The organism is Streptomyces lomondensis (assembly GCF_014651035.1).
In the GTDB taxonomy this organism is placed as follows: Bacteria; Actinomycetota; Actinomycetes; order Streptomycetales; family Streptomycetaceae; genus Streptomyces; species Streptomyces lomondensis.
The window spans coordinates 339,934-442,825 of the sequence record NZ_BMWC01000007.1 but is presented as its reverse complement, the minus strand read 5'-3'; the positions used below and the strand labels follow the sequence as shown (position 1 = coordinate 442,825).

Here is a 102,892-nt window from a genome sequence, read left to right as displayed (position 1 = left end):
GACGCCCGGGATGCCCGCTGGGCTGACGCCCGGGGCGCCCACCGGCCTGACGCCCGGGACGCCCGTCGGGCTGATGCCCGGGATGCCTGCGGGTCTGATGCCGGGGATGCCCGCTGGGCTGAGGCCGGGACGTCCGTCGGGCTGATGCCCGGATGCCTACGGGTCTGATGCCCGGGACGCCCGCTGGGCTGAGACCCGGGACGTCCGTCGGGCTGATGCCCGGATGCCTGCGGGGCTGACGCCCGGGACGCCCGCCGACCCGAGACCCGGGACACCCGCCGGCCTGACACCGGGACGCCCGCCGACCCGAGACCCGGGACACCCGCCAGCCTGACACCCGCGACACCCGTCGGGCTGATGCCCGGGATGCCCGTCGGCCTGGTGCACGGGATGCCTGCGGGTCTGATGCCCGGGACGCCCGTCGGGCTGAGGCCGGGACGCCCGCCGACCCGAGACCCGGGATGCCTGCGGGCCTGACACCCGAGACACCCGCCGGCCTGACCCCCGGGACGCCCGCGAGGCCGGCACCCCGAACGCCCCCGAGGCCCACACCCCGAACGCCCGGAGCCCCCCAGCCGTCACGGTCAGATCTGTGCCCGGGCCTGCTTTCTGATCTCCGTCAGCCGCTCCGCCCCGAGTCGCACGGCCTGCTGTGTGACCTCCGCGTAGACCTCGCCGAGGCCGGCGTGGGTGAGGACGACGGTCTCCTCGCCGACCCGCGCGGCGGCGAGGTCCATGGTGAGGTACGTCAGCTCCCCGTCCTCCGTCTCGCCGGCCAGCGTCACCCGCAGGGCCTGGCGGGCGTCCCCCACCGGCGGCAGCGGCAGGTCGCGGACCTCGACGCCCTGGACGCCGCCGCGGGTCGTCGCGGCCGTGAACTGGCCGCACCGGCCCGGCAGCGACTTCAGCCAGTCCAGGGTGCGGTCCACGTCCGCCGGAGGGTGGGCGGCGATCTGATAGCGCACCTGGGCGTCGCTGTCGGCGTCGTCGAACGCCGAGGTCGCGTGCGGGCCCCGCGGGGCGCCGAAGACCTCCTCCGTGTAGAGGGCGTCGAGCAGCCGCTGGCACTCCCGGTCCTCCGTGGTCGCCTTGAGCAGCCCGTCCCGCCAGGTCCTGGCACCCCGCGTCGGCCCCCACGGCTCCCCCAGATCGGCCGCGGTGATCAGCGCCGCCTGTGCCTGCGCCTCGGTGAGGGCGGCCCCCGAGCCGGCGGGCTGCTCGACGGCGGGCGATGCGGCGGCGGAGGCCGAGGCGGAGAACCACCGCGGCCGCGGCTCGCCCTCGATGGAGCAGCCTGCCGTGGCCGGCAGGGCGGTCACGGACAGCGCGGAGGCCAGGAGGGCACGGGCGGCGGCCGGAGGGTGGGACATCGGGGTGTCTCCTGGTGGGGCGGGCCCTGTGGAAGCGGGCGGTCCAAGATCGGGTGCTGCTCTTACGGCACCACCGCGACCGCCCGGCCACCAGCGCGACGGGCCGTCCGGGTGAGGGGACGGCGCGGCGACCCCGCCGCGGCCGCGCGGGGACGGAAAATCCGTCGCTCCGACACCGCTGCCCCTGCTACGGTCCCGCCCATGAAGCGCGCCAAGCCGTTCCCGTCTCTCACGACGACGCCGGAGAGTGTCCCGGCGCGCTGACAGCTGACCTGAGTGTCCGAAGCCCCGGGGCGAGTGCCCCGGGGCTTCGTCGCGTGGTGCTCGTCCCGACCTGGGAGGAGCCCGCCATGCACGACCACCGCCGACTCGGCCGTGAACTGGACCTGTTCGACACCGACCCGCTGATGGGCGCGGGGCTGCCGTACTGGCTGCCCGACGGCGCGATCGTGCGGCACACCCTGGAGGAGTACATCCGCGAGGCGGAGCGGCGGGCGGGCTACCGGCACGTGTACTCGCCCGTCCTCGGCAAACGGGAGCTGTACGAGATCTCCGGCCACTGGGACCACTACGGCGACGACATGTTCCCGCCCATGGACCTGGGCGCCGAACAGGTGCTGCTGCGCCCCAGCCTGTGCCCCCACCACGCCCTCATCTACCGCTCCCGCTCCCACAGCTACCGCGAACTCCCCCTGCGTATGGCGGAGCTGGGCGGCATGTACCGCTCGGAGCTGTCCGGCGTCCTCGGCGGCCTGACCCGGGTGCGGGCCATCACCCTCAACGACGCGCACATCTTCTGCACCCTGGAGCAGGCCGTGGCGGAGGCGCGCGCCGCGCTGGAGCTGATCGGCCGCGCCTACGCCGACCTGGGCATCCGCGCGTCCCGGCACCGTCTCTCGCTGCCCGGCGAGGGCGGCAAGTACGTGGCCGACCCGGAGCTGTGGCGGCGGGCCACCGCCCTGCTCCGGGAGGTCCTGGACGGCTCCGGCATCCCCTACGACGCCGCCGAGGGCGAGGCGGCCTTCTACGGCCCGAAGATCGACGTGCAGATCACCGACCCGGCCGGGCGGGAGGCCACCCTCTCCACCGTCCAGATCGACTTCCACCAGCCCGAGCGCTTCGACCTGCACTACATCGGCGCCGACGGGGCGAAGCACCGCCCGGTGATGGTGCACCGCAGCATCATCGGCAGCGTGGAGCGCGCGGTCGCCCACCTCATCGAGGCGCACGGCGGCGCCTTCCCGCCGTGGCTGGCCCCCGTACAGCTGGCAGTCCTGCCGGTCGGGGACGAGCAGGCCGAACACGCCCACGCCCTCGCGGACCGCGCCCACGGGCTCGGTCTGCGCGCCGAGGTCGCCGGGCCCGAGCAGGGCACCCTCGCCGCCCGGATCCGCGCGGCCCGGCTGGTCCCCTACCAGGCGGTGATCGGCGGGCGCGAGGCCGACGCCGGGCTGGTGGCACCGCGCCTGCGGGACGGGCGCCGGCCGGACCCGCTGCCCGCCGACGAGCTGCTGCGGCGCGTCGCGGACCGGGTGGCGGCCCGCGGCACCGGCCTGTGGGAACCGGCGTAGGGCGGACGGGCCGGGGTCAGCGAGGGGCGTCCAGGAGCCCGGCGATCTGTTCGTGCAGCTCGTGCGGCAGGTCGAACGCCCAGCGCCCGGCCGCCTCGCCGGCCAGCTCCCGGCTCCAGCGCCAGCTGTTGCGCGCGGCCGTACGCACCTCCAGCTCGCGTGCGACGGCCGTGGTGGTGACGTAGCGGTCGCGGTCGGCGGCCGGCAGCTCCTGCTCCAGGGCGCGGCTGGGGGTGAGCCAGTGGGCGGTGCTGCCCCGCAGCAGGCGGCAGAGCTGGAGCTGGAGCGGGGCGACGACGGTGTGCAGTAGCGCGTGGGCGCGGGCGATCTCGCCGCGGGCCAGGATGTGGGCGAGCATCAGCGTCCAGTTGGCCAGCTCGTCGGTGAGCTGCCGGGCGGTGGACACCGGCTCGTGCGGGCGGAACTCCGCCAGCTGCCGGGCGGCCCGCGTCAGCCGCCCGGTGCGGTCGAGCAGGACGGCGTCGTCGGGGCGGGGCAGGTGCACCATGCCCTGCCAGGTGGGAACCTCGTCGATGCCGGACCCGGCCGGGGTGAGGTGGAACTCGCCGCGCATGAGGTCGTCGAAGACGACGGTGAGGATGTCGTACATGTTGGTGTACGCGAGCCGGAGCGGCGCGAGCTGCTCCAGGAAGGCCCGGCCGTCGAAGCCGGCGACCTCGTCGTCCTGGATGTAGAGGTACGCCTCGATGTCGGAGTGGGCGTCGGCCTCGCCGAGGGTCCACGAGCCGTAGAGCAGGACACCCTCCAGTCGCGGGTCGGCGTGGGCGAGCTTGCGCAGGCGGTCGATGCGGTCGTCGAGTGCGGGGGAGGCAGAGGGCATGGTCGGGATGCTAGGGAAGGCGCCCCGAGAGATCAGCTCATTTTCTGTCAGGCCGCCCTCCAGGGGCGGAGTTTGTCGGGGTTGAGCACGGCCCAGATGCGGGTGATCCGGCCGTCCGCGACGTCGAACGCGAGCACCGACACGGTGACGCCGTCCTTCTGCGCCATCAGGCCGGGCTGGCCGTTGACCGCGCACTCCAGGATCGTCACGCCGGGGACGGCGCGGGACCGGTCGACGAAGAAGCGCGCGATCTGCTCGGCGCCCTCGACCGGGTGGAGCGCGGCCGTGACGAGTCCGCCGCCGTCGCCGGTCGCCGTGGCGTCGGGGGCCAGCAGGCCGACGAGCCCGTCGATGTCCTTGGCCTCCCACGCCCGCCGGAAGGCCCGGACGAGGTCGGCGCGCTCGGCCGCCGGGGCCGCGGGAGGCCGTGCCGCGCGCACGCGGCGGCGGGCCGAGGAGGCCAGCTGACGGCAGGCGGCCGGCGTCCGGCCGACGATCTCGGCGACTTCGGCGAAGGGGTAGCGGAACACGTCGTGCAGGACGAACGCGACCCGCTCGGCCGGGGTCATCGACTCGAGCACGACGAGGAAGGCCATGCTGACGGACTCGTCGAGCGTGACGCGGTCGGCGGGATCGGCCGGGTCGGCCGTGCTGTCGCCCCAGCGCCCGCTGATCCACTCCGTCCGGCTGGGCAGCGGCTCCGGGACCCACTCACCGACGTACCGCTCGCGCCTGGCCCGGGCCGAGCCGAGCAGGTCGAGGCAGACGCGGCCGGCGACGGTCGTCAGCCAGGCGGCGGGGGAGTCGATGCCGTCCCGCTGCCGCGGGGACAGGGCGTACCAGCGGGCGTACGTCTCCTGCACGACGTCCTCGGCCTCGGCGAGCGAGCCGAGCAGCCGGTACGCGAGGTTGAGCAGCTGGCGCCGCTCGCGGGTGACCGCGCTGAGGTCGTCTGCGGGCTCGGACGGTGTGGTCATGGTGCGGATGGCTCCCTCGGTCGCACGGGTCCTCACCGGTTCGACGAAACAGCGCACCGGAATGTGAGGCGGGCCCGTGCCGCCTCACATTCGCCGGGGCTGTGTCGTCGTACTGCCGAGACCCCCATCAGGCCTTCCCTTCCAGGAGACCCCACCATGACCACCACGACCGCACTCGGCGAACTGACCGGCGACTACGTCCTCGACACTGCCCGCACCCGCATCGGCTTCGTGGCGCGGGCCATGCTCGTCACCAAGGTGCGCGGGACGTTCGACGCGTTCGAGGGCAGTGCGCGGCTGGACGGCGAGAGCCCGTCGAAATCCACGGTCCGCCTCGCGATCCGGGCGGAGAGCGTCCAGACCGGCAACCAGAAGCGCGACGACCACCTGCGCGGCGGCGACTTCCTCGACTCGGCCGTCCACCCGGCCCTCACCTTCACCTCGACCCGGGTGGAGCAGGCCGGCCCGACCGGCTTCAAGGTCACCGGTGACCTGACGGTCCGCGGCGTGACCAGGCCGGTCACCGTGGACGTCGAGCTGACCGGCGCCGGGAAGGACCCGCAGGGCGTCTTCCGGGTCGGCTTCACGGGCCGGGCGACCATCGACCGCGACACCTGGGGCGTCAGCGGCGGCCGGGGCATGGTCGGCCGGAAGGTGACGCTGGAGCTGGACATCGCGGCGATACGGCGGTCCTGAACGGCAGCCGACCGCGCTCTGGGGCGGCCGCAGCGGCTGATCCGCCGCCGGGGCAGGCCGTAAGGTCGCTGGTACGGCCCCCGCCCCGGGGGACAGCGCAGCGGAAGGAGCCTCGCCGTGACGGACGGTCAGCGCATCCCGGTGGTCATCGACTGCGACACCGGCGTCGACGACGCCCTCGCCCTGCTGTTCGCCGTCCGGCACCCGGCGCTCGACGTGCGCGCGATCACCTGCGTGGCCGGGAACACGGACGTGGACGGCGTCGTCCGCAACACCCTCACCGTGCTGGAGCAGGCGGGCGCCCCCGGCATCCCGGTCGCCCGGGGCGCCGAGCGGCCGCTGATCGAGTCCGTGCGGACGGCGCGGCACGTGCACGGCCACGACGGCATGGGCGACCTCGGCCTGCCCGCACCGACCCGCACCGCGGTGGACGTGGACGCGGTGACGCTGCTGCGCCGCGAGATCCTCGCCTCCCCGCGCCCGGTCACCCTCATCCCCACCGCCCCCCTCACCAACATCGCGCTGCTCCTGCGCACCCACCCGGAGGTGGTGCGCAACATCGAGCGGATCGTCTTCATGGGCGGCGCGGCGGCGGCCGGGAACGCCACGCCGGTCGCGGAGTTCAACGTGTGGCACGACCCGGAGGCGGCCGCGATCCTGCTCACCGCGGGGGTGCCGATCACGATGTACGGGCTGGACGTGTTCACCCGGGTCGTGGTCCCCACGGCGGACGTACGGCGTCTGCGCGCGAGCGCCGAGCCGGGCGCGCGGCTGGCCGGCGAGCTGCTCGCCCACCGCCCGGCGCACCCGGGCAGCCGCCCCGACGACCCGGAGGAGACCGCCGGCGGGCTCGGCGACGCGGGCGCGGTCTGCGCCGTCGTCGACCCGGAGGGCCTGACCACCCACCGCCTCCCCGTCGAGGTCTCCCTCGCCCCCGGCCCCACCCGCGGCATGACGATCGTCGACCGCCGCCCCCGCCCCGGCGAGTCCGAACTCCACGAGGGCACCCGCGAACAGCCCCTGGTGGACGTGGGCCTGGACGTGGACGTGGAGCGCTACGTGAAGCTGTACCTGGCGACGGTCGAGTCCGGCTGACCACGAGCGGCGCACGGACGACCGCCCCGCTGTCGTCCCGGGGAGGACAGCGGGGCGGTCGGTCACTCGTGAGGTGACCAGGCGTCCTAGGCGCCGCGCTTCGCCGCGCGGCGGCGGGTCGCGACGACGAGGGCCGCGCCGCCGGCGAGCAGGGCCGCCGCGCCGAGGGCGATCGGCCCGGTGCTGCTGTTCGCGCCGGTCTCGGCCAGGTCACCGCCACCGCCGTTCGGCGTGGGCGCCGGGGGCGTGGTCGACTCGGAGGCGGTCGGGGTGGGCGTGTCCGTGCCGGAGGACGGCTTCGAGGGCTCGGACGGCTCGGCGGGCTCGGACGGGGACGCGGGCGGCGTCGTCTCCTCGGCCGGCTCCGAGGGGCTCGCGGGCGGGGTGGAGGCGGGCGGCTCCTCCTCGGCCGGCGGCGGGGTCTGCGTGCAGTCCTTCGTGCCGCCGTTCCAGGCCGCGATCAGCTTGTCCTTGATGACCGGGCGGTCCGGGCCCTTGGGCAGCTCGCCGTGCTCGAAGCCGTCCTTCGCGTCGAGCTCGCCGTCGAACTTCACCGCGCCCCGGTAGAGGTCGATCTGCCCGAAGCAGCCCTTGTCCGGGATGGCGATGTCGAGCGAGTCGGTGCCGCCCGGCTTGACCGTCACCGTGTCGAAGTCGACGAACACCTGCTCGCCTGAGGTCGCGAAGGTCGCGCCGTGCGCCAGGTAGGAGGCGAGGGAGGCCGTGCAGGTGGCCGCGTCACCGGCGGTGCGGACCTTGATGTGGACCTTGCCGTCGTCGGTCGGCTTCAGGTTCTGGTCGTCGACCCTGACCGAGTCCTGGAAGTGCGTGCCGTCGAGCGAGAACTGGCAGCGGTCGGTCCCCGTCTCCGTGCCCGCGCCCGTCCCGGGCTTGTAGGTGCCGCCGGACGACCAGCCGTCGCCACCGGGCGTCCCGGTGGCGAACGCGGTGGTGGCGGAGGCGGCGCACAGGGCGAGGGCCGCGGCGCCCGTCCCCAGCAGGCGGCGCGCGGTGACACGTCTCGCTATGGACATGGGTATCCCGTTTCTTGGCGTGTGCCGGAACCCGGGTGGCGGCATGCGGGCAGCGCGCGGCGCACGGCTGCCGGGGCCGCACCGGGGGTGAGTGGTCTGAGAAACACTGGGCTCATTGGTCACATGCGCCTCAGTGCGCCCCCATCGTGGCCGTGCCGCAGCACGCTGTCAACCTGCGAGTATGCGAAGGGAGTTACCCCTCCATCACACTTCCATCACGTCAGGAACGGCTTGCTCCGGTCAGTCCGGTGGTTCCTTTTTCCGCCATTCTGGACAGGTTTCCTGCTGTCGCCCTATGTACGGAAGCCATGCACGGAAGAGGAGACCGCGTGACCGATCGCTCCACCCTCGACCTGTCGTCCCGGGACCCCGACTGGTGGCGCCAGGCCGTCGTCTACCAGGTCTATCCCCGCAGCTTCGCCGACGCCGACGGCGACGGCCTCGGCGATCTGCGCGGCATCACCCGCCGCCTCACCCACCTCGCCGCCCTGGGCGTCGACGCCCTGTGGCTCAGCCCCTTCTACCCGTCCGAGCTCGCCGACGGCGGCTACGACGTCGCCGACCCCCGCGGCGTCGACCCGCGCCTGGGTACGCTCGACGACTTCGACGCCCTGGTCGCCGAGGCCCACCGCCTCGGCCTGAAGGTCATCGTCGACATCGTGCCCAACCACTCCTCCCACCAGCACGTCTGGTTCCAGGAGGCGCTGCGCTCCGGCCCCGGCTCGGCCGCCCGCGACCGGTACGTCTTCCGGGACGGCCGCGGCGAGCACGGCGAACTCCCGCCCACCGACTGGCAGTCCGTCTTCGGCGGCAGCGCCTGGAAACGGGTGCCCGACGGCCAGTGGTACCTGCACCTGTTCGCGCCCGAACAGCCCGACCTCAACTGGGAGAACCAGGAGGTCCGCGCCGACTACCGCACGACCCTGCGCTTCTGGTCCGACCGGGGGGTCGACGGCTTCCGGGTCGACGTCGCCCACGCCCTCGTCAAGGACCTGAGCGAACCGCTGCGCGACCTCGGCGCACCCGAGCTGAGCCGCGAGGAGGCCCTCACCGGGATGCCGCCCGGCACCCACCCCTTCTACGACCGCGACGACGTGCACGAGATCTACCGCGACTGGCGCAAGATCCTCGACGCCTACCGCCCGCCCCGCATGGCCGTCGCCGAGGCATGGGTGCCGGGCGCGCGGCGCGTGCTCTACGCCCGTCCGGACGAGCTGGGCCAGGCCTTCAACTTCGAGTACCTGGAGGCCCGTTGGGACGCCGAGGAGCTGAGGCAGGTCATCACCGACGCGCTCGCCACCGCCCGGGCGGCCGGCGCCTCGGCCACCTGGGTGCTGTCCAACCACGACGTCATACGGCACGCCTCCCGCCTGATGCTCCCGCCCGGCACGGACGAGAACGCCTGGCTGCTGTCCGGCGGCCACGCCCCCGCGGTCGACGAGGCGGCCGGGCTGCGCCGGGCCCGGGCGGCCACCTTGCTGATGCTGGCGCTGCCCGGCTCGGCCTACGTCTACCAGGGCGAGGAACTCGGCCTGCCCGAGGTCGCCGACCTGCCCACCGAGGTGCTCCAGGACCCCATCTGGGAGCAGACGGGCCACGTCCGCAAGGGCAGGGACGGCTGCCGGGTGCCGCTGCCGTGGACCACGACCGGACCGTCGTACGGCTTCGGGCCCGGCGGCGCCTGGCTGCCGCAGCCGCCCGGCTTCGCCGCGTACGCCGTCGAGGCGCAGGACGGCGTCGAGGGCTCGACCCTGGAGCTGTACCGCACGGCCCTGCGGCTGCGCCGGAAACTCCTCGACGGCGAGGAGCTGACCTGGGCGTCGGACGCCCCGGACGGCGTGCTCCAGTTCGACCGCTGCGAGGGCTGGCGGTGCGTGACGAACCTGTCCGCGTCGGCGGTCCGGCTGCCGGCCGGTGAGGTGCTGCTGAGCAGCGCCCCGCTGGAGGACGGCCTGCTCGGGCCGGACACGACGGTGTGGCTGGGGCGGTAGCGGTTTCGTTCGGGTGCGGTGGCGTCGTGGCTGGTCGCGCGGTTCCCCGCGCCCCTTCCGGGGCGCGGGTCCACTCGCGTGGGTCAGCAGCGGGTGCCGCCTGCCCGGGCGCCCGCGAGAATCGGCGGCGGAGTGTCTTCGACCAGGCCGTATCCGGACAGGGAGCCTCGCCCGCGATGAACAGGTCCAGCAGGTCAGCAGCCGTGGCGGGGGCCGTCGTCGCGGGGGTGCTCGCGTGTGCGGGGACGCCCGCGCTCGCCCAGGACCGTGACCTGTGGGGTGCCGCGACCATCGCCCCCGGCCGCGAGGGCATCCTCGACGTCACGGGCCACGAGGGGGCAGAGCCGGGCACGACGCTGACCCTGAGCGCGCCCCGGGGCACCCGCGTGACGGGCACGCCGCTCGACGCACCGGGTCTCCGCGGCCGGGTCGCCGCCGACGGACGCAGCGGGACGTACACCGTCACCGCCGACGCGACCGGGCAGCCCGCGCGGGACCGCATGTTCCCCTTCGTGCTGGCGGTGCCCGCGGACGCCGTGCCCGGCACCCGGCTGCACGGCTGCGAGTTGCGGGTCACCGACGCGTGGGGCGTACGGCGGGCCGCGGGGCGGTGTGCCGTGACCGTGGGCCTGGCCGGGCCGACGCTGACGCGCCCCCTGTCGGGCGTGCCGCTGGGCACCCGGCCCGAGATCGCCGGCACGGCGCATCCGGGCGCCCGGGTCACCGTCCGGGACAAGGACGACCACGAGGCCTGCGCGACCACCGCCGCCCCCGACGGCACCTGGACGTGCACTCCGGGCCCGGCCTTCCCGGCCGGTCGCAACCGCCTCCAGGCGGTCGCGACCCTGAACGGGGTGAGCGCCATGAGCGAGCAGATCGACATCTCCGTGGCCACCGAGGCCCGCGCCGGTCAGTAGCGCAGCGCCCGGGCCACCTCCGCCCGGACCTCTCCGGACAGGTCGTGGGTGCTGCGGGCGGTGACCGTGCCGGACCCGTCGGCCGGGACGTCGTGCACGGTGACGACGACCGTGTCGAGCAGTCCGCCGCCGGGGTCGGTGAAGTCGACCTGGACCGCGAAGGAGCGGGCCGCGGCGTCGGTGTTGCGCACGGTGACCTCGACCCGGGCCCGGCCGTCGGAGCCGACCGCGACGGCGCCGAGCCGCACGTCGTCCTTCACGTCGATGCCGTCCCTGATGTCGTCGAGCCGGCGCTCGGCCTCCGCCGTCGCCGACTCCACCGCCTCGGAGGCCCGCGACGCGAGCGACTCGGCCGCCGACTCCGCCCTGCGGGCCGTGTCCGCGGGGCTGTCACCGCCGCAGCCGGCGAGCACGGCGAGCACGGCGGCCAGGGCCGGCGCCAGGGCGGCCCCGCCCGTCGCCCGGCGCGTCCGGTGGCGGGCAGCCATGTCGCCTCCCTGGGAAGACGCGGGCCCCTACGGCATCACGTGTGGCCGAGGCCGCCGCCGCCGAAGGACCCGCTGGATCCGGGCAGCCAGCGGCGCGGCTTCTGGTCCTTGCCGGTCCTGGTGCTCGCGCGGTGCAGCTCATGGGGCAGCAGCCGCCTGCCGTCGCGCGTCACGACCGGCATCTCGTCGGGCTCCCGCATCTCCCGCATCTCGCGGACCGGTCCGGTCTCCGGGAGGTGCGGCTGCTCCTCGGGGGCGGGGTGGTGGGTGTCCTTGTCCATGACGCGCATCCCGACCCGCACGGCCCAGATCAGCGCGCAGGCCACGATCAGCCCGCCGATGAACGCGATGGTCACGGCGACCGCATGATCTGACGACGCCGCCAGCACTTCGTACGTTGCCGTTGTCATAGCTCCGATTATCGCCGACGGATTGCCATAAAGCGCCCGGAATGTCCGGTGGCGAGAGCCGGGGACGTGAAGAGCCGCTACGGCCTCCGACCGGTCCCGGGCGGCACGGGCGGGCCCGGCCCCCGTGCCGCCTCGCGGGGTACGGTGGAGGAACCGAGGGTAAGTCGCAACCGGTGGCCGAACCGGTCTCGCCCTCGGCGCTCGACGAAACCCCCGCCTCCGTACACCGGGCTCGCGGCTTCGCCACCTCCTGGCCACGCACCCCGTCCGCAGCAGGAGCCCCCGATGACGTCCGCCTCCCCACCCCCGTCGCCCCACCCCGCACGGTCCGAGGTCCGCCTCCGGCTCGCGGCCCAGCCGCGCCAGGGCCGTACCGCACGCCGGATCGACGGGGCGTGGTGGCCCCGCTCCTACGACCTGGCCGCGGAACTGCCCGGGCTGCTGCGCGTACTGCCGCGGGCCTGGGGCCGGATCAGCAGCGTCCTGGTCAACGGGGACGCCTGGCCGGCCTGCCCGGAGCGGATGGTCGTCGCGGGACAGGCCGTCCACGTGGGCCGGAAGGACTCGCCGACCGCCCCGCACACCGTCTGCCTGCTCGCCCCCGGCCGCGGCCGCTGGGACCTGCTGGTGGTGCCGCCGGCCACGGCGGAGGCGGAGGCCGGCCGCCTCATGGAACGGGCCGTCGAACAGGGCGCCTGACGCTTGCGCGACCAGCACCAAGGCCTGTCACAGGCCTGCCCCCGCCCTCGTTCGGGCCTCCCCGGGAGGCGCCGCGGGGTGCCGGGTGGCAGATTGCGGCCAGAGGAAGGCCGGTCGGGCCGTCGCGTCCCCGCGTGTGCCGCTCGGGAGCCCGGTCCGGCCTTCCCGCCTGCCGGAGCGCGGGTCAGTAGCCGATCCGGAACGTCGCGTCCGCCCGGTCGGTGGCGGTGGCGACGGGGTCGATGCGCAGGGCGTAGCCGGAGTGGCGGATGTAGCGGGTCGGGTAGTTGTGCGAGCGGAACGACGTCCAGGCGGAGTCGGCCAGCCCGGCGACCTTGTGGAAGGTGGCGTCCTGCGCGAACGCGGAGGTGCCGTCGTTGACGTCCAGCCGCAGGGCGTAGCTGTAGTGCCGCAGGTACCGGTCCGGGTAGTTGACCGACTGGAAGGACACTCCGGAGGCGTCGGCGAGGCCCGGGACGAGCTTCCACTGGGAGTCGGTGTACGGGTCGAGGGGGTAGGGGTCGATGCGGCCCGCGAAACCGGCGTGGCGGACGTAGCGGTCCGGGTGGTTGTACGACTTCAGCCGGTTCCAGGCCGGGGCTCCCCAGTGCGCGAGGAGGTTGTCGTACTGCGTGCCCGTGAGCGCCGCGATGCTGCCGTGCTTGGAGTTCAGCGGCTGCGTGTAGCGGCGCTGGTCGACCGGCGTCCAGGTGCCGGAGGCCAGGTCGGTGGTCTGCCAGGCGTAGAAGACGCCGTTCGGCGTGTACGTGTCACCCCAGAGGTACCAGGTTCCGGTCGACTGCGACCGCACGAGGATCGGCGCCTCCGTGCCGCCGTGGGCCACGGGCGTGCTGAACACCTGCCAGCTGCGCGGGGCGAGGGTGGCGGAGCGGGCGCCGACCAGGGTCTGCTTGGAGCTGTCCTTGAAGTACATGTAGTTCGTGCCGCCGACGCCGAGGGCGAAGCTGCCGTCGATCACGTCGTAGCCCGGGTCGAAGAAGACCTGGGGCGCGGAGACCGTGCGGAAGTCGGTCGTGTAGTTGACCATCAGCACGTTGTGGCCGCTGGAGTTCACGGACGAGTAGACGATCCCGTACTGCCCGCGCCCGGCGTCCCAGAAGGCCTCCGGGGCCCAGCTGTGCGTGGCCATGTCGTGCAGCTTCAGCAGCCGGTAGCCGGTGAGGGAGCGCAGGTCGGCGGAGTCCCAGACGTGGATGTACTGGCTGTTGCGGTTCCAGTCGGTGCCCTTGAGGTCGGTGGCGAGCACGACGAAGGTGCCGTCCTGCTTGCGCAGGATGAACGGGTCGCGCAGGCCGCCGGCGCCCTGGGTGGGGGTGACCACCGGCTGGTTCTGGTTGAGCGGCGTCCACTCCAGCCCGTCGAGGCTGACGGCGAGGTGCAGGCCGTAGGCGGTGCCGGCGCCGAGGTTGGTCGACTCGGTGAAGTAGCCCATCACGTACGCCGGTCCGGTCGCCGCTCCGGCCGTGCCGGCGCCCAGGGCCAGGTCGGTGGTGAGCGCGAGCGGCAGGGTCGCGGCCATGCCGAGGAGGTGGCGGCGGGAGGGTCTGCGAGGGGTGGTCATGGTTGGCTCGGCCTTCCGTCGGGGGTACGGAGCGAAGCTGCGCGTTTGAAATACCGAACGTGGTTCGGCAATTCGGCCAGACGGTAGGGCCGGTGACCGTACGGCGTCAATGACTCGGACGCGAAGTCCCGGCGGGGGAAGGCCCTGTGGCGCGAGGCCCCTATGGCGCGAGCGCCTTGCGCAGGGTGCGCAGGCACAGGGTCAGGGCGGAGTGCTTGGGCGTGCCGGTGGTGCGGGCCTGCTCCCAGGCCGAGTAGAGCAACGCCCACACCAGGTTGCGGATCCACTCCTCGTCCAGCTCCGGGTCGATGCTGCCCTCGGCGTGGCCGCGCCGGACCGTGTCCAGGAAGTGCCGGTCGGCGGCGGTCTCCTGCTCCCAGCCGGACCAGTTCGTCAGCTGCGGCGTCTCGAACATCAGCGTGAGGCCGTCGCCGAGCTCGAAGTACTCCTGGCACAGGCGCTCCAGGGCCTTGGCGGCCGGGCCGTCGTCGAGGCGGGCGCGCTCGGTGGCCGCCGCGACCTTCTCCAGGACGTCCGCGCCGATGGCCGCCAGCAGGTCGGACCGCTCGGGGAAGTAGCGGTGGACCGTCGTCCGCCCCACGCCCGCCGCCGCCGCGACGTCGCCGAGCGACGCGGTCGGGTCGCCGGCCAGCAGGGCGACGGCGGCCTGGACGATGGCGCGCCGCGTCCGTGCCCGTGTTCCGCTCTCGGCCGCGACGGCCCGGTCCTCACCCATGCGCATACGGTAGCGCGCTCCTCCGTGGTGAAAATTCCTTGACCGTTATGGAACATCGGTGTTCCACTAAGTCGCATGACTGTTCCGGAAGGCACGTCTCGTTCGGTGTCCGTCCCGCGACTGCGGATCCTCTGGTCGTTCGCCCGGCCGCACCGGCGATCCCTGGCCCTCGCCCTCGTCCTCGCCCTCGTCGGGTCCGGGACGGGGCTGGCCACGCCGATGGTCACGAAGGGGGTGCTCGACGCGCTCGGCGGCTCCCAGTCGCTGCGCGGACCGCTGACGGCCCTGCTGCTCCTGCTGGTCGTCGGCAGCGCCGTCACCTACTGGCAGTGGACGCTGATCGGCACGCTGGGGGAGCGCGTGGTGCTCCGGGCCCGCGAGTCGATGGTGCGGCGCTTCCTGCGGGCCACCGTCACCGCCGTCACCCGCCGTCCGCCCGGCGAACTCGTCACCCGCGTCACCTCCGACACGGTCCTGCTGCACCAGGCCGCCACGGGCGCCCCGGTCGGCCTGATCAACGCCGTCGTCATGCTCTTGGGGACCCTGGTCCTCATGGCGGTCCTCGACCTGGTGCTGCTGGGCACGGTCGCGGCGGCCGTGGTGGTGGTCGGCGTCCTGTTCGCCGTCCTGATGCCCGGGATCGCGACCGCGCAGCAGCGCGCCCAGGACCACCTGGGACGGCTCGGCGGCAACCTGGAGGGCGCGCTGCGCGCGATCCGCACGGTCAAGGCCGGCCGCGCCGAGGACCGTACGGCCGAGCGCATCGTGGCCGACGCGCGCACCTCCGCCGAGCACGGCGTGCGCGCGGTCCGCCGCGAGGCCCTGGCCTGGACGATCGCGCTGGCCGGCATCCAGCTGGCGATCATCCTGGTGCTGGGCGTGGGCGCCTGGCGGGTCGCCGAGGGGGCCCTGGAGGTCTCCAGCCTCATCGCGTTCCTGCTGTACGCGTTCGGTCTGATGGACCCCATCAGCGAACTCAGCCAGAACGTCACCGCGCTCCAGTCGGGCATCGCCGCGGCGGAGCGGATCCGGGAGACGGAGGATCTGGAATCAGAGGATCTGGAATCTGAGGAGGAGGACGACGACGGCGTACGCGTGCCGGTGCCGGCACCGGCACCGGTGCCGGCGCGTGAAGCCGCCGCGCCGGACACCCCCGTGCTGGAACTGCGCGACGTCACCGCGGCCTACGGCCCCGACGCCGAACCGGCGGTGCGCGGCGTTGGCCTCGCGATCCCCCGGCGCGGGCACACCGCGATCGTCGGGCCGTCGGGGGCGGGCAAGACGACCCTGTTCTCCCTGGTGCTGCGCTTCCTGGAGCCGACCGGCGGCGAACTGCTGCTGGACGGCCGCCCCTACCGCGACCACACCCACGACGAGATCCGCTCCCGCCTGGCCTACGTCGAGCAGGACACCCCGGTCGTCCCCGGCACGATCCGCGACAACCTGCTGCTCGCCCGACCCGACGCGACGGACGCGGAACTGCGCCGGGTCCTGCGCGAGGTACGGCTGGCCGAGAAGATCGACGCCCTGGACGACGGACTCGACACGCCCCTGTCCGGCGCGGCGGTCTCGGGCGGGGAGCGGCAGCGCATCGCGCTGGCCCGGGCCCTGCTGCGCACGCCGGACGTCTTGCTCCTGGACGAGGCGACGGCCCAGCTCGACGGGCTGACCGAGGCCGCCGTCCAGGCGTGCGTCCGCTCCCGCGCGGCCGGCGGCGCCGTCGTCACGATCGCCCACCGGCTGTCGACCGTGATCGACGCGGACACCATCGTGGTGATGGAGGCGGGCCGCGTCCGCGCCCGGGGCAGCCACGCGGAGCTGCTCGCCACGGACGCGCTGTACCGCGAGCTGGTGGAGGCCCTGCGCATCGCCGCGCACCCGCAGTCGGTGTGACGGGTCCGCGCGGCGGGTGAGAGGCCCGGGTTGGCCGTTCGGCCGAGGCGGCGGGCCGCGGGCTCCCGAACGGTGGCCGTTCGGCCGAGGTGACGACCTCGGTGGTGGCTGGAGATTGAGGGCCGGTCCCTGACCCCCGTGACAGGAGTGAGGGCCCGCCCCTCCCCACCGTCACAGGAGTACGGCCATGGCCCTTCAGTTCCAGCCCGCGTCGAGCGCGCCGCCGGTCCCGGCCCCGCGCCTGCTCTGCCCCCGGGACGGCGTACGACGGACCGGCCGCCCGCGCGGACACCGCTGGGACGGCCGCCGCTGGGACCGCCGCTATGGTTCGGATGCGCCGGCTTCGCGCTCGCGCTGGCCGCCGTGACGACGCTGCCCGCCCACCGGGTGTGGGGCGGGTGCGCGGCCGTCGGCTACGCGGCGGCCGCCGTCCTGGCCGCCCGCAGCCGGGACGCCTGGGGCCGGACGAGCGCGCTCGCGGCGGTGGCGGGCTCAGTGCTGCTGCCGCTGGCGGTGCTGATGGTGCTGGGCACGGCCCAGCCGGAGGTCGGCGTCGTCGAGCACTCCGGCGACCTCCTGCTCACCACCGGCAGCCCGTACGGTGGCGGTGGGCGACTTCAACCCGTACCTGCCCGGCATGGCGCTCCTCGGCCTCCCGCACGCCCTGCTGGGCGACACCCCCCTCGCGGACGCCCGGCTGTGGTTCGGGGCGGTGTTCCTAGGGGCACTGGCCCTCGCAGCACGCCGAGGGCCCAGGTCCGCCGGTGGGCGTGGGGGCCGCGCGGCCCTGGTCAACCCCGCGCTGCTGCCGGCGAGTTGCCCCGCGGTCGCGCTGCCGTCGGCCGCGGGCGGGGTCGATCTGCCGGTGATCGGGCTGATGTGCCTGGGGCTGGCCCTGGCGGGGCGCCGGGGCGGGGCCGTCGCCGCGGGGGCGGCGATGGGAGCCGCGGCGGCGCTGAAGTGGACCGCCTGGCCGCTGCTGCCGGTCGCGCTGGTGCTGCTCGCGGTGACCGCGGGCCGCCGGGCCGCCGGGCCGCCGTGCGCGCCGCGGTGACGGCCCTGGCGGTGGCGGCAGCCGGAGTCGTGCCGTTCGCCCTCGCCGCCCCGCACGCGTTCGTCGAACACGTCGTGCTGTTCCCGCTCGGCGCGGCCGGCACCGGATCACCGGCGGTCAGCCCGCTGCCCGGCCAGCTGCTCGCCGCCCACGTGCCGGGCGGCCGCGCCCTCGCCGTGGCGGCCCTGGCGGCGACCGCCGTCGGGATGGCGGCCTGGCTCCTGGCCCGTCCGCCGCGCACGGTCGTCGCCGCGGCGGACCGGGTGGCGATCGGGCTGGGCCTGGCCATGTGCCTGATGCCCGCCACGCGCTTCGGCTACCTCGTATACCCGCTGGTGCTGGCCGCCTGGTTCCGCCGCGACCGGCTCACGGGCCGCACCGCACCACGAACGGTGAAGTCCGTTGGAGCCGAAGGCCGTTGACGGCGATCCGGTCGACGAGCGGCCGGTTTCCGATCAGCCACTGGGTGGATGTGCGGCACGCCCGCTCCCCACGAGGATGACCCCGACCTGTTCGATCACGACGTACGCGAAACCGACGTACTCGAACACCAAGGAAGGGGCAAGCCGTTGCGCTTCGTCCGGCTTCTCGGAACCGTCCTGGGCAGCACGCTGCTGACGACGACCGCCGTACTGACCGCGCCCGCCCAGGCCGGCCCGGCCACACCGCCTGCCGCGTCCTCAGACCGCACCTCCCTCGACGCGTCCGGTCTGCGCGCCTCGCTGGACGCCGCGCACGAGGCGGGCCTGTACGGCGTCTTCTCCGCCGTTCGGGACGGCGGCGAGCGGTGGACCGGCGCCTCCGGGGTGGCCGACGTGGCCACCGGGCGCCCCGTCACGCCGGGCATGCGGCAGCGGGTGGGCAGCATCAGCAAGACCTTCACCGCCGTCGCCGTGCTCCAGCAGGTGGAACGCGGCCGGATCCGGCTCGACGCGCCCGTCGCCGACTACCTCCCGGACCTGATACCCGGGGAGCGCGGCCGGGAGATCACCGTCCGGATGCTCCTCAACCACACCAGCGGGATCGGCGACCACGTCCTGGGCGCCTTCCCCTCCCTGCTCCAGAACTCGCCGGCCAGCCTCGACGAGGAGCGCTTCCGCTCCATCCCGCCCGAGGAACTGGTCCGGCTGGGCCTCGCGGCCCCCGCCACCGGACGCCCCGGCGAGCTGCCCGGCACGTACTCCAACACCAACTACGCCATCGCCGGGCTGCTCCTGGAGAAGGTCACCGGCCAGGACGCCGACGCGTACGTCACCCGCCACGTCATCCACCGGGCCGGACTGCGCCACACGTCCCTGCCGCGCACCCCGTACATCAAGGGCCCGCACCCGCGGATGTACGAGGCGCTGTACGGCCTGATCGACCCGCCCCGCGACTACAGCGTCTACGACATGTCCTGGATCTACGCGGCGGGCGCGGTCGTCTCCACCATGGACGACCTGAACCGCTTCTACCGCGCCCTGCTCGCCGGGAAGCTGGTGGGCGAGGCCGCCCTCGGCGAGATGCTGCGCACGGTCCCCGTGGGCGGCATGGACTACGGCCTCGGCATCCTCACCGTGGAACTGCCCGGCTGCGGCCGCTTCTGGGGCCACAGCGGAGCGGTGTTCGGCGCCGGCACGTTCGCCCTGACCAGCCGGGACGGCAAGCGCCAGGTCGCCTTCGCGCAGAACCTGATGAAGTACCAGAGCCTCGACGAGAACGGCCGCCCGTTGCCGCACCCGATCGACGAGGCCCTCACCACGCACATCGTCCGCGCCCTCTGCCCGGACGCCGGCGCGGCCGGTCTCGCGGCACGGGACGCCCGCGGGGAGCTCTCCCGGCTGCTGCCCGGAATCGCCACTTCTCAGTTGACCAACAGCCACAAGTTTGATCAGGTGTCTCATTAGTCTTGTTCGATTCTGATCGAGCATCGTGTGGCTCCCTGGGGGGGAGCTTGTGACGAGTTGGGGAGTTTCCTTGAGGCATCACGATTCCGTCGTGCCGCGCCGCGCCGGATTCCGGCGCGGCGCCGCCGCCCTGGCCTTCGTGGCCCTGACCGCCGGCACCGCCCTGACGGGCGCTCCGGCCGCCACGGCCGCCGGCAGCGAGGTGCTCGCCGGGAAGGCCTGCACGCCGACCGAGGGTTTCTCCGGGTGCCGGCTGTTCGATCCGACGGGCGCCCGCGAGGAGTTCCGGGTCCCGGCCGGCGTCACCGCGCTGGACGTGCGGGCCTGGGGCCAGGGCGGCGAGGGCACGCCCTTCGCCAACGGCGGCGCGGGCGGCTACACCGCGGGTGCGCTCCGCGTCACGCCCGGGGAGCGGCTGTCGGTCGCGGTCGGCGTGCAGGGCTTCGGCGACGCGCTCGGCGGCAAGGGCGGCGGCAAGGACGCCGCGGTCGGCGGCAACAGCAGCGGCGTGCGCACCAGTGACGGCGAGCCGCTGCTCATCGCCGCCGGTGGCGGCGGCGGTGGGTACGGCAGCATGGAGGCCGGCCAGGGCGGCCCCGGAGGCGGTGAGCGCGGCCAGGACGACACCGAGTCGGAGCGCGGCGGCAAGGGCGCGGCCGGTGACACCGGCGGCGCGGGCGGCGGCAACGGCTCCGCGGGCGCCGACGCGTCCGGCGGCGGCAAGGGCGGTGCGGGCGGCTCCGGTTCGGGCGGCCAGGGCGGGGGCGGCGGCGCCGGCCACGCGGGCGGCGGCGGTGGCGGCGGTACCGACGAGGAGCGGGGTGACGTCGGCAGCGGCGCGGGCGGCAGCAGCTACGCCGACCCCAACCGCGTGAGCGACGCCCGCCTGCTCAGCGGCAAGCGCACGGTGCCCGCCGCGAAGGACGACCCGTTCTGGCAGGGCTCCGGCGAGCCGGTGCGCGGCGGGATCGGCGAGGGCGGCGTCAACACCGACCGCTCCGGCAACGGGCGCGTCGTGTTCCAGTGGAAGGCCTCCGCGATCGCGGAGCTGGTCCAGGTCTCCGGCGCCGGCCAGACCACACAGCCGGGCGGCGGCGCCGACCCGGTGGCCGTGGTGGCCCGGGACAAGGCGGGCGACCCGGTCGAGAACGCCTCCGTCACCTTCACCATCGAGGACCCGGACAAGCTGGGCGCCTACTTCTACGTCAAGGGCGGCGCCGACACCACGAAGCTGGCCGTGCCGACCGATGCGCGGGGCCGCGCCGAGTCCCCGCTGATCGAGTCGGGCAGCAGCTCCAGGGAGGGCGAGTTCGCGATCCGCGCGGAGGTCGACGGCGTGTCGACGGTCTTCACCGTGCAGGTGAAGAAGTCGGCCTACGTCGTGTCCGTGGCGGGCGGTGACGACCAGCGGGCCGAGCAGGGCGAGGACTTCGCCGAGCCCCTCCAGGCCCAGGTGGTCAAGTCCGGCGCCACGGCACCGGCCGGCACCGAGGTCGAGTTCCGCGTCGAGGACGACAGCGAGGACGCACCCCGCTTCGAGGGCGGCGAGCAGGTCGTCCGCGTGCAGACGGACGAGCAGGGCAAGGCCGCGGCCCCTACCCTGACCGCCGGTGAGGGCACGGGCACGTACACCGTCGCCGCGTCGGTCGGCGATGCCATGACCCAGTTCGCGGTCGAGGTCGTCCCCGGTGACGGCTCCGACGATCCGGGCCCGGGCGACGACCCCTCCGACGACCCGAGCCCCTCGGCGACCCCGAGCCCCTCGCCCAGCACGAGCACGGGTACCTCCGGCACGACCGGCGGCACCGGCACCTCGACCACGGGCGGCGGCACGTCGACGGACCTCGACAGCGGCAGCCTCGCCACCACGGGCGCGGGCGGCACGGGCCTGCTCCTCGCGGCGGCCGCGGGCCTGGCCGCGGTGGGCTTCGCGGCGTTCCGGTTCGGTCCGCGTCTGAGGCTCCGCTCGCGCGACGACGGCTGACGTAGCGTCATCAAAACTGCCCACACCCGGTCCACCGGGTGCGGGCAGTCGGCGTTCCGGGCGTCCGAACCCCGCCCGCCTCGGTTCATGTTTCTGAATGGGAATCATGTACCAGTCTATTGACGCGTCCACGGCAGGCTCATACGTTGCGGCGGAGAAAGCGCTTGCTCCCCGTTCGGCACCCCACCCTTTGGAGACGAACGATGCAACTGAGACCAGTGATCGCGTCCGTCGGCCTCCTGGCCGGCACCCTCGTCGCGGTGTCCGGCAACCCGGCCCAGGCGGCGACCACCCGGTACGAGGCCGAGACCTCGCCGGCGGTCTGCACGGGCACCATCGACTCGAACTGGACCGGATTCTCCGGCAGTGGCTTCTGCAACGGCGACAACGGCACCGGCGGCTACGCGCAGTTCACCGTGAACGCGTCCGCCGCCGGCACGGCGACGCTGAAGGTCCGCTTCGCCAACGGCACGACCACCGCACGGCCCGCGAACATACTCGTGAACGGCACAACGGCCGCCACCGTCTCCTTCGAGGGCACCGGCGCGTGGAACACCTGGGCGACCAAGACGCTCACCGTGCCGTTGCGGGCGGGCAGCAACACCGTCCGGCTCGGCCCGACCACCTCCGCCGGCCTGCCCAACGTCGACTACCTCGACGTCGAGACGAGCAGCGGCGAACCGCAGCCCACCGGCCCGGTCCTGTACGTGTCACCGAACGGCACCGACAGCGCGGCCGGCACCGAGTCGAACCCGACGACGCTCACCTCGGCGATCAGCCGCATCGCCGCCGGCGGCACGATCTACCTGCGCGGCGGGACGTACCGCCACTCCCAGACGGTCACCATCCCGGCCGGTCGCAACGGCACCTCCGGCGACCGCACGGAACTGTTCGCCTACCCGGGCGAGACCCCCGTGCTGAACTTCTCCGCCCAGAGCGAGGACCCGGCCAACCGCGGCCTCGCCGTCAACGCGTCGTACTGGCACGTCAAGGGCCTCGTCGTCGAACGGGCCGGCGACAACGGCATCTTCATCGGCGGCAGCAACAACGTCATCGAGCGTACGGTGACCCGCTTCAACCGCGACTCGGGACTCCAGCTCTCGCGGGCGCTCTCCAGCACGCCCAAGGACCAGTGGCCGTCCAACAACCTGATCCTGAGCGCCGAGTCGCACGACAACGCCGACTCCGACGGCGAGGACGCCGACGGCTTCGCCCCGAAGCTCACCGTCGGCCCCGGGAACGTCTTCCGCTACACCGTCGCCCACCACAACATCGACGACGGCTACGACCTCTACACCAAGCCGGACACGGGCCCCATCGGCGCGGTGACCATCGAGGACTCCCTCGCCTACGACAACGGCACCCTCAGCGACGGCTCCCAGGCCGGCAACGGCGACCGCAACGGCTACAAGCTCGGCGGCGACGACATCGGCGTCAACCACATCGTCCGGCGCAGCATCGCCTACCAGAACGGCAAGCACGGCTTCACCTACAACAGCAACACCGGCACGATGCAGATCTCGGACAACGTCAGCATCGGCAACGAGCAGCGCAACTTCAACTTCGACTCCGGCAGCAAGTCGGTGTTCCGCAACAACACCTCGTGCGACAGCGGCTCCAACGACCGGATCATCGGAGACTCCGACAGCTCGAACCAGTTCTGGTCCGGCACCAACGGCTCCCGCTGCTCCTCCTACGCCGGTGCCCTGCGCTGGTCCTTCGCCTCGGACGGTCGCCTCGTGGTGACGTTCGGGGGCAGCCGGTAACCTGGCCGGATGGCTCTGGCATGCAACGACCTGCCGCACTGCTTCCTCTGACGCCGCGGTGAGGGCGGCGACGTGAGTCCGTCACGTCGCCGCTCCCGGCGTGTCCGCCACCGGCCGCCGCTTGCGCTCCGCAGAGGGCGTCGCGGCCGGTCCGGCGGGCGCCGACGACTCACCGTCCACCGCCCGCACCCGGCCCGGCGCCGCCTCGCGCCGCGCCGTGCCGCGCTCCGAGGAGCCTCCATGCCGCCCCTGCCCACGGGTACCGGCCACCGCCGCCCGTCCGACCGGCTGCTGACCATCCTGACCTGCCCCCTGTGCCCGGCCGGCCTCGACCGCGCCGACGGCGCCCTGCGCTGCCCCGGCCGGCACACCTTCGACATCGCCCGCCACGGATACGTCGGTCTGCTGACCGGCCACCGGCGGGCCCCGAGCGCCGACTCCGCCGAGATGGTCCGGTCCCGCGCCGCGTTCCTGCGCGCCGGGCACTACGACCCGCTCGCCCGCACCCTCGCGAAGCTCGCCACCGAACTGGCCCCGCCCGACGCCACCGTGCTGGACGCCGGCGCCGGCACCGGCCACTACCTCGCGGCGGTCCTGGACGCCCTCCCCGAGGCCCTGGGCCTGGGCCTGGACAGCTCCGTCCCCGCCCTGCGCGCCGCGGCCCGCGCCCATCCCCGCGCGGAGGCCGCCGCCTGGGACGTCTGGCAGCCATGGCCCGTCCGCACCGGCTGCGCCCACCTCCTGCTCAACGTCTTCGCACCCCGCAACGGACCGGAGTTCCACCGCGCCCTCAGGCCGGACGGCGCCCTGCTCGTCGTCACACCCACCGCCCGGCACCTGCGCGAACTCCACGAGCCGCTCGGCCTGCTGGCGGTCGACACCCGGAAGGAGGAACGCCTGCGCCGGACCCTGTCGCCCCACTTCCAGCCGGAACGCACCCAGCCGCTGGAGTACGCCATGACCCTGACACCCGAGGACACCACCAGCCTGGTGGCCATGACCCCGACCGCGCACCACCTCGACGCGGCGGAACTCCGACGCCGGATCGCGGAGTCGAGGACACCGACGCGGGTGACGGCCTCGTTCGCCGTGTCGGTGTACCGGCCTCGGCGGTCCGGTCAGTAGCCCCTGCGGGCGATGTACTCCTGCTGCGCCGACGTCAGCGTGCGGATCATGAGGGCGGCGGCCGTGGCGGCCGCCACGACGACCAGGTCGGCGGCGAGCAGGGGCAGGACGTCGGTGTAGGCGCGGGCGATGACCTCGTCCGTGGCGTCGGCGTAGACGAGGCCCGCGCCGCCGGCCAGGCCGGCCAGCCACAGGCCCCACCACCAGTTGACGACGGCGGGCAGCCGCCGCTCGGGGAAGACCGAGCGGTGGACGTCCGCGACCACGCCCCGGGGTATCCAGAGGTTGACGACGGGCACGATCCAGCCCAGGAAGAGCCAGAGGTAGGCGTAGCGCGGTTCCGTGCCGGACAGGGCCCGGGCGTTGTCCCGTACGCGGTCCAGCCAGAGCAGGAACGCGAGTGCGCAGACCGCCGTGACGGCGCTGCCCAGGGAGTCGACCAAGTGGTAGGAGTTCTCCAGGGCGTTCAGGGGGCGGTGCACGCCGCCGCCCTGGTCCGGTGGGCCGGACGCCGGCTGCCCCGCCGCGGCGAGCCGGATGTGCCAGACCGCCCGGGCCGCCCAGGCGACGGAGGCGAGGCCGAGGGCCACGACGGCACACCGGGCCGCGCCGCGGATCGGGCGCAGGGCGGGAGCGGGGGCGGTGCTGGAGGTTTCCTGATCGGTCACCCGTTCATCCTGTCGTACTCAGTTCCGAAGCCCTGCCCTCCCCGTCCCACCGCACCTCCAGGACGTGCTCGACCGCGTCCCGGTCGAGGGGGCCGAACACATGCGGGAACAGGGTGTCGCCGCCGACGCCGGGCGGCGGGGCGGGGGCCGCCGCCTCCCACTCCACCCTCGCGGTGAGGCGCGCCTCGTCGAGGGCGAGCACCAGCAGGGGCCTGGGCGCGTCCCGGTAGAAGGCGTTGACGACTGCCAGCGTGGTCGCCTCGTCGGGGGAGCAGTGGACGAAGCCCTCCTCGGCGAGGGAGGCGGGGGCGTAGGGCTGGTCGGGGGCGGTGTCCCAGACGGTGCGCGGTACGACGTGATAGATCATGGTCCCGTTATAGCCCCGTGGTCCATTCCGGTTTCAGATCCTGTCACAGGCCGAGGGCGGCGACCGTCCGCCGGGTCGCTTCGGCGATCAGGGCGTCCGAGGGCTCGGCGTCGTAGCCGGGGCGGTCGGTCATGACGGCGAGGACGAGCGGTTCGGTGCGGGGCGGGCGGACGACCGCGATGTCGTTGGCCCGGCCGTAGTTGCCCGTGCCGGTCTTGTCGGCCACGGTCCAGCCCTTGGGCAGCCCGGCCCGGATCCGGCGGGCGCCGACGGCGGTGGCGTTGTGGGAGAGCCAGTCCGTGAGCAGCGCCCGGTCGCGGGCGGGCAGGGCGGTGCCCAGGAGGAGTTTGCGGAAGTCGGTGGCGATCGCCCGTGGGGTGGTGGTGTCGCTGGGGTCGTCCGGGGGGACGTCGTGCAGTTCGGGCTCGTAGTGGTCCATGCGGCTGACCCTGTCGCCGAGTTGGCGCAGGTAGGCGGTGAGTTTCGCCGGGCCGCCGATGTCGCGCATCAGCAGGTTGCCGGCCGCGCCGTCGCTGAAGCGGACGGCGGCGTCGCAGAGTTGGCGCAGGGTCATGCCGGTGGCGAGGTGCCTGCCGGTGATCGGGGTGGTGGAGCGGAGGTCGGCCTTGGTGTAGGTGACGCGCCGGTCCAGGTCGTGCGGGGAGCGGTGGTGCAGGACGGCCGCCGCGGCCAGGGCCTTGAAGGTCGAGCAGAACGCGAAGCGCTCGTCGGCGCGGTGGGCCGCCGTGGCGCCGGTGCCGGTCGCGAGGGCGTAGACGCCGACCCGGGCACCGTACTCGCGCTCCAGGTCCGCGAGCCGGAGGCGACGCTCCGGCGGGCGGCTCGGCGCCGGGGCGGACCGGGTGGCCGGGGCGGACCGGTCCGCGCGGCCGGCGGGCCGGTCGTCCGTGCCGCAGGCGGCGAGGGGCAGCAGGGCCGCGGCGGCCAGGAAGGCGCGCCTGGGGGAGGCGCGACGGGAGGAGTCGCGGTGGGATGAGGCGCGGCGGGAGGGGGCCGGCCGGTCGGCGGACATGCGGGGTGCTCCGTTCACTCGGGTCTCACTCGCTTTCACTCCGGTCAGTCACTCGGGTCTCACTCGCTTTCACTCCGCGTCGCCGGGCACGGCGGCCAGCAGGCCGCGGACGACCGGTCCGGCGGAGCCGCCGCCCGTGACGCCCTCCTCGACGACGCAGGCGACGGCGACGTTGCCGCGGTGGGCGACGAGCCAGCCGTTGTTGTCCTGGTCGTCGGACACCTCGGCGGTGCCCGTCTTGGCGCCGATCTCGCCGGGCAGGTCGGAGAGGATCTTCGCGGTGCCGTCGGTGACGGTGGCGCGCAGCATCTCCCGCAGTTGGGTGACGACGTCCCGGGGCAGCGGGGTCGTGTCGGTCGTGTCCTTCGTGCCGTCGGTGAGCGAGGGCTGGTGGAAGGTGCCGGAGACGGCCGTCGCGGTGACGGACGCCATGATCAGCGGGTTGGCCTGCACCCGGCCCTGCCCGATCATCGAGGCGGCCTTCTCCGTCTCGTCCTTCGGCACCGGCACCGAGCCGTCGTACGAGGGAGCCCCGATGTGCCATTCCTGGCCCACGCCGAAGTAGGTGCGGGCCACGTCGCCCAGCTCCCCGTCGTCGAGCCGGTCGCGCAGGCTGATGAACGCGGTGTTGCACGACTCGGTGAAGTCCTTGCGGAAGGTGGCGCCCGGGTGCTCGGACAGCTCCACGTTCTGGAACCGCTTGCCCACCGTGAGGTACTTGGGGCAGTCCACCACGTCGTCCGGTGCGACGGCGTCCTTGAGCAGCAGGGCGCTGCTGGTGACGATCTTCCAGGTGGAGCCGGGCGCGTAGGTGCCGGAGAGGGCGCGGTTGAAGCCGGACGCCGGGGAGTTGGCCACGGCCAGGATCTCGCCGTCGTCGATGCGCAGGGCGACGAGCGCGGCGTTCTTGCCGTCGGCGTGGGCGGCGAGGGCCTGCTCGGCGGCGGACTGCCAGCCGGCGTCGAGGGTGGTGCGGACGGGGCCGTCGTCCCGGACGGTCCGCGCGCCGAACCTGGCCTCCGTGCGCTCCACCTCCCCGGTGACCCGGTCGACCAGGTGGATCGCGCCGCGCGCGCCGGAGTCCGTGCCTCCGCCTCCGCCGAGCCGGGTCATCAGGGGCGCGAGGGAGGGGTGTTCGTCGCCGGTCAGGGTCGCCCCCTGCCGGTCGGTGACCTCGGGGGGCTCGGTCTCCTCCCGTTCCAGGCGGAACTTCTCGGTGTCGCTGAGGCGCGGGTGGACGAGGGACAGCCGCCAGTCCACCTTCCAGGTGCCGTCGCCCTGCTCGCGCAGCGGCAGCTTCGACTCGTAGGTCCAGGTGCCGAGGCCGGTGACGGGCATCCTGGCGGTGAACGGGACGGTGACCGTGCCGTCCTCGGCCTCGACCGCCGGCTCGGCCGTCAGCTCGGGCCTGCCGAGGTCGAGTCCGGCGGTGAAGCTGTCCAGCACGCGCTCGGCCGTACCGGGGCTGGTCGTACGGCCCGCCGCGCTCGGCAGTCGGCCAGCGGCCCAGTCGGCGAGGAACGCGCGGGCCTGTTTCCCGGCGGCGGGGTCGGGTCCGGTGTCCCGCGCGAAGGGCCCGAGTCCGGCCGCGTACGCCCCGCCCGCGGCGACGGCCAGGACCACCGCCCCGGCGATCGCGGGCCGCAGGGCCTTCCTGCGCGGCCCGCGGCCTTGGACGGGGACACCGGTGTGGTCGGCGAGGGAATCCATGCGTCGAGCACAGCAGCGGCCGGGGCAGCCTGTCCAAGTCGTTTATCGATCTCACATCGATCAACATCCGATATGGTTCCTGCTCGTGGACCTGGTACGGCACCTGGAGTGCTTCGTGGCTGTTGCAGAAGAGTCACACTTCGGCCGTGCCGCGGCTCGCCTGGGCATGGCCCAGCCGCCGCTCTCGCAGCGCATCCAGCGTCTGGAGAAGCATCTGGGCGTCCGGCTCTTCGAGCGCACGAGCCGGCAGGTGACCATCACCGAGGCCGGGACGCTGCTGCTGGCCGAGGCACGGGAGGTGCTCGCCCGCTCCGAGGCGCTGATGGCCACCGCGCGCCGCATCCGGGACGGCGAGACCGGCCTGCTGCGGGCCGCGCTCCCCCCGGACGTCTCCGGCGAGACGGTCGCCGCGCTGCTGGCGGGCTTCACCGGCACCGGCGCCGCCGGACTGGAACTCGAACTGCACGAGCTGTCCACCGCCCAGCAACTGGAGCGGTTCGCCGCGCACGAGCTGGACGTCGGGCTCATCCACCACCCCTGCGACGTCTCCGGCCTGGAGCTGGGCCCGGTGCTGCGGCGCGAGCTGGGCGTGCTGCTGCCGGGCGACGCGGCGGCGGCCGGGCTCGACGAGGTCCCGCTCGCCTCCCTCACCGGCTACGACCTGATCCTCTTCCCCCGCACGGCCGCCCCCGCGGTCTACGACGATCTCCTGACCACCTGCGCCCGCAACGGCTACACCCCACCCACCGTCCGCCACGCCCAGGGCGCCAGCTTCGTGCGCGGACTGGTGCTGTCGGCACGGGCCGTGGCCTTCAGCCCGCGCGACGCGCACGGCGACGGGGAGGGGGACCCGAGTCAGCGCCCGGCCTCCGGCGTCGTCTGGCGGCCCCTCACCGGTGCCCCGCTCGCCCTGCGGCACTCCGTCGCCTGGCCCGGCGGGCGCGGGGACGCCGCCGTGGCCGCCTTCGCCGAGGCCGCGACGCACGCGCTGCGCACCACTGCCGGTGCGATGCCCGACCTGCCCTCCCGCCCGCTCCATCTGCGCCCGGCCTCGGAGTACTGGCTGTGACCGACGCCCTCGCCCGCATCCACGCGGCCTTCGCCGACGCCGGGGTCACCGGCCGGCTGCACGCCGTCGACATCGACACCGGCGCGCAGCTCGACGCCGGCGCGGACCAGCCGGTCTGCACCGCCAGCGTCCACAAGCTGTGTCTGCTCGTCACCCTCCACGAGCAGGCGGCGGAGGGGATCCTGGACCTCACCGAGCAGGTCGAGTGCCCGCCGGAGGGCCGCACCACCGGCCCGACGGGGCTCGCCGCCATGCTCGACGGCGCCCGGCTGTCCCTGCGGGACCTCGCGTATCTGATGATGTCCGTCAGCGACAACGCCGCCGCCGACCTGCTGCTGGGGCGCGTCGGCCTCGACGCCGTCAACCGCACCACGGCCCGGCTCGGCCTCACCCGCACCCGCGCCGTCCACACCTTCGGCGAACTCCTCGCCACCATCAAGGAGGACGCCGGACCCGGCGGCGCCGGTGCGCTGGCCGACCCGCACGTCGTCACCCGGCTCCGCGCGCTCGACCCGGCCCGCACCAACCGCAGCACCCCGCGCGACATGACCCGGCTGCTCGGCGCCGTCTGGCGCGACGAGGCGTGCACGCCCGAGCACGGCGCGGCCATCCGGCGCCTGCTGGGCCTCCAGGTGTGGCCGCACCGGCTGGCCTCCGGCTTCCCCTTCGACGACGTCCATGTCGCGGGCAAGACGGGCAGCCTGCCGACCGTGCGCAACGAGGTCGGCGTCGTCGAGTACCCCGACGGGGGCCGCTACGCCGTCGCCGTCTTCACGCGCACGGCCCGCACCTCCGCGCTGCTGCCCGCCGCCGACGCCGTCATCGGCACGGCGGCCCGCCTGGCCGTGGACGCACTGCGCGCTCCCTGAGGGGGCCTTGCCCTGAGGGCGCAGTGCGTCCCGGTCACGCGCTCAGAGCTGGAACTCGGCGGGCGACACCCCCAGCGCCGCGCAGGCCTCGCGCAGGACCGTCGCCTCGGCCTGGGAGAAGTGGCCGTCGGCACCGGCGATGACCATGCCGGTCTGGATGACCGCCCGGGCCTCGGTCGGCTTCTTGGCGGCCTTGGCGATCTCCTGCATGGCCTCGGCCTTGCCGTGCTGGAAGTTGGCGGTCAGCTGGTCCACATGCTTGTTGAAACGCTGGCGCAGCTGCTCCGGCGGGAAGTTCTGCAGCACGTCGTTGCTGAGGATCATCGACTCGACCTGCTGCCGCTCGGCCGGGTCCACGTGCCCGTCCGCCGCCGCGACCAGCGCGCACACCGCCATGCTCGCGTCCCGGTACGCACCGCTCTTCAACTCGTTCTTCAGCGACCCGAGCTGCGTCTTCAGCAGGCCGACCAGCTGGGCCTTGCTCCCACCGCCGGACCTCGACCCGCTCGTCCCGCCGCTGTGCGTGCCACCGTGCCCGCCGGTCGTCGCGCCTCGCCCGGCCTGACCCTGCTGGAGAGCCTTGGCCTGGTCCTTGAGCCGGTCCCACACTGCCATTGCCGCCACCTCGGTATTCGTCAGCATCAACTGGCGCACTCGCTCACGCGCGCACACCCTTCCAACGCCCGGTCCCCGGGCAAAGGTTCCGCAAAACGCATCTCTCTCACCCGGCATTGACCTTCCGCGGATACCGTCCGCCCTGGCCGGACGGAAGAGGCCAGGTGGAAGGGGCGAGGAGCATCGTGGGCGGACATCTGCCGGAGCCGACCCTCGGGCGGCTGCTGGAGTCGTGGCGGTGGGACGTCCCCGCGCTGGTCCTGGTCGGGGTGCTGGGCGGGCTCTACGGCTGGGGTGTCGCGCGGGTGCACGGCCGGGGCGGCACCTGGCCGCTCGGGCGGCTCGCCGCGTTCGTGGTCCTCGGGCTCGGCACGATCGTCGTGGCCACGATGTCCGCTCTCGCCGTCTACGACCACGAGCTGTTCTGGCCGGCCGCCGTGCAGAACGTAGGCCTCGACCTGCTCGCGCCGCTGGGGCTGGCCCTCGGCGACCCGCTGCGGCTCGCGGTCGAGGCGCTGCCGGAGGGCGGTGCGCGGCGGGTGCGGCGGGTGCTGACCGGGCGGCTCGTCAGGGTGCTGACGTTCCCCCTCGTCAGCACGGCCCTGGTGCTGGCCACCGAACTGACCGTCTACTTCACGCCGTACTTCGCCACCGCGCTGCGCGTGGGCTGGCTGCACGAGCTGATGTACCTGCACCTCCTGGCGGCCGGCTGCCTGTTCGTCCTCCCGGTGCTCACCCGCGAGCAGGCCCTGCCCGCCTGGTGCACCCACCCCGTCCGGGCGGCCCTGGTCTTCCTGGACGGCGTCGTCGACGCGGTCCCGGGCCTGGTGGTCATGACGCACGGCACGCTGATCGCGGGCGCGTGGTACCTGCACCACGCGCCGCCCTGGTCCCCCGACGTCCACCACGACCAGCAGATCGGCGGAGGCGCCATGCTGGCCATCGCCGAACTCGTCGCCCTGCCCTTCCTGTTGGCGATCCTCGCCCAATGGGTCCGCGCCGAGCGCGCCCAGACGGCCGTACTGGACGCCCGTCTGGACGGTGAACTCGCGCCGGTCGTCCGTACGGCGGACGCGGCAGGGGCTCCCGAGCTGGTCCGGCCCTGGTGGGAGACCGAGGCGGGCGAGGTGGCCGAGCGGGTGCGGCGGCGGGGGCCGGGTGCCTGACCCGGGCCCCGGCGGCCCTGGTCACCGGCCGGTCGTGGCCGACTGGCGGTCCGTGCCCGGACGGGCCGCCGACGGGACGGGGTCCACCGAGGGCGGGGTGGCCGACGGGGCGCGGGACGGGGCCGTCGGGCTCGTCGCCTCGCCGGGGCCGGGGGTGCCGGGGCTGGACGTGCGGGGGTTCGCCGTGCCGGGGCGGGGCGTGTCCGGGGTCGGCGTACGGGACTCGGAGGGGGACGGCGCCGGGGTGGGGGGCGCCGAGGGGGCGGGCGGTGCCGTGCTCGCGGGCGGGGCCATCGGGACCGTCGGGGCCGCGGGGCGCTCCGGCGCCGTGAGGCGCAGGGGAAGGGCGACGAGGGCCGCCACCGCGCAGCACACGCCGGCTCCGGCCGCGGTGCGCAGCAGGCGGCGGCGGGTCGCCCTGCGGCGGATCGCCCCGTACCGGCCGGGCGGCGCGCTCAGGTAGTCGGGGGAGGAGGGGCGCAGGAGCACGGCGAGGGGATCGTCGGGGCCGGACTCCGCGTCGCCCCGGTCGTCGTCAAGGCGTGTGGTCAAGGCTTCTCCTCAGGTGGACGCGGAGCAGTTCGCGGGCCGCGTGCAGGTCGGCCTTGACGGTTCCTTCCTTGCGCCCGGTCAGCACGGACACCTCCCGGATCGGCATGTCAGCGTAGTAGTGGAGCAGGATCGGGACGCGCAGTCGCTCCGGCAGCGACTGCACGAGCATCCGCACCGACGGGTCGGCCTGCTCGGGGTGGGGGCGTACGGCGGCTTCCGAGGTGACGCGGTGCATGGCCCGGCGCTCGCGCTCCAGCTTGCGCCAGTGGTCGCGGACGAGGTTGGCGGCGGTGACGTAGAGGAAGCCGCGCGGCTCCTCCACCCTCGTCCAGCGGGCCCAGAGCCGGGTGAACGCCTCCGAGGCGATCTCGTGGGCCGTCTCGTCGTCGTCGACGAGCCGGCGGCACCAGCCGGCGAGGCGCGGGTAGAGGGCGGCGAACAGCTCGGACGCGGCCTTCTCGCGGGACCGTTTCAACGCTCTCCAGGGGTGGCCGGACCGGTGCCGCTCAGCGCGGCGAACACGATCACGTTGTCCGCGTATTCGTCGCCGGTACGCGCTCCGCCGCACGTGATCAGCCGCAGCTCCGGGCGGTCCACGTTCCCGTAGACGTCGTCCGCCGGGAAGTCGGTTTTCGGGACCGTCCGTACGGCCGTGACGGCGAACCGCGCCGCCGTGCCGTTCTCCAGGCGCGCCACGATGCGGTCGCCCCGGCGCAGCCGGGCCAGGTGACGGAAGACGCCGTCGCCGTACCGGCCGACGGTGACATGGCCGAGGATCACCGACGGGCCGGTCCGGCCGGGCGTCGGCGAGTGCCGGTACCAGCCCGCCCGGTCGTCGGCCGTGACCGGCGGCACCTCCACGGTGCCGTCCGGAGCCAGCCCCAGCCGCATGACCGGGGTGTCGACGCCGATCGCCGGGATCAGCAGCCGGACCGGGACCGAACGGGCCAGGGGACGCCTGCGCCCGGCCGCGACCGGCGGCGGTGGGGTCCTGGAAGCGTGCCCTTCCGGCGCGGGACCGCCGCCGCAGGCCGTCAGCAGGGACGCCAGCGCCCCGGCCGTGAACGCGCGCCTGGAGAACGCGGTCATGCCCCGGTCGCCCGGCGGCGGCGTACGACGAAGACCGTGCCGCCGCCGAGGGCGAGCACCGCGGCGGCGCCCGCGCCGATCGCCGTGCCGTTCGTTCCGGAGCCCGAGGACGCCCCCGTCACGCCGGTGTCGGGCGCACCGCTCGGCCGGACGGAGACCTGGTCGCCGGCCGGTGCCTGGGTCGGTGCCTCGGCCGGTGTCCGGGTCGGTTCGGCACTCGGCGCCGGGCGGGCCGGCCCGTCACTGGGCGCCGGTGCGGCGCTCTCCTGCGGCTGGGGGGTGGCCGCGGCGGACGTCGGGGCCGGGCTCGGGGTCGTCGCGCCGGTCGCGAACGCGGGCCCCGTGCCCATCAGTACGGCGGTGCCCGCGAGGGCCAGGACGCTGAGGACGGTTCGGCGCATGGATCGGCGCATGGAGTCGCACTCCTAGGTCGGGTGACAGGTCGTGCGGAGAGACGAGGCGGGGGCCGGGCGGGTTGTAAAGAGCTGGCAAAGTCGCCCGGGGCGGGGGGACGACGCCCTGTCGACGCCGGGGGCCGGTCCGGCGCACGATGGCCTACCGACGCGCAGAACCCCGGAAGGGATGGCCCGTTGACCTCCTCACCCGTCTTCCCCACCGTCCCCCGCACCGCCGACGTCGTGATCATCGGCGGTGGGGTGATGGGCACCGCCATCGCCTTCCACCTGGCCGAAGCCGGAGTGCGGAACATCGTCGTCGTCGAGCGCGGCGAGCTGGGCCGCGGCAGTTCGGGCAAACCCATCGGCGGGGTACGGGCGCACTTCTCCGACCCGCTCAACATCGAACTCGGCAGCCGGAGTCTGCGCGCCTTCCGGGACTTCCCGGACCGCCCGGGCGCCGACATCCGGCTCGACACCGTCGGCTACCTCTTCCTGCTCACCACCGAGCGGCAGGCCGCCGACTTCGAGGCCGGTGTCCGGCTCCAGAACTCCCTCGGCGTCCCCAGCCGCATGACCGGCCCGGAGGAGGCCCGCCGCCTGTGTCCCTACGTCCGCACCGAGGGGCTGGTGGCCGCCGCCCACTCGCCCGCCGACGGCCACGCCCGGCCCGGCCTGGTCGTCCAGGGCTACGCGCGGGCGGCGGCCCGGGCCGGGGTCGTCCTCGCCACGCACACCACCGTCACCGGCCTCGACACCGCGGGCGACCGGGTCACGGCCGTCCACACCGACCGCGGGCGGATCGACTGCGCCACCGTCGTCTGCGCCGCCGGCGCCTGGTCGGCACGGATCGGCGAGATGGCGGGCGTCGCCCTGCCCGTGCGGCCGGTGCGCCGCCAACTGGCCTTCACCGTCCCGCTCACACCGCCCGCCCCGCGCATTCCCTTCACCATCGACTTCACGTCCTCGGCGTACTTCCACAACAGCGACGACGGGCTCCTGTTCGGCCTGGCCGACCCCCGTGAGCCGGACGGCTTCGACACCACCTGGACCCCGGACTGGCTGGAGCTGTTCCGCGAGGCCGTACGCCACCGCGCCCCCGCCCTCGCCGACCTGGAGACGGCCGGCGGCTGGGCCGGGCTCTACGAGGTCACCCCCGACCACAACGCGCTCATCGGCCGCTCGTCCGAGGTCGTCAACTTCCTCTACGCCACCGGCTTCTCGGGCCACGGCTTCCTCCAGGCCCCGGCGGTGGGCGAGATCGTCCGCGACCTCTGCCTGGAACGCGCCCCCTGCGTCGACGTCGGCCCGCTCAGCGCCGACCGCTTCCGCTCCGGCGCGGGGGTCCGGCCCGAGTCGTATGTGGTGTGAGCCGCCGCCAGGGCAGGGTCACGGAGCCTGGTACCCGGCCCTGGACGGCGGCCTCCTGGACGGCGCGAAGCGCCAGGGGCCCGACAGGCCGCCGTCCGCGGTGAGGCCGTAGCGGGGGACGTCCTCCCAGCGCGGGTCCGTGCGGGCGCGTGACTGCGCGAGGTGGGTCAGCGCGCCGCCGTATCCCGCGTCGACGGCGGCTCTGTGGAGGCGGTCGGCGTCGGCCGACAGGCCCTCTTCGCCGCACATGCACGCGAGTTCGCACAGCGCCGCCACATGCCCGGCGCAGGCCGCGGCGCGGGCGAAGTCCTCCGCCGCTTCGTGATCGCCGGCCTGATGCTTCAGACGGGCCAGCTCCCGCAGTGCCCGGGTCTGCCCCTGGCCGGCCGCGTGCTGATAGAGCCGCTCCGCCTCCGTCAGCCTGCCGTCCGACTCCCAGAGCCAGGCGAGTTGCAGCACCACCTCGCCGCCGCCGGCCGTGGCGAGGCGTTCGGCTCCCGCGCTGTCACCGGTCTTCTCCCTGCGCTGGACGAACTCGCTGAGCACCCGGCTGTCACCGGAACGGGCCGCCTGGAGGACGAGGCCCTCGGCACCGTACTTGTCCCCCGCCTTCTCCCGTGACCGGGCCAGAAGGACGAGCGCCCCGGAGTTGCCCGCACGGTACGCGGTCTGCGCCAGCCGCTCGGCACCCTGGCGGTCGCTGGTCTGCTCGCGCAACCACGACAGTTCCAGCAGCGCGAAGGTGCTGCCGCCGTCCGCGGCGCTGCACGCCAGGCGTTCGGCTTCCGCGCTGGCGCCCTCCTCCTCCTTCAGCAGGGCGAGGTGGGCCAGGGCGTCCGTGCTGCCCCGCTCGGCCGCCCGGTGGTAGAGCCGCACGGCGCCCTGCCGGTCGCCGGCCTTGTCCCGCAGCCGGCCCAGCTCCGTCAGGGCGAACATGCTGCCCCGGCTCACGGCGGTGCGCAGGAACTGCTCCGCCCCGTGGCGGTCCCCCCACTTCTGCGTCAGGCGGGCGAGTTCGGTCAGGGCGAAGATGCTGCCCGAACCGGCGGCGAGGTCCAGCGTCCGCGCCGCGCCCTGCCGGTCCCTGGCCTGCCAGCGCATGCCGGCCAGCCTGATGGCGGGACGTACCTTGCCACGCTCGGCCGCCGCCAGCACCAGACGCTCCGCCGCCGCGCTGTCTCCCGCCTTCTCCCGCATGCCCACCAGCTCGGACAGGGCGTAGGTGCTGCCCGTCTGGTCCAGGGCCAGGAACGCGAGGGACTCCGCCCCCGCCCGGTCTCCCACCTCCTCCCGGGACCGGGCCAGTCCCGCGAACGTCCTGATCTTGCCCCTGGCCGCGGCGTTCCGCGTCAGCCGCTGCGCCCCCTCCTCGTCGCCGGCCTCCTGCCGGAGCCGGGCCAGCCGGGTCAGCGCCGTGCTGTCGCCCTGGTTGGCGGCCTCGTGGGCCAGCTCCTCCGCCCTGCCCGGTTCGCCCGTGGTCTCGCGCAGCCGTACGAGCTCCCAGCGTGCCAGGCGATCGTCCCGCCACGCGGCCTCGTAGAAGTGCTTCGCCGTGGCGATGTCTCCCACGCCCTCGGCGAGCCCGGCCAGTTCGGGCCGGACATCGGTGTGCCCGGCCCGCAGGGCCCGCTCGTAGAGCACCGCCGCGACCCGCAGGCGTCCCCTCTGCTGCGCGGCACGGGCCAGCGCGACGGTGTCGTCCGTACCGAGGCTGTGCCGCACGGCCGCGTTCCAGAAGGAGGCCGGAGGGCACACGAGCCGGCGTTCGAGGCGGCCGTGCTGTTCGAGGTAGTCCGCCAGCCGGTACGCCTCGCCCGCGAGCACATCACCGCGGGACGGAACCGGGGTCAGTGGCCCGGGCACCCCGTGACACGGCATGGCGCAGTACGCCAGGGCCTTGTCCAGCCAGCCGCTTCCGCGCAGAGCCAGCTCCTGGTCCTTCAGATAGCCCTCGGCGGCCTCGGCGAGCAGCTCGTGGGGCAGGACGGGGCCGTGCCCGAGCCTGCGATAGTCCATGGCGGCGTGGATCAGGGCCTGCTCCGGCGGCGGCGCGCACTGGTAGCGGCGCATGAGTTCCGGGACGCCGGCGAGGAACTGCGTGATCTCCCCGTCGGCCGCTCCCGCCAGGGCGCTGGCCAGACGCGGGTCGTCGTGCGCCTTTCGGCGTGCCTGGCGCAGGTCGCTCTCCGAGAACGTCTTGGGCACCGCGATGCACCGGCCCAGATCGGTGAGCAGCTTCCGCTGCTGTTCGAAGCGGTCGTCCGCTCCCTTGGGCGAGGGCGACGTCAGGGGTTCCCAGAAGCGCGGCCAGACGGTGGCGAGGACCAGGATCGGGCTGCGGCGCCGGTCGGTCAGGGCGGAGCGGAGGCCGGCGGCGATGCCCTCGGCGGTCCTCGTGTCCGGGGCGAGGAGGTAGTGCTGAGCCTCGTTCAGCCAGATCACCGTTTGCGGGCCCACCTCCCCGAGGTGTTCGAGGGCGGCGTCCGGACGGCTCGGATCGAACGGGTGCCATACGCGCCACTGCGGCGGCAGTCGCCGCAGCGCCTCCCAGCAGGCACGGGTCTTCCCGGTCGAGGACTCGCCGACCAGCGTGACGAGCAGGCTTTCACCCTGGAGCGCACGATCCACGAGGGCGCCCAGCTCCGTGTCATGAGCCCTCGGGACGTAGGCGGGCAGCCTGGGCAGCGGCCTCTCGCCCGGCACGCTGATCGACCGGTGCACCTCGAGGGCGAACGGGTCGACGTCGGACACCGGGATCCCCAGCGGCTGGGCGAGATGGGCGGCGACCCACATCCGCCGTACCCGGGTCTCCACCTCGGCCAGGTTCCGGTCCGTCTCGCGCGCGAGCAGCAGGGCCACGGAGACGACGTCCTCCTGCCCTGTGGGGAGTTCCTTGGAGCCGATGATGCGGTGGACGGTCGCCTTGGACGGACTGCCCGGGAACATGTCGTCGTTCCCGATCTCGGCCGCCATCCGGTGCGTCGGCGGCGCCCCGGCCTCCACATAGAGCAGGTAGATGTAGTCCTTCAAGTCCCGCAGCGGGGCCGGCGTCACGCCCAGGGGCTGCGGAATCCGCCGCTGGCTCCCTTGCCGCGAACCACTCGTGTGACTCGTCATCGAAGCATCCTTGCCTAAGAACAACCGTGGCCGCCCGGACCGTCACGGAATGGCGACGGTGCGGAGCGTGCGCCCGAGCCGGAGCGTTCAGGACAGCAACACCTTGAAGGTCTCGCTGGTGGCCGCTCCGGCGACGGCGGACACGAGGCTGCCCAGCAGGATTCCGATCAGGGTCAGCCGCTCACGTCGGTTCAGCGGGCGTCGGGGCATGGCGGGTCTCCCGTCTCCGTGTGGCCGGCCGGCGAGTGACCGGCCACGTCCTACTTTCGCGGATGGGGAAGGGCCGTGGACGAGTTGAGACGAGAAGGCGACGGCCGGTGCGCGCCGGGCGGGCACCGTCTGCCGGTCCCGTCGCCCGGGGACCGCGGCACCCTCTCCCTCAGGCGCCGGACGGCCTCCGCAGCAACCCCCGCTCCATCGCCACCACCACCGCCCGCGTCCGGTCGTTGACGTCGAGCTTGGCGAACAGGCGGAGCAGATGGGTCTTCACCGTGGCCTCGGCGATGACGAGGCGGCGGCCGATCTCGGCGTTGGTCAGGCCGTCCGCGACCGCGTTGAGGACGTCCGCCTCGCGGGCCGTGAGCGGGATCTGGGCGGGCTGGCGCATGCGGGCGACCAGGCGTTCGGCGACCCGGGGGGCCAGGACGGTCTCGCCGCGTGCCGCCGCGCGGATCGCGTCGGCCAACTGCTCCCGGGTGGTGTCCTTCAGGAGGTAGCCGATCGCCCCGGCCTCCACCGCCCGCTCGATCTCCGCGTCGGTGTCGTAGGTGGTCAGGATCAGCACGCGCGTGCGCGGGAAGCGCGTCACGATCTCGGTCGTCGTGGCGACTCCGTCCAGCACCGGCATCCGCAGGTCGACCAGGGCGACGTCGGGCCCGTGGCGTTCGACCAGGTCGAGGGCCGCGCGGCCGTCGCCGGCCTCGCCGACGATCTCGATGCCGGGCTCGGAGGCGAGGAGGGCCACGACTCCCGCCCGCATGACGGTGTGGTCGTCCACCACGACGATCCGGAGCGGTCCGCCGGTCATGACGCTTCCCCCAGGGGTATCAGCGCCAGCACCCGCGTCCCGTCGCCCACCGAACTCGTCACCGTCAGTCTCCCGCCCAGCTCCGCCAGCCGCTTGCGCATGCCGTCCAGGCCGAAGCCCGCCGACTCCTCCACCACGAACCCGGTCCCGTCGTCGGTGATCTCCAGCTCCACGCCGTACGGCTGCCGGGCCAGCACCACGCCGACCGTGGAGGCGCGGGCGTGCTTGCGGACGTTGGCCAGGGACTCCTGGGTGCAGCGCAGCAGCGCGATCCGGGTCTGCTGGTCGCACTCCAGGTCCGCCAGGTCGGCGTCGACGGTGAGGCCGGTGTCCTCGGCGAAGCGGTCCAGGGTCCGGCGCAGGGTCTGTGCCACCGAGCCGGGGGGCGCCTGGCCGGGCCGCCGGGCCGAGCCGACCAGCTCCCGGGCCTCGGCGAGGTTCTCCCGGGCCGTCGACTCGATCGACCGCAACTGCTGTGCGCTCCGGGCCGGTTCGGAGCCGAGCCCCGCCCGGGCCGCCTCGGCCAGCACGATGATCGAGGCGAAGCCCTGGGCGAGGGTGTCGTGGATCTCGCGTGCCATGCGCTCCCGCTCGTCCGCGGCGCCCTGGCGCTCGTGGGCCTGGGACAACTCGGCCTGTGCCTGCTCCAGTTCGGTGATCAGCCGGGCCCGCTCGGCGCTCTGCGCGACCACCGAGTGCGCCCACAGCCCGATCAGCACCCCCACGGCCACGACGATCAGCGTGGACACCAGGACCTCGGTGAAGAACTCCACCGTCCAGCCGTCCTGCCGCAGCACGTTCCCGGCCAGGGTGGCGGCCGTGGCGAGCCCCAGGAACACCATCGAGGCCCGGGGCGTACGCCCGAACATCCAGTAGTGCGGCAGCGTCACCATGAACAGCGCCGCGTAGTTCCCGCGCAGATACGCCAGCCCGCCCAACACGACCACCAGCACCGAGAGATACCCGTGCGGCCGGACCACCGGGTTGGCCGGGAAGCGGTCCAGGACCGCGTAGCACAACACCATCCCGCCGAGCAGGGCCAGCGCCGCGTACTTGCTCCCGTCGGGCCGGTCCATGGCGACCAGCCCGACGGCCAGCACGGCGAACAGCAGCCAGCACACCGCGTTCCAGCGGCGCAGCGACGTGGCCCAGAACGTGTCGGCGGTGGAGCCGGCGAGAGCGGTCATGCCGATCAACGTACGTCGACCGCCGGGCGGGAGGAGGCCCTTTTCTCCGCGGCGGACGCCGACCGTCGCCCCGGGCGCGAGGGCCACCAGCTCGCCTCGCCCAGCAGCAGCATCGCCGCCGGCAGGACCATGACCCGCACCACGAACGCGTCGATCAGCACCGCCGCCGCCAGTACGAAGCCGATCTGCTTCATCTCGATGATGTGCAGGAAGACGAAACTGGCGAACACCGTCGTCATCACCACCGCCGCGCTGGTCACCACGCTCGCCGAGGAGCGGATCCCGTCGAGCACGGCCCGCCGCGTGGGCGTGCCCGCGAGGACGGCCTCCCGGATCCGGCTCACCACGAACACCTGGTAGTCCATCGAAAGACCGAAGAGGATCACGAAGAGGAACAGCGGCACCCGCGACCCGATCGACCCCGTGGAGTCGAAGTCCAGCAGGCCCTCGGCCCACGTCCCCTGGAAGACCAGCACGAGCAGTCCGAGCGCCGCCGCCGCGGACAGCAGGTTCAGGGCGACGCCGAGCAGCCCGAGCACCACCGAGCGGAAGGCGTACACGGTCATCGCGAACGTCACCAGCAGCAACGCGACGAGCACCAGGGGCAGTTTGGCGTTCTGGTGGGCGGGATAGTCGGCGTAGCGGGCGACGTCGCCGCTCACGCCGTACTCGGCGCCGGTGATCCGGCCCACGGTCGCGGGCAGGAAGTCGTCCCGCAGCCGGTCCAGGGAGCCGTACGCCTCGTCGGAGTTGCCGAGGTAGGGCACCTTCAGTTCCAGGGTGTGGGTGCGGTCGTCGGTGGCGGTGCGGATCCGTGAGGCGCCGGTGAACAGCGGGTCGGCGTCGGCGCGTTCGGCCACCTCGCGCAGGGCGGCTCCCACCTCCCCCGACCGGGAGGCGTCGGCGCGGACGACGACCTGGTGGGTCACCCGCTGCTCGGGGAACGCCTCGTTGAGCCGGTCGTACACCCGCATCGCGGGAATGTCGCGGGAGTGCGTGTCCCGGCTCATCTCCGTGATCTTCAGTCCGGCCAGCGGGACGGCGAGCGCGAGCAGGGCGAGGACCGAGACGCACAGGGTGGCCAGGGGGTGCCGGGCCGCCGGTCGCAGCAGAGCGCTCCAGACCCGGCCGCCGCCGCTCTCGCCGCGCACCCGCCGCGCCGGTTTCCCGCGCTCCGCCCGCCGCAGCGCCCGGCGTTCCGCCCGCCGCCCGAGCTTGACGAGCAGCGCGGGCAGGGCCGTCAGCGAACTGGCCACCGCGACCAGGACGACCACGATCGTGCCGGTCGCGAGGGAGGAGAAGATCACGTCGGAGGCCAGGTACAGCGTCGCCGTGGAGGCGACCACGGCCATCCCGGAGACCACGACCGCACGGCCGGAGGTCGCGGCGGCCAGTTCCACCAGCGCCTCGGAGGAGAGCCGCCCGCCGGAGCGGGCCCGTTCCTCCCGCTCGCGCTTGAGGTAGAAGAGCGTGTAGTCGACGCCGACCGCGAGGCCGATCATCAGGATGACGTTCGTACCGACCCCCGCGTCGGGCGACACGTGCGAGACGACCATGGACAGCCCGACCGCCGCCGCGATCGACGACAGCGCCAGCAGCAGCGGCACCCCGGCCATGGTCACCGACCCGAACACCACCAGCAGCGTCAGCAGCGTGACCGGCAGGGTGATCGCCTCGGACAGCGCCAGGTCGTCGCTGCGCTGCTGGTCGACGCCCTTGCTGACGGAGGGACTCCCGGTCTCCTCCAGCAGCAGCCCGGGATGCCCCTTCTGCACCGCCGAGGTCTCCGCCACGAGCGCGTCGACCTTGTCCTTGGCGTCCCGTTCCTCGCCCTTCAGGGACACCTCGACCATGAGGATCCGGCGGTCCTCGGACAGCAACGGGTCGGCCACACCCGCCACTTCGGTCAGCCGCCGCATCCGGTCGGCCAGGTCTCCCGCGGCGGCCCGGGCGGCACCCTCGTCGAGGGCACCGCCCGAACGGGAGGAGATCAGCACCTGCTCGGCGGCCCTGCGCTCCAGATGGGCGTCGGCCGCGAGCGCCTCGGCCCGGCCGGCCTCGCCGACCCGGTAGTCCGCCGTCTTCGCGCTGTTCATGCCGACGGCGCTGCCGGCCCCGAGACACAGCGCCACGAACACCAGCCAGCCGACGATCGCCCGCCAGGGGTGCCGCGCACTCCAGCGCGCCACGCGCACAGATAATGAGTTCATGCCCAAAAGCCTTGCTGACCTGGGCGGTTGCCCGACAGAGGCACTCGGTTGAACCTGCCGTCCACCGGCCGGTGGACCCCGGGCCGGGGGAAAACCCCCGTACCCGGGAAGGTCAGCTCGGCCTCAGGACGATCGCCTGCCCGCCCGCCGGGGCCATGGCCACGTCGAGGGTGTCGGCGGCGGTGACGGTCCGGGTGCTGACCACGACCGGGGTGCGGAACGGCTGCGCGGCCGGGGTGCCGTCGGCGTAGACCGTCGCCGTGTACGTGCCGCCGCCGAGGAAGGACAGGGGCAGGGACAGGGTCCTCGACGACTCGTTGGTCATCGCGCCCAGGTACCAGCTGGAGCCGTTCCGTCGGGCCACCGCGATGTACTCGCCGATCGAGCCGGCCAGCGTGCGGCTCTCGTCCCAGGTCACCGGCACGGCGTTGAACCAGGGCAGTCCGGGCCAGGCGGCCGGGTTGCCGTACTTGGACGGCCTGTCGTACCAGAAGAGGAAGTTGAGCGGCTGGTAGTACACCGCGGCCATCGCCATCTGGTGGGCGTTGGTCGTCTTGTCGCGGGACTGGCCGTAGCAGATCGTGTAGTCCATCGGGCCGCCGATGTTGCGGGCGAACGGCAGCGTCACGTTGTGCGTGGCCGTCGGGAACTGCTCGTTGCCGCGCACGCCCTCCAGGCTGATCCAGTTCGGGTAGGTCCGCTCGTAGCCGAACGGCCGGACGTCGTCGTGCATGTCGATCAGCAGCTCGTACTTCGCCGCCGTCCTCGCCCAGTCGATGATCTGGTTGGTCATCGACTGCGTGCCGTCGTTGATGAACCCGAGCTTGATGCCCCGCACGCCCCAGCTCTTGTAGAGCCCGAAGAGGGAGTCCGCGTCGGTCAGCGCGAGCCGGTTGACGTAGAGGAAGACGCCGATGCCCTGGCTCGCGGCGTACGAGATGACGGAGGGGAGGTCGATCGCGGGGATCGGCTTCGTCGCGTCGGGCGTGCTGAACTCCGGGCCGTACCAGCCGGCGTCGTACTCGATGTACTCCAGGCCCCGGGCCACCGCGAAGTCCACGCCCTGGAGGCCGGCGGCGGTGGACAGCTCGCAGCGGAAGACCTTGCCGGGCCTGATCCACGCGGTGTCGGGGAGGGCGTTCGGCGGGGCCAGGTTGAGCACCAGTTCGGCGTTGTCGACGAGTTCCGCGTGCGTGGCGCCGATGACCACCGCGCGCCACGGTGTGGCGAAGGGCGTGGTGACCGTGGACGTCGTCTCGACCGGGCCGGTGCCGCGGGCGGTGTGCTCCATGAGGAACGCGGCGAGGGTGTTCGGCTGCCCGGGGACCGAACTCAGCATCAGGCGGGGGTAGTCCACCCGGGCGGACTCGCAGACGCAGGCGATGAGGCCGTCGCCGAGCGTCGCCGCGAGGGGCAGGTCGGTGAGCGGGCCGTTGTCCGTGGTGGAGGTGCCGGTGACGGGTATGGCGCCCGGGGCCACCGGCTCGTAGGCGTTCTCGTCGCGGGCGCTGTAGACGGTCGTGCCGTCCGGGAAGACGAACGTCGTCAGCTCGTCGGCGACGGTGGCGGTGCCCTCGTCGAGGAGGAGGTAGCGCAGGGCCACGCCGGTCTTGTACGCGCGGACCTGCACGCCGAAGCGGATGCCCGAGGCCCGGTCCTCCAGGTTCCAGCGCTGCTCCTGGTAGTGGTCGGTGACGGTCGCGTTGCGGCCGTAGACCGGGGCCCAGGTGGTACGGCGGGTGCGGTGGTGGTGACCGGTCACCCTGACATCGTTGCCGAGGACCGTACCGTCGCCGAGCCGGAGGCCGAGGGCGGAGTCGTCGATCACCGTCCTGCCGCCGCGACGAGCCGACCAGCGCAGGGCGCCCCCGACGAGGGAGAGGGTGACGGAGGTGCCGCCCATGCGGGCGGTGACGCTCTGCGGACGGCCGCCGCCGGCGGCGTGGGCGGGCCCGGTCGTGGCGAGGCCCGTGGCGGCCAGTCCGGCGGTGACGGCGGCGCCCCTCAGCACCGTACGGCGGGAGGCGGGGGCCGGCTGCGCGGCCGCTCTGCCCGGCGTGGGCTCTTCCTGCTCTCGTGACCCTCTGGTCGGGCTCATCGCGCGGACCCCTCTCCACAACAGGTAGTAAACGGTTTCTACCGGTTGTCAGTTGTAGGGCCTGCCGCAAGAGGGGGTCAAGACCCGGGAACCCCGGACTCCCCGTGCGGTACGGGAAGTCCGGGGTCCGGGGCGGGTCAGCGCGGGGTGATCAGCGCGGGGTCTTCCCGAGGCGGTCGAGTCGCTCGTTGACGCCGTTGCGCAGCTCGCCGAGGGTCGTGCCCGCCGGGGCCGCCGTCGGCGTGGCGGACGGCGGCTGGGTCTCGTCCGCGCAGACGGTGCCGCGCGCCGGGACCTTGCCGTCGACGAGGTAGCTCGTCACGGCGTCCGTGGCGCAGGCGCTGCGCCCGAAGGCGGTGTGCCCCTCGGCCTTGAAGGTGAGCAGCCGGCCGTTGTCCAGCTGCCGGGACAGGGCGACCGCGTCCTGGTACGGGGTGTCCGGGTCGCCGGTGGTGCCGAGGACCAGGATCGGCGCGGAGCCCTTCGCCCGGAAGGAGCCGTCGTAGCGGCTGGGCTTGTCGCCGGTCCACTGGGCGCACGTGGTGGCGTGCTGGTGGTCGTAGAGCGGCGGGCCGTACGCCAGGGCCGGGCCGAGCAGCGGGGCCAGCTTGGCGTTGGCGGTGACCTGCCGCTTCAGCAGGGCCGGGTCGCTCGGGTAGTCCTTGTCGACGCACTCGACCACGATGTTCGGGTTGAGGAAGTCGTAGCTGGCCGGGGACGGCGGCCGCAGCAGGAACGAGGTGTTGTCGCGCTGCTGGGCCTTACGCAGGGCCTCGCCGAGGGACGGCCAGATGACCTTGCCCTCGTTGATGTTGAACAGCAGGCGGTAGACGAGGGTGTAGCCGTTCGCCTGGCCGCCGTTGGCGGTCGCTACAGGGTTGGCGTCGAGGTCGGCCTTGAGCTTCTCGAACGCGGCCCGCGGGTCGCCGTCGCCGAACTCGCACGTCGCCTGGTCGGCCTTGCACCAGTCCAGGAAGCGGCGCATGGCGCCGTCCAGGGCCAGGTACTGGGGCCGGTCGTAGGCGTAGGGCCGGTTCGCGTAGTGCTCCGGGTCGTACGCGCCGTCGAGCACCAGGGCGCGCACGCGCTCGGGGAACATCGCGGCGTAGACGGTGCCGATGTAACTCCCGAACGACCGCCCGTAGTAGGTGAGTTGATCCTCACCGAGGGCCTGGCGCAGCAGGTCGATGTCGCGGGCGACGTACCCGGTGCCGACGTACGGCCGCAGCTCGCCCGCCCGGTCCTGGCAGGCCTGGTCGAACTCGGCGCCCTGGCGCAGGGCGTTGTCGTAGGCGCCCGGCCCGGGCACGCCCTTGGCTTCCCTGATGGCCTTCGTGTACGTCGCGTCGTCCCAGCACTCCACCTGCGAGCTGCGGGCGACGCCCCGTACGTCGTACCCGAAGACGTCGAAGGAGTCGCGCAGGGCGGCGGGCAGGTCGGCGTAGTTGTTGCGGACGAAGTCGACACCCGAGTTGCCCGGACCGCCGGGCTGGAGGAAGAGGGTGCCCTTCTTCCGGCCCTGGTCGGGGGCCTTCTTGCGGATCACCGCGAGGGTGATGGTCCGGCCCTGCGGATCGCGGTAGTCCAGCGGCACGTCGGCGTTCGCGCACTCGAAGCCGCCCTGGCAGTCGGACCAGGCGAGCGCCGGCACGGTCGGCTGCCCGTAGCTCGCGTCCGGCTGGGCGGCCATCACCTGCGCGGCGGTTCCGGCGATGGCGAAGGAGACGGCGGCGGCGAGGGCGATCCTCAGACGCGGGAGGCGTCTGCGCGCCCGGGTGCCGGCTCTGCGGTGGCCGTGATCTTCTCTGGTCACTGTGTGGTTCCCCTCGGGCGCGTGGGCCGTGCCGCGCCCCTTGATGCGGTCGGTTTCACCGGGTGCGCGGGTTCGCTGTGGTGCGCGGGTTCGCTGTGGTGCGGAGGTGTCGTTGAAAGTTCTAGCGCAGCCGTAGGGGGAAGGGCGAGGGGATCGATGATGTGGGCGACCTTCCACGCGATCTCCCCAGTACCCAGCGGTAGTTGCGAAACTGTTCACTTTCGGAACGGAGGAGGGTACGTGGCGGCGCCGCCGGGCGCCTCGGCCGATCGGCTGATCCGCCAGGGGCAGGCCGCTGCCTAGGATCCGCCGCGTAGTCTGAGCGCTCCCAGGTCAAGTGCCGGTGACAGTCGACCGGTTCACTGGAGCGAACGCCTCCCATGCGAAGGGTCCCCCAACGTGTCGTCGAAGAACAGTCGTCTCAGAGTCGCTTTCCTGGCCCTCGCCGTGGCGGTCACGGGCCTGACCGCGGCCGGCCCCGCCCTGGCGGCCACGCCCCCGGCCACCGCCCCGGCCGCCGTCACGGCTCCCCAGGAGCCGTCCCTCCCCACGGACTTCGTAGACCTGCCGACGAGCCCGCTGCGGGCCGACCGCGCCCACGAGGTCACGCTCACCTACCGCAACGACGCGACGGCGGCCCGGACGGTCGCCCCGCAGCTCCTCGTGATGTCCCCCGACGCCGGGCCTTTCCTGGCGCCGTCGGACGTCAGGGTGGAGCGGCGTACGGGGCACGGGTGCTGGGTGGGGGTGCCGCTGGGCAGCCAGACGGGCACGCTGTACACGGAACTCACGGGCGCTCAGCGGACGTTGCGTGCGGGTGAGTCGGTGACGGAGCGGTACCGGGTCACTGTCGTGAACCCGGAAGCGCGGGGGACGGTGTTGCCGCGGGTGGCGTTGTACGGCTGACCTCGCTGGTCTGCGCCCTGGTCGGTCACCGCACTACCGTGGTTCCCGGACGACGCGGACGGAGGCGCGGACACAGATGAGCACGACCGATCCGCACATTCACGTAGAGCAGAAGGTGGTGCGGGCCGGCCCCGGCGTCCGCAACCTGCTCGTGTCGACGCTGGGCCGCGCGCCCGACGCGCCCGGCGTCGTCACCACCGGTTGCGGACAGCGGGTGCCCTACGCGATGACCTCTGCCCGGCCGGAGAGCGTCACGTGCCTAGCCTGCCGGGAGCACGCTCACCGGGAGTACCTGCGCGTCGCCGACCAGGTCGAGCGCCTGGGCTCGATGCCCGGCACGCACCTCACCGGCGACCAGACGGCCACGGCCGCGGCCCGGCTCCGGGACCTGGCGGGGAGGTTCTCCGGCTCGGGTGCCGACGGAGGGGCCAGCACAAGTGGTGCGCGGCCGGCGCAGGCAGGTCACTGCTTGGCCATCGACGAAGCCCGACCGTCGGTTAGGTCCCGGACGTGTCCCCGGGCCGCCCCCGCACAGGCCGGGGATGCAACCATTCCCTACAGAGCTGGAACCCCCGGAAGCCGACCGCGCGCTCAGACCGTAGCCGGTGGCACTGACAACGGGCGGGCCGGTGATTCCGCTTGAAGGCTCCGCACCCGAATTTCTGGCAAGTCCGGGCAAGTTCCTGGCTGCGCAGCTCCGCCACGGGCAGATGGACATTCCCGGCCACGAGTCTGCGGTGGAGATTCCCCGGCGCATGGTGCAGTTCTTCCTGGAGGTGAAGAAGGGTGACGAGGACACCGACGTTTTGAGGAGCTGTTCCGCGACTGCCAGAGGACAGCTGTCCATCTGGAGATGCGCGACGCCTACATGAAGTCGGACCCCGCCTTCATCGACTGGAAGGCCGGTCAGACGCTCGACCCTGCCGAGCGCTGGGCCGACTGGCACAGCATTGTCACGGCCGCCACCTCACGAGGAGTCGAAGTGCGCCGGGCCAGGATCGTCTCGACGCCCGTCAGCGAGTACATCCGCTTCGAGTACGACGTGACCGACGGGCTGAACATCGCGGCCGGCGAAGACGTGCGCTGGCTCTCGCGCCGCAGCGCTACGGACCTCGTGCTTCCGGGCAACGACTTCTGGCTGTTCGACTCCAGCCTCGTTCTCGTCAATCACTTCGACGGCGAGGGCGAGAACATGGAGGTGGAACTCACGGAAGACCCTGAGCTGGCGAAGCTCTGCGAGTCGGCCTTCGAGGCCGTGTGGAAGCGGGCGACGCCTCACACACATTTCGAACTGGCCTGACAGCATGCGCCTCGCCCACGCCCACGTCTACAGTCGCCCCCGCATCTCCTCACGCGGCGTGACCACGGTCAGGCTCATCGGCTGCCGCGACATCCACTGCCCCGGCCCGCACTCCGGCCGCAGCACCCAGACCGCGTCGCCGCGCACATCGGTGACGACGCCGCGTCGGCCGGAGATCTCGTCATCGACCAAGTCGCCCACCCAGGGCCTCCGCTCGCCGGTCATCCGTGTTCCTCCCCGTGCAGCTCAGCCCACACGCGCTTGCCCCACGGCAGTTGATCGGTGCCCCACGTCTTCGCCAGTTCTCCCACGAGCGCGAGACCACGCCCGTTCTCGTCGCCTTCGCGTGGCTCCCGTAACACCGGTAAGCGCTGCGACTTGTCCACGACGCCGATGCGGACCCGTACCCTCACCCTCTCGGGCCGGGTGACCGCGACTCGGATGTAACGGCATCGCGCGTGCTGGACAGCGTTGGACACCAACTCGGAAACGATCAGTTCGCCGTCGTCGGCCAGGTCGTTCAGTCCCCAGGCGCCCAGCGCGACGCGGACCAGGCGCCGGGCCGTGCCCGCGCTCTCGGGCTTGCAGGGCAGCATCTCGCTGTAGCCGGGACAGCCCGTGGGACGCGCCCGCGTCGTAGGTTGCGGCATGTCGGTCTGCTCTCTCGGATCGGCCGAGCCCCGTGACCCTCCGCGGGGTCGCCGGGGCGCTGTCCGTCATGTAAGCGGCATGCCTCGGACGCTGACAGGGGCGCAACGTCCTACTTTCTCCACGCTATTCGGCGACGCCCAGAAACTCCGCCAACGCGCGCAGCCCTGGCGGGTGGTTGGGAAGCGCCCAAAGGTCGCGCACGATGGCCACGGCCAAGGTGTGGTGCTGCATCCACGTCGGTGCCACCCGGCGCAGGGACTCCAGGGTCTTCACCGCCCCGGCCGCGTCCCCGATGTCCGTGTGGGCCCGGGCCACGTCCAGCAGCAGCCACGTCCGCCAGGACGGCGGGGTGTCCTTGCTCAGCCGCATCCCCTTGGCCAGGGCCAGGGCGTCCTGCGGGTGCCCGTACTGCACGGCGAGCCGGACGCGTTCGATACGGACCGACGACGGGCTGAAGACACTGACCATGCGGTTGTCGCCGCCGTCGGGCAGCTTCGAGACCTGGGCGGCTTCCTTCTCCGCCGTCTCCATCATCGCCGCCGCGCGCTCGTAGTCGCCGCCGCGCGCGGCGGACGTGGCGGCGCTCATGGTCAGCGCGCCCCACACCTTCAGCCCGTCCGCCGTCCCGGTCCGCCCCGCGTCCACCATGTCGGCGGCGGCACGGAGCGCGATGTCCAACGCGTCTTCCAGGCGTCCCTGCCGCTGGTACGTCCAGGCCGTGGAGTTGACGATCATCGGCACGAGCAGCGGGTCGGAGGACTGTCCGGCGGCCTCTATCGCGCGTTCCAGGCTCGTCAGGGCCAGGTCCGTCTTGCCCATCCGCACAGCGACGTGCCCAGCGAGCTGAAGTGCCTTGCCCAGGGCCGCGAACCCGGCTCTGCGGTCGTCTTCGCCGACGGATGCGGTGGCGGACCGCGCATCCGCGATCAGGTCCGGCAACGCCTTCATCACCGTGTCGAACTCGGCCGCGTGGTACCGCGTCCAGCCGTCCGCGATCTGCTCGCGCAGACGCTCCGGCGAGAAGCCAGGGCCTGGCGGCTCCGGCTCCGGTCCCCAGAGCGCCGGCATGATGGCACGGCGCACGGCCACGAAGCGGGGCCCGTCGCTCTCACCTGTGGACGAGACAGCGGGCGGGTCACCGAGAAGCGTCGTCAGCTCCACGCCGAGACCGTTGGCCAGCGCGTGCAGGGTGGGCAGGCGCGCCGAGTGCTTGCGTCCCTGTTCGAGCTGGCGGATCACATCGACGGACACACCGGAGCGTTCTGCCAGCTCCTCCTGCGTCAAGGAGGCCAGACGGCGCAAGCGGCGCAGGGTCCGTCCCAGGTCTTCGTTCGCCACGCTGCCACGGTACGCCGCCACGACGAGGGCAACAGCGCCTGCCCCCGCGCGGGCCAGTGCTGTTACATTCCTACATTCCCCATGCATTCCACCGCGGGAAGGCATCACGCATGGCCGGGCTCCATCCCCCCATCGAGCCGTACGAGCACGGCATGCTCGACGTCGGCGACGGCAACCTCGTCTACTGGGAGACCTGCGGGAATCCCGAGGGCAAGCCCGCCGTCGTGCTGCACGGCGGGCCGGGATCGGGCGCGGCGCCGTTCTGGCGGCGGCTGTTCGACCCGGCGGCGTACCGGATCGTGCTCTTCGACCAGCGCGGGTGCGGACGCAGTACGCCCGACGCCGCCGATCCGCGGACCTCGCTCGCCGCCAACACCACACCGCACCTGATCGCCGACGTCGAGCTGCTGCGGCGGCACCTCGGCATCGACAACTGGCTGGTCCTGGGCGGCTCCTGGGGCGTGACCCTCGCGCTGGCCTACGCCGAGCAGTACCCGGAACACGTCTCCGAGCTGGTCCTGTTCAGCGTCACCAACACCACCCGCCGCGAAGTCGAGTGGGTCACGCGGGACATGGGGCGGATCTTCCCCGAGGAGTGGGCCCGGTTCCGGGACGCCGTGCCGGAGGTGCAGCGCGACGGCAGCCTGGTGGACGCCTACGCCCGGCTGCTCGCCGACCCCGATCCGGCCGTACGGGAACGGGCCGCGCGGGAGTGGTGCCGGTGGGAGGACGTGCACGTGTCCACCCGCCCGGGGCACCGCCCCGACCCCCGTTTCGAGGACCCGCGCTTCCGGCTGCGCTTCGCCCGCCTCGTCACGCACTACTGGCGGCACGCCGGCTTCCTGGAGGACGGGGCGCTGCTGCGTGACGCCGGGAAGCTCGCCGGCATCCCGGGCGTGCTCATCCACGGGCGCCTGGACATCAGCGGCCCCCCGGACGTCGCCTGGCGGCTGGCCCAGGCGTGGCCGGACGCGGAGCTGGTGCTCATCGGCAGGGAGGGGCACGGGTTGTCGGGAGACGCGACGACGGACGCCGTACTGGCGGCGACGGAGCGGTTCAAGGGCGTCAAGAGCGTCAAGGGCGTCTGAGGGTCAAGTGCCGGGCCCACGACCGGAGTTCCGTCGCGTACCGCACGTCGCCAGGCTGCACCACCTGCGCCGCCCCCGCTCGTCGAGGAACAGCCAGCCGCAGTCGGGGCTCGGGCAGCTGCGGAGGGTGAAGCGGCGGGGGTCGGCGAGCAGTTCACCCGCCGTGCGGGCCACCGCGCACAGGGGCAGGCGCAGCCCGGCGGCGGGCGACGGCTGCCAGCGCCCGAGTCCGTCCTCGCCCCGGGTGAAGACCGAGAGCCGCGCGGCCTCCTCCACCACCCCGGCCACCGCCTTGAACGCCCGGCCGTCCTGCGGATCGGTCAGGCAGGCGTACAGGTCCGTACGGAAGCGCCGGGCCTCGTCGAGCGCGGCGGCGGCCTCCTCCGGCTGCCGCCGGGCCCGCTCGCGCAGCCGGGCGACCTGCCGCTCCTCGATCAGGTCCAGATGCCCGGCCCAGACGGCGAGCGTGGCGTAACCCCGCAACCAGTCCGACCCGGGCAGCCGCTCCCCGCCCCACCCCGCGTAGGTGTTGCAGAACTCCAGCGCCGGGTGTCCGCCCGTACTCCACGGCAGCCACTGGTCGTCGACCCGTACCGCGTAGACGGGCCCGGGCGGCCGGTCCAGCCGGGGGTCGCCACGCAGCATGCGCTCGTGCAGGGTGCGCAGGTCGCGCCCGGGCTCGACGCCGAGTTGCTCGGCCATGAGGGCGCGGGTGCGGTCGTACGACTGGAGCGCCTCGGCGCGGCGGCCCGCGCGGTACAGGGCGGTCATCCGGGCGGCGACCAGGCGCTCACGCGTGGGGTGCTCGTCCAACAGCGGCGTCAGCTCGGCGACGACACGGTCGTGCAGGCCCGCCGTGAGCTGGGCTTCCGCCCGCCGTTCCCCCGCGGACAGCCGCAGTTCGACGAGCCCGCTGCCCAGGCGCGTGCGCAACCGGTCGTCGGCGACGTCCGTGAGCAGCGGACCGCGCCACAGCGCGAGGGCCCGGTCGTAGTGGCCGATCCGCTCCACCGGGTCACCCGCCTCGGCGGCCCGCCCGACGAGTTCGGTGAACTCCTGCGCGTCGATCCGATGCGGGCCCCGTTCCACGGCGTAACCGTCGTGCCGGGTCTCGACGGACACCTCGTACGGCCGGAGGGCGGCGCGGAGCCGGCCGACGTAGGTGTGCACGGTGGCGCGGGCGGAGGCGGGCGGCTCGCCGTCCCACAGCAGGTCGATGAGGCGCTCGGTGGTGACGGCACGGCCCGCGTGCAGCAGCAGGACCCCGAGCAGGCACCGCTCCTGGCGGCGGCTGCCCAGCGGCACCTGCCGCCCCTCGTGACGGGCGGTGAACGGACCGAGCAGTTGGAACTCCATGATGGCCCGGCAGCCTAACGGGGCGCCGGTGGTGAGGCTTTGGTCAGAGGGCGGGGAAAGGCTGGCGTCCCACCCGTCCGCCCGTTCAAGGAGAACCATGCGACGAACCGCCCTCGCCCCGCTGGCACTTGCCGCCGTGCTCTTCGGGACCCAGCCCGCGTCCGCCGCGACCGCGGGAGGCTGGGAACCGGCCCCCTCCGCGCCCTGGGACGTCGGCGCCGGCGCGCGATGCGGCTTCCCCGTCCACGGTGAGCCGGTCGTCGACGAGGTGGTCCGGCGCGTGCTGAGCACCCACGCCGACGGTTCCGCCCGGCGCGTCGCCTACAAGGGAGATCTCGTCGTCCGCGTCACGAACACCGAGTCCGGCGCGTCCTACGACGCCGACGCGAGCGGCTCGGCCGTCGTCGAGTACGGGCGGGACGGCTCACAGACCTGGGCCGTGCGCGGGCCGGTGCTCGTCGGTGTCGGCCCGGGCCAGGGGAGTCTGCCGCGCGGTCTGTACCTCGTCGACGGAGTCTTCACGATGCACATCAGCCCCACCGGCTACAAGGAGGTCCGCCTGCTCCACGGGACGACGGACGACCTGTGCGACCGCGTCGACCCGGCAGCGACGCGGTAGCGGACGGCAGCGGCCTGACGTGGCCTGACGTGGCCTGACGTGGCCTGTCGTGGCCTGATGCGGCCGTCAGGCGGCGAAGGCCCGTCGGCAGTGCGCGAGCAGCTCCCGCACCGCGGGGCCGTGCGAGCTCCGCCAGACCAGGGCGAGCAGGGCCGGTGTCGTGACGTCGTCGATCGCGCGGGCGACGAGGCGGTCGCGATGGCCCGCCGCCATTGATTCGCTCAGTACGGCGACGCCGAGCCCGCGGGCCGCCAGGTCCGCGATCGCGTCCGCGGCGCTGGCCTGGAGGGCGATCGCGGGCCGGACGCCCTGCGCGGCGCAGGCGCGGTCGAAGACCGTGCGCAGGCCGGTGCCCGGGGGCATGCACACGAGGGGACGGTCGGCCAAGTCGCCCAGCAGGACCCGGCGTTGCTCCGCCAGGGGGTGCCCGGCCGGAACCGCCACGACGAGCCGCTCACTGATGATCGTCAGCGCCTCAAGACCCTCCGGGGCGCCGGCGGTCCCGACGAGGGCCAGGTCGACGGCCCCGGCGCGCACCGCCTCGACGAGCCGGTCGGAGTTGTCCTCCAGCAGGGAGATCTCCACCCCTGGATGCGCCCGGTGGAACGCGGAGAGCGCCTCGAACAGCGGCGTGAGCGTGCAGCCGATGACCATGCCGACCACCAACTGCCCCCGGATCAGGTCGGTCACCTCACCCACCGCCTGCCCGACCGCCCCGGCCGCGGCGAGCGCCGCGCGGGCGTGGTCCAGCGCCGCCCGTCCCGCGGCGGTGAGGGTGGCGGTACGCGCCGACCGGTCGAACAGCTCGGCGCCCAGCTCCCGTTCCAGCCGGCGGATCTGGGCGCTGACACCGGACTGGCTGATGTGCACCCGCTCGGCGGCCCGCGTGAAGTTCCGCTCCTCGGCGACCGCGACGAAGTACTCCAGCTGCCTCAGGTCCATGACTGGCAATTCTAGCTACCAGCAGAACCATCTGTTGGACTTCTGACAGAAGCCCGACCAGGCTGGAAGCACCCAAGCGGCCCGTCCGTCCTCAGGAGAAGCCCGTGTACGAGAAGGCCATGCGCCCCGAAGACCTCACCCGCCTGTTCGTCGAACGCTCCAACGCCGGTGACGCGGCCGGCGTCGCCGCGCTCTACGAGGAGGACGCGGTGCTGGCCTATCCGCCCGGCGAGCGGACGGTGGGCCGGGAGGCGATCCGCGCGCTGTGGGAGAAGGTCCTGGCCGACCGCCCCCGCTTCGAACCGGAACCGTCCCTGCCGACACTGGTCAGCGGCGACATCGCCCTGACGTCGACGCCGCCGAGGGACGGGGCCGGGGCGCGGGCGCAGGTGGTACGGCGCCAGGCGGACGGGAGCTGGTTGCGGGTGCTGGATCAGCCGGAGTTCGTCCGGCCTCCGCTTCAGACGTGACCCGCAGATGGCCCGGACACGGCGAACCAGCCCGGCCTCACCTCGGTCAGCAGGTCCGTCAGTTCCTCCGCCGCCGATCGCAGGGACTCCGCCGACGGATCGGCGGGCGTGGGCAGGCTCCGGGCATGGCAGCGAAGGCGCCAGACGTCGAAGACTTCCGTCCCGTCGGCGGTGAAGTCCACGTCGATGTCGATTCCGTCCGGGCTTGTCAGCCGGCATCCCAGCCCGTGCACCGCGTACGCATATCCACCGGCCCGGCCTTTGCGGCTGATCTCGCCTGAGCGGACCAGCACGAGCAGGTCCGCGAGCCTCTCCAGCGAGGGCACGGACTCCCGGACCGCGGCACCGGCAGCGCCGAGAGCGGCGATGAATCCGAGCACGACGTCCCGCGCCGCCGGGATGTCGTGCGTCGGCGCGTCCGCGCCACCGGAGTCCCTCAACGCGCCCGCCGCCGCGCCGTACTCGCCCGCCGCACCAGTCGCGTGGGCACCAGCGTCGTCCCGTGCTCCTCCCCGTCCTGCCGCATCTTGCTCAGCACCCCCTCCACGCACAGCCGTCCCACCTCGGCGAAGTCCTGGTGGATCGTGGTGAGGGGCGGGAGGAAGGACGCGGACTCGGGGATGTCGTCGAAGCCGACGACGCTGACGTCCTCGGGGACGCGGCGGCCCCGTTCGTGCAGGGCCCGCAGCAGGCCCAGGGCCATCTGGTCGTTGGCCGCGAACACCGCCGTGCAGTCCGGCTCGTCGGCCAGGCGGAGGCCGGCCCGGTAGCCGGACTCGGCCGACCAGTCGCCGCGGACCAGGGGCGGCGGGGTCCGGCCCGATCCGGTGAGTGTCGCGTGCCAGGCGTTGGCGCGGCGCTGGGCGGCGAAGGAGCCCTCCGGGCCCGCCAGGTGCCACACCGTGTCGTGGCCGAGGTCCAGGAGGTGCCGTACGGCGTCCCGGGCGCCGCCCGCCTGGTCGGTGTCGACGACGGTGTAGCGGTCGCCGGCGTCGGAGTCGGCCACGACGACCTGCACACCGGGCGGCAGCGAGACCGTCGCCGCGTCCAGCAGGTGGATCTCCATGATGACGATGACGGCGTCCACGGCGAGTTCGCCCAGGCGGGAGAAGGCGCCGTTCACCTCGTCCTGGGTGGGGACGGCCACGGGCAGCAGCGTGACGGCGTAGCCGTGCTGGGCGGCGGAGGTGGCGATGGCCTCCAGGGTGCGGATGTTGCCCATGGTGGAGAGGGAGAAGGTGATCACGCCGAGGGTGCGGAACTCGCCGCGGCGCAGCGCCCGTGCCGCGCTGTTGGGCCGGTAGCCCAGCTCCCGCATCGCGGCCAGGACCTGTCGGCGGGTGTCCTCGGTGACGCCCGGGAAGCCGTTGGAGACCCGGGAGACCGTCTGGGAGGAGACGCCCGCGAGCTGGGCGACGTCCGCCATGGACGCGCCCTGGCGGGGACGGGCCGCACGCCTTCTCGTACGGCTCGTGCCTCCCGAGACGCTCTCGCCGTCCACTGTGCCCACCTGCCCCCCACTCCCCTCGCCGCCCGACTGGCGCGAATTTCGGTCCGGAACGACTCCTTGACCCCTGAGATTCGGACAGTGTAGACATCCCGCCAGTGGATGTTTACGTAAACATTGCCTAGTCGAAATCGTACGAGAAGGCGCCAAACCCGCACCAGTCGCACCACGTAGACCCCGATCTCTGCGTCCCGCCGGGACGCGCGGCACGCAGAAGAGCTGGAGTACTCGAATGGCACACCGCACCCGTAAGAGAAGGCTCCTCGGGGCCATCGGCGTCACCGCCCTGGCGACCGGAACCATCCTGGCCACCACGACCCTGCCGGCCGCGCACGCCGAGACGACCGCGCAGGCCGCCGCCGGGGTCACCGTCCGGCCGGACCCCTCCTACCAGCAGGAGAAGTTCGAGGGCTGGGGCACGAGCCTGGTCTGGTTCGCCAACGCCACCGGCGACTACCCGCCCGCGATCCGCGAGAAGCTCTACAAGCTCCTCTTCGGCGACGAGGGCCTCGCGCTGAACATCGCCCGCTACAACATCGGCGGCGGCAACGCCCCGGACGTCAAGGACTACCTGCGGGCGGGCGGCGCGGTCGAGGGCTGGTGGAAGGCCCCGGCGGGCACCACCCGCGAGGACGTCGACTGGTGGGACGCCGAGGACCCGGCCGACTGGAACAGGAACGCCGACAAGACGCAGCGCTGGTGGGTCGACCGCATCAAGAAGGACATCACCCACTGGGAGACCTTCAGCAACTCCCCGCCCTGGTTCATGACCGAGAGCGGCTACGTCTCCGGCGGTTTCGACTCCAGCAAGGACCAGCTGAAGCCGGAGTCCGTCGAGGACTTCGCCAAGTACCTGGTGGGCGCGACGGAGCGGCTGGAGAAGGCGCACGGCATCAAGGTCGACACGCTCGACCCGTTCAACGAGCCGAACACCCCCTACTGGGGCACCAAGCTCGGCCCGGACGGCGAGCCGACCGGCGGTCGCCAGGAGGGCGCCCACATGGGCCCCGAGCTCCAGCAGAAGGTGCTCCGCGCGCTCGCCCCGGTCCTGGAGAAGTCCAGGAGCGGCGCGGAGATATCCGCGATGGACGAGACCAACCCCGGCATCTTCGCCACCAACTGGAACTCCTACCCCCAGGACGTGCGCGACCTCGTCGACCAGATGAACGTCCACACGTACGGCACCGGCCAGCGCACCACCGTCCGCGACCTGGCCAAGGCCGCCGACAAGCCGCTGTGGATGAGCGAGGTCGAGGGCGACTGGGGCGACGGCCAGAGCTTCACGGACATGCGGCCGGGTCTGGGCCTGGCCCAGCGCATCGTCGACGACCTGCGCGAACTGGAGCCCCGCGCCTGGGTGTTCTGGCAGCCGGTCGAGGACTACGACAACATGAAGCCGGGCGGCGAGTCGGCGAAGGGCGGCAACTGGGGCTCGATCCAGCTCCCGTTCAGCTGCACGTCCGAGGACACCCTCGAGACCTGCCCGATCTATACGAACACCAAGTTCGACACGGCCCGTAACTTCACGCACTTCATCAAGCCCGGCGACCGGCTGATCAAGACGGACGACCCGTCCAGCACCGCGGCGATCTCCCGCAAGGGCGACGCGGCGACCGTCGTCCACGTCAACAGCGCCACCGAGGCGCGCGACGTCACGCTCGACCTGTCGAAGTTCGGCCGGGTCTCCTCCCGTGCCACGGTCACCCCGGTGGTGACCAGCGCCGACGGCAAGCTGGAGAAGCAGAAGGCCGTCCCGGTCACGGGCAAGCAGGCCACGCTCACCGTGCCCGCCCAGTCGGTGACCTCCTTCCTCGTCAAGGGTGTCTCCGGTGTCGCCGAGGACGCGGCCGAGCTGCGCAAGGGCCACACCTACCGCCTGACCGGCGTCCAGAGCGGCAAGGACCTCACGCTCGCGGACAACGGCACGGGCCTGGTCATCCGCAGCGCTTCCGCCGAGACGGCCGGACAGCAGTGGAAGGTGGAGCAGATCCGCGGCACCGACAACCGCAAGCGGTACGTCCTCACCGAGACGGCCTCGGACAAGCGGCTGGCCGTCCGCGACGGCGCCCTGGTGGCGGAGCCCGACGAGGGCCGCCGCGACAAGGCCACCGAGTGGATCATGTCGACGACCGGCGACGGCACCTGGACCCTCGTGAACGCCGCGACCGGTCAACTCCCGGACGTCTCCGGCCAGTCCACGAACGAGGGCGCGTCCGTCGGCCTGTGGCTGCCCAACTCCGGGGCGAACCAGCGCTGGAAGGTGACGGAGGTGACGGGCGGCTAGCACGTCACGCCGCGTAGCAGCTGCCGCGACGCCCCCGCCTGCCATCGCCGAACGACGGTGGCCGGGCCGGGGGCGTCCTGCGTGTCGGTGACGACGCGCGGCGGCTCACCCGCCCTCCCCCGGCGTCACCAGCCCCGCCTCGTACGCCACGATCACCGCCTGGGCCCGGTCGCGCAGCTCCAGCTTGGTGAACAGGCGGTTGATGTGGGTCTTGACCGTGTGGTCGGTGATGGTGAGGCGGGCGGCGATGTCCGCGTTGGACAGGCCCTGGGCGATCAGGAGGAGGACCTCTCTCTCGCGGGCGGTGAGGCGGTCGAGGAGAGGCTTGGGGGCGGTGGCCGGGCGGCGGGCGGTGAACTCGGCGATGAGGCGGCGGGTGATGCCGGGGGCCAGCATGGCGTCGCCGGCGGCCACCACCCGTACCGCGTGCAGGAGTTCCGGGAAGGTCGCGTCCTTCAGGAGGAAGCCGCCGGCGCCGGCCGCGAGGGCGTCGAAGACGTACTGGTCGAGGTCGAAGGTGGTGAGCATCAGCGCCTTCGTGGCGCCGTCGGTCTCCTCCAGGATCGTGCGCGCGGCCTGGATGCCGTCCAGCTTCGGCATGCGGATGTCGAGGAGGGCGATGTCGGGGCGGTGGGTGAGCGCGAGGGCGACCGCCTGCTCGCCGTCCGCCGCCTCGCCGACCACGTCGATGTCGTCCTGCGTGGACAGCAGGTTCACGAAGCCGGTGCGCACCACCGCCTGGTCGTCGGCCACGATCGCGCGGATCGGTTCCCCCGGCGTCACTCGTACCCACCCTCCGCGAAGCTCTTCGCGCCCGCCCGCACCGGGAGTACGGCCTCGACCAGGAAACCGCCCCCGGGACCGGCCGGCCCGCAGGTCAGACGTCCGCCGAGCAGGTTCGCACGCTCCCGCATGCCGCTCAACCCGTGCCCTCCGGAGTCGCGCGCAGGCCCCTGGGGGCCCGGGCCGTCGTCGGCGATCCGGATGCGGACCTCGTCGTCCGCATAGCCGAGGTGGATGTCGACCGCGGCGCCCTTGGCGTGGCGGCGGGCGTTCGTCAGGGCCTCCTGGATGATGCGGTAGACCGTCAGTTCGAGGGACGGGGGGAGCAGCGGGGGCCGCGCGCCCGCCGTGTGCAGCGTGACCTCGCCGCCGCCCGAGCGGTGGGCCTCCAGCAGGGCGTCCAGGGAGTCGAGCGTCGGCTGGGGCAGCACCGGTGCCGCCTCCCCGGCACCGGTCTCGTCCGCGCGCAGCACGCTGAGCAACTGGCGCAGTTCGGTCAGCGCCGAGCGGGCCGAGGCGGCGATCTGCCGGAAGCCGTCGCGGGCGGGCGGGGACAGGTCGGGCGTGGTGTAGGCGGCGCTCTCCGCCCGGACGGCGATCACGGACACCGAGTGCGCCACGATGTCGTGCAACTCCCGTGCTATGGCTGCCCGTTCCTGCGCCGCCGCGTGCCGGCGCTCCATGGCGATCAGCTCCCGCTGGGCGGCCTCGCGCGCCTGCCGGGACTCCTCCCGGCTGCGGAAGGCGTCCGCCACGCCGACCGTCGCCACCACGCCCACGGCCAGGACGAAGGACTCCGTGAAGTACGACAGCGAGCCGTCCGCCCCGACGGCGGGAGCCCGGCCCCCGAGGTCGTACACCCCCATCGCCACATGGCCCGCGTTGACGAGGAGCGCGCCGGTGACCGCGGCCGTGATCAGGACGACGGGGTGCAGGACGCGGTGGCGGGCGAGCGTGTAGAGGCCCATGACCCCGGCCACCGCGGCCGTCATCAGCAGCTCGGGCCGGAAGAGGAAGTTGAGCAGCGCGGCGGGCACCACCAGGAGTCCGACGCGGGGTTCGCGTCCGCGCCAGAGGAGCGGGAGGACCGCGAGAGGGAGCGTGGCCAGGACCGTCGCGGAGGTGATGCGCGCGTGCAGGATCTCGGCGGCGGCCAGGAGGACCAGCAGGGCGCCGCTGACGTACGGGTAGCGGGGCGAGCGCGGCCAGGCGGTGGGGCGCGGGGACGACGGCTGACGCATCCCCACATTGTCGGCCGGGGGCGTCCGGCCCGCGTCACCGTACGGGTTGACCCGGGCGCCGGGCGAGTACCACGGGGTGACGCCCAGGATCGGAATCCGGTGTGACGCTTCTCGTCCGCCCCTTGCGAAGACTTGCCGGAAAGGAAGGCCGGTCGACCGGGGGAGCGGGATGCGAGGACTGTCCGAGACGCCGGTGCGGCCCGTGGCATCCGTACGGGCGGCACCGGTTGTCCGTACGGCGGCGGTCCGCGCCGCCCGCCGCCGGGAGACCGTCTGCTGGGCCGCCTGCGCGGTGTTCGCGCTGCTGCTCTGCCTCCGTACGGCGATCGGCCCGCACCGGGTGTGGGGCGCCTGCGCCGCCGCCGGGTACGGCCTCGCCGCCCTCGTCGCGCACCGCGCCGCACGGCCCTGGGGCCGGGCGAGCGCGGCCGTGGCCGCCGCCGGGTCGGTCCTGGTGCCGCTGGTGCTCCTGGTCGCCCGCGGAGGGCGCCAGTTGGAGGTCGCGGTCGTGGAGCGGTCCGGCGGGTTGCTATTGGACTCCGGCACCCCCTACGTCCCGGACCCGTCCGAACTCCGCGACTACAACCCTTACTTGCCCGGCATGGCGCTGTTCGGGCTGCCCCGGGCCGTCCTCGGCGACGTGCCGCTCGCGGATGCCCGGCTGTGGTTCGCGGCGGTGTCGCTCGGGGCGATGGCGCTCGCCGCCGTGGTGGGCCGGAATCCCCGGCCCGCACGGGGCGGTACCGGCCGGGTCCTCCTCTGGCCGGCTGCCGCCCCGGCCGTCGCCCTGCCGCTCGCCGTGGGCGGGGTCGACCTGCCCGTCATCGCCCTGATGTGCCTCGCGCTGACCCTCGCGGGGCGAGGCCGCCCCGTCGCCGCGGGGCTCGCGCTCGGCGCCGCCGCCTCGCTGAAGTGGACCGCCTGGCCGCTGCTGCCCGTCGCGCTCGCCCTGCTCGCGGCGACCACCGGGCGGCGGGCCGCCGCCCGGGCCGGTGCCACGGCCGTCGCGCTCGCCGTCCTCGCCGTGCTGCCGGTCGCGCTGGCCGACCCGGGGGCGTTCGCCGAGCACGTGCTGCTCTTCCCGCTCGGCGAGGGCGGCACCGGATCCCCGGCGGCCAGCCCGCTGCCGGGGCACCTCCTGGCGACCCGGGTGCCCGGGGGTTTCGCCGTCGCGGTGGCGGCGCTGGCGCTGAGCGCGGTCGCGGTGGCCGTGTCGCTCGTGACCCGCCCGCCGCGCACCACCGTCGCCGCGGCGGACCGGCTCGCGCTGGGGCTCGGGATCGCCATGTGCCTGATCCCCGCCACCCGCTTCGGATACGTCGTCTACCCGCTGGTGCTGCTCGGCTGGTTCCGGCTCGTGCCGGCGAGCAGACGCCCCGCCCACCCGCTGGAGGACTGACCGGCCATGCCGCGCACGCTCGTCGTCACCAACGACTTCCCGCCCTGCCAGGGCGGCCGCCGCCCTCGTCTATCTCGCGTCCCACGCGGCGAGCGGCGTCAACGGCGTCATCCTGCCGGTGGACAACGCCTGGGCCGCCGTCTGACCGCCGTAGCCCCCATCCTTCCCCGGAGACACGAGAGGAAGAGGACACCATGTCCACCCCCCCACACCCCGCTCGACTTCGACCCGGACGCCCTGCGCGCGCGGTACCGGGCCGAGCGCGACCGGCGGATCCGCCCGGACGGCAACCGCCAGTACCGGCGCACCACCGGCGAGTTCGGCCACTTCGACGAGGACCCGCACGCCGAGCCCGGGTTCACCCGGGAGCCCCTGACCGACCACGTGGACGTGGTGGTGGTCGGCGGCGGATTCGGCGGCCTGCTCACCGGTGCCCGGCTGCGCCAGGCGGGCGTTCGCGGGATCCGGATCATCGAGAAGGGCGCCGACTTCGGCGGCACCTGGTACTGGAACCGGTACCCGGGCATCCACTGCGACATCGAGTCGTACGTCTACATGCCGCTGCTGGAGGAGCTCGGCTACGTCCCGAAGTGGAAGTACGCGCCGGGCGAGGAGATCAGGGAGCACGCCCAGGCGATCGCGCGCCACTTCGACCTCTACCGCGACGCCTGCTTCCGGACGCAGGCCACCGAACTGCGCTGGGACGAGGACGAGTCCGCGTGGGCCGTCACGACCGACCGCGGCGACCGCATGACCGCCCGCCACGTCGTCGTCGCGACCGGCTGCTCAGCCAGCCCAAACTCCCCGGCATCGAAGGCATCGAGACCTTCAAGGGCCACATGTTCCACACCAGCCGCTGGGACTACGACTACACCGGCGGCGACGCGAACGGCGGCCTGACGAAGCTCGCCGACCAGCGCGTGGCCCTCATCGGCACCGGCGCCACGGCCATCCAGGTCGTCCCCCACCTCGGCCGGGACGCCCGGCACCTGTACGTCTTCCAGCGCACGCCCTCCTCCGTGGACGTGCGCGGCCAGCGCCCCACGGACCCCGAGTGGGCCGGCTCGCTGCAGCCCGGCTGGGCGCGGCGCCGCCGGGACAACTTCCTCGCGGTCGTCACCGGCGCCCGCACCGACGAGGACCTGGTGGCCGACGGCTGGACCAGCACCGCCCGCCTCCAGCAGAAGCTCATCCCGACCGACAGCTACGCCGACCTCACGCCCGAGGAGCGCGAACGGCTGGAGGAGATCGCCGACTTCCAGAAGATGAACGAGCTGCGGGCCCGGGTCGACCGCATCGTCCGGGACCCGGCGACGGCCGAGAAGCTCAAGCCCTGGTACCGCTACATGTGCAAGCGGCCCACCTTCAGCGACACGTACCTGGAGACCTTCAACCGGCCCAACGTGACGCTCGTCGACACGGCCGACCACGGGGGCGTCGAGCGCGTCACCGAACGCGCCGTGGTGGTCGGGGGCGTGGCGTACGAGGTCGACTGCGTCGTCTTCGGCACCGGTTTCGAGGTCGGCGTCTCCGGCCTGCTGTCCGGGCAGCTCCCCGCGTACGGCAGGGACGGCGTCGCCCTGCTGGACGCCTGGCGGACGACCGGCCCGAGGACCCTGCACGGCTTCTACAGCCGGGGTTTCCCCAGCCTGTTCATGCTGGGCTCGGTGCAGAGCGCCAGCTCCGTGAACTACGTGCACGTCCTGGACGAACAGGCCACCCATGTCGCCGAGGTGATCGCCGAGGCGGACCGGCGCGGGGCGCGGTGCGTGGAACCGGCGGCCGAGGCGGAGGACGCCTGGGTGGCCACCATCCGCGAGAAGTCGGTCGACCTGTTCGCGTTCCAGTCCGAGTGCACCCCCGGCTACTACAACGCCGAGGGCATGCCGAGACCGCGCAGCGAGACGTACGGGGACGGCCCGGTCGCCTTCTACGAGCTGATCCGGCGCTGGCGTGCGGAGGGCGGCATGGACGAGGTGCTGGGCTCATGACGCCGTGGCGGGGCGAACGCCTCAACCCGCCCAACCCGCTCCAGGGTTCCAACGGCGTCGCGTTCGGCCCGGACGGGCGGCTGTACGCCGCCCAGTTCCTCGCGGGGCGGATCAGCGCCGTGGACCCGGCCACCGGATACATCGCCGACCTGGTGCCCGGCCGGGTGTGGCGCCGCAGCCCACGGGGGAGTACGGCCTGGTCTCCGCGATGCAGCTGGGCCCGGACGGCAGCCTCTACTACCCGCACATGATCAGCGGGTGGCCTGGACAACGCCGCGTTCGACGCGGAGAACCGCATGTTCGTCTCCAGCTTCGCCAGCGGCGGCATCACGGAGCTGCACCCCGACGACCGCACCCGTCCCGTCGTACCGCGCGGCCTGGACGGCCCCTGGCATCGCGGCCAGGTCCGACGGCACGCTGGTCGTCGCCGAAGGCCTCGAACACCCCGTGGACGTGGCCCTCGACGCCGACCAGCGCTGCTATGTCAGCGACGACCGGCTCGGGGCCGTACTCCGGGTCGACGGCGGGGAGCCGGTGGTCCTCGCGGACGGACTCGGCGCCCCGCAGGGCCTCGCCGTCCACGGCGGCGCACTCTTCACCGTGGACACCGGGCACCGCAGACTGTGGTCGGTCTCCCTGACCACCGGTGAGAGCCGCGTCGCGGCCGAGGACCTGCCGGTCGGCCCGGTTCGCCGGCCTCGCCGCGGCCCCCGACGGCACGCTGCTGCTGTCGGCCGACGGGGAGGGCACGGTGCTGCGGCTGTCACCGGACGCGTGAGGGTGGTTCAGCGGCGGCGGCCCCGGGGCGGCCTGCCCCGCCGGCCGCCCGGGGCGGACCCCGTGCGCGCGGGACGGTTCTCGGTGACCGGCGGGGTGAGGACGACGGGCACACCCGAGGGCGCCTGGGCGCCGGTGATGCGGCTGAGGTCGGCCCCGCCCGAGCGGACCCGGGTGACCTGCGGGGTGATGCCGGCGTCGGCCATCAGCCGGGTCATGTCGCGGCGCTGGTGGGGCAGGACCAGGGTGACGACCGTGCCGGACTCGCCGGCCCGGGCGGTCCGGCCGCCGCGGTGCAGATAGTCCTTGTGGTCGGCGGGCGGATCGACGTTGACGACGAGGTCGAGGTTGTCGACGTGGATGCCGCGCGCGGCGACGTTGGTCGCCACCAGGACCGTGACCTCGCCGTCCTTGAACCGGGCCAGGGTCCGGGTGCGCTGGGACTGGGACTTCCCGCCGTGCAGCGCCGAGGCGCGCACCCCGGCCGCCAGCAGCTTCTTCGCCAGCCGGTCGGCGGCGTGCTTGGTGTCCAGGAACATGATCACGCGGCCGTCGCGGGCGGCGATCTCGGTCGTGGTGGCGTGCTTGTCGTCGTCCGCCACATGCAGCAGGTGGTGCTCCATCGTGGCGACCGCGCCCGCGGACGGGTCGACCGAGTGGACCACGGGGTCGTGCAGGTACGTGCGGACCAGCCGGTCGACGTTGCGGTCCAGGGTGGCCGAGAACAGCATGCGCTGCCCGTCGGGGCGCACCTGGTCGAGCAGGGCGGTGACCTGGGGCATGAAGCCCATGTCGGTCATCTGGTCGGCCTCGTCCAGGACGGTGACGGAGACGCGGTCCAGACGGCAGTCGCCCCGGTCTATCAGGTCCTTGAGCCGGCCGGGCGTCGCGACGACGACCTCGGCGCCGGCGCGCAGCGCGCTCACCTGGCGGCCGATCGCCACCCCGCCGACCACCGCGGTGAGCCGCAGGCGCAGCGCGCGGGCGAAGGGGGTGAGGGCGTCGGTGACCTGCTGGGCCAGTTCCCGGGTGGGGACCAGGACGAGCGCCAGGGGCCGCCCGGGCTCGGCCCGCTGCCCGTCGAGGCGGGCCAGCACGGCGAGGCCGAAGGCGAGCGTCTTGCCCGACCCCGTGCGCCCGCGGCCCAGGACGTCACGGCCGGCCAGCGAGTTCGGCAGCGTCGCCGCCTGGATCGGGAACGGGTCGGTCACGCCCTCGGCGCGCAGCGCGGTCAGCAGCGGCCCGGGCAGGCCGAGGTCGGCGAACGACTCGACGGCGGGGAGCGCCGGGGTGACGGTGGCCGGCGGTGCGAACTCGCCGCCGGGCGCGGTAGGGCGGCCGGTGGTGCGGCCGCGGCCGCCGCGGCCGGTGCCGGCCGGGCGGGAAGAACGGTTCCGATGAGCCGTGCGGTCCATGGGGAGCCTTCCTCGTGGGTGCGGCTCGTCATCGCCGCCGGGACATGGGACGAAGGCGCAGACGAGCCGGGGCCCGCACCCCAAGGGTGCGGGCCCCGACCGGGTCCTACGCGACGGCGTCAGGCGGGAACGATGTTCTCGGCCTGCGGGCCCTTCTGGCCCTGCGTCACGTCGAAGGTAACCTTCTGGCCTTCCTGAAGCTCGCGGAAGCCGGAGGTGGCGATGTTCGAGTAGTGGGCGAACACGTCAGGACCGCCGCCCTCCTGCTCGATGAAGCCGAAGCCCTTTTCCGCGTTGAACCACTTCACGGTGCCAGATGCCATGTGAATCTCCTTTTGGGGCCGTACCCGGGATCCGCACCGTGCGGATCCGTAGTCGCCGAAATGATCGCCCACCGGAGAGATCCGAAAATCCTCGGCAACAAAAAAGAGTGCTCGTCGACAAAAGGCCGATAGAGCACTCGAAGTCTCTGGGAACCAAAACCGCAACGACAAGGACGGTAGCACAGGCGGGGGCCGGAGTCAGGGGAATATCCAACCCGCGGTGGACCCGCACCCCTCGCGTACTGCGTTCCGAGTACCCGAGATTGTCGGCAGCCGCACGACGACGGGACGGCCCTGTCGCGGACACGCTTGGCAGACGTTCGACATCAGATGTGGAGACCTCTGCCGTGGCTGCTTTCCTGTATCGAGTGGGCCGTCTGGCCTTCCGGCGACGCTGGTACGTCGCCCTGGTCTGGGCGGCCGTCCTGGCCGCCGTGGGCCTGGGCGCCCTCAAGGCGCCGGGGGCCGTCGACGAGGAGTTCTCGATGCCCGGCATCGAGTCCCAGAAGGCGTTCGACCTGATGGAGGAGCGCTTCCCCGGGGCCACGGCCGACGGCGCGACCGCCCGGGTCGTGTTCATCGCGCCGGGCGGCGAGAAGGTGACCGCCGCGGAGAACAAGCAGGCCATCGAGAAGGCGGTCGACGGGCTGGGCGACGGCACGCAGGTCGCGAGCGCCGTCGACCCGTTCCGGGCGAAGACCATCAGCAAGGACGGTACGACCGCCTTCGCGACCGTCACCTACAAGGTCGGCGCCAACGACCTCACCGACGCCAGCCGCACCCAGCTGGAGCGCACCCTCGACCAGGCCCGGGACTCCGGGCTGACCGTCGAGGCGGGCGGCACCGCGCTGGCCCAGGAGGGCGGGCCGGGCGGCATGGCCGAGGTGATAGGCGTCGCGATCGCCGCCGTCGTCCTGCTCGTCACGTTCGGCTCGCTGGCCGCCGCCGGGCTGCCCCTGCTGACCGCCGTCATCGGCGTCGGCGTCAGCATGGCCACGATCCTCGCCCTGTCCAGCGCCCTCGGCCTGTCCACCACCACCGGCACCCTGGCGATGATGCTGGGCCTGGCCGTCGGCATCGACTACGCCCTGTTCGTCGTCTCCCGGTACCGGGAGGAGCGCGCCAAGGGGCGCACGCCGCAGGAGGCGACCGGGCTCGCCGTCGGCACGGCCGGGTCCGCGGTCGTCTTCGCCGGGCTCACCGTCGTGATCGCGCTGGCGGGTCTCGCCGTCGTCGGCATCCCGATGCTCACCAAGATGGGTCTGGCCGCCGCGGGTGCCGTCGTCGTCGCGGTGCTGATCGCGCTGACCCTCGTCCCGGCCTTCCTCGGCTTCTGGCCGAACGCCGTGCTCACCCGCAAGTCCCGCAGGAGCGGCCGGATCGAGGAGAGCTCCGAGACCAACGGCGGCGCCCGCTGGGCCCGGTTCGTGCTGCGCCGCCCCGTACCCGTGCTGGTCCTCGGCGTCCTGGGCCTCGGCGCCCTCGCCGTGCCGGTGACCGGCCTGCAGCTGGGCATGCCGGGCGACGAGGCCAAGCCGGCCTCCACCACCGAGCGCCGGGCCTACGACGCGCTCGCCGAGGGCTTCGGGCCGGGCTTCAACGGGCCGCTGACCATCGTCGTGGACGGCAGGGGCGCCGCCGACCCGAAGGCCGCCGCCGGCACGATCGCCCAGGAGATCGGCGCCACGAAGGGCGTGGTGTCCGTCTCCCCGGCCCGTTTCAACGACGCCGGTGACACGGCCGTCTTCTCGGTCGTGCCGTCGACCGCGCCGACCGACGAGAAGACCAAGGACCTGGTGACGACCATCCGGGACGAGCGGCCCGGCATCGAGGCGGACAGCGGCGCGAGTTACGAGGTCACCGGCACCACCGCGCTGAACATCGACATCGCGCAGAAGGTGCAGGCCGCGCTGGTCCCGTACCTGGTCGTGGTGGTCGGCCTGGCGATCGTGCTGCTGCTGGTGGTCTTCCGGTCGCTGCTCGTCCCGCTCAAGGCGGCCCTCGGCTTCCTGCTGTCGGTGCTGGCCTCCCTCGGCGCGGTCGTCGTGGTCTTCCAGCAGGGCCACGGCGCGGAGCTCTTCGGCGTGGAGCAGACCGGCCCGATCATGAGCCTGATGCCGATCTTCTTGGTGGGCATCGTCTTCGGCCTCGCGATGGACTACGAGGTGTTCCTCGTCTCCCGGATGCGGGAGGCCTACGTGCACGGCGAGGCGGCCGACCGGGCGGTCACGTCCGGGTTCCGGCACAGTGCCCGGGTGGTCGTGGCCGCGGCCCTGATCATGATCGCGGTCTTCGCCGGGTTCATCGGCGAGAGCGACTCCATGATCAAGATGATCGGGTTCGGGCTCGCCTCGGCCGTCCTGTTCGACGCCTTCGTCGTCCGCATGGCGATCGTGCCCGCCGTCCTCGCCCTGCTCGGCGACAAGGCGTGGTGGCTGCCGAAGTGGCTGGACCGGCTGCTGCCCCGCGTCGACGTGGAAGGCGAGGCGCTCAGCCGCCGACCGGAGCCGGCCCCGGAGGCCGCACCCGAGCCGGAGCCGGCCCGCATCTGAGGAACCCTCACCCCCAGGGCCGCCCGTGGCGAAGGACACGGGCGGCCTCTGGGGCGTCGCCACCCGGAGTCGACCACGATGGTCACAGCCCACCGACCGGAGAGCACCATGATCACCAGCAGCCAGGAGCGGCGTTACGCGGACCGCTTGGAGGAGTTCGCCGACCGCCACCCCTTCGTCGTCGATCTGGCGATGGTCCTGGCGCTGATGGCCTGTGCGTCCTTCGGCGCCTCGCTCACCCTGCCCAACGCCGACCCGCCCGACCAGGACAAGACCGCCGTCGCCCTCATGGGCGTGTCCTGCCTCGTCCTGCTCAAGCACCGGGTGTACCCCCGCACCGCCGTCGTCGTCACCGCGGCCTGCACCGTCGCGGCGGTCTCGATGGGCTATCTGCTCACACCGCTGCTGCTGGCACCGATCATGGCGGCGCTGTACTGGCTCGCCACCCTCACCGAGCGGAAGACCACCCGCGTCTACGGCGTCACCACCCTGGTGGCCGTGATCGTCGCGGCCGTGTTCGCCGACTCGATGGACCACCTCTCGCTGCTGCTGCGGACGATCGGCCCGTTCTTCTGGCTGATGCTGCCCCTCGCCGCCGGCAACATGACGCGGCTGCGGCGCGCCTACCTCCAGGCCGTGCAGGCCCGGGCCGAGCACGCCGAGCGGACCCGGGAGGAGGAGGCCCGGCTGCGCGTCACCGAGGAGCGGATGCGCATCGCCCGCGAGCTGCACGACGTGGTGGCCCACCACATGGCGTTGGCCAACGCCCAGGCCGGTACGGCCGCCCACCTGGCCCTCACCAGCCCCGAGCAGACCAAGAGGATCCTCACCGACCTGACCGGCACCACGTCCGCCGCGCTGCGGGAGCTGAAGGCCGCGCTGGGCCTGCTGCGCCAGGACGACGACGCCTCCGGCTCCGCGCCGCTGGAGCCGTCCCCCGGCCTGGCCCGGCTGCCCGAGCTGGTCTCGGCGTGCGCGTCGGCGGGCCTGGAGGTCACCGTCACGACGGAGGGCGAGCCGCAGCCGCTGTCGCCCGGCGTCGACCTGACCGCGTACCGGATCGTGCAGGAGGCCCTCACCAACGTCAGCAAGCACGCCGCCGCGGAGTCCGCGCACGTCCGCCTGGAGTACACCGGCTCCCGGCTGCTGCTCACGGTCAGCAACGACGGCCCCAGCAAGCCGGAGCCCGCCCCGGGCCGGGGCTTCGGCGTCATGGGCATGCGCGAACGCGCCCACTCCATCGGCGGCGAGCTGTGCGCGGGCCCCCGCCCCCAGGGCGGCTTCGAGGTCACCACCGCGCTGCCGCTGCAACCCGCCACCCACCTCGCGGAAGGAACGACAGCATGAGCATCAGCGTGCTGCTCGCCGACGACCAGGCCCTGCTGCGGGCCACGTTCCGGATCCTCATCGACTCCTGCGCGGACATGGAGGTGGTCGCCGAGGCCTCCGACGGCGCCGAGGCGGTGGAGCTGGCCCGGGCCCACCGCCCCGACATCGTCCTCATGGACATCCGCATGCCCGGCACCGACGGCCTCACCGCCACCTCCACCCTGTGCGCCGACCCGGAACTGTCCGCCACCCGCGTCCTGATCCTGACGACCTTCGAGACCGAGGACTACGTCGCCCAGGCCCTGCGCGCCGGCGCCAGCGGCTTCCTCGGCAAGGACGTCACCGCCGACACGCTCCTGACCGGCGTGCGCACCGTGGCCTCCGGCGAGGCCCTGCTCTCGCCCGGCGCCACCCGCTCCCTCATCAGCCGCTTCCTCCTGGCACCGGCCCCCGGCACGCACCTGGCCCCGCCGGAGCGCCTCGCCGACCTCACGGTCCGGGAACGCGAGGTGATGGCCCTGGCCGCGGAGGGGCGTTCCAACACCGAGATCGCCGAGGACCTGACGCTCAGTCCGCTGACCGTACGCACCCACATCCACCGGGCCATGACCAAGCTCGGCGCCCGCGACCGGGCCCAACTGGTCGTCATCGCCTACCAGACGGGCCTGGTGAGGGCCACGCCTCCGGTGTGAGGGCGGGGGCTACGGCCGGCCGAACACCGCCACCATGATGTGCTCGGCCACCTTGTTCATGTCCTGGCCCTTGGCGTCCGTGGAGTTGACGCTGTAGACGAGGGTGCGCGAGCCGTTCCGGGTGGCGGCGACGGCCGCGTTGTACCCCCAGCGCCCGCCGGTCTTGCCCCACACCTCACGCCCGCCCAGCACCTTCATGGAAAGGCCGACGGAGTAGGCGGCTGGCTTTCCGGTCCTGAAGTCGGTCACCTTCGGCAGGGTGAACATCTCCTCCAGCAGCGGCCCGCGCACCACCCGCCCCCCGAACAGGGCGTGCGTGAACCGCTCCAGGTCCGCCGTCGTCGAGACGAGGTCACCGGCCGCCCACCCGTCCGTCGTCCCCCACACGGACACGTCGCGCAGCCCGGGCGTCCCGCCGTCCAGCCGCATCCGCTGGTAGCCGTGGTTGTGCGGGCCGACGATGCGCGGGTTCTTCCCCGGGAGGTACGTGTCCCGCAGCCCCAGCGGCCTGAGCACCCGGCACGCGACCTGGTGCTCGTAGGTGTCGCCGGTGACGCGCTCGATGAGCAGCCCGGCGATCGTGTACCCGATGTTGAGGTAGTGCTGCCGCTCGCCCGGCGCGAACTCGGGCTTCTTCGACGTCGCCGAGCGGACCAAATCCCGGGGGTCGTGGATCCGGAAGCGGTCGGCGTACCACTCCTCGACCGTGGTCCCGGGGAAGTCCGGCGCGGGGATGCCGTGCGTGTGGTCGAGGAGCTGCCGGACGGTGACGTCCTCGTACGCGGCGGGGATCAGCTCCGGCAGGTACGAGCGGACGCTGCGGTCCAGGTCCAGCCGGCCCTCGGCGGCCAGCTGGAGGGCGACCGCCGCCGTGAAGACCTTGGTGACGGACCCGGCGCGGAAGCGGGCGGCCGGATCCGCCGGACGGCCGGTCCACAGATCGCGCACGCCCGAACTGCCCCGCCAGACACCCTCCTTGCCCCCGACCCGGACGAGTGCCGCGGTCGCGTCGGCACTGGGGAGGCCGGCCAAGGCGGCTTCGAGGGCGGGGTGCGCGGACTGTGCGGACTGCGCGGCGGCGGACGCGGCCGGGGCCGAGGCGGCGGCCGGCAGTACGGACGGCCCCGCCATGACTCCGGCGACGAGCACGGCGGCGAGCAGGCTGGTACGGGCTCTCATGGCCAACTCCAGGGGGAGGAGGGGTCGTTGGGACGGCTCCATCCTCCGGAGCGGGGGCGGCGAGCGGATCGCCCCCGCGGGCGGTCCCGGCCGGTCAGTTCCTCGCCGGTGAGGGGGAGGAACCGGGCCGGGCCGCTCCCCCGGGCGGGGGATCCCCGGCCGCGACCAGCCCCGTCTCGTAGGCGCAGATCACCGCCTGGATCCGGTCCCGCAGCCCCAGTTTCGCGAGCACGTTGCCGACGTGCGTCTTGACCGTGTGGTCGCTGACCACCAGCTCGGCGGCGATCTCGGCGTTCGACAGGCCGCGCGCGAGCAGCAGCAGCGTCTCGCGCTCCCGGGCGGTCAGCACGTCCAGCCGGGGATCGGGCCGGCGGGGCCGGGCGGCGGCGGGCCGGGTGTACTGCTCGACCAGACGCCGGGCGACGGACGGCGCGAGCAGCGAGTCGCCCCGGGCGACGACCCGCACCGCGTGCACGAGGTCGTCCCGCCGGACGTCCTTCAGCAGGAATCCGCACGCGCCCGCGTGCAGCGCCTCGTACACGTACTCGTCGGAGTCGAAGGTCGTCAGCATCACCGTCCGGCAGGCGCCCGCCGCGCTGATCGCACGGCAGGCCTCGATCCCGTCCAGGCGCGGCATCCGGATGTCGAGCAGCGCCACGTCGGGCGCGTGCCGCCGCACCGCGTCGACCGCCGCGGCCCCGTCGCCCGCCTCCGCGACGACCTCGATGTCCGGCTGGGCGTCCAGGATCATCGCGAAGCCGCTGCGCACCAGCTCCTGATCGTCCGCCACCACGACACGGATCGTCACGAGCCCACCTCCACCACGACCGGGACCGGAATCCGCACCCGCACCTCGAAGCCGCGCCCGTCCGCTCCGGGCCCGGCGACCGCGCTGCCGCCGTGGGCCGCCGCCCGCTCCCGCATCCCGACGAGCCCGTGCCCGCCGCCGGCGGACGTGGGCCGCGGCCCGTGCCCGTCGTCCGTCACGCGGACCTCCAACTCGTCGGTGCCGTAGTCCAGCCGGACGGACACGGTACGGGCGCCGGCGTGCCGGACGGTATTGGTCAGGGCCTCCTGGACGACCCGGAAGACGGTGGCCGCGACCCCGTCCGGCACCGGCCGGACGACCCCCGCCGTCCCGTAGTCGACGGTCAGTCCGCTCTCCCGCACCCGGTCGAGGAGACCGGGCAGTTCGGCGAGCCCGGGCTGCGGTTCGCGCGGGGAGTCGCCGGGCTCGTCGCCGTCCCGCAGCACCCCCAGCATCCGGCGCAACTGGGCCATGGCGTCCCGCCCGGTGGCGGAGATCGCGTCGAAGGCGGCCTCCGCCCGCTCCGGCGCGACCCGCACCGCGACCGGCCCGGCCTCCGCCTGCACGATCATCAGGCTCACCGCGTGGGAGAGGATGTCGTGCATCTCCCGCGCGATCCGGGCCCGTTCCCGCGCGGCGGCCCGCTCGGCCTCGACCAGGTTCGCCCGCCGGCGGGCGTCGGTCAGCCGCCCGAAGACGTAGGCGGCCGCGAGCACGAAGAGGGAGAAGGTCAGTTCACGCGCGGTCCGGGTGTTGAGCCACACCCCGACCGGCACGGCGACCAGCAGCACGAGCGCGGTGACGAGCCGTTTGCGCGGCGGCGACAGCGCGGCGATCGTGTACACGACCACGAGCCCGGTGTACGGCAGCGGCTGCCCGGGCCCGTCCACGGTCAGCCGGTACAGCGCGTTGGCGGCCAGCACCGCGAACAGCACGGCGACGGGGGCGCGCCGCCGCCAGACCAGGGGCAGCACGCTGAGGGTGCTCAGCCCGTACGCGGCCCAGGTCGCGGGCGGCGACCCGGGCGCGCGCGGCACGAGGAACGGCATGGTCATCGCGCCCTGGACGAGGAGCGCCACGCCGATGTCGATCAGGAGCGGACGGGTGGCCGCCAGGGCCCGCCCCCGCTCCCACCACCCCCGCAGTCCCCCGCGTATGCCCATGGCGACTCACGACCCCCGTCCCGCGCCGGCTGACACGGGAACCGTAAGGGATTCACCGCTCGACCACCGGGCGGAACGCGGCCCGCACGTCCGACTTGGCCGTCGAGACCATCTGGGCGCCCGGTCCCAGGTCGTACATGTAGTACTCGTAGTGCAGCACGCGCGGGCAGCTTCCGCCGTCGATCTGGACCGAGCGGGGGGCGAGGCGCTTGCCGGTGCGGAGTTCGTAGACCTTCAGCGGGATCCTGACCTTGTGGAAGGTCACCCGGTGGGGGAGGTACTTCGACTTCTTGTTCTCGTAGTAGCAGGTCTCGACGGCCGCTCCGTTCTCCGCCGCGTCCGCGCAGACGACGAGCGCGGCCTTGGCCGGGTCGCCGGTGCGCCAGCTGCCGGGGAGCTTGCCGGTGTACTCGGTGTCGCCGAGGAACAGGGCGCGGTTGGTGCCCTTGCGGTAGGGCGGGGCTCCGCTGTACTTGGCGGGCTTGGAGCAGTAGCCGGAGTCGGCGCCGTACGTGTTGCCGACCAGGCCGCGCACGTGGTCCAGTTCGATGGCGAGGGTGGCCTTGCGGACGCCGTCGCGGGCCTCGTCCGTGCGGGCGTCGTCCGGGTAGGTGTCGAGGAGTCGCTCGTAGTGGGTCCGCGCCTGCTGCCAGGCGTCCTCGGTCATCAGGTGGTCGCCGCAGCCGACCAGGGCGGCGGGTTCGGTGCGTGCCGCCGTGTCGGCGGAGCGGTCCAGGACGTCGTGGCTGGGACCGCGGTCTCGGAGCCAGGCGGTGAGGGCGGCGGTGTCGCAGGAGTCGTCGGTGGGGAGGGAGGTGAGGAAGGCGTCCAGGGTCGTTCTGACCGTCTGCTCGTTGCCGGGCTCGTTCAGGACGCCGGCGAGTGTGCCGAAGCCCCGCCCCAGGTCCTCGGTGCTGCCCCGGCGTGCGGCGCGGGCCAGGGTGGCGGCCGCCCCCTCCAGCCGCTCGCACGCCCGCACCACCGCTTCCCCGGGCTCCACCACCGGTGCTCCCGCGAGCCGGTGGGCCCACCCCACCTCGCCCTGCGCGGCCACGGCGGCCTCGCAGTCGCCGGCCTCGCGTGCCTCGGTCACGCGGTTGTCGATGCCGTACGCGTCGATCCGGACCAGTGCGGCGGTCAGCAGCACCGCGAGGGTGGCGGCGAGCGTGGCCGCGCGCTGCCCGCGCCGTACGGCGTGCAGGGGGCGGTGGCGGGCCAGGAACCAGCCGTGGGCGGTGCCGGCCGCCCACCACAGCAGGAGCAGGATCTCGTACCAGGGTTCGGCGGTCCGGGCGGTGAGGCCGAGCAGGACGGCGGTGCCGAGCACGGCGACCGCGGCCAGGCGCCACTGGCGCAGCAGCAGGTAACCGATGCCGAGCAGCGTCGCGTTGCCCAGGGCCGCCGCCACCGGGTCGGCCGGGGCCGGCGGCCTCGGCGGGTCGTACGTCGGGTAGGGCGCGGTCATGGGCGCTCACACCCCCGGGTGCGGTGCCGGGTGCGCCGGGGCGCGTACGGAGAAGTACGCGCGGCCGGTCTCGCCGCTCACCGTCCACACGGCCGCGATGTCGAAGCAGGCGAGCAGGAACGCCGCGAGGCTGGGGGCCCCGGTGGTCAGCGAGCCGATGAAGGCGAAGGTCGTCCCCACCGACGCGAGGGACAGGCACACGATGAGCACCACCCGGACCCAGGCGCGGCGCTTGCGGGCCAGGACGACGCAGGCGACCTGGAGCGCCGCCAGACCCCAGATGATCAGCGCCATGAACCAGGCCATGCCCATCGGCATGAGCAGGTCCTGCCCGTGCTCCTGCTTGCTCCGGTTCTCTTCGAGGATCGCCCAGCCGCCGAAGGCCGAGCCCAGCGCGTGCAGGGCGACCAGGGCGAGGACGCAGATCAGGATCCTCGGCATGCGCGTCTTGGGTGCGTTTGCCATCGTCGGTCACCTCACGCTTTCGTCGTCCGGCAGGGCGTAGACCCGCGCCCAGTCCACTTCGTAGACCGCGCTCTGCAGGCCGTCCCCGTGGAAGTTGTCGAGCTGGATGGTCTGGTGCATGGAGGGGGCGCACTGGATGCAGTCGCGGTCCGCGTTCGCGCCGCCGGAGAAGCGGAACCACTCCTCGCCGTCGAGGAAGCCGCGCAGGTGGTCCGGGGTCCACTCGATCGCGACGTTGTGCCACTGCGACAGGTCCACGCCGCACTTGCGCGCGAACTCCTGCTGTACGGGCACGTCCTCGGGATGGGGGTAGTGCAGGAACGCCTCGGCGCAGTCCTCGCCGGGGGCGCCGTTCTCCAGGTAGTCGTACTCGCCGTCCTCGGGGTGCTGGTTCGAGTCGGGCCACAGGATCAGCAGCGGGTGGTACGCCCGGCCGTTGTCGGGGGCGGTGGCCCGGGAGCGCACGCGGGCCTCCCACCGGCCGTACTTCTGGCCGTACTGCGAGGCGAGCCAGCCGCTGTCGCCGTCGGCCTCGCCGGTCATGCGCAGGACGCCTCCGACGACCCGGGTGTTGGCGTCGCAGCGGCGGCCGTTGCCGCTGTGGCCGGGCCAGCACGCGTCGACATCGCCGCCCGCCAGGCGCCACTTGGCGCGGTCCGGTACGGCGGGGTCGGTCGCGGAGCCGTAGTCGAACTCGTCCGAGCCGGCGGGGAGCGGGGCGCCCCAGCCGTAGCGTTCGGCGGCCGTCGTCGCGGGGGCGGGGGTCGCGGCGGTCGCCGTGAGCGTCAGCGTGAGTGCCGCCGCGCCGAGTCCCGCGGCGAGGTGCCGCTGCCGTCTGTACATGACTCTCCTCCAGCCTCGGATGGATGGCGGGCGCGGTCCGAGCCCTCCCCTCGCAGGGCTCGGACCGCGCCGTGCCCCACACTCAGTCGACCGCCGCGGAGGGTTGTTCGGCAGGCCCTCCCCCGGGGCCGAACAACCAGGAGGCACCGACAGAACCAAGTGACCTGGAGGAAGCGTGAGGATCAGGTGAACGCCCGTGCCCCGTGCGCCGGTACCGCCGATGGTCGGGGCAGGGCGAACAAGGGGAGGGGGCGGACACGTGCCGGGACAAGCGGGGCCGGGCCGCGCCGAGGGCGAGCTGGACCCGGAGGCCGGACCGGTGCAGCGGTTCGCCGCCGGGCTGCGGGAGTTGCGCGAGTCCGCGGGCCGGCCCACCTACCGGGAGATGGCGCGCCGGGCGCGGTACGGGGTGACCACCCTGTCCCAGGCGGCGGCGGGCAGGCAACTGCCCACCCGCGCGGTGACGCTCGCCTACGTCAAGGCGTGCGGCGGCGACCTCGCCGAGTGGGAGCGCCGCTGGCGCGAGGCGTCGGCCGAGCTGGCCGCCGAGGCCGAGGCCGACGACACGGCCCGGCCGCCCTACCGGGGCCTGACCCGGTTCGAACCGGGCGACGCCGAGCTGTTCTTCGGCCGCGACCGGCTCGTGGAGCGGCTGGCCGAGCTGAACCGCAAGCACCGCTTCACCGCCGTCTTCGGCCCCTCCGGCAGCGGCAAGTCCTCCCTGCTGCGCGCCGGCCTGATCCCCCGGCTGCGCACCCCGGGCGAGGACGACGAGGCCCCGCCCGCGGCCGTACGGATCCTCACCCCCGGCGCCGACCCGCTGCGCACCCACGCCGAACGGCTGGAACCCGTGCCCGGCACGGACGCCGACACCTGGCTGATCGTCGACCAGTTCGAGGAGCTGTACACCCTCGGCGCCGACCCGGCCGACCGGGACGCCTTCATCGACCGGCTCGTCGCCGCCACCGAGGCCGACAGCCGGCTGCGCGTCGTCATCGCCGTGCGGGCCGACTTCCTCGGCCGGTGCGCCGAACACCCCGGGCTGACCGCGGCGTTGCAGGACGCGACCCTGCTCGCCGGGCCGATGAGCCGCGCGGAACTGAGGGAGGCCATCGTCCGCCCGGCCGCGGCCGACGGGCTGATCGTCGAACGCGCCCTGACCGAACGCCTCCTGGACGAGGTCGAGGGCGCCCCCGGCGGACTGCCCCTGATGTCCCACGCCCTGCTGGAGACCTGGCGCCACCGCAGCGGCCGCGCCCTGACCGAGGCCGCGTACGAGGCGGCCGGCGGACTGCACGGCGCCGTCGTCCGGACCGCCGAGCAGGTCTACGAGGAACTCACCGAACCACAGGCCGAGCTGGCCCGGCGCATCCTGCTCCGCCTGGTCGCCCCCGGCGACGGCACGGCCGACACCCGCCGTCCCACCGACCACGCCGAGCTCGACTTCGGCAACCCCGCCGACACCCGGGTGGTCCTGGAACGCCTGGCCCGGGCCCGGCTCATCACCTTCGACGACGGCACCGCCGACCTCGCCCACGAGGCCCTCATCACCGCCTGGCCCCGGCTGCGCGCCTGGATCGACGCCGAACGCGACCGGCTGCGCGTCCACCGCGCTCTCTCCGAGGCGGCCCGCACCTGGCAGGCGCTCGGGCAGGAGAACGCCGCCCTCTACGCCGGCTCCCGGCTGTCCGCCGCCCGCGACGCCTTCCCGCCCGTCACCGGCAGCGACGAACTGACCCCGCTGGAGCGGCGGTTCCTCACCTCCTCGCTGCGCCGCCGGCACCGCGCCTCGCTGCTGCGCCGCACGGTCGTGGCCGTCCTCGCCGCGCTCGCCCTGCTCGCCACCGGCACCGCCGTCGTCGCCCTCCAGGCCCGGGCCACCGCGCAGGCCGAACGGGACGACGCCGTCTTCGGGCAGCTCACCGCCGAGGCCGACCGGCTCCGCGAGACCCACGCCGGGCTGGCCGCCCGGCTCGACGTCGCCGCGTACGGCATGCGTTCCACCGCGGACCTGGAGACCCGGCTGGCCTCGGACGCGGGCCGCGTGCTGGCCACCCGGCTGCCCGGCCACGACGGTGTCGGCAGCTCCGTGGCGTACGCGCCCGACGGCCGCACCCTCGCCAGTGGCGGCCACGACGACCTGGTCCGGCTGAGGGACACCGCCGGGCGGGCACTGGGCGAGCCGCTGCGCCTCGGCTCCCCGGTCGGCGCCGTCGCCTTCGCACCGGCGGACCGGCACCTGCTGGCGGCGACCGGTGACGGCGGCGCCATCCGCCTGTGGGACGTACGCGACCGGAACCGGCCCCGCGCCCTCGGCCGCCCGCTGGTGAGCCACGACGAGAAGAACATCGTCTCCGCCGCGTTCGCCCCCGACGGCCGGACCCTGGCCACCGCCGGCGACGACGGCACCGTACGGCTGTGGAACCTGACCGACCCGGCCCGCCCCACCCCGCTCGGCGAACCGGCCCGGGCCGACGAGTCGGACGACGGCAGCGTCCGCGCGGTCGCGTTCGCCCCCGGCGGGACCACGCTGGCGACGGCGGGCTACGACGGCACCGTACGGATGTGGCGCTACGGCGCGGACGACGGCATCACCCCGCTGGGCAAGCCCCTGCGCGCCCACACCGCCCCCGTCTGGACGCTGGCCTTCTCGCCCGACGGCCGCACCCTGGCCACGGCCGGCTTCGACGAGACCGTACGCCTGTGGGACGCCTCGGACCCGGGCCGCCTCACCTCGCTCGGCGAACCGCTCACCGGGCACACCGCGCCCGTCATGTCCGTCGCCTTCAGCCCCGACGGCGAGACCCTGGCGAGCGCGGGCGAGGACGACTCGCCGATCCTGTGGAACGTGGCCAACCCCGCCTACCCGCAGCAGCTCGGGGAGCCGCTGACCGGCCACACCGAGGCCGTGTGGGAGGTGGCCTTCAGCCGCGACGGCCGCACCCTCGCGAGCACCGGCGCCGACGGCGACGTCCTGCTCTGGCACCGGCCGCCGACCGTCCTCACCGACTTCACCAACCCGGTGACCGCCGTCGCCTACAGCCCCGACGGCCGGCTGCTCGCCGCCGCCAGCACCGACGACGGGCTGGTCCGCCTGTGGGACGTCCGCCACCCGGACCGCCCGCGCCGGCTGCCGCGGGCCCTGACCGGCCACGAGGACCAGGTACTCGCCGTCGCGTTCGCGCCGGACGGCCGTACGGTGGCCACCGGCTGCGCGGACGGCACCGTACGCCTGTGGGACGTCTCCGCACCCGACCACCCCACGCTGCTCGGCCGGCCCGTGCGGGCCCACGACGGCGGGGTACAGGCCGTGGCCTTCGCACCGGACGGCCGCACGCTGGCCACCGGCGGCCAGGACGACACGGCGCGCCTGTGGGACGTCGGCCGCCCGGATCGCGCAGCGCCGCTCGGCCGGCCCCTGCGCGGCCACACGGACGCCGTCACCTCCATCGCCTTCGCCCGGGACGGCCGCCTCCTGGCCACCGGCGCGGAGGACGCCACGGCACGCCTGTGGCAGGTGGCCGATCCGGCGCGGGCCAGGCCGGGCGCGGTGCTGTCCGGTCACGAACAGGCCGTCAACGCGGTCGCGTTCGCCCCGGACGGCAGGACGCTCGCGACGGGCGGCGACGACCGCACGGTCCGGATGTTTCACGTGGAACACAACGGCCGGGCCGAGGCACTGGGGGAGGAGCTGACCGGGCACCGCGCCGCGGTCAGGGCCGTGGCGTTCGCCCCGGACGGGACGACACTGGCGACCGGCGGCGGCGACCACACGGTCCGCCTGTGGAACGTGACGGACCCGGCCCGGGCCGAGCCCCACGGCCAGGAACTCACCGGCCACCTCGACACCGTCACCACCGTCGCGTTCAGCCCCCGCGGCGACGCCCTCGCCTCCGCCGGCTACGACCTGACGACCCGCATCTGGACCCTGAACCCGAACCGCGCGGCGTCCTACGTCTGCGACCACACACCCGGCGTCCTCACCCGCGCGGAGTGGGAGGAGCGCCTGCCGGAACTGGCGTATCGGGGGGTGTGCGAGGGGCGATAGTCACTAGGGCTTGGCGAACTTCAATACGGCCCCGTCCTCGTTCTGCGCGACGACGGTCACCTTCAGGGCGTCGCCGAACTGGGCCACGCCGCCCTGGCCGCCGAGGTTCATGATGGTGCTCGGGGTCTGGAAGGTGACCGAGTTGCCGACGGTGATGTGCACGTTCACCCCGTTCGCCGTGACGTCCGCCGTGGACGTCACCAGGATCTCGCACGCGCCGTCCGAGCACGCGGCGACGTTCTTGCCGTCCGCCGCCTCGGGCAGCGGGCCGCTGGGCTCGGGTGAGGGGGAGGAGGTTTCCTCTTTGGGGGGCTTCCAGCCCGGGGCGCATTGCTCGGCCCGCTGGTACGCGGACGCCAGCTGCGGGTCCCGCTCGGCCAGCGCGGGCAGGTCCGGCCGGGGCGGGGTGAGGGACTGGACGTGCCGGTCGATGGCGGCGGCGCCGCTGACGGCGTCCTCGCCGCCCAGGTCCGGGTACATCGCGCGCAGTTGGCTTACGGCCCGCTTCACCTTCTTCCGCCAGGCGCCGAGCAGCCGGTCGGCCGCGGGAACGCCCGGCGGGTCCAGTTCCTCCAGGTCGCTCTCCTCGGTCTCCACCGCCGTCAGCGTCTCGGAGAGGTAGCCGAGGGCCCGGGCCTGGGCGAAGATCTCGGCGTCCGGGTCCCGGATGTCCTTCAGCTCCGCGGTGCTCCTCGCCCGCAGGTCCTTGAGCACCACGGCCGACTCGCACATCTCGCCGACCCACGTCACCAGTTCCCGTGACGGAGCCCGGGCCGGGGCCGGCTTCGCCGCTGCCTCGCCCGACGCGCCGGCCTTCTCGTCCGTCCCGCCGCCGCAGCCGCCGAGCGCCAGTACCAGCCCGGCGGCCATCACGACGGCCGTCCCCCTCTTGCCCATCCGTTCGGCCCCTCTCCGTGCCCTGGTCCGGCTGTCGCACGCCGGATGTCCCATCCCAGTTCAACGAGGCACGGATTGTTCGGCCACTCGGTCCGCGGCGCCGAACAACGCGAGGGCGAGGGTCGGTTCAGGTCGCGTCCGGCGGGGTCCAGGCCGCCACCAGGTCGAGCAGCCCCGGGAAGCGGGCGTTGAGATCGGTGACGCGGACGTGGCTGCGGCGTTCCAGGCCGTACTGGCGCTGGCGGGTGACACCGGCCTCGCGCAGGGCCTTGAAGTGGTGGGTGAGGGAGGACTTGGGGCGGTCCAGGCCGAACCAGCCGCAGGAGTGGTCGAACGTCTCCGACTCCAGCAGGAGCTTCTGCACGATCCGCAGGCGCAGCGGGTCGCTCAGCGCTCCCAGCACCGTCTCCAGACGCAGGTCCTCGACCGCCGGCTCGGGCAGCGGTTCCGGCAGGCCCTCCGGCTCCGGCAACACCCTGATGACCGGCGCCCCTCGAACCGTCGCAGACATAGGCCACTCCCTATAACCCGAATCCTATGTACGAGTTCAATCGTACTGCATGCTAAGTTCGAATGGACTCGTACTGAGCTTGCCCGGAGGGAGCACCCATGTCGGAGAGTCGGACCGTGTCCGCCGAGGCGGTGGACGCCCAGCAACGCCCCGCGTCCCCCGCCCCACCGGAGCCGGCCGCGCCCGCGCGGACCGAGCGCCGTACGCCCACCTGGTGGGTGTGGCTGGCGGCGTGGCCCGTCACCGCCGTCTTCGTGCTGTCCAACGCGGCGACCCCGCTGTACGTGCTGTGGCAGCGCGACATCGGGTTCTCCAAGGGCACCCTGACCGTCGTCTTCGCGTTCTACATCGTCGGGCTGCTGGGCTCGCTGCTCGTGTCGGGCGTCGTCTCCGACCGGCTCGGCCGCAAGCCCGTGCTGCTGCCCGCGCTCGGCCTCGCCCTCGCCGCCTGCGCCATCTTCGCGACCGTCACGACGGTCGCCGCGCTGATCATCGCCCGGCTGTTCACCGGCATCGCCGTCGGCGCCGTCGTCTCCGCCGGCATGGCGGCCGTGACGGACGTCGCGGGCCCGGAGCGCAAGCGGCTGGCCGCGCTGCTGGCCTCCTGCGCGATGGTCTTCGGGGCCGGCCTCGGCCCGCTGCTCGCCGGCCTGCTGTCCGAGACGCTCCCGGCCCCCACCGTGACCGTCTTCGTCGTCGAGGCCGTCCTGCTGGTCACGGCCGTCCTCGCCGTGCTGCGCATGCCCGTACGCCGTCCCGCCGCCCGCGGCAAGGGCGCCTGGGTGCGCGTGCCCGGCGTGCCGCACGGCAACGGCATCCATCTCACCCTGGGCATCGCGGTGTTCGCGCCCGGCATCACCGCCACGTCCTTCGTGCTGTCGCTCGGCCCCACCCTGCTGACCGAACTGCTCGGCACCACCAGCCGGATCGTCTCCGGTGCCATGGCGTTCGTCATGTTCCTCGCCGCCACCGGCGTCCAGTTCGCCGTGCAGAAACTGCGCCGGCGCACCATCCTGACCGCCGGCGCGATCAGCACCACCCTCAGCATGGGAGCGCTGATCGCCGCCGTGCACGCCTCCTCGGTCGCCCTGCTCGTCGCCTCCGCCCTGCTCGCCGGGGCCGGCCAGGGCATGGGCCAGCTCGGCGGCCTCTCGCTGCTCAACTCCACCGTCCCGGCGCAGCGGCTCGCCGAGGCCAACGCCGCGCTGAACGTGGGCGGTTACATCCCGGCGGGCCTCCTGCCGGTGTCCACGGGCTACCTCATGGACGCCGTGGGCCTGCCCACCGGGGCGACCGTCTTCGGCACCGTCCTGATGGGCCTGGCCGTCGTCGGCGCCATCGTCGTCCTCACCGGCCACCGCCGGGTGCCCGAGCCGGCGTGACGCCACGGCGCGCCGGCCGGTCGTGGCCAGGTGGAAGGGGGCCGTGCCGCACGCAGGTGACGTCTCAACTGAACGGGTTCCAATTTGCCCAGCGTGACCGCTGGTTACCGCCGGGCCCTGCCGTCGTCATTCTCCGGTCGCACCGCTTCTCGGCCGTCAGACGGAGCGAGTTCAGCCCCCCAGAGCGATCCTCGGAGCCTCCTTGACCGGGATCTTCATTACGGAACGGGCCGAACGGCAGTGCCCCGAAACCGAGGACCGCACATGCAGCCACTCCCGCACGCCGAAGCACCCACTACCGCCCGCCTCGGACGATTCCACGCCACATGGCGGACCGCCCACGAGCCCGTTGCCGGAGTGTCGCGGCGGATGCGACTCGTTGCCTACGCCGTTCCGTTAGCCGTCCTTCCTTCCAGCATCTGGCGACTCCCGGTCGCGTTCGACGGCGGTCTTGGACTCGGCGAACGGGCGTACGTCGTCTTCCTGTCGATCCTGTCCGAAGTCTTCGCGTTCACTGCGATCGGCCTGATCGCCCGCTGGGGCGAGGTGTTCCCGCGCTGGATCCCGTTCCTGCGCGGCCGCCGGGTTCCGAGGAAGGCGGCGGTCCTCCCGGCCGCTGTCGGGGCCATGGTCCTCACCTTCCTGTTCACTCTCCTGTTCCTCGTCTCCGAGATCAGGGGCACCACGATCCGAGGCGGCGACCCGTCGGCCGACTACCCGAGCCAAGCCGGCGGCTGGGAAGCTGCCTGGTTCTATTTCTGCTACGCGCCGCTGACCCTGTGGGGGCCGCTGCTGGCCGTGCTGACCGTCGCGTACTGGAAGCGCCGTTCCGCGGCCGGGAAGGTACCTGCGGCGGCGTGAGAGTGCCGTCATCTCGCCTTCGCAGTTCTTCGGCAGCAGTTTGTGGTCGAGATGTGCGGACAGACCTCGGCACGACGGTGGGTGTCAGCCGTGGACGCCGCGAGCGGCCAGGGCTCTGTGCAGCGCGCGCATCGCGTAGTACGTGCGGGACTTCACCGTCCCCCGCGGGACGCCGAGGAGAACCGAGACCTCGGCCACGCTGCTGCCGTCGAAGTACATGTGCCTGAGGATCTCGCGCTGCTGATCGGTGAGGTCTTCCAGCGCCTCCGTCACCACATGCCCCGTCAGCAGCCGGTTCACCTCGTCGGCGACGGGGACGTCCGTGTCATCCAGCGCCTCCTGAGCCACCGGGCGCAGCGCCTGCGCGCGGTGATCGTCGATCAGCAGGTTCCGCACGACCGCGAACAGCCACGGCCGCATCGTCTCCGGCGCCCTGCCCAGCGCCCCGCCGTGACGCCAGGCCCGGACGACGGCCTCCTGAAGGATGTCCTCCGCCCGGTGCCAGTCGCCCCGCAGCCGCCGGGCCGCGTACCGCAGCAGCACCCTGCCGTGCTGTGCGTACACCGCCCGGACGAACATCTCGGCGTCCGCGCCGCTCCGCTCCCGGGCCGCCGGGACCCCGCCGCCCACGGTCGGCGTCCCGGCCGACCGGACCTCTGCGACCAGCATCACGTCGCCTCACACTTCTTCACGCCACATCCCCCGTAGGCAAAAAGACAGACAGCACGGGCGCGTCCCACGGCACCGCAACCAACAGGCCGTGCCGTGGGACGCGGGCCGGCTCAGCTGAACAGCGCGTTGTACACGTCGCTCTGCCAGTAGGTGACGAAGGCGGAGCTGTTGAAGTACGTGCCGCCGTTGGGCAGGTTCAGCGTCGCGGCGTTGCCGACCGAGCCGTTCGCCTCCCTGTTGGCGAAGGACACGCCCAGGGTCTTGGCGGTGTGGCCGCTGTGGCCGTCGGGGGTGAAGGTCCCGATGCCGGCGTACCCGGACTCTCCGGGAGCCAGCGTCACGACGGCCTGGGGCTTGCTGGACTCCAGCCACTGGATGGGAGCCTGGGCGCCGGCGCCGGCGCCCAGGTAAGGCGCGTAGTAGAGGTTGCAGGCCTTGGTGCCGGTGTTGGTGGCCGTGAGCAGCAGGTGGTTGATGGGCCGGGGGACGTCTTTGACCGTCAGCTTCGTGTTCGCGGTCGTGCAGGCGGCCGTGACGACCTTGTTCGAGGTGGCGGCGGAGGCGGTCTGGCCCGCGGCCTGGACGCCGACGAGTGCGAAAGCGGCGGCGGCGACCATGGAGGAGGCGGCCACGCGGGTGGTGGAACGGCGTGCGATACGCATGGGATGAACTGCTTTCTCTGAGTTTCGAGTTCCGGATTCAGGTAATCCGGTTCATGGTTGTCGGCCGGACAGATTCGCGGCCGAAAAGGGAAGTTGAGATCAGCGTCACCGCCGTCGAGCAGGGCGGCGTGCTTGGATGACCCAAGCCTGTGCCACGCTCCGTCCCATCCGCCATTCCAACCTGACCTTTGGAACGCTGGGACGTCGGCACTGGCTCTGACCAGGGGGAATGTCCCACTCGTGGGATGTCGAATGAGATGGAGGACCGGTGGGGGCGGCTGAGGAGACAGCTGATTTCGCGGCGCTGCTACGCGAGTTGAAGCAGCGTTCGGGGCTCAGCTACGAAGCTCTGGCCAAGCGGGCGCACATGAGTACGTCGACGTTGCACCGCTACTGCAAGGGGGAGGGGGTGCCTGCCGACTACGCGTCGGTCTCGCGTTTCGCGCGGGTGTGCAAGGCGACCCCGGAGGAAGTGGTCGAGCTGCATCGCCGGTGGGTCATGGCCGACGCGGCCCGGGAACGCTCCCGGCGAGCCGCGGCGGACAGAACGGACGGGCTGCCGGGGGGCGTGGGCCGGGCCCTCGTACCCGACTCCGGCTCCGACTCCGACTCCGGCTCCAACTCCGGCTCCGAGCCGGAGGGTGCTCCGGGATCCGTGACGGGGTCTGGGGGTGACTCTGGGCCGGGTGCCGCGGCCGGGGCTGGGGCGGCTGCCCTGCCGGGGGCTGGGGCGGGAGCTGTGCCGGGGTCCGGGGAGGGGGCTGTGCCCGGAACTGGGGCGGCTGCCCGGCCGGAGCCCGGGGCCGAAACCGTGCAGGGACCTGGGGCCGAAACCGTGCAGGGGCCCGGGGCCGAAACCGTGCAGGGGCCCGGGGCCGAAACCGTGCAGGGACCCGGAGCGGGAGCTGTGCCGGGATCCGGGGCCGAAACCGTGCAGGGACCCGGGACGAATGCCCTGCCGGAACCGTCGGCGGCTGCCCTGGGCGCCTCCGTGGCGGGGCCCGGGAACCGGCACGAACCCGGTGCGGAGGAGTCACCGGAAGTGGGGGCGCCGCCGCGGCGCCCCGTGCCGCGGCGGTCGTTCTTCCGCAGGCGGCGGTTCGTGGTCGTCGCGAGCACCCTGGCCGTGGTCGCCTTGACGACGGCGGTGCTCGAAAACATCGACACCGGCGCGAACCCGGGCGGCCGGCCGCGCGCCACGGAGGTGCTCCCCGATTCCTGGGCACCGCAGGAGTCGGCGTCCCCGTCCCCGTCCTCGTCTCCCTCCGCGCGGCCGAGCCGCTCCTCCGCCTCGAAGACGCCGAGCGCGAAGCCGCCGGCGTCGGCGTCGGCGTCGGCGGGCGGCGGTGCCGCCACGAACCCGGACAACGCGCCGGGGTCCGCCCCGGACGACGACTCCGTGCCGCTGACGGTGAGCGCGCGAGCCCACGACTGGGAGCACTACTGCGGGACGCACTATCTGGTCGACCGGCCACCTGCCCAGGTGCCCCTGCCACCGTCGACGCTGCAGGACGCCGCGAAATGGGCGAGCGACGCCGGCGCCGTCTCCTCGGGCAGGCATCGTGTGTCGCTGACCGTCCAGGGCACCGGCGACAAGGCCGTCGTCATCGAGTCGCTGGACGTCCGCGTGGTCGGCTCGGGCGCACCCCTGGACTGGAACGCGTTCGTGATGGGGGTGGGCTGCGGCGGAGGGGTGGAACCGAGGGAGTTCGGTCTCGACCTCGACGCGGCACGGCCCGCCGTGCGGCCGAAGGCGGGCCAGCGCGGCTTCCCCTACAGCGTCAGCCAGTCCGACCCGGAGGTGCTGTACATCACCGCCCAGACCAAGACCCGCGATGTGAAGTGGTACCTGGTGCTGGAGTGGAGCAGCGGCGGCCGGCAGGGAACGCTGGAGATCACGGACGGCGGAAAACCCTTCCGCACCACCTCCATGACCGGCCGTCCGCTCTACGGCTACATGCCCGGCAGCACCGAGTGGGAGAAGCAGGAGCCGCAGCAGTAGCCGTCCCCGGGCACGTCGGCCCACCGGCGTGCTCGCGGTCCTCAGGAGAAGGGCACCGCGTCCGCGGCGGCCACCACCGCGTACGCCGCCACGGACCGCCCCGCCACACCCCTCTTCGGCGCGCTGAACGACCAGTCCGCGGTCCGTACGTTCACCGTCGGGGACACCTGGCTCACGTACGTCGTAGACGGGGCGATGGAGCTGGACCCCGCGGGCGGGCGGGATGCTAGGCCGTGTCTGACAATTCCCGTCTGCCTCACGACGCCATGCACGCTCCCCCAAAACGAGGGCCTACGCCCGGCACGCCGAGAGCACGCACCCGCTCCTGCCCCGCACCCCCCGCCCGGAAGCTCCTGCCGCCACCGATCAGGATTTCCTGATTCCGTAAGTGAATTCCTTGCCGGACGGGATTCCATTTCCCTTCCGTCTCTGCTGAACCTCCCGTTCTCGAAAAGAATTCCGAACAAGCTGAAATTCCGCCAAGCGGTGCGATCGGCGTTTTCCGGACTTTGTGTTCCGGGAAACCGCGAAACCGTTTCTCCATATCTACGATCGCTAGCTATGACCGACACTTCCCGGGAGAACTCCGCCACCCGTGCGCGCTGGCAGACGTGTCTCCGGCTCGCCCGCGAACTCCTTCTCGTCGGGCCGGACGACAAGGACCTCAAACTCCACTACCTGCACACCCTGATCGACACGGGCCGCCTCGGCCCCACCCACCACCCGCGCAAGAAGATCCTCGTCATCGGCGCCGGAATCACCGGCCTCGTCGCCGGCCGATTACTCAAGGACGCCGGTCACGACGTCACCATTCTGGAAGCCAACGCCAGCCGGGTCGGCGGCCGCATCAAGACCTTCCGCGCCACCAAGCACCACCAGCCCTTCGACGATCCGGCCCAGTACGCCGAGGCCGGCGCCATGCGGCTGCCCGACTTCCACCCGCTCGTCCTCGCCCTGGTCGACAAACTCGGGCTCGGCCGCCGCCAGTTCTACAACGTGGACGTGGACCCCGGCACCGGCAGCGGCCCCGACACCCCCGTGCCCCCGGTGACGTACACCTCCTTCACCGGCCGGACGTGGACCTACGGCGACGACAGCCCCGACTTCCGCGAGCCCGACAAGCGCGGCAACTCCTGGATCCGCGCCAACCGCGTCCAGGTGCGCCGGGCCGACTACGCCACCACGCCCGAACGCGTCAACGAGGGCTTCCACCTCACCGGCGACGAAGTCCGCGCCCCCGTCGTGAAGATGGTCGACGAGGCGCTGGAGAGCGTGCGCGACTACTACTCCGACGTCGTCGACGGCAAGCGCGTCAACAAGCCGCTCGAGGAGTGGGTCGAGGGCTGGGCCCGGGTGATCCGCGACTTCGACGGCTACTCGATGGGCGGCTTCCTGCGCGACTACGCCGGGCTCAGCGACGAGGCGATCGAGGCCGTCGGAACCCTGGAGAACATGTCCTCGCGGCTGCACCTGTCGTTCTTCCACAGCTTCCTCAGCCGCAGCGACATCAACCCCGGCGTCCGCTACTGGGAGATACCCGGCGGCAGCTGGCGCCTGCCGCACGCCCTGCACGAGGGCCTGCGCGACGAGGTGCGGCTCGGGCACCGCATGATCCGCCTGGAGTTCCACGACCCCAGCCGCGACACCGACCCCGAGGGCACCGGCGCCGTCGGGCCCGACGGCTGGGGCGTGGCCGTGCAGACCGTCGCCGAGGACGATCCACAGGCCCCGCCGCGCCTGTGGACGGCCGACCTGGCGATCGTCACCATCCCGTTCTCCGCCCTGCGCTTCGTGGAGATCGTCCCGTCGATGTCGTACAAGAAGCGCCGCGCGATCATCGAGACCCACTACGACCAGGCCACCAAGGTGCTGCTGGAGTTCAGCCACCGGTGGTGGGAGTTCACCGAGGACGACTGGCGCGAGGAGCTCGAAAGGATCGCGCCGGGCCTGTACGAGTACTACCGGACGGGCGCCGAGGCGGACACCGATCCCGCACTCGCGCTCACCGGCGCCGAGGCCGGACTGCTCGGCGCCGCCGTCAAGGACAGCAGCGTCACCGAGGAGATGCGGGAGCTGAACGGCAGCCTGCCGCTGCGTGGCCCCGCCGTGCGCCCCGCCACCCACGCCTTCGGCGGCGGCTCCGCCGCCGACAACCCCAACCGGTTCATGTACTACCCGTCGCACCGGGTCGAGGGCAGCACCGGCGGTGTCGTCCTCGCCTCGTACTGCTGGTCCGACGACGCCGCCCGCTGGGACTCCATGCGCGGCCCGGAGCGCTACGTCTACGCCCTGCGCAACCTCCAGGCCCTGCACGGCCGCCGCATCGAGGTGTTCTTCACCGGGCGCGGCGCCACCAAGAGCTGGGCCCGCGACCCGTACGCCTTCGGCGAGGCCGCCATCTACACCGCGCACCAGATGACCAGCTTCCACCTGGACGTCTCCCGCCCCGAGGGCCCGGTGCACTTCGCCGGCGAGCACACCTCCCTCAAGCACGCCTGGATCGAGGGCGCCCTGGAGAGCGCCGTCCGCGCCGCCCTCGCCGTCCACCAGGCCCCGCCGGTCACCACCCCGGGCCCGGACGCGGGGGAGGAGCGCCCGTGACCGCCATCGACCCGGAGTGCACGGTCGCCCGCTATCTCGCCCTGCGCCTGGCCGAGTTGGGCATCACCCATCTGTTCGGCGTCCCCGGCAACCACCTCGGACCGTTCCTGACCACCCTGCGGGCCGAGGGCGACGTCGAGTGGGTCGGCACGCCCACCGAGGGCGGCGCGGGCCAGGCCGCCGACGCCTACGCCCGCATCCACGGCATCGGAGCGGCGGCGGTCACCTACAGCGTCGGCGCGTTCAACCTGCTCAACGCCTGCGGCGGCGCCTACGTGGAGCAGGTCCCGCTGGTCGCGGTCAACGCCTCCCCGCCGTACGAGCAGTGGCAGAACTACCGCGCCCTCGGCCTGCTCACCTCGCACATGAGCCCGCGCGCCGAGAGCAACCTGGAGGCCTACCGGCAGGTCACCGTGGACGCGCAGGTCATCTCCAACCCGGGCCTCGCCCCGGGCCAGATCGACGCCGCGCTCACCGCCTGCCTCTCCGAACGCCGGCCCGTCTACCTGGAGGTCATGGAGGACCTGTGGGACGAGCCGTGCCCCGGGCCCGAGGCGCCGCTCGTCCGCCGCGACCGGCCGTTCAGCGCGCGCAACCAGCCCATGCTGGACAAGTGCGTGCAGGCGGTCCTCGCCCTGGTCGAGGAGCGTCCCGGCCCGGACGGCAGGCCCCGGCCGATCGTGTGGGCCGGCGAGGAGATCGACCGGTTCCGCCTCGGCGGGCAGCTCACCGACCTGGTGGAGGCCACCGGCGTGCCGTTCTGCACCACGGTCGGCGCCAAGGCCGTCGTCGACGAGGACCTGCCGCAGTTCCACGGCGTCTACAACGGCAAGGCCAGCCACCCCGACGTGCACGCGGTGTTCAAGGACTGGGCCACCTGCCGGATCGGGCTCGGCGCCTGGTCCACGTCGAAGAACCTCGGCGGCGAGCAGTGCGTCGGCGACGACTGGGTGATGGCCGCGCGCGGCGGCGTCAGCGTCGGCACCACCTACTTCCCCGACGTGCAGCTCGAACAGCTGCTGCCCGCGCTCCAGGACGCGCTGGTGAAGGCGTACGGCTCCGGGGGCCTGGAGGCCGACTACTACGCCGAGTCCCACGCCCACCACGGCCCGCTCGGCCACCGCCCGGCGGGCCTGGAGCACCACCGGGCGTCACTGCGCAGCGCCCGCTCGGCCCACCGGCGCGGCGAACACCTCACCTACGACGGCGTGTTCGACCGGATCAACCACTTCCTGAACCACGAGACCGGGGAGGACTGGACGGTCGTCTCCGACGCCGCGTTCTCCCTCATCGGCTCGATGAACCTGTCCCTGCCCGCGGGCGGGTTCCTCTCCCAGGTGAGCTGGCTGTCCATCGGCTGGTCGGTCGGCGCGGCCACCGGCGCGGCCCTCGCACCCGAGCGCGGGGAGGCCCGCCCGATGGTGTTCGTCGGCGACGGCGCCTTCCAGGAGACCTGCCAGGAACTCTCCACCCACACCAGGCTCGGGCTGCGCTCGGTGGTCTTCGTCATGGACAACGGCCACTTCTACGGCATCGAGCAGATGCTGGTGCACCCGTCGTACTTCGCCGGCCGGGACGGCGGCGACGCGGACGGCGCGCACGGCGCGGACTTCTACAACGTCCTCCACCCCTGGCACTACGACCGCCTCGCCGACGTGTTCGCCGGCCGGAAGACCCCGGCGAGCGGCGTCGAGATCGCGCACACCTCCGACCTCGACGAACTGCTGGACCGACTCGACGACCCCGCCGACCCGGTCAACGCCGGGCCGCTGCTGGTCCGCGTCCGCCTGCACCGGCACGACTACCCGCGGGCGATGGCCTACAAGGTGACACCGGAGAAGGAGCAGAGGAATGGCTGACCTCAACGTACTGATCGCGTTCGACGCGGCCACGATCGTCGAACAGAACCCGTACCCGTCCCAGAACCCCGACGCACCGACCCACGTCGACCACAACCTGATCTACATGACGACCCGCCACGACCACATCGTGGGCACCTCGGGCGCCGAACTGAACCTGCGGGCCGAGCCCGGGGACACCATCAAGTGGCGGGAGACGACCGTGTCGCTCGGCAGCGACTACAAGGCCCTGCTGTACCGGTACGTGAGCAGCGACAGCGGGCACCAGCTCATCAGGACGCCGGAGATCGAGGTGGTCGACGGCATCTACCCCCTGCCCAGGGAGGGCAGCGAGGGCAGGCCGGAGTTCGACACACAGCGCTACCAGGACCACTACTGGCGCACGACGGTCAAGCGGGCGGGGAAGGTCGTGTACCACTTCTACTTCCAGATACTGGACCGCCACCGCCAGTTGAAGGGGTACTTCCAGTGGGACCCCTTCATCACCATCGAGGACTCGTGAGGTAGCGCCCCGCCGACAACCCCTCCGGTAGGGCGCGTCGGCGGGGCACGTCCGGCGGCGCACAGGGATGCGCGGAGGGGTGACAACTGCTGTGCAATTCATCCGTGAATCTCAGCGTTTCTCATCTGTTATCTTGATCGTGTGAAACTTTCCGAGTGGGCGGCACGTAACGGCGTGCACTACCAGACCGCGTGGGCCTGGGCGAAAGAGGGCCGTATGCCGGTCCCGGTACGCCAGACGCCGTCCGGCACGTGGCTGGTCGACGAGCCCACCTCGGAGACATCCGGCCGCGTCGTGGCGTACTGCCGGGTCTCGTCGGCGGACCAGCAGCCGGACCTTGAACGGCAGGTGGCCCGCGTGGTCCAGGGAGCCACCGGGCTCGGCCTGCCGGTTGCGGAGGTCGTGACCGAGGTCGGCTCGGGGCTGAACGGACGTCGGCGCAAGCTGCACCGGGTTCTGTCCGACCCGTCCGCCGCTGTGATCGTGATCGAGCACCGTGACCGGCTGGCCCGGTTCGGCGTCGAACACCTCGAAGCCGCGCTGTCCGCGTCCGGGCGGCGCCTGGTCGTCCTCGATCCCACCGAGACCGCTGACGATCTGGTGCGGGACATCACCGAGGTGCTCACGTCGATGTGCGCGCGTCTGTACGGGCGACGGGCGGCGAAGAACCGGGCAGCCCGCGCGGTGGCCGTGGCGACCGGCGAGGCTGCCGAGTGAAGAAGTTCCAGCCGCAGTCCGGGTTCGTGGTGCAGGCGTTCCGGTTCGCCCTGGACCCGAACGCCTCCCAGGAGCGCGCGCTGCGCTCGCACTGCGGTGCGGCGCGCGCCGCGTACAACTGGGCTGTCGGCTGGGTGACCGCCTCCTGGTGGCAGCGCAAAGCCGAGGAGACGTACGGCGTTGCCGAGGCGGAGCAGACGCAGTGGCGGCCGTGGTCGCTGCCGTCGCTGCGGAAGGCGTTCAATGCCGCCAAACACACAGATCCCAGGTTCGCCGGGTGGTGGGAGGAGAACTCCAAGGAGGCGTACTCCACCGGCCTTGCGAACGCGTCGGCGGCGTTCGACAACTACGCGAAGTCGAAGAACGGCAAGCGCAAGGGCGCCCGGATGGGGCCGCCGCGGTTCAAGTCGAAGCGGAAGGCGCGCATGTCCTGCCGGTTCACCACCGGCACGATCCGCGTCGACGCTGACGGCCGGCACGTCACTCTGCCCCGGCTCGGCACACTGCGCACCCACGAGCCCACCGACAAGCTCCTCACCCGCGTCCAGGCCGGGACGGCACGGATCCTGTCCGCGACCGTCCGCCACGAACGCGGACGCTGGTTCGCTTCGTTCCAGGTCGAGGTCAAGCGAGACCACGAACGCGTCACGCGCCCGGACACGGCGGTCGGTATCGACCTCGGCGTGAAGACCCTCGCGGTGATGGCCGACAGCACGGGCGAGATCCGCACCGTGCCCAACCCCTGCCACTACGACCAGGCGCTGAAGCAGATGCGCCGCGCGTCCCGCACGGTGTCCCGCCGCCAGGGCCCGGACCGCCGCACCGGCCGCAAGCCTTCAAAACGGTGGGAGAAGGCCAACGCAGCCCGCAACAAGGTGCATCACAGGGCCGCGAACCTCCGCGCCGACGCCCTGCACAAGCTCACCACCGCCGTGACCGCCGAGTACGGCACCGTCGTGGTCGAAGACCTCAACGTCGCCGGCATGCTGAAGAACCGGCGCCTGGCCCGCCGGATCGCCGACGCCGGGTTCGGAGAGATCCGCCGCCAGCTCGACTACAAGACCCGCCAGCGCCACGCCACCCGCATGATCGTGGCTGACCGCTGGTACCCCTCCTCCAAGACCTGCTCCGGGTGCGGCGCGGTGAAAGCCAAGCTGCCGCTGCACATCCGGACCTACGAATGCGACGCCTGCGGCCTGGTCATCGACCGGGACGACAACGCCGCGCTCAACCTCGCCGCCCTCGCGGCAGCCTGCACCACTGGTACCGGAGTGGCCGGAGACCAGGACACCCCCGTGGTGTCGAAGCCTCGTGGAGCCGACCGCAAGACCCGCGCCACCCGCACCCGTCGCAAGACGAGTGCGGGGCGGGCAGGTGGCGCAACCCTGCCGCACCACCGGCAGACGGAAACGAGAGACCGTCCTCAAGCCAAAGCCCTCACACTTTGGTGATGTGACGGACCTTCCGGGCCGAAATGACCGGAATGCTGAGATCCGCTTAGGCTCTGAGCAACGGACAATCCCTGTCCAGGAGGACCGGGAAGGAAGCGCCAGCATGATCGAGTGGATACCTCTGGGCACCGGAGCCAGACCCGTCCCGCGGCCGGTGGCGACCCCGCTGGTCTGGGCCGGAGCGTTCGGCGGCGCGCTGGTACTGGTGGCGCTCCTCAATGCCGTGGTGGGAACCGACCGGCCCGGACTGGCCCTGACCGCGCTGTCCCTGCTGGCCGCCGTGCTCGGCCTGTGCGCACGCTTCACGGCGGCTCCCGGCACGGCCGTACTCTGCTGGCTCTTCCTCAACGCCTTCGCCATCCCGCCCGCCGGCACCCTCACCTGGGCCGGGCACCGCGACACCACCTGGCTCGCCTGCCTGCTCACCGCCACCCTCCTCGGCACGACCCTGGCCCGCCTCGCCCACGCCCGCGCCGCGTACCGCCGCCTCGCCCCGGAGAACGTCCGGCACGACACCGCGGAGACCAACGCCAACTACCACTGATGCCGGCCCCGGCCTCGAAGCGGTCGCCGCCCCGGCGGGCGCCTGTGGTGCGGCGGTGGCCGCGTGCCCGGCGGTGTTCACGGCCCGTGCGGCCTGCCGTCGTCGGCCGTCGGCCCGGGCTCCGGCGCGGTCGCCGCCCCGGCTGCCGCCCTGGCGGGCGCCTGTGGTGCGGCGGTGGCGGCGTGCCCCGTGGTGTTCACCGCCTGTGCGGCCTGCCGTCGCCGGCCGCCGTCGCCTCCAGCGCCGCCGTGGTCGCCATCCCGGCCGTCGTTGGCCGTCGGCCCGGGCTCCGGCGCGGTCGCCATCCCGGCTGCCGTCGGCCGTTGCCCCCGGCCCCGGCGCGTCGCCGCCTCGGCCCGGCCCCCGGCCGGCACCGGCCCGCCCCACGGGCCGCCCTCGCGTACCCACACGGCCCCCCACACAACCGCCCTCGCGCCCCCGCGCGAGTTAGGATCGCGGCCATGGCCCTGACCGTGCACGACGTGGACCGGTTCGAGGCGTCCAGGTCTCGCCTGGAGGCCATCGCCTACCGCCTCCTCGGCTCCGCGAGTGAGGCCGAGGACGCCGTGCAGGAGACGTTCCTGCGCTGGCAGGCCGCCGACGTCGAGCGCATCGATGTGCCCGAGGCCTGGCTGACGAAGGTGCTCACCAACCTGTGCCTCAACCAGCTCACCTCGGCCCGCGCCCGGCGCGAGACCTACGTCGGCCAGTGGCTGCCCGAGCCGCTGCTCGCCGGGGACCCGATGCTCGGCCCCGCCGACACCGCCGAACAGCGCGAATCGGTCTCGTACGCCGTGCTCGCCCTGTTGGAGCGCCTGTCCCCCAACGAGCGGGCGGTGTACGTGCTGCGGGAGGCCTTCGACTACCCGCACCGGGAAATCGCCGCGATCCTCGACATCACCGAGGCCGCCAGCCAGCAGATCCTGCACCGTGCCAAGAAGCACGTCGCGGACGGCAGGGCCCGCACCGAGGTCGACACGGCCGCCGCCCGCCGGATCATCGAGGAGTTCCTCGCGGCCGCCACCAGCGGCCGGACCGAGCCGCTCGTGCGGCTGCTCACCCAGGACGCCGTCTCGGTCGGCGACGGCGGCGGGAAGGTCCCGGCCCGGGCCAAGGCGTTCGAGGGCGCCCTCGCGGTCGCGAAGTTCATGCGGGGCCTGTTCAAGCCCAGCAAGGCCAAGCGCGACCTGGTCGGCGGCTCGCCCGAGGTCTACGCCACGACCGCCAACGGCGATCCGGCCATCGTCGCGGTCGTGGACGGCCGGGTCGTCGGCGTCACCTGCCTGGAGGTCACCGCCGACGGCATCGCCGCGTTCCGCACCCAGGTCAACCCGGACAAGCTCGAACGGGCGACCGAGCACTGGGCCGCGGCCGAGCACGGCGAACCTCTGCTCCGCGCCGCCTTCTGACCGCAATGTGAGCTGCTTCACACCCCGTTCCTGTCAGGAAACGGCGGGCCGCCCGGTTCAAGGGGCGAATCCGCTCAAGGTTGCTCACGACAGGAGCCAGACATGCAGCACCGCATCGTCGTCCTCGGGGCCGGCTACACCGGCGCCACCGCCGCCGGGCGCCTCGCCAAGCGGCTGCACCGCGCAGACGTCGCCCTCACTCTGGTCAACGCCGAGCCCGACTTCGTCGAGCGCGTCCGGATGCACCAGCTCGCGACCGGCCAGGACCTCACGCCCCGGCCCTTCAGCGAGATGTTCGCGGGCACCGGCGTCGCCCTGAAGCTCGCCCGGGTCACCGGCGTGGACGTCGACGGCAGGACCGTCACCGTCACCGACGCACAGGGCGCCGAGGAACTGCTGCCGTACGACACCCTCGTGTACGCCCTCGGCAGCGGCTGGAACGACCAGGGCGTCCCCGGCACCGCCGAGCACGCCCACGAGATCGCCAGTCGCCCCGGAGCGCTCCGGCTGCGCGAGCGCCTGGCCCGCCTGGACGCCGGGGAGCCCGTGGTCGTGGTCGGCGGCGGCCTCACCGGCGTGGAGGCCGCGACCGAGATCGCCGAGGCCCGCCCGGACCTCGACGTCGCCCTCGCCGCCCGCGACGGTCTCGGCGACTGGCTCGCGCCCAAGGGCCGCCGGCACCTGCGGAAGGTCTTCGACCGGCTCGGCATCACCGTGCACGAGCACACCGCCGTCACCGCGGTCGAGGCCGACCACGTCAGCACCGCCGAGGGCGAGCGGATCCCCGCCGCGGTCACCGTGTGGACCGCCGGCTTCGCCGTCCACCCGATCGCGCAGGCCACCACCCTGGAGGTCTCCGGTACCGGACAGATCGTGGTCGACCGGACCATGCGCTCGGTCTCGCACCCGGACGTCTACGCCATCGGCGACGCGGCCCTGGTGGCGGGCCCCGGCGACAAGCCGCTGCGGATGTCGTGCGCCTCGGGCGTCCCCACCGCGTGGCAGGCCGCCGACGCCATCGCGGCCCGGCTGACCGGCGGGAAGCTCCCGAACGTGCCGCTGCGCTACTTCAACCAGTGCATCTCCCTGGGCCGCAGGGAGGGCCTGATCCAGTACGTCACCGCCGACGACCGCGCCGTCCCGGCGGCGCTGACCGGCCGGCTCGCCGCCGTCTACAAGGAACTGATCTGCAAGGGCGCGGCCTGGGGCGTCGCCCACCCGACAGTCGGCATGCCGGTCCGGCGCCGCCGCGTCGTGCGGATGCCGGCCCGGCAGGCCTCGCCGGTCAGTGAGTCGGTCTGACCGCGAACAACCCCCGGGTCCGCGACCCGGGGGTTGCGCTTCACAACTCAGGACTCAGGACTCAGGACTTGGACAACTGGATCTGGTACTCCTGCTGTCCCGTGTCGGCGGTCACCGGGTAGTCCCGGTCGTCCGCCCGGGCCCTGCTGCGCATTGTCGCCGCGCCCGGCTGGAACGACGTACCGGGTTCCAGGCTGGTGAGGCGGACGGACCACGGGACGGGCGCGCCCGGGGTGCAGGCCACGGTCGTGTGGTAGGACGCGCCCGGCGTCGCCTTCTTCTGGACCTGGAAGACCTGGCCGTTGAGCTCGACACTCGCGGGCTTGTTGCACGTCACGGTGCCACCGACGGTGATCTTCCCGTCCGGGACGTCCACCCCGCCCTCGGGGTCGACGCTCATCCCCAGGGCGAGTTCGGCCGGAGGCTCGGGCATGACCGCGTGGACCTCACCGCGCAGGGGCACGGTCGATCCGTTGCAGTACTGCTCGAAGGTGGCGTCGAGTTCGCGGACGTAGCCGTAGGGGCCGAAGGAGATGTTCTGGATGGTGAAGGAGCCCGTGCTCGTGTTGCACCACTTCTCGGTCCCGTTGTCGGTCCCGCTGAACACCATCTCCGGGTCCTCGGGCTGCGCGTAGGGCCACTGCTTCACGCCGGTGTACGTGGTGCCCTCGGTCAGCTTCTGACCGTCGGGAGCGGCGATGATGAACCGCCAGAGCGTGCCCTCCTGCGCGTCGACCGCGACGGTGAGCCCGTTCTCGTCCCTGCTGCCCTGGACGTCGAACAGCTGGACCGAACCGGCCGAGTACGAGTACGACCGGCCACCTGTCATGGGCTCGCCCGCTTCGCCGCTGAAGCTCAGCGTTCCCGACGCCGCGATGTGGGCCTCCGCGACCCCCGCCAGCGGTGCGGCCGTGAGCGCCATCGTCATGGCCGTCACCACGCCCCAGGCCCGTCTCAGTGTGCGTCCAGGCATGGCACTTCTCGCCATGGTCCCCCCAAGGGATTGTTTCCGTCTGGCTGCGACAAACTCCAGGAGGCCTAGTCAGGCCTCACTGATCAAGCGCCGGACCGGCAGCAACCGTCACACTGACCTCAGAAGCACCACCCTGGTGCCACAGGGTGCCACGGTGTGCCATGTGGTGCCACATGGTGCTTGCCAATGGCGCCACTGTGGTGCCATGATGGCGTTATGGACCTCACCCCGTATGTCGACACCCTCCGCCGCGAACTCGCGGTGGCCGCCGAGGCCGGCGGCGAGGAAGCCCGCGAGCTGGCCGAGCGGCTCACCGCTCCGCTGGAGTCGGCGACCCGGCTGACGCTGCTCAACGTGCTCTCCGCCGCGATGGACGAGATCACCCGCGAACTCGCCCCCGGCTCCGTCGACGTACGGCTGCGCGGACTCGACCCCGACTTCGTCGTGACACCGCCGCCCACCGGCACCGGCGCCCCCGCGGAGCCGGCCGCGCCGGCCGAGCCGCTCAGGACCCCGGCCGCCCCGGCCCCGGCCGACGGCGACGAGGGCGGCACCGCACGCGTCAACCTCCGTCTGCCGGCCCACCTCAAGGCCCGGGCCGAGGAGGCCGCGGGCCGCGAGGGCCTGTCGGTCAACGCGTGGCTGGTGCGCGCCGTGTCGGCCGCGGTCGACGGCGGCACCCGGCCGCGTACGACGGAGAAGACCCAGACCATCGGGCAGAGCTTCACGGGCTGGGTGCGCTGACCGCACCCCCCGACCCGCACCACTGCACCGGCACCACTGCACCGGCACCACTGCACCGGCACCACCGCACCCGCAGCACTTCACCCACACCACGTCCCACCAGGGGGGACGTCCTGAAGACCCAAGAGGACGGGACAGCCATGCCTTCTTTCGACACTCCCGCACCGATCTCGGTCACCGCCTATGTGTACGGCGGTTCCGTCCGGTTCACCGCGAGCGACCGCCTCGACACCGTCGTCGAGGTGCGGCCCTTCGACCCGAAGAAGGACCTGGACACGAGGGCGGCCGAGCAGACCGACGCCAGGTACGCGGGCGGCACCCTGACCGTCACCACACCCAAGGCCAATCTGCTCGGACGCGGCGGCGCCGTGGACGTCACGGTGGAGCTGCCCACAGGCTCGGGCATCGACCTGACCTGCGCCGCAGCCAATGTGCTCGGCGACGGCCGGCTCGGCGAGGTCCGGGTGAAGAACTCGGCCGGCGATGTCCGCCTCGACACCACCGGCCCACTGCACCTGAAGGTGTCGCACGGCTCGATCACCGTCGACCGGGTCGTAGGCATGGCCGAGATCACCACCAGCACCGGCAATGTGCGCGTCGGCCTCGTCGACGGCCCCGCCGTCCTGAAGAACACCCACGGTGCCACGACGGTCGGCGCCGTGACCGGCGAACTGCGGGTGAACGGCGCCCACGGCGGCATCGACATCGCCCGCGCCGAGGCGTCGGTCACCGGCACCACGACCCACGGGCACCTTCGCGTCGCCGAAGTCGCCCGCGGCACCGTCCAGTTGGAGACCTCCAACGGCTCCATCGAGGTCGGTGTCCGCGAGGGCACGGCGGCCTGGCTCGACGTCAGCTCGAACCGCGGGCAGGTGCGCAACACGCTCGCCGCGTCCGAGGCCCCGGAGCAGACCGAGGACACCGTCACGGTCCGCGCCCGGACCAACTGGGGCAACATCGACGTCCTCCGCGCCAAGGCCTGACCACCACCGCCACCCCCGTCCACCTCAGCCTTCTACGGGAGGGCCCCATGCCTCTTTCTGTCATGCCCATGCCCAGCTCGGGTGCCTCCGGTGGCTCGTCACCGGCCGCCGTCTCCGCCGTCGGCCTGCGCAAGTCGTACGGCGACAAGACCGTGCTCGACGGCATCGACCTGCACATCCCGGCCGGGTCCGTGTTCGCGCTGCTCGGCCCGAACGGTGCCGGCAAGACCACCGCCGTGAAGATCCTCTCCACGCTCGTCACCGCCGACGGCGGGCAGGCCCGGGTCGCGGGCCACGACCTCGCCACCGAGGCGCAGTCCGTGCGCGCCGCGATCGGTGTCACCGGTCAGTTCTCCGCCGTCGACGGCCTGATCACCGGCGAGGAGAACATGCTCCTCATGGCGGACCTGCACCACCTGTCCAGGCGTGCGGGGCGGCGGGTCGCCGCCGAGCTGCTGGAGCGCTTCGACCTCACCGAGGCCGCGAAGAAGCCCGCCGCCACCTACTCCGGCGGCATGAAGCGCCGCCTCGACATCGCCATGACCCTGGTCGGCAGCCCGCGGATCATCTTCCTCGACGAGCCCACCACCGGCCTCGACCCGCGCTCGCGGCACACCATGTGGCAGATCATCCGCGAGCTGGTCACGGGCGGCACCACCGTCTTCCTCACCACCCAGTACCTGGAGGAGGCCGACGAACTCGCCGACCGCATCGCCGTGCTCAACGACGGCCGTATCGCCGCCGAGGGCACCGCCGAGGAGCTGAAGCGGATCGTCCCCGGCGGACACGTCCGGCTCCGCTTCACCGACCCGGCCGCCTACCAGGCCGCCGCCTCCGCCCTGCGCGAGGCCACCAGGGACGACGAATCCCTCGCCCTGCACATTCCCAGCGACGGCAGCCAGCGCGAGCTGCGCTCCCTCCTCGACTGGCTGGACGCCGCCGGCGTCGAGGCCGACGAGCTGACCCTGCACACCCCCGACCTCGACGACGTCTTCTTCGCCCTCACGGAGGCCGCCCGATGAGCTCCCTGTCCCTCGCCGTGCGCGACTCGGCCACGATGCTGCGCCGCAACCTCCTGCACGCCCGGCGCTACCCGTCCATGACGCTGAACCTGCTGTTCACGCCGGTCATGCTGCTGTTGCTCTTCGTCTACATCTTCGGCGACACGATGAGCGCCGGCATCGGCGGCGGTGCCGACCGGTCCGCGTACCTCGCGTATCTCGTCCCGGGGATCCTGATGCTGACCATCGGCGGCACCACGATCGGCAGCGCGGTGTCCGTGACCATGGACATGACCGAGGGCATCATGTCCCGCTTCCGCACGATGGCCATCCACCGCGGGTCGGTGCTGATCGGTCATGTCGTCGGCAGCGTGCTCCAGTGCGTGATGAGCGTGGTGCTCGTGGGGGCCGTCG

At 73.2% G+C, this 102,892-nt stretch carries 93 protein-coding genes and 4 pseudogenes (1 of these 97 cut by a window edge); 49 read left to right on the top strand and 48 right to left on the bottom strand.

Annotated features, from left to right (window positions below):
- Positions 1-584: 584 nt before the first annotated feature.
- Complete coding sequence (locus tag IE255_RS25055) at positions 585-1,370, bottom strand: hypothetical protein (RefSeq protein WP_190052599.1); 786 nt, start codon at positions 1,368-1,370, stop codon at positions 585-587.
- Between the two features lie 350 nt (positions 1,371-1,720).
- Here IE255_RS25055 and thrS point away from each other — a divergent pair, with 350 nt between their 5' ends.
- Complete coding sequence (thrS, locus tag IE255_RS25050) at positions 1,721-2,941, top strand: threonine--tRNA ligase (protein ID WP_190052598.1); 1,221 nt, start codon at positions 1,721-1,723, stop codon at positions 2,939-2,941.
- A gap of 16 nt (positions 2,942-2,957) precedes the next feature.
- Here thrS and IE255_RS25045 read toward each other — a convergent pair whose 3' ends face one another.
- Both IE255_RS25045 and sigJ read right to left on the bottom strand, forming a co-directional pair.
- Entirely contained in the window at positions 2,958-3,782 is an 825-nt protein-coding gene (locus IE255_RS25045; RefSeq protein ID WP_190052597.1) for a nucleotidyltransferase domain-containing protein, read from the bottom strand.
- Positions 3,783-3,829: 47 nt separating this feature from the next.
- The gene (gene sigJ, locus IE255_RS25040) at positions 3,830-4,759 is read right to left on the bottom strand and encodes an RNA polymerase sigma factor SigJ (RefSeq protein WP_190052596.1); all 930 of its coding nucleotides are present in this window, start codon (positions 4,757-4,759) and stop codon (positions 3,830-3,832) included.
- Positions 4,760-4,915: 156 nt separating this feature from the next.
- On the opposite strand from sigJ, the gene IE255_RS25035 reads away from it, so the two are divergent.
- Positions 4,916-5,455 (top strand): YceI family protein, encoded by a 540-nt coding sequence (locus tag IE255_RS25035; RefSeq protein ID WP_190052595.1) that lies wholly within the window; start codon positions 4,916-4,918, stop codon positions 5,453-5,455.
- A 117-nt stretch (positions 5,456-5,572) separates the two neighbouring features.
- Positions 5,573-6,550, top strand: coding sequence for a nucleoside hydrolase (locus IE255_RS25030; RefSeq protein ID WP_190052594.1), 978 nt, complete (start codon positions 5,573-5,575; stop codon positions 6,548-6,550).
- 86 nt (positions 6,551-6,636) lie between these two features.
- On the opposite strand, the gene IE255_RS25025 is transcribed toward IE255_RS25030, so the two are convergent.
- Positions 6,637-7,584 carry an LAETG motif-containing sortase-dependent surface protein gene (locus tag IE255_RS25025; protein WP_190052593.1) on the bottom strand — a complete coding sequence of 316 codons (948 nt, stop codon included), beginning with the start codon at positions 7,582-7,584 and terminating at the stop codon, positions 6,637-6,639.
- Between the two features lie 308 nt (positions 7,585-7,892).
- Here IE255_RS25025 and IE255_RS25020 point away from each other — a divergent pair, with 308 nt between their 5' ends.
- Both IE255_RS25020 and IE255_RS25015 read left to right on the top strand, forming a co-directional pair.
- Positions 7,893-9,575 carry a glycoside hydrolase family 13 protein gene (locus IE255_RS25020; RefSeq protein ID WP_190052592.1) on the top strand — a complete coding sequence of 561 codons (1,683 nt, stop codon included), beginning with the start codon at positions 7,893-7,895 and terminating at the stop codon, positions 9,573-9,575.
- 176 nt (positions 9,576-9,751) lie between these two features.
- Complete coding sequence (locus IE255_RS25015; RefSeq protein WP_190052591.1) at positions 9,752-10,492, top strand: Ig-like domain-containing protein; 741 nt, start codon at positions 9,752-9,754, stop codon at positions 10,490-10,492.
- Here IE255_RS25015 and IE255_RS25010 read toward each other — a convergent pair.
- Positions 10,486-10,980 carry a hypothetical protein gene (locus tag IE255_RS25010; protein WP_190052590.1) on the bottom strand — a complete coding sequence of 165 codons (495 nt, stop codon included), beginning with the start codon at positions 10,978-10,980 and terminating at the stop codon, positions 10,486-10,488. The two genes, IE255_RS25015 and IE255_RS25010, sit on opposite strands and share 7 nt — an antisense overlap.
- Before the next feature lie 35 nt (positions 10,981-11,015).
- Positions 11,016-11,390, bottom strand: coding sequence for a DUF6479 family protein (locus IE255_RS25005; protein ID WP_190052589.1), 375 nt, complete (start codon positions 11,388-11,390; stop codon positions 11,016-11,018).
- A 285-nt stretch (positions 11,391-11,675) separates the two neighbouring features.
- On the opposite strand from IE255_RS25005, the gene IE255_RS25000 reads away from it, so the two are divergent.
- Positions 11,676-12,089: a DUF5994 family protein gene (locus tag IE255_RS25000; protein ID WP_190052588.1), complete on the top strand. Its 414-nt coding sequence runs from the start codon at positions 11,676-11,678 to the stop codon at positions 12,087-12,089.
- 184 nt (positions 12,090-12,273) lie between these two features.
- Here IE255_RS25000 and IE255_RS24995 read toward each other — a convergent pair whose 3' ends face one another.
- The gene (locus IE255_RS24995; protein ID WP_190052587.1) at positions 12,274-13,671 is read right to left on the bottom strand and encodes a glycoside hydrolase family 43 protein; all 1,398 of its coding nucleotides are present in this window, start codon (positions 13,669-13,671) and stop codon (positions 12,274-12,276) included.
- Between the two features lie 160 nt (positions 13,672-13,831).
- Positions 13,832-14,407, bottom strand: coding sequence for a TetR/AcrR family transcriptional regulator (locus IE255_RS24990; RefSeq protein WP_190052586.1), 576 nt, complete (start codon positions 14,405-14,407; stop codon positions 13,832-13,834).
- 75 nt (positions 14,408-14,482) lie between these two features.
- Between IE255_RS24990 and IE255_RS24985 the strand changes: the two genes are divergently transcribed.
- Entirely contained in the window at positions 14,483-16,300 is a 1,818-nt protein-coding gene (locus IE255_RS24985; protein ID WP_229906570.1) for an ABC transporter ATP-binding protein, read from the top strand.
- A 492-nt stretch (positions 16,301-16,792) separates the two neighbouring features.
- On the opposite strand, the gene IE255_RS40205 is transcribed toward IE255_RS24985, so the two are convergent.
- On the bottom strand, positions 16,793-16,939 hold the full coding sequence (locus IE255_RS40205) for a hypothetical protein (protein ID WP_190052585.1): 147 nt from the start codon (positions 16,937-16,939) through the stop codon (positions 16,793-16,795).
- Here IE255_RS40205 and IE255_RS40200 point away from each other — a divergent pair.
- The 6 genes from IE255_RS40200 (at position 16,938) to IE255_RS24950 (ending at position 24,115) form a co-directional block, all read left to right on the top strand.
- Positions 16,938-17,354 carry a hypothetical protein gene (locus IE255_RS40200; protein WP_190052584.1) on the top strand — a complete coding sequence of 139 codons (417 nt, stop codon included), beginning with the start codon at positions 16,938-16,940 and terminating at the stop codon, positions 17,352-17,354. The two genes, IE255_RS40205 and IE255_RS40200, sit on opposite strands and share 2 nt — an antisense overlap.
- Positions 17,339-17,776, top strand: a complete 438-nt coding sequence (locus tag IE255_RS40195) for a hypothetical protein (protein ID WP_190052583.1) — start codon at positions 17,339-17,341, stop codon at positions 17,774-17,776. The genes IE255_RS40200 and IE255_RS40195 overlap by 16 nt, the downstream gene beginning before the upstream one ends.
- Positions 17,777-17,923: 147 nt before the next feature.
- Entirely contained in the window at positions 17,924-19,240 is a 1,317-nt protein-coding gene (locus IE255_RS24965) for a serine hydrolase domain-containing protein (protein WP_190052582.1), read from the top strand.
- A gap of 70 nt (positions 19,241-19,310) precedes the next feature.
- Complete coding sequence (locus IE255_RS24960) at positions 19,311-21,224, top strand: hypothetical protein (RefSeq protein ID WP_190052581.1); 1,914 nt, start codon at positions 19,311-19,313, stop codon at positions 21,222-21,224.
- A 203-nt stretch (positions 21,225-21,427) separates the two neighbouring features.
- Positions 21,428-22,990: a right-handed parallel beta-helix repeat-containing protein gene (locus IE255_RS24955; protein ID WP_190052580.1), complete on the top strand. Its 1,563-nt coding sequence runs from the start codon at positions 21,428-21,430 to the stop codon at positions 22,988-22,990.
- A gap of 240 nt (positions 22,991-23,230) precedes the next feature.
- On the top strand, positions 23,231-24,115 hold the full coding sequence (locus tag IE255_RS24950; protein ID WP_190052579.1) for a putative RNA methyltransferase: 885 nt from the start codon (positions 23,231-23,233) through the stop codon (positions 24,113-24,115).
- Here the strand turns inward: IE255_RS24950 and IE255_RS24945 are convergent.
- From IE255_RS24945 to IE255_RS24930, 4 genes are all read right to left on the bottom strand, one after another.
- Positions 24,109-24,783 (bottom strand): DUF4328 domain-containing protein, encoded by a 675-nt coding sequence (locus IE255_RS24945; protein WP_190052578.1) that lies wholly within the window; start codon positions 24,781-24,783, stop codon positions 24,109-24,111. The genes IE255_RS24950 and IE255_RS24945 overlap by 7 nt on opposite strands.
- 4 nt (positions 24,784-24,787) lie before the next feature.
- The gene (locus IE255_RS24940) at positions 24,788-25,150 is read right to left on the bottom strand and encodes a DUF952 domain-containing protein (protein WP_190052577.1); all 363 of its coding nucleotides are present in this window, start codon (positions 25,148-25,150) and stop codon (positions 24,788-24,790) included.
- 43 nt (positions 25,151-25,193) lie between these two features.
- Entirely contained in the window at positions 25,194-26,183 is a 990-nt protein-coding gene (bla, locus tag IE255_RS24935) for a class A beta-lactamase (RefSeq protein WP_190052576.1), read from the bottom strand.
- Positions 26,184-26,252: 69 nt separating this feature from the next.
- A complete protein-coding gene (locus tag IE255_RS24930; protein ID WP_190052575.1) occupies positions 26,253-27,893 on the bottom strand; it encodes a penicillin-binding transpeptidase domain-containing protein in 1,641 nt (546 codons plus the stop codon).
- A gap of 85 nt (positions 27,894-27,978) precedes the next feature.
- On the opposite strand from IE255_RS24930, the gene IE255_RS24925 reads away from it, so the two are divergent.
- On the top strand, positions 27,979-28,962 hold the full coding sequence (locus tag IE255_RS24925) for a LysR family transcriptional regulator (RefSeq protein ID WP_268255759.1): 984 nt from the start codon (positions 27,979-27,981) through the stop codon (positions 28,960-28,962).
- A complete protein-coding gene (locus tag IE255_RS24920; protein WP_190052573.1) occupies positions 28,959-29,831 on the top strand; it encodes a serine hydrolase in 873 nt (290 codons plus the stop codon). Before IE255_RS24925 ends, IE255_RS24920 begins: the two co-directional genes overlap by 4 nt.
- Before the next feature lie 42 nt (positions 29,832-29,873).
- Here IE255_RS24920 and IE255_RS24915 read toward each other — a convergent pair whose 3' ends face one another.
- On the bottom strand, positions 29,874-30,446 hold the full coding sequence (locus tag IE255_RS24915; RefSeq protein ID WP_190052572.1) for a tellurite resistance TerB family protein: 573 nt from the start codon (positions 30,444-30,446) through the stop codon (positions 29,874-29,876).
- Between the two features lie 182 nt (positions 30,447-30,628).
- On the opposite strand from IE255_RS24915, the gene IE255_RS24910 reads away from it, so the two are divergent.
- On the top strand, positions 30,629-31,612 hold the full coding sequence (locus IE255_RS24910; RefSeq protein WP_190052638.1) for a cytochrome c oxidase assembly protein: 984 nt from the start codon (positions 30,629-30,631) through the stop codon (positions 31,610-31,612).
- Between the two features lie 21 nt (positions 31,613-31,633).
- Here the strand turns inward: IE255_RS24910 and IE255_RS24905 are convergent, their stop codons facing one another.
- From IE255_RS24905 to IE255_RS24890, 4 genes are read right to left on the bottom strand one after another with little or no spacing between them, the layout of a single operon-like run.
- The gene (locus tag IE255_RS24905) at positions 31,634-32,164 is read right to left on the bottom strand and encodes a hypothetical protein (RefSeq protein ID WP_190052571.1); all 531 of its coding nucleotides are present in this window, start codon (positions 32,162-32,164) and stop codon (positions 31,634-31,636) included.
- Positions 32,148-32,639 (bottom strand): RNA polymerase sigma factor, encoded by a 492-nt coding sequence (locus tag IE255_RS24900; RefSeq protein ID WP_190052570.1) that lies wholly within the window; start codon positions 32,637-32,639, stop codon positions 32,148-32,150. Before IE255_RS24900 ends, IE255_RS24905 begins: the two co-directional genes overlap by 17 nt.
- The gene (locus tag IE255_RS24895; protein ID WP_190052569.1) at positions 32,636-33,253 is read right to left on the bottom strand and encodes a class F sortase; all 618 of its coding nucleotides are present in this window, start codon (positions 33,251-33,253) and stop codon (positions 32,636-32,638) included. Before IE255_RS24895 ends, IE255_RS24900 begins: the two co-directional genes overlap by 4 nt.
- Positions 33,250-33,654, bottom strand: coding sequence for a Tat pathway signal sequence domain protein (locus IE255_RS24890; protein ID WP_190052637.1), 405 nt, complete (start codon positions 33,652-33,654; stop codon positions 33,250-33,252). The genes IE255_RS24895 and IE255_RS24890 overlap by 4 nt, the downstream gene beginning before the upstream one ends.
- Before the next feature lie 189 nt (positions 33,655-33,843).
- On the opposite strand from IE255_RS24890, the gene IE255_RS24885 reads away from it, so the two are divergent.
- Positions 33,844-35,019, top strand: a complete 1,176-nt coding sequence (locus IE255_RS24885; RefSeq protein WP_190052568.1) for an NAD(P)/FAD-dependent oxidoreductase — start codon at positions 33,844-33,846, stop codon at positions 35,017-35,019.
- Positions 35,020-35,037: 18 nt separating this feature from the next.
- On the opposite strand, the gene IE255_RS24880 is transcribed toward IE255_RS24885, so the two are convergent.
- From IE255_RS24880 to IE255_RS24855, 7 genes are all read right to left on the bottom strand, one after another.
- A complete protein-coding gene (locus tag IE255_RS24880) occupies positions 35,038-38,136 on the bottom strand; it encodes a hypothetical protein (protein ID WP_190052567.1) in 3,099 nt (1,032 codons plus the stop codon).
- Between the two features lie 87 nt (positions 38,137-38,223).
- Positions 38,224-38,346: a hypothetical protein gene (locus tag IE255_RS39960; protein ID WP_267974472.1), complete on the bottom strand. Its 123-nt coding sequence runs from the start codon at positions 38,344-38,346 to the stop codon at positions 38,224-38,226.
- 169 nt (positions 38,347-38,515) lie between these two features.
- Positions 38,516-39,163, bottom strand: a complete 648-nt coding sequence (locus tag IE255_RS24875) for a response regulator (RefSeq protein ID WP_190052566.1) — start codon at positions 39,161-39,163, stop codon at positions 38,516-38,518.
- Entirely contained in the window at positions 39,160-40,350 is a 1,191-nt protein-coding gene (locus IE255_RS24870) for a sensor histidine kinase (protein WP_190052565.1), read from the bottom strand. The genes IE255_RS24875 and IE255_RS24870 overlap by 4 nt, the downstream gene beginning before the upstream one ends.
- A 5-nt stretch (positions 40,351-40,355) precedes the next feature.
- Positions 40,356-42,560, bottom strand: coding sequence for an MMPL family transporter (locus IE255_RS24865; RefSeq protein WP_190052564.1), 2,205 nt, complete (start codon positions 42,558-42,560; stop codon positions 40,356-40,358).
- 112 nt (positions 42,561-42,672) lie between these two features.
- Positions 42,673-44,658 (bottom strand): glycoside hydrolase family 97 protein, encoded by a 1,986-nt coding sequence (locus IE255_RS24860; RefSeq protein ID WP_190052563.1) that lies wholly within the window; start codon positions 44,656-44,658, stop codon positions 42,673-42,675.
- A 151-nt stretch (positions 44,659-44,809) separates the two neighbouring features.
- Positions 44,810-46,348, bottom strand: coding sequence for an alpha/beta hydrolase (locus IE255_RS24855; protein ID WP_267974501.1), 1,539 nt, complete (start codon positions 46,346-46,348; stop codon positions 44,810-44,812).
- 522 nt (positions 46,349-46,870) lie between these two features.
- On the opposite strand from IE255_RS24855, the gene IE255_RS24850 reads away from it, so the two are divergent.
- The 3 genes from IE255_RS24850 to IE255_RS24840 all read left to right on the top strand — a co-directional run bounded on the left by IE255_RS24850 (position 46,871) and on the right by IE255_RS24840 (position 48,677).
- Positions 46,871-47,377: a hypothetical protein gene (locus IE255_RS24850; protein WP_190052561.1), complete on the top strand. Its 507-nt coding sequence runs from the start codon at positions 46,871-46,873 to the stop codon at positions 47,375-47,377.
- A gap of 605 nt (positions 47,378-47,982) precedes the next feature.
- Positions 47,983-48,249 (top strand): hypothetical protein, encoded by a 267-nt coding sequence (locus tag IE255_RS24845; protein ID WP_229906568.1) that lies wholly within the window; start codon positions 47,983-47,985, stop codon positions 48,247-48,249.
- Positions 48,231-48,677 (top strand): DUF6879 family protein, encoded by a 447-nt coding sequence (locus IE255_RS24840; protein ID WP_190052560.1) that lies wholly within the window; start codon positions 48,231-48,233, stop codon positions 48,675-48,677. The genes IE255_RS24845 and IE255_RS24840 overlap by 19 nt, the downstream gene beginning before the upstream one ends.
- 27 nt (positions 48,678-48,704) lie before the next feature.
- Here the strand turns inward: IE255_RS24840 and IE255_RS24835 are convergent, their stop codons facing one another.
- From IE255_RS24835 to IE255_RS24825, 3 genes are all read right to left on the bottom strand, one after another.
- Positions 48,705-48,878, bottom strand: coding sequence for a hypothetical protein (locus tag IE255_RS24835; protein WP_308280875.1), 174 nt, complete (start codon positions 48,876-48,878; stop codon positions 48,705-48,707).
- A gap of 20 nt (positions 48,879-48,898) precedes the next feature.
- Complete coding sequence (locus tag IE255_RS24830) at positions 48,899-49,327, bottom strand: ATP-binding protein (RefSeq protein ID WP_190052558.1); 429 nt, start codon at positions 49,325-49,327, stop codon at positions 48,899-48,901.
- Between the two features lie 124 nt (positions 49,328-49,451).
- Positions 49,452-50,666: a helix-turn-helix transcriptional regulator gene (locus IE255_RS24825; protein ID WP_190052557.1), complete on the bottom strand. Its 1,215-nt coding sequence runs from the start codon at positions 50,664-50,666 to the stop codon at positions 49,452-49,454.
- A 110-nt stretch (positions 50,667-50,776) separates the two neighbouring features.
- On the opposite strand from IE255_RS24825, the gene pip reads away from it, so the two are divergent.
- Positions 50,777-51,754 carry a prolyl aminopeptidase gene (gene pip / locus IE255_RS24820; protein ID WP_190052556.1) on the top strand — a complete coding sequence of 326 codons (978 nt, stop codon included), beginning with the start codon at positions 50,777-50,779 and terminating at the stop codon, positions 51,752-51,754.
- A gap of 3 nt (positions 51,755-51,757) precedes the next feature.
- Here pip and IE255_RS24815 read toward each other — a convergent pair whose 3' ends face one another.
- Positions 51,758-53,110 carry a BTAD domain-containing putative transcriptional regulator gene (locus IE255_RS24815; protein ID WP_190052555.1) on the bottom strand — a complete coding sequence of 451 codons (1,353 nt, stop codon included), beginning with the start codon at positions 53,108-53,110 and terminating at the stop codon, positions 51,758-51,760.
- Positions 53,111-53,207: 97 nt separating this feature from the next.
- Between IE255_RS24815 and IE255_RS24810 the strand changes: the two genes are divergently transcribed.
- The gene (locus IE255_RS24810; protein ID WP_190052554.1) at positions 53,208-53,729 is read left to right on the top strand and encodes a hypothetical protein; all 522 of its coding nucleotides are present in this window, start codon (positions 53,208-53,210) and stop codon (positions 53,727-53,729) included.
- A 66-nt stretch (positions 53,730-53,795) separates the two neighbouring features.
- On the opposite strand, the gene IE255_RS24805 is transcribed toward IE255_RS24810, so the two are convergent.
- Entirely contained in the window at positions 53,796-54,671 is an 876-nt protein-coding gene (locus tag IE255_RS24805) for a LysR family transcriptional regulator (protein ID WP_190052553.1), read from the bottom strand.
- A gap of 119 nt (positions 54,672-54,790) precedes the next feature.
- On the opposite strand from IE255_RS24805, the gene IE255_RS24800 reads away from it, so the two are divergent.
- Positions 54,791-55,141: a YybH family protein gene (locus IE255_RS24800; protein ID WP_190052636.1), complete on the top strand. Its 351-nt coding sequence runs from the start codon at positions 54,791-54,793 to the stop codon at positions 55,139-55,141.
- Here the strand turns inward: IE255_RS24800 and IE255_RS24795 are convergent.
- Both IE255_RS24795 and IE255_RS24790 read right to left on the bottom strand, forming a co-directional pair.
- Positions 55,132-55,581, bottom strand: a complete 450-nt coding sequence (locus IE255_RS24795; protein WP_229906567.1) for a DUF6896 domain-containing protein — start codon at positions 55,579-55,581, stop codon at positions 55,132-55,134. The two genes, IE255_RS24800 and IE255_RS24795, sit on opposite strands and share 10 nt — an antisense overlap.
- Entirely contained in the window at positions 55,578-56,567 is a 990-nt protein-coding gene (locus tag IE255_RS24790; protein ID WP_190052552.1) for a LacI family DNA-binding transcriptional regulator, read from the bottom strand. The genes IE255_RS24795 and IE255_RS24790 overlap by 4 nt, the downstream gene beginning before the upstream one ends.
- A gap of 313 nt (positions 56,568-56,880) precedes the next feature.
- On the opposite strand from IE255_RS24790, the gene IE255_RS24785 reads away from it, so the two are divergent.
- Positions 56,881-58,932, top strand: a complete 2,052-nt coding sequence (locus IE255_RS24785) for an RICIN domain-containing protein (RefSeq protein ID WP_190052551.1) — start codon at positions 56,881-56,883, stop codon at positions 58,930-58,932.
- Between the two features lie 105 nt (positions 58,933-59,037).
- Here IE255_RS24785 and IE255_RS24780 read toward each other — a convergent pair whose 3' ends face one another.
- Both IE255_RS24780 and IE255_RS24775 read right to left on the bottom strand, forming a co-directional pair.
- Positions 59,038-59,715, bottom strand: coding sequence for a response regulator (locus IE255_RS24780; RefSeq protein ID WP_190052550.1), 678 nt, complete (start codon positions 59,713-59,715; stop codon positions 59,038-59,040).
- Positions 59,712-60,956, bottom strand: coding sequence for a sensor histidine kinase (locus IE255_RS24775; RefSeq protein ID WP_190052549.1), 1,245 nt, complete (start codon positions 60,954-60,956; stop codon positions 59,712-59,714). Before IE255_RS24775 ends, IE255_RS24780 begins: the two co-directional genes overlap by 4 nt.
- Positions 60,957-61,125: 169 nt before the next feature.
- Between IE255_RS24775 and IE255_RS24770 the strand changes: the two genes are divergently transcribed.
- The 5 genes and pseudogenes from IE255_RS24770 to IE255_RS40585 all read left to right on the top strand — a co-directional run bounded on the left by IE255_RS24770 (position 61,126) and on the right by IE255_RS40585 (position 65,124).
- Positions 61,126-62,355 carry a glycosyltransferase 87 family protein gene (locus tag IE255_RS24770; protein WP_190052548.1) on the top strand — a complete coding sequence of 410 codons (1,230 nt, stop codon included), beginning with the start codon at positions 61,126-61,128 and terminating at the stop codon, positions 62,353-62,355.
- A gap of 43 nt (positions 62,356-62,398) precedes the next feature.
- Positions 62,399-62,500: pseudogene (locus IE255_RS39365) on the top strand (3-ketoacyl-ACP reductase); the annotation flags it as partial.
- A 92-nt stretch (positions 62,501-62,592) separates the two neighbouring features.
- Positions 62,593-64,346: pseudogene (locus tag IE255_RS24765) on the top strand (flavin-containing monooxygenase).
- Positions 64,343-64,979 (top strand): annotated as a pseudogene (locus tag IE255_RS24760) (NHL repeat-containing protein); the annotation flags it as partial. The pseudogenes IE255_RS24765 and IE255_RS24760, both read left to right, overlap by 4 nt.
- A 13-nt stretch (positions 64,980-64,992) precedes the next feature.
- Entirely contained in the window at positions 64,993-65,124 is a 132-nt protein-coding gene (locus IE255_RS40585; RefSeq protein ID WP_443732519.1) for a hypothetical protein, read from the top strand.
- A gap of 7 nt (positions 65,125-65,131) precedes the next feature.
- Here the strand turns inward: IE255_RS40585 and IE255_RS24755 are convergent, their stop codons facing one another.
- A complete protein-coding gene (locus tag IE255_RS24755) occupies positions 65,132-66,538 on the bottom strand; it encodes a DEAD/DEAH box helicase (protein ID WP_190052547.1) in 1,407 nt (468 codons plus the stop codon).
- 119 nt (positions 66,539-66,657) lie between these two features.
- Positions 66,658-66,861 (bottom strand): cold-shock protein, encoded by a 204-nt coding sequence (locus tag IE255_RS24750; RefSeq protein ID WP_010032345.1) that lies wholly within the window; start codon positions 66,859-66,861, stop codon positions 66,658-66,660.
- Positions 66,862-67,208: 347 nt separating this feature from the next.
- Between IE255_RS24750 and IE255_RS24745 the strand changes: the two genes are divergently transcribed.
- From IE255_RS24745 to IE255_RS24735, 3 genes are all read left to right on the top strand, one after another.
- Positions 67,209-69,413 (top strand): MMPL family transporter, encoded by a 2,205-nt coding sequence (locus IE255_RS24745; protein ID WP_190052546.1) that lies wholly within the window; start codon positions 67,209-67,211, stop codon positions 69,411-69,413.
- Positions 69,414-69,524: 111 nt separating this feature from the next.
- Entirely contained in the window at positions 69,525-70,760 is a 1,236-nt protein-coding gene (locus IE255_RS24740; RefSeq protein ID WP_372487545.1) for a sensor histidine kinase, read from the top strand.
- A complete protein-coding gene (locus IE255_RS24735; protein ID WP_190052544.1) occupies positions 70,757-71,434 on the top strand; it encodes a response regulator transcription factor in 678 nt (225 codons plus the stop codon). The genes IE255_RS24740 and IE255_RS24735 overlap by 4 nt, the downstream gene beginning before the upstream one ends.
- Positions 71,435-71,443: 9 nt before the next feature.
- Here IE255_RS24735 and IE255_RS24730 read toward each other — a convergent pair whose 3' ends face one another.
- From IE255_RS24730 to IE255_RS24705, 6 genes are all read right to left on the bottom strand, one after another.
- A complete protein-coding gene (locus IE255_RS24730; RefSeq protein WP_190052543.1) occupies positions 71,444-72,613 on the bottom strand; it encodes a serine hydrolase domain-containing protein in 1,170 nt (389 codons plus the stop codon).
- 94 nt (positions 72,614-72,707) lie between these two features.
- Positions 72,708-73,421, bottom strand: a complete 714-nt coding sequence (locus tag IE255_RS24725) for a response regulator transcription factor (protein WP_190052542.1) — start codon at positions 73,419-73,421, stop codon at positions 72,708-72,710.
- Positions 73,418-74,584: a sensor histidine kinase gene (locus IE255_RS24720; protein ID WP_190052541.1), complete on the bottom strand. Its 1,167-nt coding sequence runs from the start codon at positions 74,582-74,584 to the stop codon at positions 73,418-73,420. The genes IE255_RS24725 and IE255_RS24720 overlap by 4 nt, the downstream gene beginning before the upstream one ends.
- Positions 74,585-74,636: 52 nt before the next feature.
- A complete protein-coding gene (locus IE255_RS24715) occupies positions 74,637-76,049 on the bottom strand; it encodes a hypothetical protein (protein ID WP_190052540.1) in 1,413 nt (470 codons plus the stop codon).
- A gap of 6 nt (positions 76,050-76,055) precedes the next feature.
- The gene (locus tag IE255_RS24710; protein ID WP_190052539.1) at positions 76,056-76,514 is read right to left on the bottom strand and encodes a hypothetical protein; all 459 of its coding nucleotides are present in this window, start codon (positions 76,512-76,514) and stop codon (positions 76,056-76,058) included.
- Between the two features lie 6 nt (positions 76,515-76,520).
- The gene (locus tag IE255_RS24705) at positions 76,521-77,357 is read right to left on the bottom strand and encodes a glycoside hydrolase family 16 protein (protein WP_190052538.1); all 837 of its coding nucleotides are present in this window, start codon (positions 77,355-77,357) and stop codon (positions 76,521-76,523) included.
- Between the two features lie 259 nt (positions 77,358-77,616).
- Between IE255_RS24705 and IE255_RS24700 the strand changes: the two genes are divergently transcribed.
- A complete protein-coding gene (locus IE255_RS24700) occupies positions 77,617-81,405 on the top strand; it encodes an nSTAND1 domain-containing NTPase (protein ID WP_190052537.1) in 3,789 nt (1,262 codons plus the stop codon).
- 3 nt (positions 81,406-81,408) lie between these two features.
- On the opposite strand, the gene IE255_RS24695 is transcribed toward IE255_RS24700, so the two are convergent.
- Positions 81,409-82,302 carry a hypothetical protein gene (locus IE255_RS24695; protein WP_190052536.1) on the bottom strand — a complete coding sequence of 298 codons (894 nt, stop codon included), beginning with the start codon at positions 82,300-82,302 and terminating at the stop codon, positions 81,409-81,411.
- Positions 82,303-82,429: 127 nt separating this feature from the next.
- Positions 82,430-82,813 (bottom strand): ArsR/SmtB family transcription factor, encoded by a 384-nt coding sequence (locus IE255_RS24690; protein WP_190052535.1) that lies wholly within the window; start codon positions 82,811-82,813, stop codon positions 82,430-82,432.
- A 98-nt stretch (positions 82,814-82,911) separates the two neighbouring features.
- Between IE255_RS24690 and IE255_RS24685 the strand changes: the two genes are divergently transcribed.
- Positions 82,912-84,195 (top strand): MFS transporter, encoded by a 1,284-nt coding sequence (locus IE255_RS24685; protein WP_190052534.1) that lies wholly within the window; start codon positions 82,912-82,914, stop codon positions 84,193-84,195.
- A gap of 264 nt (positions 84,196-84,459) precedes the next feature.
- The gene (locus IE255_RS24680) at positions 84,460-85,056 is read left to right on the top strand and encodes a hypothetical protein (protein WP_190052533.1); all 597 of its coding nucleotides are present in this window, start codon (positions 84,460-84,462) and stop codon (positions 85,054-85,056) included.
- Between the two features lie 84 nt (positions 85,057-85,140).
- Here IE255_RS24680 and IE255_RS24675 read toward each other — a convergent pair whose 3' ends face one another.
- Together IE255_RS24675 and IE255_RS24670 are read right to left on the bottom strand one after the other, a co-directional pair.
- The gene (locus tag IE255_RS24675) at positions 85,141-85,725 is read right to left on the bottom strand and encodes a sigma-70 family RNA polymerase sigma factor (RefSeq protein WP_190052634.1); all 585 of its coding nucleotides are present in this window, start codon (positions 85,723-85,725) and stop codon (positions 85,141-85,143) included.
- Positions 85,726-85,838: 113 nt separating this feature from the next.
- Entirely contained in the window at positions 85,839-86,390 is a 552-nt protein-coding gene (locus IE255_RS24670) for a DUF4232 domain-containing protein (protein WP_229906566.1), read from the bottom strand.
- A 268-nt stretch (positions 86,391-86,658) separates the two neighbouring features.
- On the opposite strand from IE255_RS24670, the pseudogene IE255_RS40420 reads away from it, so the two are divergent.
- The 8 genes and pseudogenes from IE255_RS40420 to IE255_RS24630 all read left to right on the top strand — a co-directional run.
- Positions 86,659-86,814, top strand: a pseudogene (locus IE255_RS40420) (helix-turn-helix domain-containing protein); the annotation flags it as partial.
- Between the two features lie 618 nt (positions 86,815-87,432).
- On the top strand, positions 87,433-88,392 hold the full coding sequence (locus IE255_RS24660; RefSeq protein ID WP_190052641.1) for a hypothetical protein: 960 nt from the start codon (positions 87,433-87,435) through the stop codon (positions 88,390-88,392).
- Positions 88,393-88,953: 561 nt separating this feature from the next.
- Positions 88,954-90,993, top strand: coding sequence for a flavin monoamine oxidase family protein (locus IE255_RS24655; RefSeq protein WP_190052532.1), 2,040 nt, complete (start codon positions 88,954-88,956; stop codon positions 90,991-90,993).
- The gene (locus IE255_RS24650) at positions 90,990-92,852 is read left to right on the top strand and encodes a thiamine pyrophosphate-binding protein (RefSeq protein WP_190052531.1); all 1,863 of its coding nucleotides are present in this window, start codon (positions 90,990-90,992) and stop codon (positions 92,850-92,852) included. The genes IE255_RS24655 and IE255_RS24650 overlap by 4 nt, the downstream gene beginning before the upstream one ends.
- Positions 92,845-93,354 carry an inclusion body family protein gene (locus IE255_RS24645; RefSeq protein ID WP_190052530.1) on the top strand — a complete coding sequence of 170 codons (510 nt, stop codon included), beginning with the start codon at positions 92,845-92,847 and terminating at the stop codon, positions 93,352-93,354. Before IE255_RS24650 ends, IE255_RS24645 begins: the two co-directional genes overlap by 8 nt.
- A 141-nt stretch (positions 93,355-93,495) precedes the next feature.
- A complete protein-coding gene (locus tag IE255_RS24640; RefSeq protein ID WP_190052529.1) occupies positions 93,496-94,071 on the top strand; it encodes an IS607 family transposase in 576 nt (191 codons plus the stop codon).
- On the top strand, positions 94,068-95,522 hold the full coding sequence (tnpB, locus tag IE255_RS24635) for an IS607 family element RNA-guided endonuclease TnpB (RefSeq protein WP_190052528.1): 1,455 nt from the start codon (positions 94,068-94,070) through the stop codon (positions 95,520-95,522). The genes IE255_RS24640 and tnpB overlap by 4 nt, the downstream gene beginning before the upstream one ends.
- Positions 95,523-95,625: 103 nt before the next feature.
- Positions 95,626-96,066, top strand: coding sequence for a hypothetical protein (locus IE255_RS24630; protein WP_190052527.1), 441 nt, complete (start codon positions 95,626-95,628; stop codon positions 96,064-96,066).
- A gap of 77 nt (positions 96,067-96,143) precedes the next feature.
- On the opposite strand, the gene IE255_RS24625 is transcribed toward IE255_RS24630, so the two are convergent.
- Positions 96,144-96,371: a hypothetical protein gene (locus IE255_RS24625; RefSeq protein ID WP_190052526.1), complete on the bottom strand. Its 228-nt coding sequence runs from the start codon at positions 96,369-96,371 to the stop codon at positions 96,144-96,146.
- A gap of 156 nt (positions 96,372-96,527) precedes the next feature.
- Between IE255_RS24625 and IE255_RS24620 the strand changes: the two genes are divergently transcribed.
- Both IE255_RS24620 and IE255_RS24615 read left to right on the top strand, forming a co-directional pair.
- Positions 96,528-97,475, top strand: a complete 948-nt coding sequence (locus IE255_RS24620) for an RNA polymerase sigma-70 factor (protein WP_190052525.1) — start codon at positions 96,528-96,530, stop codon at positions 97,473-97,475.
- Between the two features lie 102 nt (positions 97,476-97,577).
- The gene (locus tag IE255_RS24615) at positions 97,578-98,777 is read left to right on the top strand and encodes an NAD(P)/FAD-dependent oxidoreductase (RefSeq protein WP_190052524.1); all 1,200 of its coding nucleotides are present in this window, start codon (positions 97,578-97,580) and stop codon (positions 98,775-98,777) included.
- A 61-nt stretch (positions 98,778-98,838) separates the two neighbouring features.
- Here IE255_RS24615 and IE255_RS24610 read toward each other — a convergent pair whose 3' ends face one another.
- Positions 98,839-99,750: a hypothetical protein gene (locus IE255_RS24610; protein WP_229906565.1), complete on the bottom strand. Its 912-nt coding sequence runs from the start codon at positions 99,748-99,750 to the stop codon at positions 98,839-98,841.
- A gap of 216 nt (positions 99,751-99,966) precedes the next feature.
- On the opposite strand from IE255_RS24610, the gene IE255_RS24605 reads away from it, so the two are divergent.
- The 4 genes from IE255_RS24605 to IE255_RS24590 all read left to right on the top strand — a co-directional run.
- Positions 99,967-100,494 carry a hypothetical protein gene (locus tag IE255_RS24605; RefSeq protein ID WP_190052523.1) on the top strand — a complete coding sequence of 176 codons (528 nt, stop codon included), beginning with the start codon at positions 99,967-99,969 and terminating at the stop codon, positions 100,492-100,494.
- A gap of 140 nt (positions 100,495-100,634) precedes the next feature.
- On the top strand, positions 100,635-101,477 hold the full coding sequence (locus IE255_RS24600; protein ID WP_190052522.1) for a DUF4097 family beta strand repeat-containing protein: 843 nt from the start codon (positions 100,635-100,637) through the stop codon (positions 101,475-101,477).
- 47 nt (positions 101,478-101,524) lie between these two features.
- Complete coding sequence (locus IE255_RS24595; protein WP_372487539.1) at positions 101,525-102,499, top strand: ATP-binding cassette domain-containing protein; 975 nt, start codon at positions 101,525-101,527, stop codon at positions 102,497-102,499.
- Positions 102,496-102,892, top strand: the 5' portion of a protein-coding gene (locus IE255_RS24590; RefSeq protein WP_190052521.1) for an ABC transporter permease. 392 nt of this gene lie beyond the right edge of the window; 397 of the gene's 789 nt are visible here — the first part of the coding sequence; it begins with the start codon at positions 102,496-102,498; the stop codon falls past the right edge of the window. The genes IE255_RS24595 and IE255_RS24590 overlap by 4 nt, the downstream gene beginning before the upstream one ends.

Coding starts and splice junctions, on each gene's coding strand:
- IE255_RS24890 (WP_190052637.1), bottom strand. CDS start 33,654: ATGCGCCGAACCGTCCTCAGCGTCCTGGCCCTCGCGGGCACCGCCGTA.
- IE255_RS24940 (WP_190052577.1), bottom strand. CDS start 25,150: ATGATCTATCACGTCGTACCGCGCACCGTCTGGGACACCGCCCCCGAC.
- IE255_RS24690 (WP_190052535.1), bottom strand. CDS start 82,813: ATGTCTGCGACGGTTCGAGGGGCGCCGGTCATCAGGGTGTTGCCGGAG.
- IE255_RS24855 (WP_267974501.1), bottom strand. CDS start 46,348: ATGGCCGCCCAGCCGGACGCGAGCTACGGGCAGCCGACCGTGCCGGCG.
- IE255_RS24800 (WP_190052636.1), top strand. CDS start 54,791: ATGCGCCCCGAAGACCTCACCCGCCTGTTCGTCGAACGCTCCAACGCC.
- IE255_RS24950 (WP_190052579.1), top strand. CDS start 23,231: ATGCCGCCCCTGCCCACGGGTACCGGCCACCGCCGCCCGTCCGACCGG.
- IE255_RS25015 (WP_190052591.1), top strand. CDS start 9,752: ATGAACAGGTCCAGCAGGTCAGCAGCCGTGGCGGGGGCCGTCGTCGCG.
- IE255_RS39960 (WP_267974472.1), bottom strand. CDS start 38,346: ATGCCCCGACGCCCGCTGAACCGACGTGAGCGGCTGACCCTGATCGGA.
- IE255_RS24610 (WP_229906565.1), bottom strand. CDS start 99,750: ATGCCTGGACGCACACTGAGACGGGCCTGGGGCGTGGTGACGGCCATG.
- IE255_RS24695 (WP_190052536.1), bottom strand. CDS start 82,302: ATGGGCAAGAGGGGGACGGCCGTCGTGATGGCCGCCGGGCTGGTACTG.
- IE255_RS24670 (WP_229906566.1), bottom strand. CDS start 86,390: ATGCGTATCGCACGCCGTTCCACCACCCGCGTGGCCGCCTCCTCCATG.
- IE255_RS24990 (WP_190052586.1), bottom strand. CDS start 14,407: ATGGGTGAGGACCGGGCCGTCGCGGCCGAGAGCGGAACACGGGCACGG.
- IE255_RS25020 (WP_190052592.1), top strand. CDS start 7,893: ATGCACGGAAGAGGAGACCGCGTGACCGATCGCTCCACCCTCGACCTG.
- thrS (WP_190052598.1), top strand. CDS start 1,721: ATGCACGACCACCGCCGACTCGGCCGTGAACTGGACCTGTTCGACACC.
- IE255_RS24630 (WP_190052527.1), top strand. CDS start 95,626: ATGATCGAGTGGATACCTCTGGGCACCGGAGCCAGACCCGTCCCGCGG.
- IE255_RS24865 (WP_190052564.1), bottom strand. CDS start 42,560: ATGAACTCATTATCTGTGCGCGTGGCGCGCTGGAGTGCGCGGCACCCC.
- IE255_RS24785 (WP_190052551.1), top strand. CDS start 56,881: ATGGCACACCGCACCCGTAAGAGAAGGCTCCTCGGGGCCATCGGCGTC.
- IE255_RS24770 (WP_190052548.1), top strand. CDS start 61,126: ATGCGAGGACTGTCCGAGACGCCGGTGCGGCCCGTGGCATCCGTACGG.
- IE255_RS24720 (WP_190052541.1), bottom strand. CDS start 74,584: ATGGGCATACGCGGGGGACTGCGGGGGTGGTGGGAGCGGGGGCGGGCC.
- IE255_RS24775 (WP_190052549.1), bottom strand. CDS start 60,956: ATGCGTCAGCCGTCGTCCCCGCGCCCCACCGCCTGGCCGCGCTCGCCC.
- IE255_RS24930 (WP_190052575.1), bottom strand. CDS start 27,893: ATGGATTCCCTCGCCGACCACACCGGTGTCCCCGTCCAAGGCCGCGGG.
- IE255_RS25055 (WP_190052599.1), bottom strand. CDS start 1,370: ATGTCCCACCCTCCGGCCGCCGCCCGTGCCCTCCTGGCCTCCGCGCTG.
- IE255_RS40205 (WP_190052585.1), bottom strand. CDS start 16,939: ATGCCGGGCAGGTACGGGTTGAAGTCGCCCACCGCCACCGTACGGGCT.
- IE255_RS24895 (WP_190052569.1), bottom strand. CDS start 33,253: ATGACCGCGTTCTCCAGGCGCGCGTTCACGGCCGGGGCGCTGGCGTCC.
- IE255_RS25035 (WP_190052595.1), top strand. CDS start 4,916: ATGACCACCACGACCGCACTCGGCGAACTGACCGGCGACTACGTCCTC.
- IE255_RS24600 (WP_190052522.1), top strand. CDS start 100,635: ATGCCTTCTTTCGACACTCCCGCACCGATCTCGGTCACCGCCTATGTG.
- IE255_RS24805 (WP_190052553.1), bottom strand. CDS start 54,671: ATGGACCTGAGGCAGCTGGAGTACTTCGTCGCGGTCGCCGAGGAGCGG.
- IE255_RS25000 (WP_190052588.1), top strand. CDS start 11,676: ATGACGTCCGCCTCCCCACCCCCGTCGCCCCACCCCGCACGGTCCGAG.
- IE255_RS24860 (WP_190052563.1), bottom strand. CDS start 44,658: ATGAGCCCGACCAGAGGGTCACGAGAGCAGGAAGAGCCCACGCCGGGC.
- IE255_RS40200 (WP_190052584.1), top strand. CDS start 16,938: ATGGCGCTCCTCGGCCTCCCGCACGCCCTGCTGGGCGACACCCCCCTC.
- IE255_RS24790 (WP_190052552.1), bottom strand. CDS start 56,567: ATGGCGGACGTCGCCCAGCTCGCGGGCGTCTCCTCCCAGACGGTCTCC.
- IE255_RS24755 (WP_190052547.1), bottom strand. CDS start 66,538: ATGGACCGCACGGCTCATCGGAACCGTTCTTCCCGCCCGGCCGGCACC.
- IE255_RS24830 (WP_190052558.1), bottom strand. CDS start 49,327: ATGCCGCAACCTACGACGCGGGCGCGTCCCACGGGCTGTCCCGGCTAC.
- IE255_RS24875 (WP_190052566.1), bottom strand. CDS start 39,163: ATGACCGGCGGACCGCTCCGGATCGTCGTGGTGGACGACCACACCGTC.
- IE255_RS24615 (WP_190052524.1), top strand. CDS start 97,578: ATGCAGCACCGCATCGTCGTCCTCGGGGCCGGCTACACCGGCGCCACC.
- bla (WP_190052576.1), bottom strand. CDS start 26,183: ATGTCCGCCGACCGGCCGGCCCCCTCCCGCCGCGCCTCATCCCACCGC.
- IE255_RS24710 (WP_190052539.1), bottom strand. CDS start 76,514: ATGGCAAACGCACCCAAGACGCGCATGCCGAGGATCCTGATCTGCGTC.
- pip (WP_190052556.1), top strand. CDS start 50,777: ATGGCCGGGCTCCATCCCCCCATCGAGCCGTACGAGCACGGCATGCTC.
- IE255_RS24620 (WP_190052525.1), top strand. CDS start 96,528: ATGGCCCTGACCGTGCACGACGTGGACCGGTTCGAGGCGTCCAGGTCT.
- IE255_RS24995 (WP_190052587.1), bottom strand. CDS start 13,671: ATGACCACCCCTCGCAGACCCTCCCGCCGCCACCTCCTCGGCATGGCC.
- IE255_RS24605 (WP_190052523.1), top strand. CDS start 99,967: ATGGACCTCACCCCGTATGTCGACACCCTCCGCCGCGAACTCGCGGTG.
- IE255_RS24625 (WP_190052526.1), bottom strand. CDS start 96,371: ATGGCGACCGCGCCGGAGCCCGGGCCGACGGCCAACGACGGCCGGGAT.
- IE255_RS24815 (WP_190052555.1), bottom strand. CDS start 53,110: ATGGAGTTCCAACTGCTCGGTCCGTTCACCGCCCGTCACGAGGGGCGG.
- IE255_RS24705 (WP_190052538.1), bottom strand. CDS start 77,357: ATGTACAGACGGCAGCGGCACCTCGCCGCGGGACTCGGCGCGGCGGCA.
- IE255_RS24880 (WP_190052567.1), bottom strand. CDS start 38,136: ATGACGAGTCACACGAGTGGTTCGCGGCAAGGGAGCCAGCGGCGGATT.
- IE255_RS24645 (WP_190052530.1), top strand. CDS start 92,845: ATGGCTGACCTCAACGTACTGATCGCGTTCGACGCGGCCACGATCGTC.
- IE255_RS24675 (WP_190052634.1), bottom strand. CDS start 85,725: ATGCTGGTCGCAGAGGTCCGGTCGGCCGGGACGCCGACCGTGGGCGGC.
- IE255_RS24680 (WP_190052533.1), top strand. CDS start 84,460: ATGCAGCCACTCCCGCACGCCGAAGCACCCACTACCGCCCGCCTCGGA.
- IE255_RS25045 (WP_190052597.1), bottom strand. CDS start 3,782: ATGCCCTCTGCCTCCCCCGCACTCGACGACCGCATCGACCGCCTGCGC.
- sigJ (WP_190052596.1), bottom strand. CDS start 4,759: ATGACCACACCGTCCGAGCCCGCAGACGACCTCAGCGCGGTCACCCGC.
- IE255_RS24735 (WP_190052544.1), top strand. CDS start 70,757: ATGAGCATCAGCGTGCTGCTCGCCGACGACCAGGCCCTGCTGCGGGCC.
- IE255_RS24870 (WP_190052565.1), bottom strand. CDS start 40,350: ATGACCGCTCTCGCCGGCTCCACCGCCGACACGTTCTGGGCCACGTCG.
- IE255_RS24715 (WP_190052540.1), bottom strand. CDS start 76,049: ATGACCGCGCCCTACCCGACGTACGACCCGCCGAGGCCGCCGGCCCCG.
- IE255_RS25005 (WP_190052589.1), bottom strand. CDS start 11,390: ATGACAACGGCAACGTACGAAGTGCTGGCGGCGTCGTCAGATCATGCG.
- IE255_RS24810 (WP_190052554.1), top strand. CDS start 53,208: ATGCGACGAACCGCCCTCGCCCCGCTGGCACTTGCCGCCGTGCTCTTC.
- IE255_RS24730 (WP_190052543.1), bottom strand. CDS start 72,613: ATGAGAGCCCGTACCAGCCTGCTCGCCGCCGTGCTCGTCGCCGGAGTC.
- IE255_RS24685 (WP_190052534.1), top strand. CDS start 82,912: ATGTCGGAGAGTCGGACCGTGTCCGCCGAGGCGGTGGACGCCCAGCAA.
- IE255_RS24985 (WP_229906570.1), top strand. CDS start 14,483: ATGACTGTTCCGGAAGGCACGTCTCGTTCGGTGTCCGTCCCGCGACTG.
- IE255_RS25010 (WP_190052590.1), bottom strand. CDS start 10,980: ATGGCTGCCCGCCACCGGACGCGCCGGGCGACGGGCGGGGCCGCCCTG.
- IE255_RS24915 (WP_190052572.1), bottom strand. CDS start 30,446: ATGGCAGTGTGGGACCGGCTCAAGGACCAGGCCAAGGCTCTCCAGCAG.
- IE255_RS24750 (WP_010032345.1), bottom strand. CDS start 66,861: ATGGCATCTGGCACCGTGAAGTGGTTCAACGCGGAAAAGGGCTTCGGC.
- IE255_RS24955 (WP_190052580.1), top strand. CDS start 21,428: ATGCAACTGAGACCAGTGATCGCGTCCGTCGGCCTCCTGGCCGGCACC.
- IE255_RS24595 (WP_372487539.1), top strand. CDS start 101,525: ATGCCTCTTTCTGTCATGCCCATGCCCAGCTCGGGTGCCTCCGGTGGC.
- IE255_RS24655 (WP_190052532.1), top strand. CDS start 88,954: ATGACCGACACTTCCCGGGAGAACTCCGCCACCCGTGCGCGCTGGCAG.
- IE255_RS24840 (WP_190052560.1), top strand. CDS start 48,231: ATGCGCGACGCCTACATGAAGTCGGACCCCGCCTTCATCGACTGGAAG.
- IE255_RS25025 (WP_190052593.1), bottom strand. CDS start 7,584: ATGTCCATAGCGAGACGTGTCACCGCGCGCCGCCTGCTGGGGACGGGC.